The organism is Pantoea sp. AG702 (assembly GCF_003182295.1).
Lineage (GTDB): Bacteria > Pseudomonadota > Gammaproteobacteria > Enterobacterales > Enterobacteriaceae > Pantoea > Pantoea ananatis.
In genome coordinates this window covers 115,019-230,361 of sequence record NZ_QGTU01000007.1, presented here as the reverse complement: position 1 = coordinate 230,361, position 115,343 = coordinate 115,019, and the positions used below count along the sequence as shown (strand labels likewise).

Genomic DNA, 115,343 nt, shown 5'->3' with positions numbered 1-115,343 from the left:
GTCAGTACCAGCGTTTGCTGGCTGACGTCGGGATTGCTCAGGCGGTGAATCAGCGTATCTATCGCCAGTTCGCCCAGTTCGTCTTTAGGTTGATGAATAGTACTCAGCGGCGGTGACATATAGCGAGCCAGTTCAATATCGTCATATCCCATCACCGCCATATCCTGTGGAATCTGCAGTCCGGCCTGATGCAATGCGTGATAAACGCCAACCGCCATCGCGTCGTTGCTGGTAAAAACAGCATGCGGCGGCGTTTCCAGCGCCAGCAATTCAAACATTGCGTTGTAGCCGCCTGAAAACTCAAAGTCGCCACTGACAACATATTCTGGCGGAACATGCAGACCGCTTTTCTGCATCGCCTGGTAATAACCTTCCAGTCGCATGCGTGCAGGTGTTTTATCAAGCGGCCCAGAAATACAGGCAATACGCGAGTAGCCACTGTCAATTAGGTGCTGCGTGGCCAGCTCTCCCCCTAACAACGCGTTATCCTGAATAATATCGCCATGGCCTTCAAAAGGTGCCCAGTCCATCATCACCGTTGGGATAGAAGGATAACGATTAAGGATTTCGGCCGAAGGCAGATGACTCTCGGTACACATGATAAGCAAGCCATCAACGCGCTTTTGCAGCAGCGTTTCCAGGCTACGATTCATGCGCGCTTCGTCGCCAGCGGTATTACAAAGAATCAGACTGTATCCCCGCTCATAGCAACTGTCTTCCACCCCACGCACGACTTCTGCATAAAAAGGGTTGCTACTGGCAGTCAGCAGCATGCCGATGGTATTGGTTTGGTTAAGCTTGAGGCTACGCGCTAATGCCGACGGCGCGTAGTTGAGTTCGCGGATCGCCTGTTCAATTTTTTCACGCACGCCGTCACTGACAAAACGGTTCTTGTTGATGACGTGTGAAACCGTTGAAGTTGAGACACCCGCCAGTCGGGCGACATCTTTCATCGTAGCCAAGCGCTTAACCCTGCTGCTGTAAAAAGTCGTCGATTTCCGCACGCCACGGTACAGAAGGCTGCGCACCTGAACGGGTTACCGCAATTGCCGCGGCGGCATGGGCAAAACGAACGGCATCATGCATGGCCTTACCTTCAAGGCGCGCAGTGATAAACGCACCGTTAAAGGTATCGCCAGCAGCAATGGTGTCGACCGCGTTGACCTCAAAGCCGGCAATACGTTGTCCCTTCCCATTTTCACTGAGCCAGACGCCACGGCGTCCCAGGGTGATCAAAACGGTAGCAATACCTTTTTCATGCAATGCGGCGGCGGCACGTGCTGCATCATCATCATTATTTACCGCAATACCGGTCAGAATTTCAGCTTCAGTTTCATTCGGCGTAATGATGTCGATAAGCGCTAACAAATCATCAGACAGTTTCGTTGCCGGAGCAGGATTTAAAATCACGCGGGTCTGATGCTGTCTGGCCAACGTCGCCGCAGCCAAAACGCTGTCCAGGGGCGATTCCAACTGCATCAGTAAGGCATCCGCCTGGGCAATGACCTGCTGGTGACGTTCAACATACTGCGGCGTCAATGCCGCGTTGGCGCCGGAATAGATGCCAATGTTATTTTCGCCTTCGCCATTCACGAAAATCATCGCCACACCCGTAGATTCACCCTCGACGGCTTCTACTGGATGCGTATCAATATTGTCCTGCGCGAGCTGCTGGCAAATACGTTCGCCAATGTCATCAGCGCCAACACAGGCTATAAAAGCGATATTCGCACCCGCACGACCCGCGGCAACCGCCTGATTCGCGCCTTTACCGCCAAACGCAATCTGGTATTTCTGCCCGATCACCGTTTCGCCAGGGCGGGGAAAATGAGCCAGATTAAGAATGTGGTCAGCATTAATGCTACCAAGAACGGCCAGTTTTGCGTTTTTGCTCATTGGAGGAGTCCAAAATAAGTGCGCCACCGACGGGTGGCGCAATGCCCTGCTTTTCTTTGATTTATTTGGTAACCAGTTTCAGATCGACCGGATTGACCGCCTGCACTTTTTCACCTTTCAGCACTTTATCAGCAGTCTGAACGCCGATCATGCCAATTTTCTCTGGCATCTGAGCCACGGTTGCGGCCAGCTTGCCACCTTCAACGGCTTTCACGCCATCAGGTGTGCCATCGAAACCGACGACCATCACATCGGTTTTACCTGCAGTTTGCAGTGCACGCAGCGCGCCCAGTGCCATTTCGTCATTCTGTGCAAACACCGCCTGAACATCCGGGTGCGCCTGCAGCAGGTTCTGCATAACGTTCAAACCCTTGGTACGATCAAAGTCTGCCGGCTGGCTGGCCAGGATCTGGAATTTATGTGCGTCAGCAGCCTGTTTAAAACCTTCGCCACGTTCACGCGCAGCAGAGGTCCCTGCGATGCCTTCTAACTCGATCACTTTCGCGTTATCACCCAGTTTACGTGCGATGTAGTCACCCGCCATCTTGCCGCCAAAGCGGTTATCAGATGCAACGTGACTGACTACCGTACCCTGTGCAGCTACGCGGTCCAGGGTGATCACCGGGATCTTCGCCTGGTTAGCCATTTTGATGGCGTTGCCGACAGCGTCAGAATCGGTCGGGTTAATCAACAGCACTTTCGTCCCGCGCACGGTTAAGTCCTGAACGTTAGCCAGTTCTTTTGCCGGGTTGTTCTGTGAATCCAGCACGACCAGGTTGTAGCCCAGTTTATCGGCTTCTTTCTGTGCGCCGTCTTTCAGTGAAACGAAGAACGGGTTGTTCAGCGTAGAGATAACTAAGGCAATGGTATCTTTAGCCATTGCGCTGGCGCTGAGCGTTGCACCAAGGATCACAGCTAATGCAGTTAACTTTTTCATCATTTTATCCTGTATTAAGGTCTGAGTTATTTGCTGCTTTTATTGTCCACCAGCACCGCCAGCAGAATGACTACCGCTTTTACGATCATCTGGTAATACGACGATACACCCATCAGATTTAAACCATTGTTCAAAAAGCCAAGGATTAATGCGCCAATTAAGGTGCCAACAATCCGGCCCTTACCTCCGGCCAGGCTGGTACCGCCTAATACAACGGCGGCAATCGCATCCAGTTCATAGCCTGTTCCGGCTGTCGGCTGCGCGGACGAAAGACGGGCGACTTCGATAGAACCCGCCAGCGCCGCCAGCATGCCAGACAGCGAATAAACAATGACTTTGACCCGATTGACGTTGATACCGGAGAGACGTGTTGCGGCTTCATTCCCCCCCAGTGCATAGATGTAGCGGCCCAACCGCGTGTGGTGCAGCATGTACCAGGCCGCCACGAACACCAGCACCATCAGCCATACGGGTGTAGGAATCCCCAACGGACGACCAATACCAAACCAGCCGAACAGATCGGCATTGTCATTAAAGCCGGTATTCACAGGGCTGCCGTTGGTATAAACCATGGTGACACCGCGCAGTAACAGCATCATCACCAGCGTGGCGATAAAAGCCTGCACCTTACCGCGCGCGACAATGGTACCGGTCACCGCGCCAATGGCTGCGCCCAGCGCCAGCGAGGCCGCAACCGCAACAAAGGCATTCACCTCCATTCCCACCAGCGATGCCGCCACCGCACCTGTGAGCGCCAGTAGCGATCCCACAGAGAGATCGATACCTGACGTCAGAATAACCAGCGTCATGCCCACCGCCATAATGGCGTTGACCGATGTCTGCTGCAAAATGTTGAACAGGTTTGCCACGGTAAAGAAATTAGGGCTCTGGCTGGCGACCACGGCAATCAACACAATCAGCGCAATCAGCGACTTTTGCTCAAGCAGCCAGGCTTTGCTGAACCAGCGACGGTTAGACGGAACGGTTTGGGTGGTCATACAACTAAATCCTCACTGTGTTGCTTACCAACGGCTGCGGCCATCAGGCTTTCCTGGGTAGCGTCTTCACGGGTAAATTCGCCGCTTAAACGGCCTTCATGCATCACGACAATACGGTCACTCATGCCCAGAACTTCTGGCATTTCCGACGACACCAAAATAATGCTCAGCCCTTCTGCCTTAAACTGGTTAATGAGCTGATAGATCTCTTTTTTTGCCCCCACGTCAACACCGCGCGTCGGTTCATCGAGAATCAACACGTTGGGGCGCGTCATTAATCCGCGGGCAATCGCGACTTTCTGTTGATTACCGCCGGATAGCAGGCCAATCGGCTGCTCCATTGACGGGGTTTTAACGTTAAACAGACGGATAAAATCGCTGACGGCGAGCTGCTCTTCAGCGTGCCTGAGCCTGCCGCCCAGGTGACTGAAGTAGCGCAGTGCGGTCAAAGACATGTTCTCTTTGACTGACATGCCCAGCACCAGGCCATCGCGCTTACGGTCCTCCGATATATACACGATGCCATTGCCAAGGCCATCCTGCGGTGAGCGGGTCACCACTTCACGTCCACTCAGCCAGATCTGCCCGGCGCTGCGGGGCGCAGCACCGTAGAGGATTTTCATCAGTTCGGTGCGCCCAGCGCCCATCAGGCCAGACACGCCAAGAATTTCACCTTTGCGCAGGGTAAACGAGACGTTATCGACGCCAGGCCCGCTGAGGTTTTCGACTTTAAGGCGCACGTCGCCAGGCGCCTCGTCCAGATGGGGATATTGATCTTCCAGCTTACGGCCCACCATCATCTCAATGAGGCTTTCTTCGCTCAGATCGCTGACGGCACGCTCAGCAATAAACTGACCATCACGGAACACCGTGACATCATCGCAAATCTCAAAAATCTCTTTCATGCGATGGGAGATATAGACGATGCCGCATCCCTGTGCTTTGAGCTCGTTGATAACGCGGAATAACGACAGGGTTTCGGTATCGGTCAGCGCGTCGGTCGGCTCATCCATAATGATGACTTTCGACTCAAAGCTCAGCACTTTAGCGATCTCGACCATTTGCTGATCGCCGATGGATAAATCGCCCACCAGTTTGTGGCTGTTAAAACGTAAATTCAGGCGCTTTAGCAGCGCGTCAGCTTCGGCATACATCCGTTTCCAGTTGATGCAGCCCAGGCCATTAACGAATTCGCGGCCAAGAAAAATGTTTTCCGCGACGGTTAACTGGGGGATCAGGTTAAGTTCCTGATGGATAATACCAATGCCCGCTTCCTGAGAAGCCTTGGGTCCGCTAAACGTCGTTTCTTCACCCAGCCACAACAGTGAACCGGCATCACGACTGTAAATGCCGGTAAGCACTTTCATCATGGTCGATTTGCCCGCGCCGTTTTCCCCCACCAGCGCCATAACGCGTCCCGGCCAGACTGACAACGATGCGCCATTCAGTGCTTTGACGCCCGGAAATGATTTTTCGATGCCTTTAAGCTGCAGTAACGGTTGCATAATGGCCTCAGAAGGTCACACCTGCGCTCAGGATGACATTCGCAAACGGAGAACACTCTCCGCTGCGAATGACCGCCTGACTACGCTGTGTTTGTTGTTTGAACTGTTCGTGACTGATGTAGTGGATACTAATGGTATTTCCCTGGTGCTGTTGCAATGCGTCGAGCACGGCGATCAGTTCGCTGTGGAGCTGCGGATTATGCTGCTTAATTTCTTCCGCGATAAAGGCGCTTTCCACCTGCATATCATGCGTTACCGCTTCAACCACCTGCATAAATCCTGGCGTACCCGGTATCAGTGCCAGATCGATACGCTGCGTTTCTGCCGGAATCGGCAACCCCGCATCGGCGATCGTCAATGTATCCGTATGGCCCAGGCGGGCGATGACGTAAGAGAGTTCAGCGTTTAACAGGCGACCTTTTTTCATTTTTCCACTCCAGAGCGAAACGTTTCGCTTTCAGGAGTGTATTAAATGAAGGTTACAATTCAACCACTGAATAAGAAATTTGTGATCGCTATCGAAACGTTTCGCTGTTGCAGACCAGAATTTGAGTTAGGGGGCAGTCAGAAGGGAAAAATGGACCGCCTGGGCGGTCCATTGGGGCAGAATCAGGGCAACTTTTTGACCTGTTTGACGTCCAGCTCGATGCTGTTGAAATCTTTGTCCAGTTCCCCGGTCAGTTCAACACGGTCTTTGGGTGAAACGGTCAGCCCATTCCAGCGCTTATGATCGATTTCTACTTTCATCGTGCCGGTCTGATCACGGAACACGTAGTCTTCGTCACCAATCTGCTTTTCAAGCTGGCCACGAACGGTAATCCAGCTATCATCTTTCATCTCTTCAGCCTGTTTCACCGTTACAACACTGCTTTGATCGGTTTTGAAACCGCCCTGCTGCTGATGTGCGGCCGGCGCTGGCGCATTTGGATCAACAAATCCGCCTTGTTGTGCAGCAAAGACCGGCGCGGAAGCCAGCATGGTTACGGCTAATAGTGCAGCATACTTTTTCATTTTGTCACCTCTTGTCCATGAAGCAGTTAGGGTAGTGACTGTAGTAAAACATAGAGTTCTTAACAGGATCTTAAGGCAAAAATAAACGCAGTTTTTAGCCAAACTCACTGTACAACCCCCATTCGCCTTCGTATAAATCGCTTACTAAAAGGGAGAAGCGATGCGAATTTTACTGATTGAAGACGACCGCCTGATTGGAGACGGCATTAAAGCGGGACTCAGTAAGCTGGGATTCAGCGTTGACTGGTTTGTCTCTGGCGAGGCCGGTTTTCAGGCATTAACGGCGGCGCCGTGGGATGCGGTCGTACTCGATTTATCACTGCCTGAGCGTGACGGGCTGGACATATTGCGTCAATGGCGTCAGCAGGGGCACGATGTCCCGGTTCTTATCCTTACCGCCCGCGATGCGCTTGATCAACGCGTTGAAGGATTACAGATGGGGGCTGACGATTACCTGTGCAAACCCTTTGCCCTTACAGAAGTTGCCGCACGCTTACAGGCACTGATTCGCCGCCGCCACGGGCAACTCCAGCCCGAACTGCGTCATGGCGATGTAGTGTTGATTCCCGGTAATCTCTGCGTGGAAAGAAACGGCGAAAATATCGCGTTAAAAAGCCGTGAGCTGGCCCTGCTTGAGCTGTTTATGCGAAATCCGGATCGGGTACTGACGCGAAGCCAGCTTGAAGAAAAGCTCTATACCTGGGATACCGAAGTGTCGAGCAATGCGGTAGAAGTGCATATCCATCATCTGCGTAAAAAACTCGGTAACCGCTTTATCCGCACCATCCACGGCGTGGGCTATACGCTGGGGGAAAGCGAATGCGATCGATGAGTTTGTTTTTACGCCTTGGCATTGGCCTGGTGCTGATACTGGCCATTTGTTGGGGAGCGGCCACGCTCAGCGCCTGGTATAAAACACGTGACACCGTTAACGAGCTGTTTGATACGCAACAGATGCTGCTTGCTAAGCGCCTGCTGACCCTGGACTTCACGACGCTGAACGGCACGTCGCTGCCAAAAACAAAAAAGTTGCTGGATCACAATCGTGGCAAACAGGACGATGACGCGCTGGCTTTCGCGGTATTTGACCGGGAGGGAAAACAGGTTCTCAACGACGGTGATAATGGCAAAGATCTGCCCTTTAATGCGGAGCATCAAGGTTTCCAGGATGGCCAGCTTAACGGGGATGACGATCTCTGGCGTTTTGTCTGGCTGACTACGCCCGATCAACGTTACCGCGTCGTGGTGGGTCAGGAATGGGAATACCGTGACGATATGGCAAAAGATCTGGTCGATGCCAGCATGTTGCCCTGGCTGATCTCATTACCTTTTATGCTGCTGATGTTAACGGGCCTGGTGTGGTATGAACTTCGTCCGCTGAAGAAACTCAGCCACCAGCTTGCCGGGCGGGCACCTGACGATGATGCGCCCTTGCAGGCCGATCGCGTTCCCAAAGAGGTACGACCATTAATTGACGCCCTGAACGGCCTGTTCAGCCGTATTCATACCATGATGCAGCGGGAACGCCGTTTTACGTCGGATGCCGCACACGAATTACGCAGCCCACTCGCCGCACTGCGAGTGCAAAGCGAGGTCATTCAACTGGCCGCCGATGACGAGGCGATGCGCACTCACGCGCTGCAACAGCTGGATGCGGGTATTACCCGCGCCACTCGTCTGGTTGATCAGCTGCTTACCCTTTCCCGCATTGAAGCCGAGGATGTTCGCAATACGTTCCAGCCCGTCATGTTAAAAAAGGTGGCACAGGACACGCTGGCTTCACAGCTGCCACTGGCAGATAAGGCTGACATTACGTTGCGCCTTAACGCTGAAGCCGATCCGGTTATTTCGGGACACGCGTTGCTGCTGTCGCTGCTGATCAGAAACCTGTTGGATAACGCTATCCGCTATACACCGCCGGGCAGCCGCGTTGACATCGTGATCAGCCCGAATACGTTGCGGGTGGAGGATAACGGAAACAGTCTATCGGCAGCCGAGTTGCAGCGTTTAGGCGAACGTTTCTGGCGTCCGCCGGGGCAGGAGAAAAGCGGCAGTGGGCTGGGTTTATCGATCGTACGCAATATTGCCCAGTTGCACGGTATGTCGCTGCACTTCAGTCAACATCCCGGCGGCGGATTGTGCGTCACGCTGCACTGGTGAAACGCTGTGCCTGACAGGCAGGCACAGCCGTTTAAATCTCGACCTGCGTTCCCAGCTCGATAACCCGATTCGGCGGGATCTCAAACTGATCGGGCGCACGCAGCGCATTGCGTTGTAACGTCATAAACAGCTTGCCGCGCAGACGCAAATACCAGGGGCGTTTTCCAATGATCAGCGACTCATGGGACATAAAGAAAGAGGTCTCCATCATGCGGCAGTTAAGTCCTTCCAGGCCACAGCGGTGGAAAATCTCTTCAACGTTCGGCGTTTCACGCCAGCCGTAACTGGCTACCACGCGCCAGAAGGTGGGCGACAACTGCTCAATGGTGACGCGCCTGACGTTGTGTACGTATGGCGCATCTTCGGTACGCAGCGTTAACAGCACGACGCGCTCATGCAGCACCTTGTTATGCTTAAGGTTATGCAACATGGCAAAAGGAATCACGTTCAGCGCGCGAGACATGTAAACCGCAGTGCCGGGTACGCGAACAGGCGGTGACTTTTCCAGAGAAGCAATCATTGCTTCCAGGGAATTGCCGTGCTCATGCATGCGGCGCAGCAACCGAAAGCGTTCACTCTTCCATGTTGTCATCACAATAAACATCATCAGCGCCAGCGTCAGGGGCAGCCAGCCGCCGGAGAAAATTTTAATCAGGTTGGCCGAGAACAGCGACACATCAATGCACAGCATCGCCACTAAAATCAGCCCCACCAGATAACGATTCCAGTGCCAGTTCAGTATCGCAACGGTCGCACACAGAATGGATGTCAGCACCATGGTGCCCGTGACCGCAATCCCGTAAGCCGCAGCCAGGTTACTCGAATGCTCAAAGCCGATGATGACAATCACGACAGAGAAATAAAGCAGCCAGTTAATCACGGGGATGTAGATCTGCCCCGACTCTTTTTCCGATGTATGGACGATGCGCATTGGCGGCAAATAACCCAGACGTACCGCCTGTCGGGTTAATGAGAAGACCCCGGAAATCACCGCCTGTGAAGCAATAACGGTGGCTAAGGTCGCCAGAATCAGCATGGGGATCAGCGCCCAGTCGGGAGCCAACAGGAAGAACGGGTTTTTAATCGCTTCCGGCTGCTTCAGTAACAGCGCGCCCTGACCAAAGTAGTTGAGCACCAGCGAAGGCAGCACCACCACAAACCATGCCAGCCGGATAGGGAATTTACCAAAGTGCCCCATGTCCGCATACAGCGCTTCGACGCCTGTAATTGCGAGCACCACCGCGCCGAGCGCAAAGAAGGAGACAGACTTGTATTCGACAAAAAAGTGCAGCGCCCAGTAAGGATTGAGCGCCTGCAATACTTCGGGATTATTGAGAATGCTGCGCGCACCCAACACGGCCAGGACAATAAACCACAACAGCATGACGGGCGCGAAGAGTTTACCCACGATGCCGGTCCCGTGTTTTTGAATGACAAACAACAGTGTCAGGACGGCGATGGCCATGGGCACGATGTAGCTATCGAGACTTGGCGCCGCAATTTCCAGACCTTCAATCGCCGACAGGACAGAAACCGCCGGGGTGATCACCACCTCGCCGTAGAAAAAACTGCCGCCAATCAGCCCCATAATCACCAGAATTGCGGTGGCTCGCCCGCCCGTATGTCGCCCCGCCAGGGACATCAGCGTCAAGATGCCGCCTTCTCCGGCATTGTCTGCGCGCATGACGTAGCTGATATATTTCAGCGATACCACCAGCACCAGCAGCCAGAAAATCAGCGAAAGAAAGCCAAAGACCGCATCCCGCTCCACGCCAAAGCCAAACTGCCCCGAAAGACATTCGCGTAAGGTATAAAGCGGGCTGGTGCCGATATCCCCGTAGACGACACCAATGGCAGCCAGCGTTAATCCGCCTAGTGAGTGCTTATTATCCGAGCTCATAAAATTATCTTTTGTTGGAGTCTGAGAGGCGCACAAGCCATCAAAAAGCGCACAGTATGCACGTATTCACAAAAATTCCTACACCGCCGTCCGGGTAACCGATGGTCATTCACTGTTTTTTGGTGCTGCATTAACATTTAAAGTCGCGCTGTCGAACCTTCTGAAACAAAAAAGCTGACATCGATTAACGCTTTCGCGCATCATACCCTATAGAGTATTGCGTTCGCTAAAACGCGGCGGCTCGACGATCGTAAGGACATTGATGTGATTATGGCTCAACCCCATCTTTTGGCAGAAAGAATTTCTCGTCTCAGCAATGCGTTAGAAAAAGGTTTGTATGAGCGACATCATGCCATTCGCCTTTGCCTGCTCGCCGCACTCAGCGGCGAAAGCGTATTTTTGCTGGGTCCGCCAGGCATAGCAAAAAGCCTGATTGCCCGTCGCCTGAAATGCGCCTTCCAGCATGCCCGCGCTTTCGAATATCTGATGACCCGCTTTTCTACTCCGGAAGAAGTCTTTGGTCCGCTGTCTATTCAGGCTTTAAAAGATGAAGGACGCTATCAGCGGCTGACCAAAGGCTATCTCCCCGATGCCGAAATCGTTTTTCTGGATGAGATCTGGAAAGCCGGCCCGGCAATCCTTAACACGCTGCTTACCGCCATCAACGAACGCCGTTTCCGAAATGGCGATAGCGAAGAAAAAATTCCGATGCGCCTGCTGGTCACGGCCTCCAATGAGTTGCCGGAAGCCGATAGCGGGCTCGAAGCCCTGTATGACCGCATGTTAATTCGCCTGTGGCTGGATAACGTGCATGAAAAGCAGAACTTCCGCAGCATGCTGACCCATCATCAGGATGAAAATGACAACCCGGTCGCCGAATCGCTGCGCATCAGCGACGAAGAGTATGTGCGATGGCAGCAAGGCATCAGCCAGGTCACCCTGCCCGATAACGTGTTTGAACTGATCTATCAGTTACGCCAGCAGCTGGAAAAGCTACCCGAGGCGCCTTACATCTCCGATCGCCGCTGGAAAAAGGCCATACATCTGTTGCAGGCCAGCGCCTTTTACAGTGGGCGAAACACCATTGCGCCACTGGATCTGATCTTATTGAAAGACTGTTTGTGGCATGACGTTGCATCCATGCAGCTTCTGGATCGTGAAATCGATCAGCTCATGACTCAACATGCCTGGCAACAGCAGGCGATGTTGCTCAGGTTGCAGCAACTGAAAGCCCGACGTCTGGCCCTGCAACAGCAGCAAAGCGTGGCTGCCGCCATTACGCTTGAGAAGCACAGCGGCATGTTCAGTCGTAAACCGCATTACGACATGCCCGAAAGCCTTACCGACGCGCAGTTAACGCTGATGCTGCAAAAGCCGCTCACGCTGCATGATATGCAGGTCACGCATCTGGTTATTGAGCGTGAAGCACTGAACCACTGGTTACAGAAAGGCGGCGATATTCGCGGCAAATTAAACGGTATTGGATTTGCTCAAACGGTGGATATGCTGGTGGATGCGCAGCATTGCCTGGCGGTTCGCGATGTCAGCTTACAAACGGCAAGACTGACACTGCCCGGCAGCAGCAGCAGTGAGGCGTTGCCGGAAGAAATCAGTGAAGCGCTGGATGAACTCGACAACCAGCTGCGTCAACAACGCCACCTGTTCAGTCAGCAACAGCGTTGCCTGTTTATCAGTGATGACTGGCTGGCTCGCGTCGAAACCAGCCTGCAGGACGTTGCGGAACAACTTAAACAGGCGCGTAAATGATCTCACTGGAGACGCTGAGTACCCTGCTGTCAATCGGCGAGACCGAGCTGATTGAAGAGTTAATTCTGGTACTCCTCGCGTCTCCACAGCTGGCCCTGTTCTTTGAAAAATTTCCCGGCATGAAAAAGGCGCTGTTACGGGATGTTCCTCGCTGGAAGGCAGAAATTGATGCCGAACTCAAAGCCACGCCGGTCCCGGAAGCACTGGCGGAAGAGTTTCAGTTATTCCAGCGTATTCAGTTACTCAGCGATCGTGAATTCAGCCAGCAGCTTGATGAAACCCTTTCTCACCTTGAACGCCTGGCATCCCCCTTCCAGGAAGAAGCAAAACGACTGCTTCTTCATAACGATCCCGGCCATCTCAGCACTGCCCAGCATACGCTGTTCCTGCAACGCTGGCGGCTCAGCCTTACGCTGCAAACGTTAACGCTTAATGAGCAACTTCTTGAGCAGCAGCGCGAACGTCTGATGGCGGAGTTACAGCAACGTATGGCCCTGAGCGGGCAACTGGCACCTGTGCTGGCAGACGATGACGAAGCGGCAGCCGGACGGTTATGGGATATGGGCAAAGCGCCGCTTCAGCATGGCGATTACCAGTTGATGCTGCAATACGGCGAGTTCCTTGCACAGCAGCCCGAATTAATGAAGCTGGCCCAGCAACTGGGGCGGAGTCGTGAGGCAAAATCGGTTCCCTCCCAGGATGCGCCGATGGAAGCCTTTCATCATCTGGTGCGCGAACCGGATGCCGTACCGGAAGAAGTCAGCGGTATTCATCAAAGTGATGACGTATTACGCTTGCTGCCACCTGAACTGGCAGCATTGAGCGTCAGCGAGCTTGAACTTGAGTTTTACCGCAGGCTGGTAGAGAAGCGACTGCTTACTTACAAACTTCAGGGCGATGCCTGGCATGAAAAAATCACTCAACGTCCCGTCAGCCACCAGCAGCATGAAGAACAGCCTCGTGGCCCGTTTATCGTTTGTGTCGATACCTCAGGGTCAATGGGAGGGTTCAATGAACGTTGTGCAAAAGCCTTTTGTCTGGCCCTTCTCAAAGTGGCACTGGCCGATCGCCGTCGCTGTTACATCATGTTATTCGCTCATGACGTAATTGGTTACGAATTAACGGGCGATGACGGGCTGGAGCAGGCCATCCGTTTTCTCAGCCAACGTTTTCGTGGCGGAACCGACCTCGCAGCCTGTCTTTCCGCGGTGGTCAAACGGATGGAAGGCCCGTTGTGGCAGGATGCCGATGCCGTCATCGTGTCAGACTTTATTGCGCAGCGCCTGCCGGAAGAGGTGGTACGCAGCGTTAAACATCGCCAGCAGCAACAGCAGCAGCGCTTCCACGCCGTCGCCATGTCCACGCACGGTAAACCCGGCATAATGCGCATCTTCGATCATATCTGGCGTTTCGATACCGGCTTAAAAAGCCGCATATTACGTCACTGGCGGCGCTAAGCGAGACAGCAGAAATTCCATTTTGCTTTATAGTAAATATCTGCAATTACTTATTCAGCAATCAGGAGTGTCCTGTGAACACCGTTCAACCCCATCGCGATTTACCTGCGCCAACCCGGACGCTGATGCTCTCTGGCCAAAATGTCGAACAAAAACGTGCCGAGCTGCTGGCTTACTTTAGTCAGACATGGGCGCTGTACGAAGATCTCTTTACCTGCCTCAACGATCAGCGCGCATGGTTTACGAAAGCGATTCCCCTGCGCCATCCGCTGATCTTCTACTTTGGCCACACCGCCACGTTCTACATTAACAAGTTAATGGCTGGACGTTATATCGATGACCGCATTGACGATCGCATCGAAGCCATGCTGGCTATTGGCGTGGACGAAATGAGCTGGGATGATCTCAACGACAACCACTACGACTGGCCTTCTGTAGAAGCCGTTCGCGACTATCGCGGTAGCGTAAAAGCCTTAGTGACACAATTTATTCAGGAGATGCCGCTTGAACTGCCCATCACATGGGACAGCCCGGCCTGGGTGATCCTGATGGGGATTGAGCATGAACGAATTCACCTGGAAACCTCCAGCGTGCTGATCCGTCAGCTGCCGGTCGAATGGGTGAAACCTCAACCGCAGTGGCCAGCCTGCGCGGAAGCGCGCCGCGATCGTCAGTTGGTGCCCACCAACGCACTGGTCTCCCTGCCCGGTGGCCACATCACGCTTGGTAAAACCGATGATACCTATGGCTGGGACAACGAGTACGGTACTCAGCAGGTTGAGCTAAAGCCTTTCAAGGCCAGCAAAATGCTGGTCAGTAACGCAGAGTTTTATGAATTTGTGCAGGCTGGTGGCTATCAGGAATCCCGCTGGTGGGATGAAGAAGGCCTGGGCTGGCGCCAGTTTGCACAGGCAGAAATGCCCACCTTCTGGGTGGGTAACGCTTCGATGCCCGATCAGCTGAAACTCCGACTGATGTGTGAAGAGGTACCCATGCCGTGGGACTGGCCAGCTGAGGTCAATCAGTTGGAGGCCGCGGCCTTCTGTCGCTGGAAAGCGGAAGAAACCGGTAAGTCAGTCCAGCTACCCTGTGAGGCGGAATGGTATCAACTGCGCGAACAGGTCGAAGGCGATCAGCCAGACTGGCAGCAGGCGCCAGGCAATATTAATCTGGCTTACAGGGCCTCTTCCTGCCCGGTCGATCGGTTCCCGCAGGGGGAGTTCTACGACATCGTGGGCAACGTCTGGCAATGGACAACCACCCCAACCAATGGCTTTGAAGGCTTTAAAGTCCATCCGCTCTATGACGATTTCTCAACGCCCACCTTTGACGGTAAGCATTCACTTATAAAAGGTGGAAGCTGGATTTCCACCGGCAATGAGGCGATCAAATCATCGCGTTATGCCTTCCGCCGTCACTTTTTCCAGCATGCGGGTTTTCGCTATGTGATTTCTTCCCACCAGGAAACCATGGCCTTAAACCCCTATGAAACCGACAGCATGGTTTCTCAGTACCTCGATTTCCAGTATGGCCCTCGTTATTTCGGCGTCGATAACTATGCAGAAGCCCTGGTCAAACTGGCGCTGTCGCACAGCCAGAATCGGGGAGAGGCGCTGGATATTGGCTGCGCCACGGGCCGGGCAAGCTTCGAACTGGCCCGCCACTTTGAGCATGTCACCGGCATGGATTATTCGGCCCGCTTTATTGATGTGGCGCTCCAGCTCACCACTGGCGAAGATTTCCGCTACGTGGTGCCTGAAGAAGGCGATCTGGTGGAATACCGTCAGGTACGACTTAAGGACTTTGCTATCACCAATGAGCAAGCGAAGCGCATTCAGTTTGTTCAGGGCGATGCCTGTAACATGAAACCTCAGCCAGCACGTTACGATCTGGTCCTGGCCTCGAACCTGATCGATCGCCTGCGTCAGCCGGCACGTTTTCTTCAGGACGTCACGCCCATGTTGCGTTCTGGTGGGATCTTAGTGCTGTCGTCACCTTACACGTGGCTTGAAGCCTTTACCCCGAAGGAAAACTGGCTGGGCGGCGTACGTGAAAATGGAGAAGCCCTGACCACCCTGCAGGCACTGCAACGGTTGCTGGCCGCCGACTTTGAGCAAATAGGTTCACCACAGGATATGCCATTCGTCATCCGTGAAACGGCGCGTAAATTCCAGCATACGCTCGCGCAGGTCACTCTGTGGCGTAAACGTTAAGGCAACCGGCAGCGGCTTATGCCGCTGCCGGTGTGTTGCCAGTTACGTTATTTTGCTGCACATTCTCCTCAGTTCATTGAAGAAAAACGATAACGAGGACGATCATGCCCGAACATCTGCAACTGGATAACCTTGACCGGGGGATCCTGAATGCACTACTGGAAAATGCACGCACCGCGTATGCCGAACTGGCAAAACAGTTCAACGTCAGCCCGGGAACCATTCATGTCCGTGTCGAAAAAATGAAGCAGGCAGGCATTATTCTGGGAACGCGGGTTGAGATCGATCCCCGCCAGTTGGGCTTTGATGTCTGTTGTTTTATCGGCATTATTCTCAAAAGCGCCCGTGATTACCCGGCGGCGCTGAGTAAACTGGACGCGCTGGATGAAGTCGTTGAAGCCTGGTATACCACCGGGCATTACAGTATTTTTATTAAAGTCATGTGTCGATCTATCGATGCTCTCCAGCAGGTATTGATTAACAAGATCCAGACGATTGATGAAATCCAGTCAACAGAAACCCTGATCTCCCTGCAGAACCCCATCATGCGAACCATCAAGCCCTGATCTTTCCATCCGCTTGTGCACAATCTTATCCTTTAACGATCGGCCGCCTGACAACGGCTGTATCGCCCTTGTCAAAACTAATAACCTTGTTTTCCACAGGTGGATCACCGCTTGATCACAGCGTACAATGCTCACCTTGATCTCAGGAGAGCACGATGGCCGACATTACGTTAATCAGTGGCAGCACCTTAGGCAGCGCCGAATATGTTGCTGAACATCTCGAAGAAAAACTGCAGGAAGCGGGCTTCTCAACGCAGATGCTACATGGTCCTGAGCTTCATGATGTGCCCCTGCAGGGGATCTGGCTGGTCGTGAGTTCTACCCACGGAGCCGGAGAGTTGCCTGATAATCTGCAACCTTTTTATGACGCCATTGAGGAAAGCCGTCCCGATCTGTCAGCCGTGCGTTTTGGCGCAGTCGGCATCGGCAACCATGAATACGATCTGTTTTGTGGTGCGATACGCAATCTTGACGCTCTGTTAATTACCTGTGGCGCACAGCGCATCGGCGAAAGGCTGGAAATTGATATTCTGCAACATGAGATCCCCGAAGATCCGGCTGAAGAGTGGGTGATGACCTGGAAAGACGCGATCTGAGCCGGTCAGGGATCGGGAAATCACGACGATCCCCAGCAGAAGATACTGTTTTTCCCCGGATCTGGTCTTTTATTTTGTGGATAACTACCCTGTTTAGTTGCGTATAACCGGTAGTTATCCAAAGAACAACTGGAGTTTACTTTATGAGCTGTGGATAAAGTCCTCTTTTGATCCCAGCTTATACGGATCAGGATCACCGATCATTAACAGGTAACGATCCTCGCTACGCACTTGTTTATCCTGTGCTTTTCGCAGATATCCACAAGAGATGGCGATCCTAATAAGAGATCTAACAGAAAGATCATACAAAGAATTAAGATCTTTTCTTTTAATACCTGTCGATCCCGCTGCTTTCACCTCAGCCATAATTTCAGTAGAATCCACGGCCCAGAGAGAACGATCTCTGACTATTCATCAACGAGGTACCACTTCATGTTTTATCAAGATCCTTTTGACGTCATCGTTATTGGTGGTGGTCATGCGGGCACGGAAGCTGCCATGGCAGCAGCCCGAATGGGTCAGCAAACCCTGTTACTGACCCATAACATCGATACGCTGGGACAAATGTCCTGCAACCCGGCCATCGGTGGCATCGGTAAGGGACATTTGGTAAAGGAAGTGGATGCCTTAGGCGGTTTGATGGCCGGTGCAATCGATCGGGCGGGTATTCAGTTTAGGATACTAAACGCAAGTAAAGGCCCTGCCGTAAGGGCGACCCGTGCTCAGGCGGACCGCGTACTCTATCGTCAGGCGGTACGTACTGCGCTGGAGAACCAGCCAAACCTGATGATCTTCCAGCAGGCCGTTGACGATCTTATCGTCGAGAACGATCGCGTTGTCGGTGCGGTAACCCAAATGGGCCTGAAATTCCGTGCCAAAACGGTCGTGCTTACCGTGGGTACCTTCCTCGACGGAAAAATTCATATCGGGCTGGATAACTACAGCGGAGGTCGTGCAGGCGATCCGCCGTCGATCCCTCTGGCAAAACGCCTGCGTGCTTTGCCACTGCGCGTTGACCGCCTGAAAACCGGTACACCGCCACGGATTGATGCACGCAGCATCGATTTTAGCGTACTTGCCCCGCAGCATGGCGATAACCCGATGCCGGTGTTCTCTTTCATGGGCAATGCCGGACAGCACCCACAGCAGGTGCCGTGCTGGATGACCTATACCAATGAAAAAACACATGATGTGATCCGTAATAACCTCGATCGTAGCCCCATGTATGCGGGGATCATCGAAGGGATCGGGCCACGTTATTGTCCGTCGATCGAAGACAAAGTCATGCGCTTCGCCGATCGCAACTCGCATCAGATCTTCCTTGAGCCTGAAGGACTGACCAGCAATGAGATCTACCCCAACGGTATCTCAACCAGCCTGCCATTCGACGTACAGATGCAGATCGTTCGTTCAATGCAGGGCATGGAAAATGCGAAGATCGTGCGCCCGGGTTATGCCATTGAGTATGACTTCTTTGATCCACGCGATTTAAAACTCACGCTGGAAAGCAAATTTATCGACGGCCTGTTTTTTGCCGGTCAGATTAACGGCACCACAGGCTACGAAGAAGCGGCAGCACAGGGATTGCTGGCGGGGCTTAACGCCGCGCGTCAGTCTGCTGACAAAGAGGGCTGGGCACCGCGTCGCGATCAGGCTTACCTCGGGGTACTGGTCGACGATCTTTGCACTCTCGGCACTAAAGAACCTTACCGCATGTTTACCTCACGTGCCGAATATCGCCTGATGCTGCGTGAAGACAATGCAGATTTACGTTTAACGGAAACCGGGCGTGAACTCGGCCTGGTGGATGATGCGCGCTGGGCGCGCTTCAACCAGAAGCTTGAAGCGATCGAGCAGGAACGCCAGCGACTGCGCGATATCTGGGTGCACCCTAAGTCCGAACATGTTGAGGCGGTGAATACCATTACCAGCTCTCCATTGACGAAGGAAGCCAGTGCTGAAGATCTGTTACGCCGCCCTGAAATGACCTATCTGAAGCTGATGGCACTTGATGCTTTTGGCCCTGCTTTGACGGATGAACAGGCTGCTGAACAGGTTGAGATCCAGGTAAAATACGAAGGCTATATTGCGCGTCAGCAGGAAGAGATCGATCGTCAGTTGCGTAATGAGAATACGCTGCTGCCAGCCACGCTTGATTATCGTCAGGTCAGTGGCCTTTCTAATGAAGTTATCGCCAAGCTTAACGATCATAAACCGGTTTCAATCGGCCAGGCATCACGCATCTCAGGCGTCACGCCTGCGGCCATCTCAATTTTACTGATTTACCTGAAAAAACAAGGTCTGCTGCGCAAAAGCGCCTGATCTGAACCGGGGCGGGATTTTCCGCCTCCGCTGACTGGACTGATGCTGTGATCAACAAACTCACTTCGCTGCTGCAAGCGGCCAAAATTTCCCTTTCCGATCAACAAAAACAGCAACTGGTGGCCTATGTAGGGCTACTGGATAAATGGAATAAAGCTTATAACCTGACTTCGGTACGCGATCCTCAGCAGATGCTGGTTCGCCATATCCTCGACAGCATCGTGGTGGCGCCACATCTTCAGGGTTCACGTTTTATTGATGTCGGCACCGGGCCCGGTTTACCTGGCATTCCGCTGGCCATTGTGATGCCGGAGGCACATTTCACTTTGCTGGACAGCTTGGGTAAACGCGTACGTTTTTTACGGCAGGTGCAGCATGAACTGGGACTCACAAATATCGAGCCGGTCCAGAGCAGGGTCGAAGCCTTTCCTTCCGAACCGCCATTTGATGGGGTGATCAGCCGCGCCTTTGCGTCGCTGGAGGATATGGTGAGCTGGTGTCATCACTTACCCGCGGAAAATGGCCGTTTTTATGCGCTTAAAGGCGTGCGGCCGGATGAGGAAATCGCCAGCCTGCCTGCGGGCTATGCGCTGGACAAGGTGATTTCACTTCAGGTTCCCCAACTGGAAGGCGAACGTCATCTGGTTATCGTTGCCAGGAACAGTACGCCATAGCGCATTCAGGCACCGTAAAGCGTATCAACGCGCGGTGCCATGTAACCAAAGATGCGATGGTCTTTGGGTCATCTACTCTGCTTTTCCGGCTCACGTTGTTAAATCCTGACGCGGAAATTATCTGAAAAACTTTTTCACATTTAACTTTTATTTCACAAAGTTTTATCAAAATAATCACGAGTTTTTGGCGTTTTACCGGTGCGCACCGCGATTAATCATATTTAAGGCCACCCGCCTTTCGGCAAGAGTAATAGGCTTTTTACGATTCTGAAGGAGACTTCGATGTCAATAGACCATTTTCATCGGGAACAAAAAAACGTTACGGTATATTGCTTTTTAACTGATTGATAATAAGGTTTTTTATCCCTTATTTTGCGTTCGGATAATTGGGTCTTAATAAAACATAACGCGGTGCGAATGCTTATTATGTGATCTAAAGCACGCTTTAAAACTGAGTTGCTGCGGAACTTTTTACGGCTTTATCCGAAACGGGCTGCTCAGTATCTTTTGAAAAATAGTCATTCGGAAAGAAATTTAGATAATTGTTCACCTTTTCGTTACTTAACGATTGAAATCACAGGTACGGCCCGTATAATTTGCACGGCTTTTGCTACTTGACTCAAATGCACAAAGGCAGTCTTATACGACACGCGACATACCCCTATAGGGGCAGGAGAGTATCAGCGTCATGTCAGTGTCTCTTTACAGTGTGAAATACGCCCGAACGGTGCTGGTGATTCAGCTAGTGACCATCGTCATCGTCGGTGCACTCTTTGCCCTGAAAGATGTCACCTGGGGCGGCTCTGCTCTTGCTGGCGGAATGGCAGCCTGGCTGCCAAACGTGTTGTTCTTGTTTATAGCCTGGCGCCTGCAAGGGCAAACTCCGGCTTCGGGGCGCGTCGCGTGGAGCTTCGCTTTGGGGGAAATAGCCAAAGTGTTCGCGACCATTATTTTGCTCATTGTGGCGTTGGGTGTATTCGATGCGGTCTTCTGGCCGGTCGGGATCACCTGGTTATCGGTGCTGGTCGTTCAGATGTTGGCACCGGCGGTAATTAACAACAAAGGGTAAGAGGCATCATGGCTGCAGGAGAAATCTCTACTCCGCAAGAGTACATTGGTCACCACCTGACTCATCTTCAGTTGGACCTGCGTACCTTCGAGTTAGTGAATGCTCACGACGCTCCCGCGACGTTCTGGGTATTAAATATCGATTCCATGTTTTTCTCTCTGGTGCTGGGAGTTATCTTCCTGGTGTTGTTCCGTAGCGTGGCGAAAAGCGTCACCAGCGGTGTGCCAGGGAAAATGCAGGCGGCTATCGAACTGGTTGTCGGTTTCGTTGATAGCAACGTGCGCGACATGTATCACGGTAAGAGCAAACTTATCGCCCCGCTGGCTCTGACGATTTTTGTCTGGGTCTTCTTGATGAACTTCATGGATCTGCTGCCAATCGATTTGCTGCCCTATATTGGTGAGCACTGGTTGGGGTTACCGGCGCTGCGCGTGGTACCTTCTGCAGACGTGAACATCACGCTATCCATGGCGTTGGGCGTATTTATTTTGATTCTGTTCTACAGCATCAAAATGAAAGGCATTGGCGGCTTCACGAAAGAGCTGACGCTGCAGCCTTTTAATCACCCGATCTTTATCCCCATCAACCTTATTCTGGAAGGTGTTAGCCTGCTGTCCAAACCGGTTTCACTCGGTCTGCGACTGTTCGGTAACATGTATGCGGGTGAACTGATCTTTATCCTTATTGCCGGTCTGTTGCCGTGGTGGTCACAGTGGATTCTGAATGTGCCTTGGGCCATTTTCCACATCCTGATCATTTCGCTACAGGCTTTCATCTTCATGGTCCTCACGATTGTCTATCTGTCGATGGCATCTGAAGAACATTGATTTTTTTCTCAACAATACGCGTTTAACTGAAACAAACTGGAGACTGTCATGGAAAACCTGAATATGGATCTGCTGTACATGGCTGCCGCTGTGATGATGGGCCTGGCGGCAATCGGTGCTGCGATCGGTATCGGCATCCTCGGAGGAAAATTCCTGGAAGGCGCTGCTCGTCAGCCTGACCTGATTCCTCTGCTGCGTACGCAGTTCTTTGTTGTAATGGGTCTGGTGGATGCAATCCCAATGATCGCTGTTGGTCTGGGCCTCTACGTGATGTTTGCTGTCGCCTAAAGCCCCTGTGTTCACTCCGTACCTGGTGCGAGAGTGAACGGATTCTGCCGTTTATCGTTGATAGCGGCAGAAAAGTTAAATACTTAATTAGAGGCATTGTGCTGTGAACATTAATGCAACAATCCTCGGCCAGGCCATCGCGTTCATCCTGTTTGTCGCGTTCTGCATGAAGTACGTATGGCCACCGATTATGGCTGCCATCGAAAAGCGCCAGAAAGAAATTGCTGAAGGCCTTGCTTCTGCTGAACGCGCGAAGAAAGATTTGGATCTCGCGCAGGCTAATGCGACCGACCAGCTGAAAAAAGCGAAAGAGGAAGCTCAGGTCATTATCGAGCAGGCGAACAAGCGTCGCACGCAGATTCTGGACGAAGCCAAGACTGAAGCTGATAACGAACGTACTCGCATTGTTGCACAAGCGCAGGCTGAAATTGACGCCGAACGCAAGCGTGCACGTGAAGAACTGCGTAAGCAAGTCGCGTTGCTGGCAATGGCTGGCGCCGAGAAGATCATCGAACGTTCCGTGGATGAAGCTGCTAACAGCGACATCGTTGATAAACTGGTCGCTGAACTGTAAGGAGGGAGGGGCTGATGTCTGATCTGATTACTGTAGCTCGCCCCTACGCCAAAGCAGCTTTTGACTTTGCTGTTGAGCATCAAAGTATTGAACGCTGGCAAAAGATGCTGGCGTTTGCCGCAGAAGTGGCTGCCAATGAACAGATGGCCGACCTGCTTTCAGGTGCATTAGCACCCGAAGCGCTGGCTGCCTCGTTTAATGCAGTCTGTGGTGATCAACTGGATGAACCCGCACAGAACCTGATTAAGGTGATGGCGGAAAACGGACGTTTGACAGCGCTTCCGGCTGTACTGGCGCAATTCATTCAACTGCGAGACGCTTATGAAGCGACTGCCGAAGTGGATGTTATTTCTGCCAGCACGCTGAGTGACGACCAGCTGACTAAAATCAGCGCCGCGATGGAAAAACGTCTGTCACGCAAAGTTAAGCTGAATTGCAAAATTGATAAGTCTGTGATGGCAGGCGTGATCATCCGTTCGGGTGATCTGGTTATTGATGGCAGCGTACGCGGCCGTCTTGACCGTCTGGCTGACGTCTTGCAGTCTTAAGGGGACTGGAGCATATGCAACTGAATTCCACCGAAATCAGCGAACTGATCAAGCAGCGCATTGCTCAGTTCAATGTCGTGAGTGAAGCTCACAACGAAGGTACTATTGTTTCTGTAAGTGACGGTATCATCCGCGTACACGGCCTGGCCGATGTTATGCAGGGTGAGATGATTTCCCTGCCGGGAAACCGTTACGCTATCGCCCTGAACCTCGAGCGTGACTCTGTAGGTGCGGTGGTGATGGGTCCGTATGCTGACCTGGCCGAAGGCATGAAGGTCAAGTGTACTGGCCGTATTCTTGAAGTACCGGTTGGCCGTGGCCTGCTGGGCCGCGTGGTGAACACCCTGGGTGCACCTATCGACGGTAAAGGCGCGATCGACAACGACGGCTTCTCGCCAGTCGAAGTGATTGCACCAGGTGTTATCGACCGTCAGTCCGTAGACCAGCCTGTTCAGACCGGTTACAAATCTGTCGATGCGATGATTCCAATCGGCCGTGGCCAGCGTGAGCTGATCATCGGTGACCGTCAGACCGGTAAAACCGCAATGGCTATCGACGCCATCATCAACCAGCGCGATTCAGGCATCAAGTGTGTCTACGTTGCGATTGGTCAGAAAGCGTCAACCATTTCTAACGTGGTACGTAAACTGGAAGAGCACGGCGCGCTGGCTAACACCATCGTTGTTGTTGCCTCTGCGTCTGAGTCTGCTGCACTGCAGTATCTGGCTCCGTATGCAGGTTGCGCCATGGGCGAATACTTCCGTGACCGCGGTGAAGATGCGCTGATCGTTTACGATGACCTGTCTAAGCAGGCTGTTGCTTACCGTCAGATTTCTCTGCTGCTGCGCCGTCCACCAGGCCGTGAAGCATTCCCAGGCGACGTGTTCTATCTCCACTCTCGTCTGCTGGAGCGTGCATCACGCGTGAGCGCTGACTACGTTGAGCGCTTCACCAATGGTGAAGTGAAAGGCCAGACCGGTTCTTTGACCGCGCTGCCAATCATCGAAACTCAGGCGGGTGACGTTTCTGCGTTCGTTCCGACCAACGTAATCTCGATTACTGATGGTCAGATCTTCCTGGAATCTAACCTGTTCAACTCCGGTATCCGTCCTGCTGTTAACCCGGGTATCTCTGTATCCCGTGTGGGTGGTGCTGCTCAGACTAAGATCATCAAGAAACTGTCCGGTGGTATTCGTACCGCGCTGGCGCAGTATCGTGAACTGGCGGCCTTCTCCCAGTTTGCATCTGATCTGGACGATGCAACCCGTAAACAGCTGAGCCACGGTCAGAAAGTGACCGAGCTGCTGAAGCAGAAACAGTATGCGCCGATGTCGGTTGCGCAGCAGGGTCTGGTGCTTTTCGCAGCGGAACGCGGCTATCTGAACGACGTTGAGCTGGCAAAAATTGGTAGCTTTGAAGCTGCTCTGCTGGCGTTCGCAGATCGCGATCACGCCGAGCTGATGGCTGAAATCAACCAGTCTGGTAACTTCAATAACGATATCGAAGAGAAGCTGAAAGGCCTCCTCGAAACGTTTAAAGCAACCCAGTCCTGGTAATGTCTGGCGGCTTGTCTGAAAGGGCAAGCCGCAAGGCTTTGAGGAGAAGCTAATGGCCGGCGCAAAAGAAATACGTACCAAGATCGGAAGCGTAAAAAATACGCAGAAGATCACCAAAGCGATGGAAATGGTCGCCGCCTCCAAAATGCGTAAAACGCAGGAACGCATGGCGGCCAGCCGTCCGTATGCAGATACCATGCGCAAAGTGATTGGTCACCTTGCACTGGGGAATCTGGAATACAAGCACCCTTACCTGGATGAGCGCGACGTTAAGCGCGTCGGCTACCTGGTCGTTTCGACTGACCGCGGGCTTTGTGGTGGTTTGAACGTTAACCTGTTCAAAAAATTGCTGGCAGAGATGAAGGCCTGGTCCGACAAAGGCGTACAGAGCGATCTGGCCATTGTGGGATCGAAAGGCGTGTCATTCTTCGGCGCTGTTGGTGGCAATGTTGTGGCACAGGTCACTGGCATGGGCGATAAGCCTGCGCTGTCTGATCTTATCGGCCCGGTAAAAGTGATGTTGCAGGCCTACGATGAAGGCCGCATCGACAAGCTGTACATTGTTAACAACAAGTTCAACAACACCATGTCTCAGACTCCGACCATTACCCAACTGCTGCCGTTACCGCCAGCGGAAGGTGAAGAAGAGATGAAGGCGAAGACCTGGGATTACCTGTACGAGCCCGATCCGAAAGCGCTGCTGGATACGCTGCTGCGTCGCTATGTCGAATCGCAGGTTTATCAGGGTGTGGTGGAAAACCTGGCCAGTGAGCAGGCCGCACGTATGGTAGCAATGAAAGCTGCAACCGATAACGGCGGAAATCTGATCAAAGAGCTGCAGTTGGTTTACAACAAAGCTCGTCAGGCCAGCATCACCCAGGAACTTACCGAGATCGTCTCGGGAGCCTCCGCGGTTTAACCAGGTTTGGAATTAGGTAGAGGATTCAAGATGGCAGCTGGAAAGATTGTCCAGATTATCGGCGCCGTAGTTGACGTCGAATTCCCTCAGGATGCAGTACCGCAAGTGTACAGCGCTCTTGAGGTTAAGAATGGTGATGCTCGTCTGGTGCTGGAAGTTCAGCAGCAGCTGGGTGGTGGCGTGGTTCGTACTATCGCCATGGGTACTTCTGACGGCCTGAAGCGCGGTCTGGAAGTCACCGACCTGAAAAAACCGATCCAGGTACCGGTTGGTAAAGCAACCCTCGGCCGTATCATGAACGTGCTGGGCGAGCCTATCGACATGAAAGGCGACCTGACAGAAGAAGACGGCAGCGCAGTAGAGGTTTCCTCTATTCACCGCCCTGCGCCTTCTTATGAAGATCAGTCTAACTCGCAGGAACTGCTGGAAACCGGCATCAAGGTTATCGACCTGATGTGTCCGTTCGCTAAGGGCGGTAAAGTCGGTCTGTTCGGTGGTGCGGGTGTAGGTAAAACCGTAAACATGATGGAGCTGATCCGTAACATTGCGGCTGAGCACTCAGGTTACTCGGTATTTGCCGGCGTGGGTGAGCGTACTCGTGAGGGTAACGACTTCTACCACGAAATGACTGACTCCAACGTTATCGATAAAGTTGCGCTGGTGTATGGCCAGATGAACGAGCCGCCGGGTAACCGTCTGCGCGTGGCACTGACCGGTCTGACCATGGCGGAGAAATTCCGTGATGAAGGCCGCGACGTTCTGCTGTTCATCGACAACATCTACCGTTATACCCTGGCCGGTACGGAAGTATCCGCGCTGCTGGGTCGTATGCCATCTGCGGTAGGTTATCAGCCAACGCTGGCAGAAGAGATGGGTGTGTTGCAGGAGCGTATTACCTCCACCAAGACAGGTTCAATCACCTCCGTACAGGCCGTATACGTGCCAGCGGATGACTTGACTGACCCGTCACCAGCAACCACCTTTGCTCACTTAGACTCAACAGTTACCCTTAGCCGTCAGATCGCCTCGCTGGGTATCTACCCGGCCGTTGACCCGCTGGACTCCACCAGCCGTCAGCTGGATCCACTGGTTGTGGGTCAGGAGCACTACGACGTTGCACGTGGCGTACAGTCACTGCTGCAGCGTTATCAGGAACTGAAAGACATCATCGCCATCCTGGGTATGGACGAGCTGTCTGAAGAAGACAAACTGCTGGTGGCACGTGCGCGTAAGATTCAGCGCTTCCTGTCTCAGCCGTTCTTCGTAGCAGAAGTGTTCACCGGTTCTCCAGGTAAATACGTAACGCTGAAAGACACCATCCGTGGCTTTAAAGGCATCATGGAAGGTGAATTTGACCACCTGCCAGAGCAGGCCTTCTACATGGTTGGCGCCATCGAAGAAGCGGTCGAAAAAGCGAAGAAACTGTAATAACGGTTTCCCAGGAGGAAAATTATGGCTATGACTTATCACCTGGATGTTGTCAGCGCAGAGAGCCAACTGTTCTCTGGTCTGGTACAGAAAATTCAGGTGTCAGGTAGCGAAGGTGAACTGGGGATTTTCCCTGGCCATGCCCCGTTGCTGACTGCCATTAAGCCTGGAATGATCCGTATCGTGAAACAGCACGGCGAAGAGGAGTTTATTTACCTCTCTGGCGGCGTGCTGGAAGTGCAGCCTGGCAGCACCACCGTTCTGGCCGATACCGCGATTCGCGGTACCGATCTGGACGAAGCGCGTGCGCTGGAAGCAAAACGTAAAGCAGAAGAGCATATGAACAGCAGCCACGGCGACGTGGACTACGCTCAGGCTTCTGCGGAACTGGCGAAAGCCATTGCGAAACTGCGCGTGATCGAGCTGACCAAAAAAGCGATGTAATCCGGCTTTGTGCGTCACGAAATGCCAGCCCATTGGGTTGGCATTTTTTTTGCGTGACGGTAAAGCAAAAGGATGCTGGCTAATTTCGGGCCGAGAAAAATGTAGTAATCTCAGTGCTAAATCGTTTAACTTTCTTCAATCTACAATCAGTCAGGATAGATATGTCTAACAGTGCGATGAGTGTGGTGATTCTTGCTGCTGGCAAGGGCACCCGTATGTATTCCGATCTGCCGAAAGTGTTGCATATGCTGGCAGGAAAACCGATGGTTCAGCACGTCATTGATGCCGCAAAGGGCGTGGGTGCAAAGCATGTGCACTTGGTATATGGGCACGGTGGTGACCAACTCAAAGCAACGTTAAACGACAGCACAGTAAACTGGGTGCTACAGGCAGAGCAGCTGGGTACAGGCCACGCTATGCAGCAGGCGGCCCCTCACTTCTCCGATGACGAAGACATCATGATGCTCTATGGTGATGTCCCGCTGATTTCTGAAGCTACCTTACAGCGTCTGCGCGAAGCAAAACCCGCGGGCGGTATCGGTTTATTAACGGTCGTCCTGGATAATCCCACCGGTTACGGTCGCATCGTACGCGAGAATGACACCATCGTAGGCATTGTTGAACAAAAAGATGCCACGCCTTCTCAACTGACCATTAACGAAATCAATACCGGTATCCTGATCGCCAATGGCGGCGATCTTAAGCGCTGGCTGTCCCAGTTGAATAACAATAATGCTCAGGGCGAATTCTACATTACCGATATTATTGCCCTTGCGCATGAAGAAGGTCGGGTGATTAATGCAGTGCATCCGGCCCGCAATAGCGAAACTGACGGTGTCAATAATCGCCTGCAACTGGCCACGCTTGAGCGGACTTACCAAAGCGAGCAGGCTGAAAAACTGCTGTTGGCAGGCGTCATGCTCCGCGATCCTGCGCGTTTCGATCTGCGTGGCACCCTGCAGCATGGCCGTGATGTTGAAATTGACACCAACGTTATCATTGAAGGCCAGGTGACGCTGGGCAACCGGGTCAAAATTGGTGCTGGCTGCGTCATCAAAAACAGCGTTATCGGGGATGACTGTGATATCAGCCCCTATTCGGTGATCGAGGATGCAAATCTGGCTGCAGACTGTACCGTAGGGCCATTTGCGCGTCTGCGTCCGGGAAGTGAGCTGGCTCAGGCCGCGCACGTAGGTAATTTTGTCGAGATGAAGAAAGCCCGACTGGGTAAAGGGTCCAAAGCGGGTCACCTCTCTTACCTGGGCGATGCCGAGATTGGTGCCAATGTGAATATTGGGGCGGGAACGATCACCTGTAATTACGATGGCGCGAATAAATTCAAAACGATCATTGGCGATAACGTCTTTGTAGGATCGGACACGCAGCTGGTCGCGCCGGTCAATGTGGCGGCAGGCGCGACTATCGCAGCGGGCACCACGGTAATGAAAGATGTCTCTGCAGCCGATCTGGTCTATAACCGTAAAGAACAGAACCATAAAGCCGGTTGGCAACGTCCGCAGAAGAAAAAATAATTTTACGGCCCGTGATAAACGGGCCGCTTGCAGTGCCAAAACTATAATCCCCACTCTCTACAAGGCTCGGGGAACCGGCAAAGCCGGACTATCAGGTCATATGACAACGCAATGGCGAACAGCCATGAAGTCAGGAAATAACTATGTGTGGAATTGTTGGTGCAGTAGCACAACGTGATATCGCAGAAATTTTGTTAGAAGGGTTACGCCGCCTGGAGTACCGCGGTTATGACTCAGCCGGTCTTGCCGTCGTCGATCAGCAGGGGCACGTAACGCGCCTGCGTCGTCTGGGAAAGGTTCAGATGCTGGCTGCTGCCGCTGAAGAACAGCCCCTTGTCGGCGGAACAGGCATTGCTCACACCCGCTGGGCAACCCATGGCGAGCCCTCAGAAGCCAACGCGCATCCGCACGTTTCTGAGCACATCGTTATCGTCCATAACGGCATTATTGAAAACCATGAGCCCCTGCGTGAAGCGCTGATGGCGAAGGGTTATCACTTCGCCTCAGAAACCGATACCGAAGTGGTGGCGCATCTGGTCCATCTGGAACAGAAACAGGGCGGCTCGCTGCGTGAAGTTGTACAGCGCGTGATCCCTCAGCTGCGCGGCGCCTATGGCATGGTGATTATGGACAGCCGCGATCCGTCGCTGCTGGTGGCGGCTCGTTCCGGAAGTCCGCTGGTCATTGGCCGTGGTGTGGGTGAAAACTTTATCGCTTCTGACCAACTGGCGCTGCTACCGGTCACTCGCCGCTTCATTTATCTGGAAGAGGGCGATATCGCTGAAATTAGCCGTCGTGATGTCACCATCATTGATGGCAACGGCAATAACGTCCGTCGTGAAGAGATTGAGTCCAGCGTGCAGTATGATGCGGGCGACAAAGGCCAGTATCGTCACTACATGCAGAAAGAGATCTATGAGCAACCGAATGCGATTAAAAATACCTTAACAGGGCGTTTTAACCACGGTGAAGTGGATCTCAGTGAACTGGGGCCAAATGCAGAAGCCCTGCTCAGCAAGGTTGAGCATGTTCAGATCATTGCCTGCGGCACCTCATATAACTCCGGTATGGTTTCGCGTTACTGGTTCGAGGCGCTGGCAAACGTCCCTTGCGACGTCGAAATCGCGTCTGAATTCCGCTATCGCAAATCTGCTGTGCGTAAAAACAGCCTGCTGATTACCCTCTCTCAGTCGGGTGAAACCGCTGATACGCTGGCTGCGCTGCGCCTGTCCAAAGAGCTGGGTTATCTGGGTTCGCTGGCTATCTGTAACGTCGCGGGTTCGTCGCTGGTGCGCGAATCCGATCTGGCGCTGATGACCAAAGCGGGCACTGAGATTGGTGTCGCCTCCACAAAGGCCTTTACCACCCAACTCACCGTGCTGCTGATGCTGGTGGCAAAACTCGGCCGCCTCAACGGCATGTCCGCAGAAAAAGAGCATGAGATTGTTCATGGTCTGCAGGCGTTGCCAAGCCGCATTGAGCAAATGCTGGCGCAGGACAAGTTGATAGAAGATCTGGCGGAAGATTTCTCCGATAAACATCACGCGCTATTCCTGGGCCGTGGCGATCAATATCCGATCGCTATGGAAGGCGCGCTGAAGTTAAAAGAGATCTCTTACATTCATGCTGAAGCTTATGCCGCGGGCGAACTCAAGCACGGTCCGCTGGCACTGATCGATGCTGACATGCCGGTCATCGTGGTGGCACCGAACAACGAGCTGTTAGAGAAGCTGAAATCGAATATCGAAGAGGTGCGCGCGCGCGGCGGTCTGCTGTACGTGTTTGCCGATCAGGATGCCGGTTTCAGTGACAGTGAGGGAATGAAGATCATTCCCTTGCCGCACGTTGAAGAGGCCATTGCGCCTATCTTCTATACCGTGCCGCTCCAGCTACTCTCCTATCATGTCGCCCTGATTAAAGGCACCGATGTGGATCAGCCGCGTAATCTGGCGAAATCGGTCACGGTCGAGTAAAGCCTCTCACGCGTGAATCCCACCAGGGATTCACGCGTTCCATTTATTTGATTTTGCTGCTGACTTGCTCAATTACGCGCTGCTGATCGCTGATTTTACGGTTAGCCTCATCGAGTGAGCGTTGCAGGTTATTGATCGTATCTTCATTTTTACTGAGCTTTTGTGTGAGCTGGTTGAGGGTATCAGTCTGGTTTTCTTGCGTTTTTAATAATTTCTCTACATTCTCCTTCGTTTTACTCACATCCTCAGCATTGACAGAAGCTTGTCTGACCGCGCCACCACTATCAATTGTGGCCAGAGTGCCTCTGTTATCTGTCATTGCAAAAGATTCATCCGAATGAATCTGCGGTACGTCGTACGCCTGGGCGCTGGCCAGCGTACAGAGGACGACGATATTGCCTACCAGAAGCTTCTTCATAAATTTCATCGAACATGTCCTTTTCAATAGTGGGCTTGTAAAAATTAGCAATAATTGTGTCTGTCATATAACTGTAATATTAACTACATTTTTCTGTCACTAAACTGTCCTATTTTCCCTCCTGCAGCAATCACTGACTCTTACTAAAAAGGCACTTAGCCTGACTTTTCTCCCCTGGAGGGAACATGACACTGATGCGTAGCACCGTAGCCCGAATCCTCGCCGCCTCTCTTGCCGTTAGTGCGGTTTCTGCCTTTGCAGCCACCGATCTGACTGGTGCTGGCGGTACATTCCCGGCGCCGGTTTATGCCAAGTGGGCAGCAGAGTATCAGCAAGCCACCGGTAGCAAAATTAACTATCAGGGCATTGGTTCATCTGGCGGTGTAAAACAAATTATCGCCAAAACCGTTGATTTCGGTGCGTCCGATGCGCCTATGAAAGACGAAGATCTGCAGAAGAATGGGCTGTTCCAGTTCCCTACCGTGATCGGTGGTGTGGTGCTGGCGGTTAACCTGCCAGGCGTAAAATCTGGCCAACTGACGCTGGACGGAAAAACCGTAGGTGATATCTATCTCGGCAATATCAAGAAGTGGAACGATCCAGCGATCGTTAAACTGAACCCGGGCGTGAAACTGCCAGACACCAACATCAACGTGGTGCGCCGCGCGGATGGTTCAGGTACCTCTTTCGTTTTCACCAGCTACCTGGCGAAAGTGAATGAAGAGTGGAACAGCAAAATTGGTAAAGGAAACACCGTTAACTGGCCAACCGGTCTGGGCGGTAAAGGTAACGACGGCGTTGCGGCGTTCGTTCAGCGTCTGCCAGGCTCCATTGGTTACGTTGAGTACGCGTATGCCAAACAGAATAACCTGACCTACACCAAGCTGATGGATGCAGACGGTAAGGCCGTTGCGCCAAGCGAAATCAGCTTCTCTAATGCCGCAAAAGGCGCAGACTGGAGCAAATCGTTTGCCCAGGATCTGACCTTCCAGAAAGGCAATGATGCATGGCCGATCACCTCAACCACCTTTATCCTGATTTACAAAGACCAGGCTAATGCGGCGAAAGGTGCCGAAGTACTGAAATTCTTCGACTGGGCTTATAAAGACGGCGGCAAAACGGCTAACGCCCTGGATTATGCCACCCTGCCTGAGAGCGTAGTTCAGCAGATCCGTGCCGCATGGAAAGCCAATATCAAAGACAGTTCAGGTAAAGCGCTTTACAAGTAAGTGAATGACCCTGGCCGGACATCAGTCTGGTCAGCCTTCAGGGGCGGCGTCTGCCGCCCTGATAACTTCTGAGGACTGAGACTTCTATGGCTGCAACGAAGTCGGCATTCAAAGCCCCAGGCAAGCAAGGTGACAGAGTTTTCGGTGCACTGGTAAAACTCTCTGCGCTGATCGTCTTGTTACTGATGGGCGGCATCATTGTCTCCCTGATCTTCTCTTCCTGGCCGAGCATACAGAAATTTGGTTTCGCCTTTTTGTGGACCAAAACCTGGGACGCCCCTAACGAACAATTTGGTGCGCTGGTACCGATTTACGGTACGCTCGTCACCTCAATTATTGCCCTGATTATTGCGGTACCGGTCAGTTTCGGTATTGCGCTTTTCCTTACTGAACTCGCACCAGGCTGGTTACGTCGTCCACTGGGGACCGCCATTGAGCTGTTAGCGGCGATCCCCAGCATTGTTTACGGCATGTGGGGCTTATTTGTTTTTGCGCCACTGTTCGCACAGTACTTCCAGACGCCGGTTGGCGATGTGATGTCGGGCATTCCTATCATTGGCGAGCTGTTTTCTGGCCCCGCATTTGGTATCGGTATCCTGGCCGCAGGCGTTATCCTGGCCATCATGATCATCCCCTACATTGCCTCGGTAATGCGCGACGTGTTCGAACAGACGCCGGTGATGATGAAAGAGTCGGCTTACGGCATTGGCTGTACGACCTGGGAAGTGATTTGGCGTATTGTTCTGCCCTTCACCAAAAATGGGGTGATCGGCGGTGTCATGCTCGGTTTGGGACGTGCACTGGGTGAAACCATGGCCGTGACCTTTATTATCGGTAATACCTACCAGTTAGACAGCGCTTCGCTGTTTATGCCTGGCAACAGTATCACCTCCGCGCTGGCAAACGAATTCGCTGAAGCAGAATCAGGCGTACACGTTGCGGCCCTGATGGAGCTGGGCCTGATTCTGTTTGTGATTACCTTTATCGTGCTGGCGATTTCAAAGTTAATGATTATGCGGCTGGCCAAAAGTGAAGGAGCGCGATCATGACAACGATGGAAGTGCAGGCTCGCGCTGAGCTGGAAGCGTCACGTCGTAAGATGCAGTCGTGGCGCAGTACCAAAAACAAAATTGCGCTGACGATGTCGTTACTGACCATGGCTTTTGGCCTGTTCTGGTTAGTGTGGATTCTGTTTACTACGGTAAGCCGTGGCATTGATGGTTTGTCATGGTCGCTGTTTACGGAGTCCACTCCGCCGCCAAACACCGCGGGTGGTGGCTTAGCCAATGCCCTGGCGGGAAGCGGTTTACTGATTTTCTGGTCTACCTTCTTCGGTACGCCGTTGGGCATTATGGCCGGCGTTTATCTGGCGGAGTACGGACGCAAATCAGCACTGGCAGAAGTGATTCGTTTTATTAATGACATTCTGCTGTCAGCGCCGTCGATTGTGGTTGGCCTGTTTGTCTACACCATCGTCGTGGCGCAGATGCACCACTTCTCCGGCTGGGCGGGCGTGATTGCGCTGGCGCTGCTGCAGGTTCCGATAGTGATTCGAACCACGGAAAACATGTTGCGACTGGTACCAGACAGCATGCGCGAAGCCGCCTATGCGTTGGGTACGCCGAAATGGAAGATGATCTCGGCGATTACGCTCAAGGCGTCGGTTTCCGGCATCATCACCGGTGTCCTGTTAGCGATTGCCCGTATCGCCGGTGAAACCGCGCCGCTGCTGTTTACTGCGCTGTCGAATCAGTTCTGGAGCACCGACATGATGCAGCCCGTGGCTAACCTCCCGGTCACCATATTTAAATTCGCCATGAGCCCGTTTGCCGAGTGGCAGAGCCTGGCCTGGGCTGGCGTATTGATTATTACCCTGTGCGTGCTGCTGCTGAATATCGTAGCAAGAGTGGTTTTCGCCAAGGGTAAACACGGTTAACTACCGACACTGCCCTGTGCGGTGTCGATTAAGAGAGAAAAACAATGAGTACTGCGACTGCGTCAGCCGGAAAAATCGAGGTTCGTAATCTGAATTTCTATTACGGCAAGTTTCACGCTCTGAAAAACATTAATCTGGATATTGCTAAAAACCAGGTCACGGCGTTTATTGGGCCATCAGGCTGCGGTAAATCCACATTGCTGCGCACCTTCAACAAAATGTATTCGCTCTATCCGGATCAGCGTGCCGAAGGTGATATTCTGCTGGATGGCGACAATATTCTGGCGTCGCATCAGGATATCGCACTGTTGCGGGCGCGCGTTGGCATGGTGTTTCAGAAGCCAACGCCTTTCCCAATGTCGATTTATGACAATATCGCTTTCGGCGTGCGCCTGTTCGAAAAGCTGTCCCGTGCCGATATGGATGAGCGCGTGCAGTGGGCCCTGACCAAAGCGGCCCTGTGGAACGAAACCAAAGACAAGCTGCACCAGAGTGGCTACAGCCTGTCGGGTGGGCAGCAGCAGCGTCTGTGCATTGCCCGCGGCATCGCTATCCGTCCGGAAGTGCTGCTGCTGGATGAGCCATGCTCAGCCCTGGATCCGATTTCCACCGGCCGTATCGAAGAATTAATTACCGAACTGAAGCAGGATTATACGGTTGTGATCGTGACCCATAACATGCAGCAGGCTGCACGGTGTTCCGACCACACGGCATTTATGTATCTGGGCGAACTGATTGAGTTCAGCGACACCGACACGCTGTTCACCAAGCCGGCACAGAAACAAACAGAAGACTACATCACAGGTCGCTACGGCTGATTTGACAGGAGATCGCCATGGACAGTTTAAATCTGAATAAACACATCTCCGGTCAGTTCAACGCTGAACTGGAGCACATCCGCACTCAGGTGATGATTATGGGCGGGCTGGTCGAGCAACAGCTGACCGATGCGATTACCGCCATGCATAACCTGGACGGTGAGCTGGCCCAGCGCGTCATCGATGGCGACCAGAAGGTCAACATGATGGAAGTGGAGATTGATGAGGCTTGCGTGCGCATCATTGCCAAACGCCAGCCTACTGCGATTGACCTGCGTCTGGTTATGGCAATTATTAAGACCATTTCCGAGCTGGAACGTATCGGCGACGTGGCCGAGAAAATCAGCCGTACCGCACTGGAGAAGTTTGGTCAGCAACATCTGCCTCTGCTGGTCAGCCTGGAATCCCTGGGCCGCCACACCGTACAGATGCTGCATGACGTACTGGACGCGTTTGCACGTATGGATCTTAACGAAGCCGTTCAGATCTACCGCGAAGATAAAAAAGTGGATAAAGAGTACGAAGGGATTGTGCGTCAGCTGATGACTTACATGATGGAAGATCCCCGTACGATTCCCAGCGTGTTAACTGCACTGTTCTGCGCCCGCGCCATCGAGCGTATTGGTGACCGCTGCCAGAACATCTGCGAAATTATTTTCTACTTCGTCAAAGGTCAGGATTTCCGTCACGTCGGCGGAGACAAGCTTGATGAGCTCTTATCCGGCGACGACGGCAGTAATAAACCTTCTTGATTCTGCACAACCGTGTGCTATTCAGGCGCACGGTTGCGGCTATTCTGCATAGACCTCATCAGCATCGCTCTTTATACTTGCGCCAGTTTTTTAACCAACGGGTGCTGATTCATGTCCTCTTCTTCCTCTTCTAAGCAGAGCGTTACGCCTGCCAAAGCGATGCTGGCTGCCGTCAGCGGTTATGCCATGGATGGATTCGACCTGCTGATTCTGGGATTTATGCTGCCTGCCATTAGCCTGTCGCTGGCGCTTGATCCCTCACAGGCGGGCTCGCTGGTGACCTGGACGCTGATTGGTGCCGTGATTGGCGGCATCGTGTTTGGCCATCTCAGCGATCGTTACGGGCGTATTCGTGTCTTAACCATTACGATACTTATGTTCTCCGTTTTTACCGGCCTGTGCGCGGTGGCTCAGGGTTACTGGGATCTGCTGGCGTACCGCACACTGGCTGGAATGGGGCTCGGCGGCGAGTTTGGTATCGGCATGGCGCTGATTGCGGAAGCCTGGCCGGCAGAGAAGCGCAACCGCGCATCGGCGTGGGTCGGGATCGGCTGGCAACTGGGGGTTCTGCTGGCGGCGTTTATCACGCCGCCGTTGCTAAGTGTTATTGGCTGGCGCGGGATGTTCCTTGTGGGGCTGCTGCCCGCGCTGGTGTCGTTTATCATTCGCCGCAGCATGGGCGAACCTGAGAGCTTTACCCGTCAGATCATACATGTTCCCTCGCTGTCTTTTCCCGCCCGACTGAAATTGCTGGTTAAAGACCGCGCCACCAGCAAGGCCAGTCTGGGGATCTTTATTCTCTGCTCCGTCCAGAACTTTGGTTATTACGGCCTGATGATCTGGATGCCGAGCTACCTCTCATCAAACTTCGGTTTCAGCCTGACAAAATCCGGCCTCTGGACGGCAGTAACCGTGGTCGGCATGACTTTTGGCATCTGGTTGTTTGGCGTGCTGGCGGACCGCTTTGCACGTTGGAAAATTTTCCTGCTTTATCAGTTCGGCGCAGTCGTGATGGTTGTGGTTTATGCGCAACTGCGCGATCCCACCGTTATGCTGTTTACGGGCGCCCTGATGGGGCTGTTTGTTAATGGCATGATCGGCGGATACGGTGCACTAATCTCGGATACCTTCCCACCGCAGGTGCGCGCGACCGCGCAAAATGTGTTGTTTAACCTGGGACGTGGCGTCGGTGGATTCGGCCCGCTGGTGATCGGCCTGCTGGCAGGCAAGTTTTCTTTCGTGGCAGCCATTACCTTACTGGCGCTCATCTACCTGCTGGATATTGTGGCAACGCTGTTCCTGCTGCCGAAGAAGCAGAGTCAGGACGATGCGCTGGGGGCAATTGGTTAAGTGAAAAGGGGGCAACACAGTTTGCCCCCTTTCTGGATTACGCCTGCATCAACGGCAGCAGCTGCTGATACAGCCGGCTGAACGTCTCACGTCTTGGCTGATAAAGCGCATGGCGCGCCGGGTCCGGCTGGTGGCGCTGCACCTGCTTCAGGGCAGGCACGGTCAGATTCTCATCCAGCGCCATTTGCGCCAGACGGGCTGCGCCCAGCGCGGGTCCGACATCGCCACCTTCGCAGTAATCCAGCGTCTGTCCGCTGATATCCGCCAGCATCTGGCGCCAGTAGCCGCTACGGGCGCCGCCGCCAATCAGCATGATACTGCTGGGCGTCACACCACATTCGTGTACCACATCCATGCCTTCGGCCAGTGCAAAACCAACGCCTTCCAGCACGGCTTGCGCCAGCTCTGGTCGTCCGTGCTGGTGGGTAAAGCCAAAGAAGCTGCCACAGGCGTGCGGATTATTATGCGGTGTGCGTTCCCCCGACAGATAAGGCAAAAACCACAGCGGCGGCGCATCCTGTTTTGCCCGCTCCGCCTCTGACAATAAATGGGGAACATCGTCGCAGCCGGTCAGCGCAGCCGCCCAGTCAAGGCAGGACGCAGCACTGAGCATCACGGACATCAGATGCCAGCGCTGTGGCAGGGCATGACAAAAGCTATGAACGGCACGTTGCGGATTACTGAGATAGCCGTCGCTGACCACAAAATAGACGCCGGACGTTCCCAGCGACAACATGCCTTGCCCCGGCGCAGTCATGCCGACACCCACTGCGCCGGCAGCGTTATCGCCCCCACCTGCTACCAGCGGCACCTGAGGCAGTTTCCAGCGCTGTGCGATATCCGCTGACAACGCACCGGTAATCTGATTACCTTCAAACAGCGCAGGCATGTGGTGACGCGCCAGCCCGCAGGCCGTCAGCATCACATCACTCCAGTCACGCTTTTCCACATCCAGCCACATTGTGCCCGCCGCATCTGACATATCGCTGGCAAATTCGCCGCTCAGTCGCCAGCGCAGGTAATCTTTGGGCAACAGCACTTTTGCGACCTGAGCAAAAACGTCAGGCTCATGCTCTTTCAGCCACAGCAGCTTTGGCGCGGTGAAGCCCGGCATCATCAGGTTTCCGGTGATCTGACGCGATTCAGGCACCCGCTGTTCCAGCTCACGGCACTGATCGCCGCTGCGTCCGTCATTCCAGAGAATGGCCGGGCGCAGCACCTGATGCTGTGCGTCAAGCAGCGTAGCGCCGTGCATCTGCCCGGTCAGGCCAATCGCTTTTACCCCACTCAGATCGTGCTGCTGGGCCAGTGCCTGTATCGCGCGGTCTGTCGCCAGCCACCAGCTTTCGGGATCTTGTTCGCTCCACAACGGCTGCGGGCGGGAAACCGTCAAGGTTGAGGTTTCCACCGCAACAACCACGCCTTGCTCATCCAGCAGCACAACCTTAACGCCGGATGTGCCGATATCGATCCCGATTACCATGTCGCGCTCCTTACGGATTAAAAATCATAGAGATAGTGATTCACCAGGTTTTCCAGCTGCTCCTGACGTCCACTATTGTGCTGCGGGTTAAACTGCTGCTGATGCGCATGGGCCGCCAGCGCGTCCAGAGAGAACTCGCCTTTCAAAATCTGCTGACCGAACTCACCGTTCCAGCCGCTGTAGCGCTGCGCAACGCGTTTATCCAGCTCACCGTCAGACAGCATGCGCGCCGCGACTTTCAACGCCAGTGCCATGGTGTCCATCGCGCCGATATGTCCATGGAACAGGTCATACTTATCGGTGCTCTGACGGCGCACTTTGGCATCAAAGTTTAGGCCGCCGGTCGTGAAACCGCCTGCTTTGATGATTTCGTACATCACCAGCGCGTTTTCTTCCACGCTGACCGGGAACTGGTCCGTATCCCAGCCGCACTGCGGATCACCACGGTTAGCATCCACCGAACCAAACACGCCAAGGGCAATGGCCGTTGCAATTTCATGATGGAAAGCGTGGCCAGCCAGCGTCGCATGGTTCGCTTCGACGTTCACCTTAATCTCTTTTTCCAGACCAAACTGCTTCAGGAAGCCATAAACCGTGGCGACATCATAATCATACTGATGCTTGGTGGGTTCCTGCGGCTTAGGTTCGATCAGCAGCGTGCCCTGGAAGCCGATTTTGTGCTTGTGCTCCACCACCATTTGCATAAAGCGGCCGATCTGCTCGCGCTCCTGGCGCAGGTCGGTATTTAACAGGGTTTCATAACCTTCACGACCGCCCCACAGCACATAGTTTTCGCCGCCCAGCGTCTGGGTGGCTTTCATGGCACTGCATACCTGGCTGGCTGCCCAGGAAAACACCTCCGGATCGGGACTGGTTGCAGCGCCTGCACCATAACGCGGATGGGTGAAGCAGTTCGCTGTGCCCCACAGCAGCTTAAGCCCGGTTTCCTGCTGCTTTTCCAGCAGTTTATCGGTCATGACGGCCAGGTTTTCGCGATAGCTTTTCAGCGAATCCCCTTCCGGTGACACGTCTACATCGTGGAAGCAGTAATAGGGCACGTTCAGCTTGTGAAAAAACTCAAACGCCACGTCCGCTTTGAGTTTGGCCAGATCCAGCGCCTCGCCCGCTTTCTGCCACGGACGATCAAACGCGCCCGCGCCAAACATATCGGCACCGTTCCAGCAGAACGTATGCCAGTAACAGGCGGCGAAGCGCAGATGCTCGGCCATGGTTTTCCCCATGATCACTTCATCCGGATTGTAGTGGCGGAACGCCAGAGGATTGGTGGTTTTTGTTCCTTCGTAGCGAACGCGATCAAGCTGGTCAAAATAAGCGTGCATGGTTTGCTCCTTAGCATCGGCCCCGAATGGGTTACCCAGAAGCGTTATTGTGCGTACCCGCTCTCAGCGCGCTCAATTACGATATTTCACACAGCCGGTAAGATAATTATTTATTGTGCACTTGCTCGCAAAAAAATATGAAGGCTTTATGACGCCCGACAGGTCTTATCTCGCAATCGGTGAGTCTGAAAATGTAAAATTTTCGATCGCGCTCATAAATACAGAAATAAACCAAAAAACGTAATAGCGGGATAAAAATCAGTAATTGCTGGCAGCAGAAAATAAGGTGAACAATTCATCCGCCTGGTTCATAGCCTTACAACGACAATAACCGTACCCTACAGGATGACCATGATGAAAATGAAACCTGCATTACTCGCTGCCCTTGCAGCGCTGGCCCTGTTCAGCCAGGCCAGTCTGGCAAAAGAAGTCAAAATTGGCATGGCAATCGACGATTTGCGCCTGGAGCGCTGGCAAAAAGACCGTGACATCTTTGTCAAACAGGCTGAGGCGCAGGGCGCAAAAGTCTTCGTGCAGTCAGCCAATGGCAACGAAGAAACTCAGATGTCGCAAATTGAAAATATGATCAACCGTGGCGTTGATGTGCTGGTTATCATTCCCTACAACGGTCAGGTATTGAGTAACGTAGTGGCAGAAGCCAAACGTGAAGGGATTAAAGTGCTTGCCTATGACCGCATGATAAATAACGCCGACATCGATTTTTATATTTCCTTTGATAATGAAAAAGTGGGTGAAATGCAGGCGGAAAGCCTGGTGAAAAAGGTACCAAAAGGAAATTACTTCCTGATGGGCGGCTCACCTGTAGATAATAACGCCCGCCTGTTCCGCGCAGGACAAATGAAGGTGTTAAAACCTTACATCGATAACGGCAGCATTAAAATTGTTGGCGATCAGTGGGTGGATGCCTGGCTGCCGGAAAACGCGCTGAAAATTATGGAAAATGCCCTGACCGCCAATAAAAACAATATTGACGCAGTTGTCGCCTCTAACGATGCCACTGCGGGCGGTGCCATTCAGGCGCTAAGCGCTCAGGGGCTGGCCGGTAAAGTGGCCATTTCCGGGCAGGATGCGGATTTGGCTGCCATCAAACGCATTATGAACGGCACCCAGACCATGACCGTGTACAAACCCATCAAAGAGCTGGCTACCGAAGCCGCGAAGATTGCCATCGAGCTGGGCAACGGTCAGACGCCAGCCAGCAACGCCACGCTCAATAACGGCCTGAAAGACGTGCCAGCGCGCCTGCTGACACCGATTGAGGTCAACAAAGACAACATCGACAGCACCGTGGTGAAAGACGGTTTCCACAAGAAAAGCGAACTCTAATCGCGCTACGCGAAGGAGAGTAAACGATGTTGCTGGAAATGAAGAACATCACCAAGCGCTTTGGCGCGGTGAAGGCGCTGGATAACGTCAGCCTGCAGCTGGATGCCGGTGAAGTGCTGTCGCTGTGCGGTGAAAACGGCTCTGGCAAATCGACGCTGATGAAAATCCTGTGCGGGCTCTATCCGCACGGGGATTTCGACGGGCAGATTCGCTTTGCCGGGGAGGATATTCAGGCGCAAACCATCCGCGATACCGAACGCAAAGGCATTGTCATCATCCATCAGGAGCTGGCGCTGGTGCGGCAGCTCACGGTGATGGAGAACATCTTTCTCGGCGCAGAGCTGGGGCGCTTCGGCATGGTAGATGATGAAACCATGACGCTGCGCTGCCAGCAGCTGCTGGAGCGCGTCAAACTCAACGTCTCGCCGGATACGCGCGTGGGTGAGCTTGGCCTGGGGCAACAACAGCTGGTGGAGATTGCCCGTGCCCTTAACAAACAGGTGCGCTTACTGATCCTGGATGAACCCACCTCATCGCTGACCGAGCAGGAGACGACAGTGCTGCTCAGCATCATCCAGAACCTGCGCGAACACGGCATTGCCTGCGTGTACATCTCGCACAAGCTCAACGAAGTGAAGGCTATCTCGGACACGATCTGTGTCATTCGCGATGGTCAGCACATCGCCACCCGGCCAGCGGCAGGCCTGAGCGAAGATGACATCATCACCATGATGGTCGGACGCGAACTCACGGCGCTTTATCCTCATTCGCCTCACGACATTGGCGACACGGTATTGCAGGTCGATAACCTGACAGCCTGGCATCCGGTTAACCGTCACGTGAAGCGGGTGAATAACGTCTCCTTCACCCTGCGAAAGGGCGAAATTCTCGGCATCGCCGGATTAGTCGGTGCAGGCAGAACCGAAACCGTGCAGTGCCTGTTTGGCGTCTGGCCGGGACGCTGGCAGGGCGACATCGCGATCAATGGCCAAAAAGTCACGATTCGCGACTGTCAGCACGCTATCGCGCACGGCATTGCCATGGTGCCGGAAGATCGTAAAAAAGACGGCATCGTGCCGCTGATGGGCGTAGGCAAAAACATCACGCTGGCCGCGCTGGACCAATTCAGTCACCGGCTTTCCACCCTTGATGAGGCCGAGGAACTGCGCGCCATCAACGCCGCCATTGCACGACTGCGGGTGAAAACCTCTTCGCCTGAGCTGCCGATTGGTCGCCTCAGCGGCGGTAATCAGCAAAAAGCGATTCTGGCGAAGTGCCTGCTGCTCAACCCGAAAATCCTGATTCTGGACGAGCCGACGCGCGGCATTGATGTTGGGGCGCGCCAGGAGATCTATGTGCTGATCAACGCCCTGGTAAAGCAGGGCATCTCGGTAATTGTGATTTCGTCTGAGCTGCCTGAAGTGCTGGGCCTGAGCGATCGCATTCTGGTTATGCATGAAGGGCAAATCAAAGCCGATCTGATTAACGACAATCTGACTCAGGAGCAGGTGATGGAAGCCGCCCTGCGGAGTGAACATTATGCTTAACAGCGAGAGTAAACCTGCCGTAGCGGCACCGGCTAACAAGCACGTATCCAGCAAGCTCGGCCTGCGTAACCTGCAGGTGCTGGTGATGCTGGGGGCGATTGTCTTGATTGCCCTGTTCTTTACCTGGACCACCGACGGCGCCTGGCTCAGTCCACGCAACGTCTCTAACCTGCTGCGCCAGACGGCGATCACCGGCATTTTGGCCGTTGGCATGGTGTTTGTGATTATTTCCGCCGAGATCGATCTGTCTGTTGGATCCATGATGGGCCTGCTGGGCGGCGCGGCGGCGATCTTCGATGTCTGGCTGGGCTGGCCGCTGCCGCTGACTATCGTGGTCACGCTAGTCCTGGGGCTGTTGCTCGGCACCTGGAACGGTTGGTGGATAGCTTATCGCAAGGTCCCTTCATTTATCGTTACCCTGGCCGGTATGCTGGCGTTTCGCGGCATTCTGGTGGGCATCACCGATGGCACTACCGTGGCACCGACAAGCCCGGCGATGTCGCAGATCGGGCAAAGCTATCTGCCCGGCGGTATCGGTTTTGGCTTTGGCTTTGCCGGCCTGGCGCTGTTTATTCTGTGGCAGTGGCGGCTGCGGCTGCGCCGTCAGCAACTGGGTCTGGCTCAGCCAGCCGCCACCGGCACCGTAGCACGGCAGGCCATTACCGCCGTTCTGGTTCTGGGCGCGATCTGGCTGCTGAATGATTATCGCGGCGTACCGACACCGGTCCTGCTGCTGGCATTGCTCATGCTGGTGGGGATGTTTATGGCCACCCGCACCGCCTTCGGGCGGCGTATCTATGCTATTGGCGGCAACATTGATGCCGCGCGGCTCTCCGGCATCAACGTGGCGCGCACCAAGCTGGCGGTATTTGCCATCAACGGCCTGATGGTGGCGATTGCCGGGCTAATCCTCAGTTCGCGCCTGGGGGCCGGTTCGCCTTCCGCCGGGAATATCGCCGAGCTGGATGCGATCGCGGCCTGCGTTATTGGTGGTACCAGCCTGGCCGGCGGTGTCGGTTCCGTCGCGGGCGCGGTGATGGGCGCGTTTATTATGGCCTCGCTGGATAACGGCATGAGTATGATGGATGTGCCGACCTTCTGGCAGTACATCGTTAAAGGTGCGATTTTGCTGCTGGCCGTGTGGATGGACACTGCAACGCGCCGCCGCATGTAATCGTGTGAACGATCACACTGTGGCGCAAACCATTTCTGTGGCGCATCCGGCTGTGCTATGCAATGCGCTGGGAGTTAAAGGGATGTGCCACTATGCATGAAAAACGATACCGCATTACCCTGCTGTTTAACGCCAACAAGGTTTACGATCGTCAGGTGGTAGAAGGCGTTGGCGAGTATTTACAGGCTTCGCAGACCAACTGGGATATTTTCATTGAGGAGGACTTCCGCTGCCGCATTGAGAATATCCATGAATGGCTGGGCGACGGCGTCATCGCAGATTATGACGACAGTGCCATTGAGCGTTCGCTGGCGGACGTGGCAGTGCCGATTGTCGGCGTAGGCGGCTCTTATCACCGTGAAGAGGATTATCCGCCAGTACACTACATCGCCACCGACAACAGTGCGCTGGTGGAAAGTGCCTTTCTGCACCTGAAAGCGCGCGGCATCAACCGTTTCGCCTTTTACGGTTTACCGGCTTCCAGCGGCAAACGCTGGGCGCAGGAGCGCGAACTGGCGTTTCGTAAAATGGTGATGCGCGAACGTTACATGGGCGTCGTCTATCAGGGCATGGAGACTGCCTCTGAGAACTGGCAGCATGCACAAAACCGCCTGGCCGACTGGCTGCAAACGCTTCCACCCCATACCGGCATTATTGCCGTCACCGACGCCCGCGCGCGTCATCTGCTGCAGGCCTGCGAATACCTGAAGATTCCGGTGCCGGAGAAGCTGTGCGTGATTGGTATTGATAACGAAGAGCTGACGCGTTACCTGTCGCGGGTAGCGCTGTCCTCCGTGGTTCAGGGCTCGCGCCAGATGGGTTACCAGGCCGCCAAACTGCTGCATCGCCTGCTGGATAAGCAAACCCTGCCTCTGCAGCGTATCTTAGTACCGCCGGTAAAAGTCATTGCCCGCCGCTCTACGGACTTTCGCTCACTGCACGATCCCGCCGTGATCCAGGCGATGCACTTTATCCGCTTCAACGCCTGCAAGGGCATTAAGGTAGAGCAGGTGCTGGATGCGATTGGCATGTCGCGCTCAAACCTGGAGAAGCGTTTCCGGGATGAAACCGGCGACACGATTCATGCCATGATCCACCGTGAGAAGCTGGAGAAGGCAAGGGAGCTGCTGGCGGGCTCGTCGCTGAGCATCAATGAGATCTCCCAGATGTGCGGCTACCCGTCGCTCCAGTATTTCTACTCCGTGTTTAAAAAAAGCTATGCCACCACGCCGAAGGAGTACCGGCAGGAGAATGGTGAGGTGATGTAGATGCTTAACGCTTGCCTGGATCGCTGCATGAGGCAATAAGGTTAACCGCATCATTCGATCTTTTCACGAGCAACACTCGCGTATTCTGCTGAAGCTGGATGGCAAGAAACGGACAAAGGCACAGTAAAAAAACGCTCACCAAGGGTGCCAGCTGACTCCCTTTCAAAAGGACAGGAAAACCGCCAGCGCGAAAATATCGTCTTAGTTTTTTGGTCACACCGTCTCACTTCTGCGCATCGGCTTGACGATGATCTTAGTGAAGATGCCCTGCTGATAGCACCTGTCGTTATCATTACTGATAGTGCACCAATGTGCCTGCAAGAGTCGGGTAAAGCTCACCCGCATTGTCATCGCTTAGTTGTTGTTTTAACCAAAAGGAATTTCCAATGCTCAAGGTCCGCAAAGCCATACCAGAGGATTACTCTGCCTGGCTAACCCTCTGGAAAGGTTATCTGCATTTTTACGGACAGAACCTGGACGATGCCGTCACGTTATCTACCTGGCAGAGAATACAGTCGCCCGAATCAGCGTTAATGTGTTGGCTGGCCGAATTTGATGGCAAGGTGACGGGCTTCGTGGTCTGCGTGATACATGAAGGCACATGGTTTACACAGCCCGTATGCTATCTGGAAGATCTCTTCGTTGAAGAAAATGCGCGTGGCGTGGGAGCGGGAAAAGCGCTCATCACGCGGGTCTGCGATGAAGCCCGTGAGGCGGGCTGGGCAAAGGTGTACTGGGTGACAAATGAAAATAACCCCGCGCGTAAACTCTACGACAAGCTAGCCCAGGTTGATGATGTTGTTCGCTACAACATCAGGTTCTGAAAACCGACCTCTCAGCACCTTCCCAATCGCACAGGATACTGCCCTTATTAAAATAATCAGGGCAGAGATTAATAACCCCTCTCCCCTTATTATTGGCATCTGCCAATAATAAAAATAATCTGTGATAAATATCTCAATATTATAGTATTAAGATTCATTGCGACCCTTATTCATTTTCCCTCTGTTTTCAACGGCGCAGGAAGGCTTCTCCAGCGGCTGACATTCCGAAAATAGAAAACCCCCCATTGAAATAAACTGTGCGCGATCACAAGATGGATGGGTTTACTAAAAAACAATAATCAGTAAATTTTGAGGCCAGTTATGCAACACACACTGTTACCGACCACCTTCCAGCTCCAGAAGGCATTTTTCCGTACTCAACCCGTAGAGATCGTCAAGGCAGCGGGGTGCAGCGCGACGTTATTTACCTATGAATCAGGAATCGAAGCCGTGCGGCTGAAAAATGCCCGCGGTCATCTGGTGGTGCTTCCTTATTTTGGTCAGATGATCTGGCAGGCCATGTTTGATGGCGTTGACCTGACAATGCAAAGCCGTTTTACCGAGCCACGTCCTGCCAGCGATATTGTCGGCACCTACGGCTGCTTTATGTATCACTCAGGGCTGCTGCGCAACGGTAACCCCACAGCGGAAGACACGCACGCTCTGCACGGTGAAATGCCTGTTGCACCTATGCAGCGGGCACGTATTGAAACGGGCGAGGATGCGCAGGGGCCATGGCTGGCGCTGGTGAGTGAGCGTGAATACCTGATGGGATTTGGTGACCATTATCTGGCCCAGCCGCGGGTGGTTATCCGTCCGGACAGCGCAACCTTTGAAGTGTGCATGGAGGTAGAGAACCTGTCGCGCAATCCCATGGATCTGATGTACATGTGCCATGCTAACTTTGCCTATGTCGAAGGCGCTCGCATCATTCAGCCTGCGGCCTTTACGGCGGCCGACACGGTGATCCGTTCGTCAGTACCGGCCATCGTGAAAGCGAATGATGCCTATCTGGCAAGGCTTGAGCAGCTCAGGCACGATCCCGCCAGCACAGAAGTGCTTAGCGCTGAGTTGCAGCCCGATCCTGAACTGGTTTTCTACATCAAAAATCTGCGTAAAGCCGAGGATGGTCAGGTCCATGTCATGCTCAGGCGGCCGGAAGGTGATGCCTTTACGGTGAACTATAACCCGGAACACTTCCCGTTTCTGACGCGCTGGATTCTGGCGAATAACATGCAGAAGGTGTGCGCCTTCGCGATGCCGGCGACCTGCGGCGTTGAAGGTTATCTGGCAGAAAAGCGTGCCGGGAATGTGCGGTCACTGGCCGGAGGGGAACGGGCCTGCTTCAGCATGACGCTCGGCTACCTTAACGCGCAGGAAAGCCAGCATGAAGAAGCCGAGATCCACGATTCAGTTTGATCGCTGCCGCGATTTTGTTAATGAAATGTGTGAGCTTTATCAAAGAAGGAATCTTTATTAGTGGCAGGTAATTTACTTTGCTATTCATTTAAGTAAATTCTTGAGTGTACCAGGACAATTATGCGGTTTGTTTTGGAAAACGGGAAAAACCCTTAACCGGTAGAACGGTTTATTTTCTCTTTTTATTACTACGAATACCCACTTTTCAGGGTTGATTATTTATTTGCTGTCGTCATTGCTGGCAGCTGACGCTTTATATCAATTTCTGACAAGAGAAGATTTCATCATGTTAATGATAACCAGGGGTAGCAAAATGAATCGCCGCAATATAATTAAACTGTTAAGCATCTCTACGCTGTTATCCGTCTCAGTAAGTTTAGCCTTTCCCATGTCCGCACTGGCCTCCGAAACCAAAACCATGGTGACCGTGGTGAAAGAAGCCGGTGTGCCCTGGTTCAATATCCTTAATCAGGGATTAAAAGAGGGCGGCGAAAAAAACAATCTTAAAACCTCAATGGTGGGACCCACGCGAGCCGATCCTGCGCAGCAGGTGAAGCTGATTGAAGATTTGATTGCCAAAAAAGTTGATGTGATTGGTTTGGTTCCGCTGGATACCAAAGTCACAGCGCAGGTCGTGAAGCGTGCGCGTGATGCGGGCATCATGGTGATCACTCAGGAAGGTCCAAACCAGGAAGGCAAAACCTGGGATGTGGAGCTCATGAGCGCGAAAGCTTACGGCGAAGCACAGATGAAAGCCCTGGCGCGCGAGATGGGTGAAAAAGGGGAATATGTCGTGCTGGTCGGCACATTGACGACCACGGGTCACAATCAGTGGGCCGATGCCGCTATCGCCTACCAAAAAGAGCACTACCCGAATATGAAACTGGCCGCCGACCGCTTTCCTGGCGCGGACTTTATCGATGAATCCGAACGGGTTACGCAGGATATTCTGAAAGCACATCCGAACGTGACGGGCATTATGTCGATGGGCTCGAACGGTCCGATCGGTGCAGGTAACGTGCTGAAAAAACGTCATCTGGAGAAAAAAATCGCCCTGGTGGGGACCACTATTCCCTCCCAGGCGCGGGCATACATTATGTCTGGTGTGATTCGTGAAGGTTTCCTGTGGAGTCCGAAAGAAGCCGGGCTGGCCATGACGGATGTGGCCCGCCTCGCGCTGGATAATGCGGAATTCAAAACCGGCATGACCATTCCGGGTTTGGGGGAAGCCACTGTGGATAACGAAAACAAGGTGATCATGGTGGACCGCATCCTTCAGATCACCAAAGCCAACGTTAACGATCTAGTCAAACTCGGTCTGTAATTCTCACCATCAATGCTGATGCTGGCCAGGTTCAACAGAACCCGGCCAGTTCCCCGTATTCTGATTAGGTAAGGGATAGTGCTATGCCTGCATTTTTACAACTCGATGGCATATCGAAAATATTCGGCGGCGTGCATGCACTTTCAGATGTCAGCCTCACGCTTGAAGAGGGCGAGGTACATTGTCTGTGCGGACAGAATGGCTGCGGTAAGTCGACGTTGATCAAAGTGATGTCTGGCGTACATCAGCCCGAGCCGGGTGGCCGTATTACGATTAGCGGAAATGAGGTTTCGCCGCTAACGCCAGTAGAAAGCACCCGTCTGGGCGTGCAGGTGATCTATCAGGACCTGTCTCTGTTCCCTAATTTAACCGTGGCGGAGAACATTGCCATCGGTCAGCATACCGGCCGCTTTAAACGGGTTAACTGGAAAAAGATTTATGAGATAGCGGCCGAAGCGGTTGCGCGCATTGGCGTTTCGCTCGACCTGAATGACAAAGTGGCTGATATCTCTATTGCTCAGCGTCAGCTGGTGGCAATTTGCCGGGCGATGGCGGCGAATGCCCGGCTGGTGATTATGGATGAACCCACATCCTCCCTGACGCGCCATGAAGTGGACGCCTTACTGAAGCTCACCCTGCAGCTTAAACAGCGCGGCATCACGATTGTTTTTGTCAGCCATCGTCTGGATGAAGTGCTGGAAATTGCCGATCGCGTGACCGTGATGCGCGATGGCGTGAAGCTGGGCACCTTTGATGCCCGTGAGATGTCAGACCGTAAACTGGCCACGCTGATGACGGGTAAAGAGTTCCATTATGAATCCGTTGCCAAAGACAGACCGCAAACCGAAACGGTGCTCGAAGTCAGCAACTTGTCCCGTAAAGGTGAGTATCGGGATATTTCGTTTGATATCCGGCGTGGCGAAATTCTCGGTCTCACCGGCCTGTTGGGGTCGGGACGCACCGAATTAGCGCTGAGCCTGTTTGGTCTGACGCGCCCACATCAGGGCGAAATAAAACTCCACGGTCATGCCGTACAAATGCGATCTAACCGCGATGCTATTGAACACGGCATTGCCTATCTGTCAGAAGATCGTCTGGGACTGGGCCTGGTACTGGAGCAGTCCATTAGCGCTAACATTACGCTTTCTGTAGTGGAGAAGCTGGTGAACAAAGCCGGACTCATTCGTGACGACCTGTATGAGCAAACGGTCAACGACGCGATTGCCTCCCTGTCTATCAAAGCCGGTAATCCCGACAACAAAGTCAAAACCCTGTCAGGCGGCAACCAGCAGCGGGTGGTGCTGGCAAAATGGCTGGCGACGCAACCCAAACTGCTGATCCTGGACAGCCCCACCGTGGGCGTCGATATTCATGCCAAAGACGGTATTTACGCCATCGTGCGGAAACTCGCCGCCAGCGGTATCGCCATCATCATGATTTCCGATGAGATTCCCGAGATTTATTATCACAGCGATCGGGTGTTAGTGATGCGCGGCGGCAGGCTTAATGGGGAATACTTCCCTGGCCGCTGCAGCGAAGAAGAATTAAAGGAGGCAGTAAATGCGTGATTTCCTCCCGCGTTTTATTCACACCCACGAATGTCGCCTGCTGGCGGTAATGACCCTGATGATTGTGTTCCTGACCGTATTCACCACGGAGTTCGCAACCTTACAAAACCTCCTGGACGTTTCAGGCGCAACAGCCTTTATTGGCATCATGGCTGCGGGCCTGCTGGTGGTGATTATTACCGGCGGCATCGATCTCTCTTTTGCGGCCACCGCCTCCATTACCCAGTATGTCGCCCTGACCTTAGCGAACAATATGGGGCTGGGCTGGGTGGGCATTTTTGCCGTTGCTATCGGCCTGGGCATCGTACTGGGTTTTATCAATGGCGTGCTGGTTAACGTGCTGCGGACCTCCGCGCTGATTATCACCATTGCAACGCTAAACGTTTTCTTCGGCATTCTGCTGACGGTGACCAGCGGCCAGGACATTTTCATGCTGCCGGACTGGTTTAACGCCGGGTTTGAACTGGTGTTCTATACCGATGCGCAAGGGGCTACCTATGCGCTGAACTTCCAGATTATCGCTCTGGTTCTGGCGTTTGTGTTGACGTGGCTGCTGCTCAACCGAAGTAACACCGGCCGACAAATCTATGCCACCGGTGGCAACCCGGATGCCGCGCAACGCGTAGGCTTCAACGTGTTCAAACTGAATATGCTGGTTTATGGCTACATGGGGGCGCTGGCTGGTCTGGCGTCGCTGGTTCAGGCACAACTTGCCCAGTCAGTTTCCCCGACGGCACTGGTTGGCAGGGAACTGGACGTGGTAGCGGCGGTGGTCATCGGCGGTGCCAGCCTGACCGGCGGTAAGGGAACCGTTCTGGGCACCGTACTGGGCGTGGTGCTGATTGCAGTGATGCAGAATGGCCTGATCCTGCTGGGTGTTTCATCTTACTGGTCGTTGTTCAGCACCGGCCTGGTGATCATCGCCGCTATGATCATGATGGCCAGAGAAACCCGCAAACAGAACAAGCTCGTCGATGAAGGAGCAGTATCATGAAGCAGACTGGCAACGTGTTGGAGCAGGTGGAAAAACGGCTGGGAACCACCAACGTCCGGCTGCTGTTTATTCTGATAGTTATGGTGATCGGTCTTGGGCTGCTTGAAGGCGACAAACTGTTTGCGGCGGCAGGTTTGCGATCGATGGGCTTCCAGCTGCCGGAACTGGGATTTCTTGCACTCGCCATGATGATTCCTATGCTTTCCGGCGGTATCGATCTTTCGATCATCGCCACCGCCAACTTGTGCGCGTTAACGGTCGCCTACACCTTGACCACCTTCATGCCTGAAATGCAGGGGGCATCAGGGGATCTGCTACAAATTGGCGCACTGCTGCTGGGCCTTGTGTTGTCAGCGCTGGTGGGTTTGCTGAATGGCGTGCTGGTGGCCTACCTGCGCGTGCCGCCGATGCTGGCGACGCTGGGCACGATGACGGCGGTGAAGGGCATTGCCATCGGATTCAGCCATGGCGATGTGATTTCCGGCTTTCCGGCGCCGATTGTGTTTATCGGGAACGGTACGGTGTTTGGCATCCCTTTTGCACTCATCATTTTTGCACTGGCGATTATTCCGTTAAGCATTTTCGTCAATAAAACCCCACTGGGCAAATCGATTGCCATGATCGGCTCCAATGAAAGAGCGGCCCATTATTCCGGCATTAACACGCGCAAAAGCCTGGTATGGGTTTATCTGATCTCGGGCTTATTTGCCGGTATCGCGGGCATTATCATGATGGCGCGTTTCGATTCGGCGAATGCGGCCTACGGTGAAAGCTACCTGCTGGTCGCTATTCTGGCTGCGGTACTGGGCGGGGTCGATCCGCTGGGTGGATTTGGCCGGGTCAGCGGCGTGATTCTGTCGCTGCTGATTCTGCAGTTGGTGTCTACCGCCTCGATTCTGCTCGATCTTAGCCAGTTCATCACGCTCGCGTTGTGGGGCGCGATTTTGATAGTGGCATCGGGCGGTGTTGTGCTTAAAGAGTGGCTCTCTGAGCGGCGGAAGCTCCGCAATAAAGCGTCTGCTGTCACACGAAAGGCGTAAGTTTTGTAAACCCTGTTGATGCATCGCCATGCCGACCATGGGGCGGCGTGGCGATCGGACCTCATGACATGATAGATTTAAAAAATAATCATCCAACAAGGTATGTCATGAGTAATCGAGCTGATGATGTCAGTGCTATAGGTCCCCGGTTACGACTAATGATCGCCTCATTAACTTCTCTTGAAGCCCGGTTGGTTCACGCCGTGTTATCAAGCGATTTTGATGAGAATGTCTCTATCAAAGCCATTGCCAGCCGTTGCGAAATGTCAGAGGCGATGGTGGTGAAGACAGCAAAGAAGCTGGGTTTCAAGGGTTTCAAAGAGTTACGCATAAAAGCAGCCCTGTATAACCGCCTGCCCATCACCGAAATGCATCAGGAGCTTTCTCCCAGCGATACCACGCGTGAGATCGTCAGTAAGGTCTTTCGCACCTCTGTTCAGGCCATTGAAGAAACACTGGCTATCCTGGATATGGCGGCCTTTGAAAAAGCCGCAGAGCTGCTGGCAAACGCCCGCCAGCGAGACTTCTACGGCTTCGGCGGCTCGGCGCAAATCGCGCGGGATGCGGTGCATAAGTTTTTGCGCATCGGCACGCGGTCGGCCGCCTACGACGATCCGCATATGATGTTGATGTCGGCTGCCTTACTGAACGAACAGGATGTGGTTGTCGCCATTTCACATTCCGGCCGCACTAAAGACATTATCGAAGCGGTGAAGGCCGCGCAGCTGCAAGGCGTCCCGGTCATTGCCATTACGAATTCCATTGGTTCACCACTGGCTAACCTTGCCGATACCGTTATCTGCTCGACCGCCCAGGGCTCGCCGCTGACCGGTGAAAACGCGGCTGCGCGCATCGCGCAGTTAAATATCCTGGACGCGCTGTTCGTTGTCGTCGCGCAGCGTGACTATGCCCAGGCCGAACGCCAACTGGGCCGCACGATGCTGGCCGTTGCCCATAAACGCAAATAGCGATAACCACTTTTCACAGGAGCCTCGAATGGCAACACGGGAGCATCATTATCAGGTCAACGTGCGCTGGACGGGTAATCGCGGCGCCGGAACGCAGTCTTACACGGCCTATGACCGAAACGGCGAACTGTCCGGTGAAGGTAAAGCCACGGTCGCACTTAGTGCCGATCCGGCATTTCGTGGTGATGCCGCGCGCTGGAATCCAGAGGAGCTCTTGCTGGCGTCAGTATCGGCCTGCCATAAGCTGTGGTATCTGCATCTTTGCGCCGATGCCGGCATTATTATTGACGCTTATGAGGATTCAGCTGAAGGCACCATGGTCGAAGGGGATCGTGGCCATTTTACCCGCATTACGCTAAAACCCAGAGTGGCGCTGCGTAATAAAGATGATGTAGCCCGAGCCGAAGCCGAAGCACTGCATCATCACGCCCACGAAGCCTGTTTTATCGCAAATTCGCTGAATTTTCCGGTGAGTTTTGAACCGATATTTGTTTAATGGTGGATGGGACAAGAAGTTCGCAATTGATAAAGGCCGGAGCTGAACAGGGTAAAATCAGGCGAAACAGCGCTTCGCCTGTGAATGTCCGAACATGATCAGAACCGATACTGCAAGCCTGCTGTCACAGTGTAGTTATGGTTAGCAATACCTGCCGCATCGCCGTCAATAGTCCCTGACTGGCCGCTGACGTTATCAAAAATTTGTGTGCTCCCTTTGCCTTCTTCGTATTTACTGTAGGTAAATTCAGCAAACACTTTGGCATTCGGCGTAACGTAATAACCTGCGTCAATGGAGGCACCGTAGTAACGCGAACTTGATGTTTTTTCACGGAACGTTAACTGGCGAACATAATGTTCGTCATTATCATAGGCGTTAACCCAGTCGCTGAATTTAAGCAGAGTACCGAATTCAAAGTTATTTATTCTGTAGCGCCCAGTCAGTCCTACATACGGCATTGAAAAGCGCTGACTGTAACCGATGCCAGTTTGATCGCGTGGAAAATCACCGACCAGAGTACCATTGTTGTAATCAAATGAGCCGCCAATAGCAGTCCAACTGAAACGGGTCTCCTGATAGCCAGCTACGGCGCCTACTCGATAGTTATCTCCCTGTAGGAACCACCCTTTCAGATTGAGGTCATACTCATTAGCATGATTCATGCGCGTATAAGGATGTGAAGAATGATCGGTCCAGTTCCCTTGATTACTGTCTTGCCAGTCGTAATCGTCCAGACGACCCGAACCAGTGGCAAGCGAAGTCCATCCCCGTGCATTAAGCGTCAGGAACGAGTATGCATCCCAGGAAATGTCGCCCTTCAAAATAGCCACATTTTTGATCTTCCAGTCCAGTTGACTGATTTTACGACCCGTATCGGGGTCGTAAACAAGCTCCCCAGCTTTTCCACCCAGCATACCTGTTGAGGCAGATACACTAAGACTCTCAGCGGAGAGATTAGGTGTAAATGACGTTTCTTCGGCCTGAACACCTACTGCAACCCCTGCCATCATCACTGCAAAAACACTCTTTATCATTTTTATCACCCTGTTTTTTTATTAAAAAACCCTGAAAATCAGTTCCAGAATAAAATAGAATTATCTGATTAAACAAGTGAAAAAATTATGAAGCTTCGTAGAATTTAATACCGCCTAAATGAGGTAAGTCATGATAAAATATCTGTACTAGCTCGTTATTTCACGTCCAGAATGAAGAGTTAAGGGTGTGAGTGTTACAATTCTATCCTGGTCTGGCTAAAGAGAAATACGCTGATTAATTGTCGGCGTTTTTCCCTAAGATCGCGAATCTTATTAGGCGCCCGGTTGTAGATTTACTCATGAAATGCAGTTTTCTTTGGTAAATTAATTTGCGGTAATCTCAGTTTTACTTCATTGATTTGAAAATAAACTTCACAAGCTCCCGTTACCTGGAAAAGATCTATACCCAATTGTTTAATATATGCATTCCTCATCGGTGCTCCTCATAGGCGCAGCGCACGTAAATGTGCAGTAACGACTGTCGCCATAAGCACCAGATTACACCAGGCCATGTTATCCTTATTGACTTGATTAAGTCGTCGAATGTAAGCGAATTTATTAAGTGATTACTCACTAAAATCTGCTTTGAGAGTCATTGGTCTCATTACGATTGTTGACGATAGCGGTTATCATCGTTGGCACCATGACATAATAAAATATAAACGGGGGTTAAACAGATGTGGGGAGAGATCTATTGATTCTCCTCTAATGATAGGTTTCTGGCGTTTGAACTTATCTATAGAGAGGTTTTTTTGTTGAATTTACACATTATCAAATGTCTTAAAATAAGTGTATTTTTAGCATGGCTATGGTGATTGAAATAAAAAATTATTTCTTATCTTCATTCAGAGGATTAACCTGTGAGTAAATGCTCAGCTTCGGTATGCATGGAAATATTGAACTCAGTAGTCATGTGAGTTTACTCAATAGTGTACGGGAGATACCTCGTGCTGCCTTTCCCCTTTACACTCCGATCCGGCAGACACCTTAAAGTATTAGCGCCTCAAGCCGATACTTTATGCGCAACTGGCGAAATCCGTCGCCGGTATTATGTGACCCCCATTCGGGGCTCAGTCAACATAAGGAGCAACTGCATGGATATTCAGCAACTCACAACGCTGTCTGCAGGGTTGGAGCAATGGCAGGCACGTGGTGAAGCCAATGCGACGCTGTTAAAGAAAACCCTGAACCAACAGGCAGATACCATCACGACATTGGTTGAAGGCGTCACCGCGCTTCCTGCTAACCCGGCGGTAGGGCGCAATATCAACACCACCGCCTGACGGATCCCCCGGGCGGCTTTTGTTGTGTCGCCCGTTTTAAATGCACCACGCAATCAATTGTTTTGCGTTGAGTGTGCCCGGCTAACCGCCTTCTCAACGCCTCCATGACAAGCAACTCATCCCTCATCCGCTTTCTAAAACCTGCTATGGCAACCATTACCCATGTTCTTCAGTCAATCCGGCAGAACCCAAAACAGCAAAGCGCTATCAGTGCAATAGATAGCATGATCACAATAACGGCACTTATTGTTAACTATGTATTAATAACATTGGTTATCATTATCCCCATCGAAAGCGAACCGCTTTCCCGCTTACAAGATAAGGAACAGGATTATGAAAACCATGAAAACACTTTCACTTGCCGCCGTTGCTGCGCTCTCACTGATGTCAGCTTCCGCTTTTGCGCAAACCGTTACCGCCACCGGTTCAACGCTCGATGGCACAGAAGCGAAAATTGCTGCCCAGGCTGAGCAGCAGGGCGCACAGTATAAAATCATCGAAGCCAATACCAACGATCGTGTTCACATGACTGCTGAGCTGTATAAATAACAGCGTTATGTTGAGCAAAGCGAAAGAGCTGCCTGATGGCAGCTTTTTTTTGGGTTTTTATCGCGGACGATGAGAACGTCTTCTTTCGCCGATAGCGCTATTGACCTGAAGTGCACATGTTTCTCAGCACAATGACAGTTTTCCCCTTTTAACGCGGTCATCAGGCAGCGCTGCGTCCGGTATTCAGCCCTGTATCGAAGTTATTAACCTTGTCACAATCTGTTGCTTGTTTATCCGCCATTGTCTCAAGCCCGTTCTTTATCCTGCCGATAACTCATCCAGACCACTCAATATGGCAGTATAAAAATGACAATATTAAAAAAACTATTTTCTGTTTTTCCTAAACACCAGCATAAACACGCCGCCGATTCGCTCAGAGCACTGGACGATGCGGTTCCGATCATCGAATTTACCCCAGATGGCATCATTCTTCGCGCAAATGCCCTGTTTCTGAGCAAGATGGGTTACGACGCGAAAGAGATTGTGGGTCGTCACCACAGTATGTTTTGCCCGCCATCAATGGTGAACTCAGCCGAGTACCGCCAGTTCTGGCTGCGCCTTGCCAGCGGCAAGAGCTTTAGTGGTAAATACCTGCGCCTGGGCAAAGACAGCCATCCGGTCTGGCTGGAAGCCAGCTATGTGTCAGTAAAAGACAAACATGGCCGCGTCATCAAGGTGATTAAGCTGGCAGCAGATATCTCCGAGCGTATCAGTGAGGCACAGCAGCAGGATGCGCTGGTGCAGGCCATCAGCCGTTCAATGGCGGTCATCGCGTTTAATAAAGCCGGTGAAGTGCTGGAGGTAAATGAAAACTTCCTCAAAGCAACGGGCTACAAGGCAGACGAGGTACTGGGCAGGCATCACCGGATGTTCTGCTCTGAGGAGCTGCGTAACAGCCAGGAATATCAGCAGTTTTGGCAGCGTCTGAATCAGGGAGAATTTTTCTCTGGGCAGTATCCGCGGCTCAATCGTAATGGCGAAACTATCTGGCTGCGCGCAACCTATAATCCGGTTTTTGATGCAGAGGGGCGGATGTACAAGATTGTCAAATTCGCCAGTGATGTCACCGAGCAGGTATTGCAGAACCAGCAGGAAAATGAGGCGGCTCAACACGCGTGGAAGATGGCGCAGCAAACCCGCGAAAGCTCGGTAACGGGCGCGGATGTGATTGAAGACAGCGTCAGAACGATGGCCGAAATTGCGAAAGAGATGAACAGCGTATCCGCAGATGTCTTTGGCTTAAACGGACAGTCGGATCGTATTGCTGATATGGTACATACCATTCGCAACATCGCCGAGCAGACGCGTTTCATCGCCCTGAATGCGGCAATTGAGGCGGCCAGGGCCGGCACGTCCGGACGCAGTTTCGCCATTGTGGCAGCTGAAGTCCGGACCCTGGCGGCCCGAATTAATGAAGCAACCGAAGAGATAGGGCGCGTGGTGTCCAGCAATAATCAGCTGGCCAAAAAGGTGCTGGAAGATATCGAAAATAACCTGAAAAACACGGCTCGCGGCGTTAATTTGATGCGTCAGGCCGGAGAGGTGATAGCCAGCATTCAGAGTAATTCAGCGCGAGCCGAGGAAGCGGTCAGAAACGTGTCTCGTTCAGCGTCACCGCGTGTCGCGTAGTTTTTGTTATGCCGGATCGCCTGTTTGCACGGGCGATCCCCCTTTTGACCTGCCGTTTTCTGTTACCCGTCCCGTCAACATTTCACTTTGTTTGCCGCCATTCGATAAGGCACTATGAGTTCCCTCTGTCTTTGCTTCTCCATCGTTGAAAGGAACGTCAGCCGCTATGCCCGTTAATTTCGATCTTAACGATCTCTATGCGTTTCGCGCATTGGTCGAATATGGCAATTTCCGTATTGCAGCGGAATCCATCTGCCTGTCTCAGTCGGCGCTGAGCCGCAGGATCGAGAAGCTGGAAACGGCACTGGGAATCAGGCTGTTTGACAGAACCACTCGCCGGGTCACGCTGACGCTTTATGGTCAGACGTTTGCCGCACGTTCAGAGCAGCTTCTGATCAACTTTGAAGAAGTTATGGCGGATATCAGTAAAGTCAGTCAGGACAGAACAGGCCTGGTGACGGTGGCCACAGTGCCGTCTGCTGCCTATTACTTTATGCCGGATGTGATCCGCCGCTTTCAGGCCCGCTATCCCAGAGTACGTGTCAAAATTATTGACAGTAGCGCAGGCAACGTCATAGAGGCCGTCACCAGCGGTCAGGCAGATTTTGGCATTTGCTTCTCGGGTAATCCGCCGCCTGACACTGAATTTTTACCGCTGGTTGAGGATGTTTACGTGGTTGCCTGTCGGCACGATCATCCTCTTGCCAGCCGTAAAAGTCTGACGTGGCAAGAGTTTTATCAGCAGGATTACGTGGGGCTGGATAAAACTTCAGGCAATCGTAACCTACTTGATTCCGCGCTGGGCCATGTCGTTCCCGCGCGTCCGAGTATCTGCGAAACCCGGCATGTCACAACCATGTTAGGGATGGTTGAAGCGGGAATCGGCATTGCTGCCGTTCCCGCGATGTCGATGCCGTCATCAGGCCATTCGGTGCTGGTTCATCTGCCGCTTACCGATCCGGTAGTGAAACGCACCGTTGGCCTGATCCGGCGCAGCGGACGCATTCAGTCCTACATTGCCGCTGAACTGGAAAAGCTAATTACTGAACGGTATCACTCTGCTTAGCAGGCTGCTGCGCTTTGACCGAGTGCAGGCCCGTGGCATGGACCACTTCCTGAGCCGGAGCTGACGCCAGGAAATCAAGTAGCGCTTTGCCTTCCTCTGGATGCTCAGCTTTGGCTGGCACGGCGCCGGCAAATCGGGTGATGTACTGCACGTCGTCAGGCAGTTCGCCTACAAAGGTCACGCCCGGCACCGGCAGGAGCTCACTCACCTGCTGGAAGCCCAGCGCATAGTGGCCTTTTGCCACTTCAGACGCCACCGGAATGCGCTCCACCTCGTGGGCTTTGCCTTTGACCTTGTCTTCAATGCCTAACTTTTTAAACAACTGATTGCTAACGTATTGACCGCTGGCGCTGTCGGAATAGGCAATGGATTTAGCATTCAGCAGGGTTTTACGCAGTGTGTCATCCGTTTTGATATCGGGTTTGGCATCTCCCTTCTTCACCACAATGCCGATCGGCGAATCGGCCAGCTCAACGCGTGAACCTGGTTTGATCCACCGGTCTTTTTCCAGCTGACTGAGCGCATCGCCCACCATAATCACCACGTCGGCTTTTTCCCCGCGCGCCAGTCGGTTGGGGATCGCCTGCGGGGTTTTGCCCATGGAAGGCCCGGACACCAGAATAATTTTATCGCCACTTTTCGCTTCAAACTGAGGCGTCAGTTTTTCCAGCGCGGCTTTGAAGCCGCCAGAAATCATCACGGTCACATCTTTTGCCAGCACCGCGGTGCTGACCGACGAAAGAACCAACGTGGCAAGGAGTGAACGGTAAATTATTTTCATTATGTAAGCCCTGACTTAATGTTTAACGGCGGTTTGCAGATTGACCGTGCTGCGACGGTACAGGTACAGCGTTGCCAGTAAGGCGCAGACGGCAGCGAAGCTCATCCAGTAACCCGGAGAGGCTTTATCGCCGGTGTACTCAATTAACGCTGTTGAAATCACCGGCGTGAATCCGCCAAAGATGGCGGTCGCGAGGCTGTAAGCCAGTGAAAAGCCTGCTACTCGCACCTCAGCTGGCATGATCTCGGTAAGTGCCGGAATCATCGCGCCGTTGTACAGGCCATAAATAAATGACAGCCACAGCAGGACAGTGAGCATCATGGAGAAGCTGGGGGCAGCAGCCAGCATCGTCAGGGCAGGATACGCGGTCGCCAGCGCGATCAGCGTCATGCTGACCAGGACGGGTTTACGTCCAAAACGGTCAGACAGCGCTCCGCCAACCGGCAGCCACAAAAAGTTAGAAATGGCGACCAGCAGCGTAACCAGCAGGCTGTCCGAGGCGCTGAGCATCAGCACTTTCTTGCCGAAAGTAGGCGCATAAACGGTGATCAGATAGAACGCGGTGGTGGTCATCGCCACCATCAGCATGCCGGCAATCACAACCTGCCAGTTGGCCAGAAGGGTTTTAAACACGTCGCGCATCGCCAGGTGATGACGACGGGCGTTAAATTCCTGGGTTTCTTCGAGCTTGCGGCGCAGAAAGAAAATGAAAGGCACAATCATGCAGCCAAACAGGAACGGAATGCGCCAGCCCCACTCACGAATCGCGCTTTCTTCCAGCACGGCATTCAGGGCAAAGCCCATCGCGGCGGCAACCATAATGGCAACCTGCTGGCTACCGGACTGCCAGCTGGTATAAAAGCCTTTACGGCCCGGCGTGGCGATCTCAGCCAGATAAACGGAAACGCCGCCCAGTTCGGCTCCGGCAGAGAAACCCTGTAACAGGCGGCCGGTTAACACCAGCATCGGTGCCCAAAGCCCAATGCTTTGGTAAGACGGAATCAGGACGATCAGGAAGGTGCCCGCCGCCATAATTGACAGGGTAACAATCAGACCTTTACGTCGGCCGACCTTATCAATGTATGCGCCCAGCACCACAGCACCAATGGGGCGCATCAGGAAGCCTGCGCCGAACACGGCAAAGGTCATCATCAGTGAGGCAAATTCACTGCTCGCAGGAAAGAAGGTGTGAGCAATATAGGTGGCATAAAAGCCGAACAGGAAAAAGTCGAACTGCTCCAGAAAGTTGCCTGAGGTAACACGTAATATGGCGCCGGTTCGGGCGCGGGTGGTCATAGGTGAAGTCGAGGAATGCATCGGTATCTCCAGTTTATCATTGACGCTTTTTGCCGCGTCTGTTGCTGAAGACTGGATCAGGAAAATAAAGTAAATAAGCGCAATAAACTCATCGACTAATGCGTACTGTGCATCAATAACCCTAAGCCATTACCTGAGGCTATGTGTAACAAGCCTTTAACAACATGGCGGGATAAACGGTCACCGGTAAACACGGAAAAACGGAATGCGTGTTTTGTGACAAGGTTCATACGGGTTTTTGAAGGCGACCGGGCAGCGTAACGCGATTGTCAGGTTTTATCGGGCGTGCCGGGCGCTGGCCTGGCAGGAGCTAAACTCGCAGCCCGTGGACCTGATCTCCCGCCCTTACCTGAGACCGCCAGACCACAGGGGATGACAACATGCCGTTTGCAAAGGGCCAATGCCGATCGGCCCTATACGGGAACCTCCGATCGGCAATGGGTTATCGTTGTTGGAGACAGAATGCGCGTCTGTCATCCGCAGGATGAGATCACTGTTCGGGTTGTGCCTAAAACCAGGCTTCCCACATCGCGCCCAGATTAAAGTCGTCCAGTATTTCGTTCTCCCTGCCGTTCACGCGAGCGGTGCGCGCATTGTCCACTTTGCCCCCGGTGACATAGAAGCGCAGCATAGGACGAAACTCCGGCCCCATGGCAATGGCGATATTTTGCGACAGAGTCAGCTTCCAACCATGGTTACTGCCGCCTTCATCGTAGTTAACGCGCTGATAACCGGCTTCCAGCCAGGTGGAATGGACGTCATTCCAGAAATACATTGGGCGGACAATTGCGGCGTAGTTCTTCCGGTTATCGCTTTTCAGCCGACTGCTATCGTAGTCGTGATAACCCAACAAATACTCGACCTGTGCCTGCGGGCTAAACAGATGCTTACCCTCAAAGCTGGTATACACAGTGCTGAGGCCCTCGGTTTTGCTGTAAACGCTGTTATCCGAATTGTCAGAATAGCGGGCAATCACTTTATTCACGCCATGGTCGTTAGTGTGGCTTAGTACAAACGCACCCTGCCAGGCTTTCAGGCGGTCTTCACTCTCTACGGCTTTAGAGTCGAAACCGTAATTAGCGTACAGCTCCAGATCGAGTGCGCCCAGCTTGATGCCGTGAATTTTAGAGGTGGCAGCGTAGTTGCCTTTATCCCCGGTACCTGAACCTCCCGTACAGGTGATGCGCGAGGGATTAGACTCATCGCTGAGCACTTCAGGGCTACAGGATTCCACGGCAGCGACGGCGGCCACGTCAAATTTTATCCCGCCCACATCGAAGTTCTTCACGCCCGCGCCCTGGCCATCATGGTTCATCCAGAAATAATCATTGATGTTCTGCTGCGGGCGCTGATGAAAGTCCCGTCCGGCCCAGAGGTAGGCATCAGGATTTGATGCCAGCACATTCGTCACGCCGGCATAGGCCTTTTTCAGATTCACCTCGTCGCCCCAGTGATCGATCATCACATTGACATCCCAGATAGCCCCACTTTGGCTTTTAAACGCCTTGGAGAGCTGGAATTCGCCACCGTTGCCTTCGTTGCCCAGACGGCCAATGCCGGAGGCACCGTTATAAGAACCGTCCACGGCTACATATTTCTGATCGCCGCTTTGATAGTGCGCACCGTAGCGCGCATAGCCGCTGAACGTGACGCCAAAGGGGATTGCCATATCCGGTGACTGGGCCGGGCTTTGCGGGTCGGTCACCACGTCCGTTTTTTTCGCTACGGCTGCATCCATCTTCGCCTGACGTTCGGCCAGGGCTTTATCAACGGCTTTGGCGACGATGGCGTCGATCTGTTCCTGCGTAAACTCCTGTGCAGCGGCGACGGCAGGGCACAGCGCGGCTATCACCGCCAGAGGTAATGGAAGTTTTCGAATAATATTCATGGCTATCTCGTTTGCACAGCGTTATTCGGGTTGATGATGTTCAACCCGAATAACGACGTGTGTTAATGATCAGACAATAACCATCCTGCGCGGGTTTATTGATGACCAGGGCAAGTTGATTTTTATATTATGTTATTTCCAGAGGTTTTTTGTTTTTCAGCCGATCTCCTGTCATGTTTTTTTATTAACGCTGGTAGAGATAAACAATTTCTTCTGCCAGTTCACGAGCCAGCATTGAGGTCATTAAATGATCCTGAGCATGGACCATAATTAAGGTCATTGGCTGGCGGGCTTCACCTGCGTCCTGCTCTATTAATCGGGTTTGCATTTGATGCGCGGTGCGGGAATAGTCGTCGGCCTCCTTTAGCCGGGCTTTTGCCTCATCAACGTCACCCTTTCGTGCTGCCTGAAGGGCTTCAAAGCACAGGCTGCGGGCATGCCCCGCATTGACAATAATCGTCATTACCGCGTCTTCAAGTTCAATCATGATCGTGCTCTCAATTAAAACCGTTATTTTCGGCAACCTCAGCAAACCATTTGCCACTCTTTTTAATCGTACGTTTTTGCGTGGCTAAATCTAACTGCACAAAACCGTAACGATTTTTATAACCGTTTAGCCATGACCAGTTATCAATAAATGTCCACATATGATAACCCAGGCAATGACAGCCTTCGCGAATCCCTTTATGCAGCCATTTAAGATGTTCGGAAACAAATTCGATACGATAATCATCCAGAATTTCACCGTTCTGAATAAATCGCTGTTCATTCTCAACGCCCATACCATTTTCAGAAATAAAACAGCGCGGGTTTCCATAATTAACCCGCAGGTTAGTCAGAATATCGTAAATACCGGGCGCGTAAATTTCCCATCCACGATACGGGTTCATCTGACGGCCTGGCATTTCATAGTGGTCGAATAACCACTCCGGCATAAAGGGCGCTTCAGCATTGACGGCGCTGTCCCGACACTTCACCCGGCGCGGCTGATAATAGTTCACGCCCAGAAGGTCGATAATGCCGTCGGCAATCAACGCAGCGTCGCCAGGCTGGCAGCGCGGAAGCTGGTGGTACTGACTCAGTAAGCTCAGCAGATCCACGGGATATTCTCCCTTCAGAACCGGATCCAGAAAGCTGCGGTTAAACAACAGGTCAGCATGATGTGCGGCTTGCACATCGGCCGGATTCGCCGATCGTGAATAGGACGGCGTGAGGTTCAGCACCACACCAATGTCACCGTCGTAGCCGCCGTTACGCCAGGCGCGTACTGCCAGCGCGTGTGCCAGGACTGTGTGCAAGGCCACGTTAGCCGCTCGTCTGAAGTCCACAACGTTGGGATAATGAAAATCGTAAAGATAGCCACCTTCGACCGGCACAATCGGTTCATTGAAGGTAAACCAGTGTTTCACCTTATGGCCGAACAGCGCGAAACAGCGCTGGGCATAGCGGCCAAACGCCTCCACAACCTCACGGTTCTCCCAGCCGCCTTTGTCCTGCATAGCCAGAGGCATATCAAAATGAAACAGGGTGATAAACGGTGTAATGCCCTGCGCCAGTAATGCATCGATGACCTTGTTATAAAAAGTCACGGCGTCAGGATTCACGGCGTCAGTGCCGTCTGGCATCAGGCGCGCCCAGCTCAGCGACGTGCGAAAGCTGTTGTGCCCTAACTGCTTTAGTAATGCGATATCGTGCTGCCAGTGCTGATAAAAGCCCGAGGTGTCTTGTGGGCCAATGCCTTGATGGAAACGGTGAGGCTGTTGTGCAAACCAGCGATCCCAGGTGGTAGGGCTTTTACCGCCATTCAGGCTGTCCCCTTCGGCTTGTAACGCCGAGCTGGCGCTGCCCCACCAGAAATTTTCAGGAAAACGGTAGTTCATTTTATGGGCTCCTTAAGCCTGTGGATGACCGGGCACGGGTTGGCCTGCAGGGGGCGCATCCTTGATTTTTTTCTCTTCTGCTTTAATCAGGCTGCGTTCATAGGCACGCAGGAAGGGTAAGTACATCAGCGCCGACATCAGCATACAAATCAGGCACATCACCAGCGGGCTTAGCGCCCAGTTAGCGGCCCAGGAGGCACCGATCGGGGCGGGCGTGGTCCATGGCGTAAGCGAAACCACCTGGGCGATCCAGCCGAGTTTCGTGGCGGTATAAGCCAGCACGGCATTAATCATTGGAACGCAGACGAAGGGGATAAACAGCAGCGGGTTCATGATGACCGGCGCACCAAACAGGATGGGCTCATTGATATTAAAAAAGCTGGGCACCACGCCCATTTTGCCAATGGTGCGTAAATGTAGCACCCGGCTACGCAGCAGTAAGAAGGCCAGCGGTAAGGTGGAGCCCACTCCGCCAATCAGCAGGTAGTGATCCCAGAACCCCTGTAGATAGACATGCGGCAGCGCGGCTCCCGCCGCCAGGGCGGCCTGGTTAGCAGAGAGGTTAGCCATCCAGAAGGGATTCATAATGCCGGTGACGATCAGTGCACCATGAATACCGGCAAACCAGAAAATCTGACACAGCAGGACGGAAAGCAAAATGGCGGGCAAAGAGTCCGAAGCCGAAACCAGCGGCTCCAGCAAATGCATGATCGCCTGTGGCATAATCATGCCGGTTTGCGCTTCGATAAACAGGTTGAGCGGATGTAACGTTGCGATAATCACCAGTACCGGGATCAGAATCTCGAAGGAGCGTGCCACGCCGGTAGGCACTTCTTTCGGCAGGCGGATCGTGACATTATTTTGTTTTAGCCAGGCATAAACCCGGGTGGCGTAAATGGCGGTAATCAAGGCAGTAAAAATTCCCTGACCGGAAAGATACTGGGTAGAGATCTTTTCATCCGCATAAGGCGCGGCCACCAGTAAAAACGCCATAAATGCCAGCAAACCCGACATGATGGGGTCCAGATTAAACTGGCGGCCCAGGCTGGCACCAATCCCGACCGAGATAAAAAAGGTCATAACGCCCATGCTGAGATTAAACGGCAGCATCAGCTGTTGGCGATAAGTGATGGAAAAGTCCAGCCAGGCACGGGCAACGCTGTTGGTGGTGTCCGCTGAAAACGGCGGGAAGATAAATACCAACATAAACGATCCAATAATCATAAACGGTAGCGCCGCCGTAAAGCCGTCACGAATCGCTATCACATACTTTTGCTGACCTAACTTTCCGGCGAGTGGCGTAATGGACTGTTCAATTACCGTCACCATCGACTGATATAACGAACTCATAATGACACCTTTCTAGTGTGCCGCTTCAATAAGCGACAGAGCGTAATCCAGCACCTTGTCACCGCGTTGCATGCCGTAGTCCGTCATATTGATGGCCTGGACAGGAATGCCGTGGGTGGCAGCTTTTTCTGAGAGCGTGGTTAACATGTACTTCACTTGCGGACCGAGCAGAACGACCTGATAGTTTGGAAACTGCGCATCAAATTCGGAAACGCCCCAGGCATCGATCTGCACACTCAGCCCGCGCTGGTTCGCAACGTCGACCATCTTGCGGACTAAAAGACTCGTGGACATTCCTGCTGAACAACACAACATAATCCTGATCATGAGTAACCCTCCTTTGCGTATAAAACGTGTTACAGACTTGATTTGATATGATACGGAAACCGGTTTCCATTTGATGCAAACGGAAGTGTGACAGGCATCATGATCCCCGTTAAATAAACATTTTTCTTACGATTCAGATCACGTAATTTCAAGTTATTGTCGATAATTGAGAAGAAATGGAAAATCGGTTTCCATGAAAAAACGAAAAAGCTATACTGCCGGTGATGATTATTTGAGCCGCAGGATTAGGGCGTTTTTCAGGGATTCAGCGGGGTTTTCAGGGGAAAAGAATGTCTACTATCAACGATGTATCGCGTCTCGCGGGTGTGTCAAAAGCCACGGTGTCGCGCGTGTTGAGTGGGTCACGCGGTGTAAAAGAAGCCAGCCGCGTTGCGGTATTAAAAGCGGTGGATGAACTCAGTTATCGTCCAAACGTGATCGCTCAGTCATTACTCAGTCAAACCACCGGCTGTATTGGCGTAATTTGCGCACAGGACAACATTAACCAGACCACCGGTTACCTCTATGCGCTGGAAAAACACCTCAGCCAGCACCAAAAACACCTCTTGCTCCGTTTCGCGAACAGCAGGATGGAAGTGATGACCTGCCTTGATGAGCTGACCTGTGGGTTGTGTGACGATGTGTTGATTATCGGCGCGCGCTTCCCGCTGAACCTGAATCAAAAAAACGTTATCCTGGTGGATTGTCTGGAAGCCGGGGACGACGTTAACAGCATTCAGTTCGATCACGCCTTTGCCGCCGAAACCGCCTGCAACTACCTGATAAGCCAAAATCGTCGACAGATTGCTCTGATTCATCCTGACAGAATGGGATTTTCCGATCGGGTTCTGTTGGGTTATAAACACGCGCTGGAAAAAAACTTTCTGCCGTTTAACCGCAACCTTGTGTTTATGGACGCCACATCCTCCTCGGTAGCACTCCAGGAGTTGCTGAATAACGCGTCCACGCTGAATTTCAGCGCATTGCTGGTGGCGGATGAACAACAGGCGCAGAAAGTCATTCCCCAGTTGCAGGCGTTCAACAAAAAGGTTCCCGACGACATTATGGTCTTCAGTCTGGCGGGCTCGTTGAACTTGCCCGGCATTCCGACTATTCCGGCGATTGAGTACTCGATGGACGCGATGGCAGCGCGCATCGTTAAGGCACTGACTGAACAGACGCGTAGCGTACTGGACTCTTATGTCATGCGGGGTGACCTGATTATCCCTGACTTTCGCCAGCGCTGAGCGCCCTTAGTCCGTTCGCTGCTCTTGTTGCTCAATAATCGCCAGCGCCAGTCCCGTTGCCGGTGCAAGGTGCGACGTCAGAAAATGTACCTGAGTGTGAGCGGCAATGAATGCCAGCTTGTTGGCCTGGGTTTGATTAAGTACGGCCTGACAAAATGTTGGGCTGACGCTCCAGGGGCAATCAATGATGATGTTGGCCGGATTGAGCAACAGCATGATCTGGCTGAGCGCGATACCCAGATAGTTTCCCGCCAGTTGCATCACTTCGTTTACCACGTTAGGCGCGCTGTCGCGGTTGTGCCAGGTCAGCCCTGGCTGACGCTGGGCCAGCTGTTGATTAATGGCAGGTTTACTGATCATGGCTTCCAGACAACCCTGACGGTTGCAGCTACAGCGAGGCCCGTTCGGCTGGACAGTGAGGTGGCCGGCTTCGCCCGCCGTCCAGCTGTTGCCGGTAAAAACGACACCGTGCTGTACCAGTGCGCCGCCAATTCCTTCGGCAATTCGTAAATAAAAATGCCCGCTTTCGGCGGGCAAGTTGAGTTGTTGCACAGACAGCAGCGCAGCGGCTTTAACGTTATTCATAATGCGAATCGGTAATCTGATCTGCTTACGCAGGTTGCTCGCCAGATCAACGTCCTGCCAGCCCAGATGGGTAGATAAATGCATCCAGCCCCGTCTGGGATCGACGACGCCAGGAAAGCCCAGCCCGATGCCCAGCAGGCCCGGCCAGGATTCGGTGAGTTTTTCACATAAGGCGGTCACCTCCGCTAACAGTGGCCCCGGTCGGCTGGTATCTGTCCGCAGGGTTTGTTCCGCCAGGGGTTGAGAGAAATAATCGCAAACCTGCCAGTGGATAAGGTTCTTTTCCACCATTATGCCGGCGCTGACCAGCTTTTCCGGACGCAGGGTAATCTGGATTTTAGGGCGACCTGCCGCAGAGACACTGGCTTTTCCCAGCTCCTGCACGAGATCCTGTTCCAGCAGATCATCAATAATCTGCGACACGGTATTTTTACTGATTGCCAGGATGTGCGCGAGGTCCTGCCGCGACGTGATACGGCGCTGGCGCAGTTGCGCCATGACCCGCTTTTGATTATTCAGCCGCATTAATGCAGGCCCTTTGCCAGTCACTTTCATGGCGGATTACCCCAGGTGTGGAAATCGGCAGCAGATTTGCCACCAACGATGAAGTCTTATTAGTTTGATGTCTAATCAAAACTTAGCATCGTGCAGATAAGCCTGCCAAACGGCGACGGCCTCAGGGCGAGAGAATTAAGTCAGAAATGGGTGCCAGGCCACAGGATTGTGTAACGGTAAGGTAAAGAGCTGGCCCGCGTTCGCGGGCAGCCAAATCAGTATTCATCACCGCGAACGCGGCTACGGTAGCTTTCCCAGTCAAAGCGAACCCACAGGCTATTGCCCAGCCGCATGCGATCCATAACGCGTTCACCCAGCAGCGCATTCATCCCGGCGTGATCGAGGTTAGACAGCATGCCCGTCGGGCGTTTCGAGGAGGAACGGCGGTCCACAATCTGGTTGATAATCACTTTCTCGTAGCGCGATTCACTCTGCATACCGATCTCATCGATCACCAGCAAATCAACGCTGCTGAGATCCTGAATCAGTCGTTCTTCCGTAATATTGCTGCTGCCGCTGAAAGTGCCCTTCATGCTCGACATCAGATCTGCCACCGTAACGATTAGCACGCTCTTGCCACGTAAAATCAGATCGTTACCAATGGCGGCTGCCAGGTGGTTTTTGCCGGTGCCTGGACGGCCAGAAAAAACAAAGCTGGCAATACTGCCATCAAATTCGGCCGCATACTGGCGAGCCAGTTCCAGCGCTTTGCGTTGGCCTTCGTTTTCAACCCGATAGTTATCGAACGAGCAGTTGATGTGTAGCTCGCGAATGCCGGAACGGCCCATGATGCGCTGCATTTTCATCGCACGATTTTCGCGCACGATAGATTCTGATCGCAGACGGCCCTGTTCCTGATTCCAGGCCAGTAATTCTTCACCGTTTGTGAACTTGGGTCGGGTACCCGCGGGCATCATTCGTTTCAGACGGTTAAACAGATCGTTCGGCGTTTTCATTATTCACCCCGGAAACCATCAGGAATTGTGCTGTCAGGATTTGGCAACTGTGTAATGTCACGTCTGGGTTGTCCGCCATTGGCCGCCCGATTCATTTGCAGGCTGCGTGCCAGCTTCTGCTGCCACTGCACATGATGAAACAAACGCCCTTCCGCCTGCCAGTAGGCCACAAAGGCAGCCAGTTCAGCTGGCGTCACCGGTTCGCTTAGTGCAACGCCCCAGATGGCCGCCTGTCGCGTAAAGTCAGCGTCCGGCTGCCAGCCATCATACATGGCGAATTTACCCACCGGCGTATGCAGCGTAGCAGAAACATCGTCATACAGGCTGTCGTCCAGCGCCACATCACTGGGTTGCTGGGCGGCGGCCTCAAGTGCCAGTAGCCGCGCGAGGCGCGCTGGCGTAATGGCATACATTACGGGCGTATAATTTTCCAGCACCGCCAGCGTGCCGTCTTCAGCCTGCTGCAAGGCGCTGAGCGGATCCTGACGGAAAGCCTCAAGACCAATAAGCGTTGACGTTAAGATTTTGACTGACATGAAAAGACCTGCGGTTAACTTACACCGAACACCGGATAAAATTTCCAGTGCAGAAGCGGATATTGTACCTTTTTTAACGCGCGGGATCGCTGAAAAAGCGTTGAGGTTTTCCACCCAACCGGATGCGTTCACACAATGGCTGGGCGGACGTGGCGTAAGCTGTCTTACGCTTTTAGCGACGGGTTTGCCACAGATAGCGGAGCCCGGCCAGCCAGCACAGGCTGTAGCCCAGTAATTCCACGCCTTCTTCGGCCATGTTTTTTACGCCACGATTGTAGTGATCGGGCATCAGGTGAGACCACAGCGTGTTCATCCCAAACAGTCGGGAAAAAACCAGCACGATCATCAATCCGGCAGCCATAACGGGCCAGCGGTTGTGCCTGAGGAGATCGGCCAGCGCGCTCAGGGTCTGCTTTGGGGTACGCATGGCCACCGCTAAACTGCCCAGCGCGATCGCCAGCGCAAACCACACCCAGCTACCATGACGGATGAGATCGAAGAAAAAATCCAGTTCACGAATAAGCATGCAACTGTAAAAACCGGCAATTAGGGTTAATCCACCGCGTTGTGCAGGCCGATGACGGGCGGCAATAAAAAACAGTGCGGCAAGACTGAATAACAACAGTTCCTGCGCGGTTTCGGTAAAAGACGCTTCGTGCAGCGCATTATTCATCCAGACCACATCGATATAGATGGGGCCGATCATGAAGGTGATAAACAGAGAAGCAAAAAGAAATACGGTGAGCTCACGCCCAATAAGGATGACATTGTTACGCATGGAGTTACCTGAAAATGACTATCGTTATCATTGTATTTACATTCGTTATCGCTGCCTTCGCTTTTTATGCGTGATCGGTTCAGCTAAATGCATGACTGCAGCGGATAACCGAAGCGGCCTCGCAATTTACTGTGACTCGGGTTCAAATGTTGGAGGATTCCCTCTACTATCGAGGCAATAAACATGGCCTGGCATAAAAGGAAAAACACGATGCAACGATGTGGCTGGGTAACGCAAGATCCTGTCTATCTGGCGTATCACGACGACGAGTGGGGCAGACCGCAGAGGGATAAGCAGGCGCTGTTTGAAATGCTTTGTCTGGAAGGCCAGCAGGCTGGGCTATCCTGGATTACCGTACTGAAAAAACGCCAAAATTACCGCGCCGCGTTTCACCAGTTTGAACCGCAAACCATTGCGCAGATGGACGATCAGGATATCGCCCAACTGATGCAAAACAGCGGCATTATTCGTCATCCCGGAAAAATTGCGGCCATTATTGCTAATGCCCGGGCGATGCTGGCAATGGAAGCAAAAGGGGAGGATTTTGCCCACTTTGTATGGCAGTTCGTTGATAATCAGCCTGTCGTCAATCATGTTGCCGATTACAAACAAAGCCCCACCACTTCTGCGCAGGCTATCGCGCTTTCAAAAGCGCTAAAGACCCGTGGTTTTAAATTCATCGGCCCGACAATTTGTTATTCATTTATGCAGGCCTGCGGCCTGATAAACGATCATCAAACCAACTGCTTTTGTCATCCTGACAACATTTAACGTCGATCCTTTACAAAATAAGACATTGTCTCAGGATTTTCCTCACTTTTGCGCGGCATAATCAATGCCAACCGGGGACAAGGTGCCTCGTTGTGATGAATCTAAGGGACAAATAATGCAGAAAAAGTTAATTGCTCTCACCGTGCTGTTGAGCGGTAGTTTGGTGGTATCAGGTTGTACAACTAATCCTTATACCGGTGAGTCTCAGGCGGGAAAATCCGGTGTAGGCGCAGGTTTGGGCGCATTAGTGGGTGCTGGCGTTGGCGTGCTTTCCTCTTCGAAGAAAGATCGGGGCAAAGGTGCGTTAATCGGTGCAGCAAGCGGCGCGGCGTTAGGCGGCGGCGTGGGCTATTACATGGATGTTCAGGAAGCGAAGCTGCGTGACAAAATGAAGGGAACCGGCGTTAGCGTTACGCGTCAGGGCGATAACATCGTGCTGAATATGCCGAACAATGTGACCTTTGATTCCAGTAGCAGCAGCCTGAAACCGGCGGGCGCTAATACGCTGACCGGCGTCGCTATGGTGCTAAAAGAGTATCCTAAAACCGCCGTGAATGTCGTGGGACACACGGACAGCACCGGCTCGCGTGCTTTAAATATGCGTCTGTCGCAGCAGCGTGCAGAGAGTGTGGCCAGCGCGCTGATCGTTCAGGGTGTAGCCGGCAACCGCTTGCATACCCAGGGGGCAGGTCCAGACAGTCCAGTTGCAACCAACAGCACTGAAGCCGGTAAGGCACAGAACCGCCGCGTTGAAATCACGCTCAGTCCGTTAAATTGATCATCTCGCCCCCGTCGCCGGGGGCAAAGTCAGACTCGCTGTCCTTTTTTCGACGGCTTTTGGTAATAAAATGGGTAAGGTTTCCAGTTGGGAACCTGCGCACGGTGCCTGTCAACGCTTTATGCAAGAATGGTTCAAATTGAACAATGGATAACGCATCATGTCACTTAAAGCCATTGCGTCAGTACTGGGTCTCTCCGTTACCACAGTGAGCCGGGCACTCAACGGCTATGAAGATGTGGCAAAGCAAACGCGGCAGCGCGTGGAAGAAGAAGCGCAGCGGCGCGGCTACCGTCCCAACGTTGCAGCGCGACGGTTGAAAACCGGCCGTGCCAATGCGGTTGGCCTGGTTTATCCAATGACCACACCCGCTTTCAACGATACGCACTTTAACAAGATATTACTGGCGCTCGATCAGCGTCTTTCCCAACACGATATCGATCTCGTGTTGTTAACAGATAAACTGCATGACGGGCAGCGTTCACTGATTCGCATGCTGCGCAGCCGGGCAGTGGATGCCATTGTTGTTACGCACACGTCACCTCATGACGCGCGCCTGCTCAGCCTGCAGCAGAAAGGCGTGAGTTTTCTTACGCTGGGACGCAGTGATTCAGAGCAGAATCATGCCTGGTTCGATGTTGATAACGCCGCAGGTTCGGCGCTGGCGGTAAAACACTGCCTGGCGCTGGGTATGCAACGCATCGCCTGGCTCGGGGGCAATACAACCTGCACCTTTGTGCGCGATCGTCGCCAGGGCTACCTCAACGCAATGGATTCCGTACCGCCCTATGCCACGGCGGTGGTTGCGCCGTCGCGCCGGGCGGGCTATCAGCAAACCACAGACTGGCTGGAACAGGGGCTGCAACCTCAGGCCATTATCACCGATTGCAGCGCCCTGGCGGAAGGCGCGCTCGTGGCCTTACAGCAGGCGGGCCGCCTGGAGGGTGATACTGCTGTTGCCTTAGTGGCATGGGATGGGCTACCGGTCGACGCCATTATCGATCATCCGGTTATCGCCATTCGGCAGGCCAGCGAGCAGCAGAGAGGCGAGCAGGTTGCGATGATGGTGATGCGGCTGCTGGAAGGAGCACCGCTGGCGGAGTTACAAGTACTGTGGCAACCCTGGCTGCAATTTCCCCAGTAACGCGAACGTTTTTGCCATGTTGTATGGCTGTGGTAGTCTCGCGGGATGCTTAATTTGCGGAATACTTTATGAAAATCAGGCCGCCTCGCGCCACTATCAGCGATGTTGCTCATGCGGCAAAAACCGGTAAAACCAGCGTCTCGCGCTATTTAAACGGCGAGCAACATCTGCTTTCTGCCGATTTAAAAATGCGCATCGAGCAGGCGATTAGCGATCTTAACTATCGGCCAAGCCAGATGGCACGTGGCCTGAAACGGGGGCGTACCCGACTCATTGGCCTGATCATCGCCGATATCACCAATCCCTATTCTGTAGACGTCATGTGTGGCATTGAAGCGGCCTGCCGTGAATGTGGCTTTACGTTACTGATGTGTAATACCAATAACGAAGTCGATCTGGAGCAACATTACCTGCAATTGCTGAGCAGCTATCAGGTTGAGGGCATTGTCGTTAACGCCGTTGGCATGCATGAAGCGGTACTGAGCCGACTACAACAGTCTTTACTGCCCATGGTGCTGATCGACCGAAAAATCCCTGATTTCCCCTGCGATGTGGTCGGGTTGAATAATGCCGAAGCGGCAGAAACGGCCACAGCCCATCTTATTGACAACGGTTATGAGTCGCTGCTGTTTCTCAGCGAACCCTTAGGCAGCGTGAATACGCGCCGGGAGCGACTGCAGGCGTTTCGGCAACGTCTTGCTGCACATCCCGCAATCGCCCATGAGAATGCGGAAGTCGCGCTGCACCAGCCCGGGATAATGGATAAGATTCTGCGCGACTTTCATCAGCGGCACGCGGGAAAACGCTGTGCGGTAATGGTAGCCAATGGCGCCCTGACCTTGCAGGTGGCTCATTCTCTGCAGCGTCTTGCCCTGCGCTGGGGTAGAGATATTGGCCTGTTAGGGTTTGACGAGCTCGAATGGGCTGCGTTGGCTGGCGTCGGTATTACCACCTTAAAGCAGCCCACCTGGCAAATCGGTTATCGCGCGCTCGAACGTCTTATATCCCGTATTGAGGGGCACGACCATCCACCTTGTGAACAGGTTTTTTCAGGCGAACTCATCGTGCGCGGTTCCAGCCAACGCCTCGGCTGATTTTCAGACTCTTCCCTTCGATTACGTGCTCGCTTCGTGAGCACGATCATACTTCCGCATTTTGCTACTTTGCTTTGGAACCGGTTCCATTTAACGTTTTTATAACGTTAATGCAGATTTTCACATCAGGAGTCGTAATGAAGCCCGAAATCATCGTCGTGGCCGCCGCGTATGGTCATCAACAGATTGCTGAGCTGGGCGGGCAGGCCGCGCTATTGCCCCTTATCCAGCAGGCGGGCGCCGACGGTGTGGAAATCCGCCGTGAACTGTTTGATGAGACCACGTTAGCCCATTTACCCGCGCTGGCGCAGGCAGCGCAGGTGCACCAGCTGCGCATCAGTTATTCGGTACCCGACACCTTGTTCTGTGAGGACGGCAAACTTAACCCCTTACTGGACGGTTATTTTTCCGAAGCACGTCAGTTGAATGCACAGCGGCTGAAAGTGGCGCTGGGTAACTTTACGGGCGCGCTGTACAGCGAAAAGCTACGTGGCTTGATGACAGAATATGGCGTGCCCCTGACTGTGGAAAACGATCAAACCCGCTTCGGCAAACAGCAACCGATGGTAGGGTTCTTTAAGGCCGCCGGTGAGGCGGCGCTGCCGATTACCATGACATTTGACATGGGTAACTGGTGCTGGACAGGTGAAGACCCGATCCAGGCGGCTGGTCTGCTGGCTGAGCATGTGGGTTACGTGCATGTCAAAGCGGCGGTGCCGCAGGGGACAAGCTACCGCGCCATCGCGCTGGATGATGCCGGCCCTGGCTGGCAAAGCCTGTTACACAGGTTGCCAGCAGCAGTGCCTCGCGGCATTGAGTTTCCGCTGGAAGGCGACGATTTGATTGCGGTGACGCGCCATTATGTGACGCTGCTGCGTAACGTCTGAGGAGTACATATGACTACCCATCCAAACGGCACGCTTGATGTAATCACCATCGGTGAGGCCATGGCCATGTTTGTCGCCCGTGAAACGGGCGATTTGGCCGCAGTAGACACCTTTGTGAAGCGCGCCGCTGGCGCAGAGCTGAACGTCGCTATTGGTCTGGCGCGACTGGGGCTGAAAGTGGGCTGGGTGAGCCGCGTGGGGCAGGACGCCTTTGGTCGCTTCATCTGTCAGGTGCTGGATAAGGAAAATATCGATCATCGTCAGGTGACCGTTGACCCGCGCTATCCAACCGGCTTCCAGCTGAAATCCAAAGTCGACGACGGTTCAGATCCGCTGGTGGAGTACTTTCGTAAGGGCTCCGCCGCCAGTCATCTGTCGCCAACAGATTTTGATCACGACTATTTTGGCGCTGCACGTCATCTGCACCTCAGCGGGGTGGCAGCAGCGATTTCAGACAGCTCACTTGAGCTGACAAAGCATGCTGCGAAAGAGATGCGGGCGCGAGGCAAAACGCTTTCGTTTGACCCCAATCTGCGTCCAGTACTGTGGCGCAGCGAAGGCGAAATGCGCAAGCAGCTCAATCTGTTAGCAGAATACGCGGACTGGGTACTGCCTGGCGAAAAAGAGGGCTATATCTTAACTGGCTATCGCCAGCCGCAGGATATCGCTGACTTTTATCTTGATAAGGGCGTAAAGGCGGTGATCATTAAAACCGGCTGTGAGGGGGCCTGGTACAAGACGGCCAGCGGTGAACAGGGCCAGGTGGAGGCGATGAGAGTGGATAACGTCGTCGATACTGTAGGGGCAGGGGATGGCTTTGCCGTGGGTGTGATTAGTGCGTTGCTGGAAGGGAAGCCACTGGTGCAGGCGATCCGCCGGGGTAACAAAATAGGTTCACTGGCGATTCAGGTTATTGGCGACAGCGAAGGGTTGCCGACGCGTCAGCAGTTAGGCGATGCATAGCCCAGCCCTCAAACACAGACAGAGGAGTTCCCGATGAAAACGCAGACGATCGCGCCAAAACGCTGGTGGTTCATCATGCCCATCGTGTTTATTACATACAGCCTTGCCTACCTTGACCGTGCCAATTTTAGTTTTGCCTCAGCAGCGGGCATTAACGACGATTTGGGCATCACGAAAGGCATGTCGTCACTACTGGGCGCCTTGTTCTTTCTGGGATATTTCTTTTTTCAGATACCCGGCGCGATTTATGCCGAACGCCGCAGCGTAAAAAAACTGATCTTCTGGTGCCTGATTCTGTGGGGTGGCTGCGCCTCACTGACCGGCGTAGTCAGTAATATTCCCATGCTGGCGGCCATTCGCTTTATCCTCGGCGTGGTTGAAGCGGCCGTAATGCCTGCGATGCTGATTTATATCAGTAACTGGTTTACTAAATCTGAACGCTCGCGGGCTAATACCTTTCTGATCCTGGGCAATCCGGTCACGGTATTATGGATGTCAGTGGTCTCCGGTTATCTGATTGAGGCCTTTGGCTGGCGGGAAATGTTTATTTTTGAAGGCATTCCTGCGGTTATCTGGGCCGTAGCCTGGTGGTTTATGGTGCAGGACAAACCCTCACAGGCACGCTGGATGAGTGAGGTCGAAAAAGCCGCGCTGCAGGCCGAGTTGCAAAAAGAGCAGGAAAGTATCAAGGCCGTGCGTAACTATGGGGAAGCCTTCCGTAACCGCAATGTGATCATTCTTTGTATGCAATATTTTGCCTGGAGCATTGGCGTTTACGGTTTCGTGCTGTGGCTACCTTCAATTTTGCGTAACGGTACGCAAATGGGCATGGTGGAGGCGGGCTGGTTATCGGCAGTGCCTTATCTGGCGGCGACCATTGCAATGGTGCTGGTGTCCTGGGCGTCAGACAAAACCCAAAACCGTAAGTTATTCGTCTGGCCTTTATTGCTGATTGGGGCGCTGGCCTTCCTCGGCTCCTACCTGGTAGGATCGGGCAATTTCTGGCTATCCTATACGTTGTTAGTGATCGCCGGGGCTGCGATGTACGCGCCATATGGCCCCTTCTTTGCCATTATCCCGGAAATGTTGCCACGTAATGTTTCAGGTGGCGCAATGGCCCTGATTAACAGTATGGGTGCGCTGGGTTCCTTTATCGGCTCATGGATTGTGGGTTATCTGAATGGCGCGACCGGGAGTCCTTCTGCCTCCTATATCTTTATGGGAGGGGCGTTACTGCTGTCAGTGGTACTGACGCTTATCGTCAAACCTGCACAAAATAAGGCGCCGTCGCTTCATGGGGCGAAACCGGCCTGAAAGCGTAAGCGTTAGCCTCTTCTCCGGGCGACCTTAGCGTTGCCCGTCATCTATTTACAGGAAGCTATCTGATGAAACCCGCCGTCATTCTATACAAAAAATTGCCTGACGATCTGCGTGCGCGTCTTGCTGAACATGCCACGGTGACTGAAATGAAGGATCTGTCGCCAGAAAGCCAGCAGCAGCACGAAAAAGCGCTACAGGAGGCAGAAGGATTACTGGGCTCGGGCGGCAAAGTTAATCGCGATCTGTTGGCAAAAATGCCCAGACTGCGGGCCTGCTCAAGCGTGTCTGTGGGCTATGACAACTTTGATGTGGATGCGTTAAATCAACGAGGCGTGGTGCTGATGCACACGCCGACGGTGCTGACTGAAACGGTCGCCGACACCATCATGGCGCTGGTGCTCAGCAGCGCGCGCCGCATTCCGGAGCTGGATGCCTGGGTCAAGGCTGGCAACTGGCAAAAAAGCATCGGACCGGCGCATTTTGGTATTGATGTACACCACAAAACGTTGGGCATTCTGGGGATGGGCCGCATAGGCATGGCGCTGGCCCAGCGGGCGCATTTCGGTTTTGGCATGAAAATTATTTATCAGGCTCGCCGCCAGCACGCGCAGGCTGAGTCACAGTTCGCCGCAGAACGGTGTGAACTGGAAACGCTATTGAAACAGAGCGACTTTGTATGCATCAGCCTGCCGCTGACTGAAGAGACTTACCATTTGATCGGCGCGGAACAGCTGAAACTGATGAAATCCAGTGCGGTACTGATCAATGCCGGCCGTGGGCCAGTGGTGGATGAAAACGCCCTGATTGCCGCCCTGCAGGAGGGCACTATTCACGCCGCCGGGCTGGATGTCTTCGAAAAAGAGCCTTTACCCACTGACTCGCCGCTGCTGTCGTTACCGAATGTTGTGACGCTGCCGCACATTGGTTCAGCGACCCACGAAACCCGATACGGAATGATGCAGGATGCGGTTGAAAACCTGATTGCAGCCCTTAACGGCAATGTAGAGAAAAACTGCGTTAATCCGCATGTCCTGACGTAATCCCCACGGCTTTCCATTGCGCCCGCCGGGAGCGGGCGTTATGGTGGTTCTCCCATTATTCATTACAAATTTTTAACCGCTATGGCCTTTTCTCAGTTCGGCGACAAATTTACTCAGCATTCCGGCATCTCACGTCTGATGGAAGACATGGGTGCAGGCTTACGCACGCCAGGCACTATCATGCTTGGCGGTGGCAATCCCGCGCAGATTCCGGAGATGAACGACTATTTTCAGCAGTTGCTGCAGCATATGCACGATGAAGGCAAACTGAGTGAGGCCTTGTGTAATTACGATGGCCCTCGCGGCAAGGCGGTGCTGTTGGATGCGCTGGCGACGATGTTGCGAGAGCAACTGGGCTGGTCTATCACTGCACAGAACATCGCCCTGACCAACGGCAGCCAGAGCGCGTTTTTCTATCTGTTTAACCTGTTTGCAGGGCGCCGCAGTGACGGCAGCAAAAAACGCGTGCTGTTCCCTCTGGCCCCCGAATATCTGGGCTATGCCGATGCGGGTCTGGATGACGATCTGTTTATTTCGGCCAAGCCGAATATTGAGTTACTGCCGGAAGGGCAGTTTAAGTACCACGTCGATTTTGAACATTTGCCCATGAATGATGACGTCGGCCTGATTTGTGTATCACGCCCGACGAATCCAACCGGTAACGTGATTACCGATGACGAACTGCTGAAGCTGGATGTGCTGGCGCAGCAGCATGAGGTTCCGCTGCTGATCGACAATGCCTATGGCGTCCCCTTTCCGGGCATTATTTTCAGCGATGTCCGGCCTTTGTGGAACCCCAATATCATTCTCTGCATGAGCCTGTCCAAACTCGGCCTGCCTGGCGCGCGCTGCGGAATTATCATCGCTGATGAAAGTACCATCACGGCGATTAGTAACATGAACGGCATTATCAGCCTGGCACCGGGCAGTATTGGGCCCGCTATCGCCTGTGAAATGATCCAGCGTGGCGATCTGTTGCGGCTGTCTGAAGGGGTGATCAAACCCTTCTACCAGCGCAAAGTCATGGAGACGATTAACATTATTCGTCGTTATTTGCCCGCAGAACGTTGTCTGATACATAAACCCGAAGGGGCGATTTTCCTGTGGTTATGGTTCCGCGATTTGCCGATCAGCACGGAGCTGCTGTATCAACGGCTTAAGGCGCGAGGCGTACTGATGGTGCCCGGGCACTTTTTCTTCCCGGGGCTGGAACATGACTGGCCGCACACGCATCAGTGCATGCGTATGAACTACGTGCCGGATGCGGAAAATATTGAACGAGCCGTACAGATTCTTGCAGAGGAAGTGGAGCACGCCTGGCGGGACAGTTAGACCTGCTCCCGGTCTGAACACGGACAGCCCTATGTGAGGTTACCTGGTTATACGCCACGCTGCCTCAACCTGATATTGAGGGGCTGCCGAGACCTGTTTTTGCATTATCGATAGATGCGATTGAGCTCAGCGCTATTGTGGCCTGAGACGGGCAAAAGGAGTGTGCTGTGTCGGGAAAAGATATGCTGTTGGCCCTGTGCGTGGTGGTTGCCTGGGGCGTGAACTTTGTGGTGATCAAACTGGGCCTGCAGAATATGCCGCCCTTCCTGCTGGCCGGGCTGCGTTTCGCCCTGGTCGCCTTTCCTGCCATTTTGCTGGTGCGTCGTCCTGCCGTGCCACTGCGCTGGATTTTACTCTACGGGATGACCATCAGCTTTGGACAGTTTGCGTTTCTGTTTTTGGCGATCAAGCTGGGCATGCCCGCAGGTCTGGCCTCGCTGGTGCTACAGGCCCAGGCGTTCTTTACGTTGCTACTCGGCGCGCTGTTCCTGGCAGAGAAACTCCGCTGGAACCATATCGCGGGCATTATTATCGCCACGCTGGGCATTTTTTTGTTAGCGACCTCAGGAATGGTGGGCCAGAGTGCGGCTGGTATTACGCTCACTACGATGATGCTTATGCTGGCAGCGGCATTCTCCTGGGGGCTGGGGAACATCACGAATAAGATCATTACGCGTCACTATCCGGTGCCGGTGATGTCGCTGGTGGTCTGGAGCGCACTGGTCCCGGTTATCCCCTTTATTGGCTGTTCGCTGCTGTTCGACGGTAAAGCCGCGATAGTCAGTAGCCTGGCGCAGATTAACCTGCAGACGGTACTGGCGCTCGTTTATCTGGCCTTTATCGCGACTATTTTGGGCTATGGCATCTGGAGTACGCTGCTTAGCCGTTATGAAACCTGGCGCGTGGCACCGCTTTCTCTGCTGGTTCCGGTTGTTGGAATCGTCAGTGCAGCCTTGTTGTTGAACGAAACGCTGTCACTCCAGCAGGTTGTCGGCGCTGCGGTCATTATTGTCGGCCTGCTGGTGAATATGTTTGGTGGCATGATCAGGCAGCGGTGGTTTATGCGCCCGCAGATCTAAAGTATCAGGCTGAGGTTGCAGGCCTCTGACGAGCATACAACCTCATTTTCTGATTGTTTATCCGTGGGCGTGATGATCAAAGCCATAGAGATCTGATGGATTATCGCGCAAAATCAACAACCTGTCCGCAGACGAAGGTGCCCAGTGCGCCAGTAAATCGAGCATAGCGGCATCATCGGGCTTATCATTTTCTGCTTTTGTCGGATGGGGCCAGTCACTTCCCCATAACAGGCGGTCTGGCCGGCGCCTTACCAGTTCCGCAGCGACCTGGCCGACATCCTCATAACCCGGTGGTCCGATGCGCGACTTGATATAGGGTCCAGACAGTTTTATCCAGGTATTACCCGCGTCAAGAAGACGGGTTAATGTCTGGAAACACGGCGCTTTTGTCCCCTCGGGTTGCGGAACATGTCCCATGTGATCGATAACCAGCTTTGTCGGCAATGCTCTCAGGCGCGATGCCAGCTCAGCCAGTTTTTCACCGGGCGCAACAACCTGAATATGCCATCCCAGTGGTGCGATTCGAGAAGCAAGAGGCTCCAGACTGTCCAGAGAGGTTCCCCCTCTGCTCAAATTAAAACGGATACCACGCACGCCCTGCCGGTCCATTTCTTGTAGCTCTGCATCACTCACCGAAGCGTCGACAACGGCCACGCCCCTTGCCTGTCCACCACTCTGCCTGAGACCCTCAATTAAAAGCCGGTTATCTGTGCCGTAGGTCGAAGGTGTGACAATGACCATGCGGTGAAGTCCCAGCCGGGTTTGTAACTGGTGGTAGTCGGCAAGAGAGGCATTGGCGGGCCGTAAGCTGGCACCGGGCGCAGCAGGGTATTTATCGTTATAAAGGTGCATATGGCAGTCCACGCTGCCTTCGGGAACGCTCAATACAGGTTGTTTTTCTCCTGAGCTAAAAGGTGTGCTGCTGAGGGCGTTAAAAACCGTTAGCGCACTCAGCGCACCGCCGGCCTGTAATATAAAGCGTCGGGTTATAGCCATTAAGAGACTCCTTACATGTTGGAAAGAGTATTTAATGCATCGTCGTGTAACGTTATATTCTAATCTGTCGTTACGGTTAAGTTTATCGCTAAGCGTTTTTGGTCAGCATGATTTATAAAAATAAATTTAATCCTGTGTGAGTGTATAGGTGATGAAATGTTATAGGAAAATTTTTAAGGAAAATAAGTGATGAGAATGGCCAGGGTTGAAGGGGATGTTATTGCATGCGTGTTTTTACGTGAAGCATATAAAATGATTGGTTATCACACATGAGTGGTCATTATTTTCATTGGTAGGGCGTTTAAATATAGAAGTCGGCGCGGCATTATATTTATTAACGACAGGTCAGCAGGCATAAATATGGAACGCACTCCTCAGAAAAGATAATTAGCCTGGACAGCCCTCCGGGGAGATGAAAGTATCAATCCACCAAGGCAATGAAAAACCAGAAAAATTGCACGATTTCCTCAGCCTCAAACGTTACTTCCGGGCCGTGGAGCTGTGCTTATTATCATTCACAGGCCGGATGTGATGAAAAAAAACACTACGCCAACACCGCACGATGCGACTTTCCGGCAATTTTTAACCCAGCCCGAAATTGCCCGCGATTTTATGGATATTCATCTCCCTGAAGAGCTGCGCGCTGTTTGTGATCTCAATACGTTAAAGCTGGAGTCAGGTTCTTTTGTCGAAGCGGATCTTCGTCAATATTTTAGCGATGTGCTTTACAGCCTGAAAACCGCAGGCGGTGAGGGTTATGTTCATGTGTTGATCGAGCATCAGTCTTCACCCGATAAACATATGGCGTTCAGGCTCCTGCGCTACGCGGTAGCGGCAATGCAGCGCCATCTCGAAGCTGGCCATAAAGCCTTGCCGCTGGTGATACCCGTACTGTTTTATATGGGGAGACGCAGGCCATATCCTTATTCCACCTGTTGGCTGGATGAATTTACCCATCCCGCGCTGGCCGGTAAATTGTACAGCACGCGCTTTCCGCTGGTTGATGTCACGGTAATATCGGATGACGAAATAGCGGGCCATCGCAGTATGGCTGCGCTGACGCTGTTACAAAAGCATATCCATCAGCGCGATCTCGCCGATCTGATGGACAGGCTTGTTCCTGTGCTGCTGTCAGGTTATCTTTCATCATCACAGGTCGTATCATTGGTACATTATATCATGCAGGCGGGGGAAACCCCGGCTGTCGAGGCTTTCATTCAGGAACTCGCCCTGCGGGTGCCGCAACATGGAGACGCGCTAATGACCATTGCACAGCAGCTTGAACAAAAAGGGATTCAGAAAGGCCTTGAGCAAGGTATTCAGAGAGGCCGCGATGAAGGGAAACGTGAAGTCGCGCGAACCATGCTACAGAATGGTCTCGATCTTTACACCATAATGAAAATGACAGGCCTGAGCGAGGAAGAACTGGCGCAGATTCAACACTGATTTCTGTGCAGTTGGTCGTTCAGGGCGGTTGTATTCCTGCCTTATTTAGCGCGTTCTCCTGTTTTTCAGTCAGTTTCCCTGACCGCGGCGCTTCTCAGTGACGCGTTATTGCCATCGTAGCTATAAAAAACGGCCACAGCACGTAGGCTGTGGCCGTTCTCAAAATGACGTAGCCATTACGGCCGCTTTATTTCAGAATTTCAATCCGGCGAGGTTTCGCTTCTTCAGGCACCAGACGCTCGAGATCGATGCTTAACAGACCATTTTCCAGACGCGCATCGCGTACGACGATATGGTCAGCCAGCTGGAACTTGCGCTCGAAATTACGCTCGGCGATGCCCTGGTAGAGATACTTACGTTCAGTCTGCTCTTCTGGGTGGGCACCGCGCACGATCAGCACGTTGTCGTGGGCAGTAATATCAAGTTCACTCTGGGCAAAGCCGGCCACCGCAATGGTAATGCGATAATGGTTTTCATCAACCAGTTCGACATTATAAGGAGGATAACCGCCATTGCTCTGATTTTGATTGGACTCAAGCAGGTTGAACAGGCGATCAAAACCGATAGCAGAGCGATAAAGTGGAGACAGATCAAAGTTACGCATAAAAATACTCCTGAATGTCAGCAAGTTTTGGCAACCTTCCACCATTGGACAGGTTGTGTCGTACCGCATTGCCCCTTACGGCGGCAACCTTAACGGCCTGCTATAAAAATGGGTGCGGACAACATCCTTTCAAGGGCCTGTGCGTAATTTTTTCGCCAAATCGGTGAAATGACATACACTCAGGGGTAGATTGCCGGACCAGAACGGACTTCACTATCAGGTGGGAAGGTACGCTGGCGAGCAAACTCAGCCAGGTGTGACCAGGACTGAAGGGATGACGATATGAAAATGATGAAAAGGTTACCGCTGGCTGGCGTTATGTGCTGCGCAGTCGTTTCAAGCGGCTGTTCGAGCGTGATGTCGCATACCGGAGCAAGCCAGGGCTATTATCCGGGCACGCGCGCCAGCGCGGATATTCTGACCGACAGTAACACCAGTTGGGCGCTTAAGCCGCTGGCCCTGGTTGACCTGCCGTTTTCTGCGGTCATGGATACGCTGTTATTGCCATGGGACTACTATCGCAGTGACAGCGACCAAAGCCTGGATTCTCCGCGCGCTCGGGTGCTGCAGAGCGAAAAGCTGGCGCACACTGAAGAAAATCTGGCGCATGCCCAGCCCATGCCCACTATGCAACCGCAACGGTAAACAACTGTCGCCAGCCCTCAATCTCACGCATGAAGGCAATCTGCTTCCCGTCTGGTGACCAGACGACCGCATCACCATACGGTGCTTCACTGCTTCGCACCGTTAAACGCTCACACTCGCCCGTTACCACATGGCAGCGCATAACGCTGTTGTCGCTGATAAAGGCAATGGCTTCGCCGCGAGGCTGCCAGCTAAACGCCGACTGAATACTGTGGGTAAGCCGGGTCACCTGATGTGGTTCGCCGCCATTGGGCGACACGACCCAGAGCTGGATGACCTGCTGGTTATCCGCCATCAAAAACGCAATTTTGCTGCCGTCTGGCGAGCTGCGCAACCAGTGACGAGGCTGTGATGCCAGGCCCCGGGTAGTCGTTATTCGACGTTGCCGGACGCCAGCGGGTGGAGCCGGTAAACGATCGCTGCTACCTTCCAGCGGGAAAAAGCCGGGTTTTGCGAAGTCTTCCAGCTTCTCTGGCAGATCGACCACGAACACCTCAGGGCACTTTTCGCCTGAAGCGGAAAGGGTATCGCCTGTAAAGGCGATGGCCCAGCGCTGCCAGCTACCGTCAGGTTTTTGATAGCCTTGGTTACCAATCCATCCCTCTTCATATGCCCGACTGATCTGATCGCTGCCCGGCTGCGGATTGACGTGGGTTTCACTGACCAACACACAAAAATGGCTACCGTCATATTCTCGTGGGTGCTGCTTTTCTGGCGTAACCGCCCGCAGGGGAACGGCGACGCCAACGTTACGCAGGTCGAGGCGCCGATCCCGTTCGTGCATCACATGATCGTTATAGGTGAAACTGAGACGTGTCCCATCCGGGCTAAAAACATGTACGTGGGAGCCGCCCCGCAAGGCTCCGGCAGTAAAGGGCGGAGTAATGTCACATGCATCCAGATTTTCTGCCTGACCCTTATCAACGATCACGCCACGGCGATGATGAAAATCGTACTGCCAGTTGTCATCGGGATGTTCAGGCCCATGAATACAAACGTAACGTGGGGGCAATGTCGGACTCACGGTGACAACCCCAACGTGCGCGCCATCCCTTGCCTGATATAACACCTCCACGTCGCCGGTGTTGACATTGACCCGCTCAATGGTCTGGCTGGTAAAAGAGGCACCGGAGGGCCGCACATCAAATGCCAGCCACTGGCTGTCGGCTGTCCAGACGTTGATGTTAGTCAACTGATGATGGCGTGATGCAAATGTGATCTGTTTTTCAGACATGACAAAATCCAGTGAGCGGTAATATTCAGACAAGTTACGCGCGTATTTACCGATGAAACGGCCGCGTCAGGTGCTTTCACTCGCCGTTTCATCCTGCGTCAAAAAAGAATTAAAGTACCCATTTTTCAATCGCGTGCGCGACGCCATCTTCCCTGTTGGTTTTGGTAATAAACTGGGCAATTTTCTTCACCGACTCAATTGCATTGCCCATCGCCACGCCAGTGCCCGCGTAGTCAATCATGGCCAGATCGTTTTCCTGATCGCCTATCGCCATGACGTCTTCCGCTTTCAGGCCCAGTTTTTCTGCCAGCATTTTTACGCCATAGCCTTTGTTCACCCTGCGATCGAGAATCTCCAGGTAATAAGGCGCACTTTTCAGGATGGTGTAAGTCTGATGCGCCTGCTCAGGCAGTTTTGCAATCGCCGCATCAAGCAGGCCGGGTTTATCAATCATCATCAGTTTCGGGAAACGCGTGGCGGGATCCATCTCTTCTACTGCGCGATAACGTACCGGAATACCGGTCAGGCTGGCTTCGTGAATAGTGAATTCGCTGATGTCTTTGTTTGGCGTATAGAGGTGGGATTTATCAAAGGCCTGAAAATGTACGCCCAGTTCTCGCGCCAGCTTCTCGACATACAAATAATCGTCAAAGCCCAGCGTCACATCCGCCACGACCTCGCCATCTTCGGCCTGATGAACCAGTGCGCCATTATTGCTGATGCAGTACTGTCCGTGAGCCTGCAGATCAAGCTCCTTCAGATAACGCTCAATGCCAACGAAAGGCCTGCCGGTCGCTAACACAATGGACACCCCTTTTTCCCGGGCGCGGTTCAGGGCGGTTTTTACCGCAGGTGTGATCTCATGCTGCGGATTAAGCAGCGTGCCGTCCATATCAATTGCGATCAGTTTTATAGCCATAGCATCCTCGTTGTGTCGGGTTTACTGCAATGCTAGCGCGATTCAGCTCACATTGACCAGTTTGTCGACGCTTTACAGCACGCGTAAACCATTATCGTGTTGCAGCGGGTTCTGCCCCGCGCAGGGCAGTCAGACGTATCGGGCAAAAAAAAACCCTTCCGGTGGGAAGGGTTTTGTCTGTCGCAGGGCGATTAGATATCAATATTTGCAGCTTTCAGCGCATTCTCTTCAATGAAGGCGCGGCGCGGTTCAACCGCGTCACCCATCAACGTGGTGAACAGCTGATCGGCGGCAATCGCATCTTTGATGGTCACGCGTAACATACGGCGGCTGTCCGGATCCATGGTGGTTTCCCACAGCTGCTCTGGGTTCATTTCGCCCAGACCTTTATATCGCTGCACTGACAGGCCGCGACGTGACTCTTTCTCCAGCCAGTCAATCGCCTGTTCAAAACTGCTGACAGGCTGACGGCGTTCGCCACGTTCGATATAGGCATCTTCTTCAAGCAGGCCGCGAAGCTTGCCGCCCAGTGCACAGATCTTGCGGTATTCGCCACCCTGCAGGAACTCGGCATCCAGAGGATAATCCGTGTCCACTCCATGTGTACGAACGCGTAAAACCGGCTCAAAGACATTCTGCTCACGGTTCTCACGCACCTGGGCCAGATAGGTACTGCCGTGCGCCTCGCGTGCAGTCAGGTAGCTAACCAGACCGTTAATCCAACTGGTCACCTGCGCTTCGTTGCTGATATCGCTCAGTGTGTCGTGATAAATCAGCGCACGCAGCATGGCCATCGGATAACGACGCTCCATGCGTTTGATCATCTTCTGAGTGCTGTTGAATTCAGCGACCAGTGTTTCCAGCGGTTCGCCGCCTAGCGCGGGTGCGCTGGCGGTGGTATGCAGCGAGGTACCGTCAAGGGCGATAGCAATCTGGTACTGCAGCATGGCTTCGTCATCCTTGATGTATTGCTCCTGCTTACCTTTTTTCACCTTATACAGCGGCGGCTGCGCGATATACACGTGACCACGCTCGATAATCTCTGGCATCTGACGATAGAAGAAGGTCAACAGCAGTGTACGAATGTGGGAGCCGTCGACGTCCGCATCGGTCATGATGATGATGCTGTGGTAACGCAGTTTATCCGGATTGTATTCATCGCGGCCGATGCCACAGCCCAGCGCGGTAATCAACGTGGCGACTTCCTGAGAAGCCAGCATCTTATCGAAACGCGCCTTCTCAACGTTCAGGATCTTACCTTTCAGCGGCAGAATGGCCTGATTCTTACGGTTGCGGCCTTGCTTGGCAGAACCGCCCGCAGAGTCACCCTCCACCAGGTAAATTTCTGACAGCGCCGGGTCGCGCTCCTGGCAGTCCGCCAGTTTGCCTGGCAGGCCAGCAAGATCCAGCGCGCCTTTACGGCGGGTCATCTCACGGGCACGGCGTGCGGCTTCACGAGCGCGTGCGGCGTCAATAATTTTGCCCACAACGATTTTTGCATCGCCCGGATTTTCCAGCAGATATTCAGCCAGCAGTTCATTCATTTGCTGCTCAACGGCCGATTTCACTTCTGAAGAAACCAGTTTGTCTTTGGTCTGTGAAGAGAATTTCGGGTCCGGCACTTTGACCGACACGACCGCAATCAGACCTTCACGGGCATCGTCACCGGTCGCGCTGACTTTGGCTTTTTTGCTGTAGCCTTCTTTATCCATGTAGGCATTCAGCGTACGCGTCATCGCGGCGCGGAAACCCGCAAGGTGTGTACCGCCGTCGCGCTGTGGAATATTGTTCGTGAAGCAGTAGATGTTCTCCTGGAAGCCGTCATTCCACTGCAGTGCGACTTCCACGCCAATGCCGTCTTTCTCGGTTGAGAAATAGAATACGGTTGGGTGAATAGGCGTTTTGTTTTTATTCAGGTACTCAACAAAGGCGCGGATACCACCTTCGTAGTGAAAGTGGTCGTTTCTTGCATCACGCTTGTCTTCCAGACGAATCGATACGCCAGAGTTCAGGAAGGACAGTTCGCGCAGGCGTTTCGCCAGAATGTCGTATTCGAAATCGGTAACGTTGGTGAAGGTGTCATGGCTTGGCCAGAAACGAATGCGGGTACCGGTTGCATCGGTATCTCCCGTAACCGCCAGCGGCGCTTCAGGTACGCCGTGCAGATAAATCTGCTGATGCACTTTGCCTTCACGACGAATGGTCAGTTCCAGTTTCTGGGACAGGGCGTTCACAACGGAAACACCTACGCCGTGCAGGCCGCCAGACACTTTATAGGAGTTGTCGTCAAACTTACCGCCAGCGTGCAGCACGGTCATGATAACTTCAGCCGCCGACACACCTTCTTCTTCGTGGATACCGGTAGGAATTCCGCGTCCGTCATCCTGAACGGAAACCGAATTATCGGCATGGATTGTCACGACAATATCTTTACAGTGACCGGCGAGCGCTTCGTCGATTGCGTTATCCACGACCTCGAATACCATGTGATGCAGACCGGTTCCGTCATCGGTATCGCCGATGTACATGCCCGGGCGTTTGCGTACCGCATCAAGCCCTTTCAGGACTTTGATACTTGAAGAGTCATAAGAATTCGACATCAACGTTTCTCGCTCATTTAATCTTTAGGTTGAACCGCTATTTTACCCTGTTCCACGCGGAACATCTTGCCCTTTTCGTCAGTCATGTCGATTACATGCTCTGACGAGATGGCGCTGACAAAAACCTGTGCCTGGGTTGCTTTAAGTCGTTCCGCCAGCAGGCGGCGACGGCTGTCATCCAGTTCAGAAGCAAAGTCATCAATGAGGTAAACACAGCGGCGTCCGCTCTGGCGGGTCAGGAACTCGCCCTGTGCCAGACGCAATGCGCACATCAGCAGTTTAAGCTGACCGCGTGAGAGTAAATCTTCCACCGGCGTGCCCTCGGCACGAATACGAAAATCCGCTTTGTGCGGGCCGCTGGCGGTATAAGTCAGGGCGCGATCGCGTTCGAAGTTGCGCTCAAGCAACTCGGCATAATCGCTTTCTTTGTCCCAGCCGCGCTGGAACGAAAAACGCAGATCAAATTCGGGCAGGAACTGTGCACAGGTGGTGACAATTTCGGCCGAGATGGCTGCGCTGTAGTCGGCGCGCCACTGGCTGATTTGCTCCGCCAGCGGCACCAGTTCCTGATCCCAGGGACGAATCTGGCTGTAGCGCGTTACCTGGCGCAACGCCGCATTGCGTTGCTTAAGCAGGCGTCGCAGATTGCTCCAGGCATTAAAAAAACCGGGTGTGTTATGAAAGCAGCCCCAGTCGACATAGGCTCTACGATATTTGGGACCGCCGTTGAGTAAGGTAAAACCTTCCGGGGTGATCAACTGCATTGGCAGCAACTGTGCCAGCTCAGCGACTTTGTGGCCATCGCTGCCATCAATACGCACTTTGCTTTCGCCAGCGCGATTTTTACTGAGCCCGACCGAAAACTCACGTTCCTGGCCTTCCAGCCTGCCGTGCAGCACAAATGCAGCCTGATCGTGGCGAATTACCCGGCCGGCCTGCAAACTGCGGAAAGCACGGCCGTGACCCAGTGTGTAAATCGCCTCCAGCACGCTGGTTTTACCGCTACCATTCGCCCCTACCAGAAAGTTAAATCCTGGCGCTAACGCTAAGTCGGCCTGTTCAATATTACGAAAATCTTTTATCAGCAGGCGGGTTAAAGCCATGAATCAATCCAGCGTGAAGGGCAAATGAGGTTTATCGAATCTCAGTGAGTAAGGACGTCAACGGCACCGCACCTTTTCGCACGGGCAGTGAGCCTGACGCATACAGCGTACGTGACAGGTGCACTGCCCGAATAAAGCCCGTGTGCTACAGACGCATCGGCATGACGACATAGGCCGCTGCCGGACTCACCACATCTTCAATCTGCACGCTCGAAACGGAATCCGTCAGCAGCAGGCGGACATTCTCGCACTTAAGTGCATTCAGCACATCCAGTACGTAACTGACGTTGAAGCCGATTTCCAGCTCGCTGCCGGTATAGCTGACATCCAGCATCTCTTCCGCTTCTTCCTGCTCAGGATTATTAGCGGTAATTTTTAGCTGATTTTCGGTGATATGGAGACGAACACCGCGGAATTTCTCATTAGAGAGGATCGCCGCACGGGCAAAAGCCTGCTTGAGCAGATCGCAGCCTGCTTCCAGCGCTTTATCCGGATTTTTTGGCAGCACCCGACGATAATCCGGGAAGCGACCATCCACCAGCTTAGAAGTAAAAATATAGTCGCCAACGTGCGCGCGGATGTTGCTGCTGCCAATCTGCACCTGAAGCGGTGTATCACCGCCGTCCAGCAGGCGTAACAGCTCGATAACCCCTTTACGCGGCACAATGACTGAATGGCTGGGAAGCGCCTGGCCAATGGGCATGGAGCAGACCGCCAGACGGTGACCGTCGGTGGCGACCGTACGCAGCTCTTCGCCTTCCGTCTCAAACATCATGCCGTTCAGGTAGTAGCGTACGTCCTGATGGGCCATAGAGAACTGCGTGGCTTCGATCAGGCGTTTTAGCGTGGCCTGAGGCAGGGTGAATTCCACCTCGTTCTGCCAGTCATCCAGATTTGGGAAGTCGCTGGCGGGCAGGGTAGAGAGCGAAAAACGGCTACGGCCGGAACGCACTAACATGCGCTCGCCTTCCAGCGTCACGTTTATCTCCGCCCCTTCCGGCAGGCCACGGCAAATATCCAGGAATTTGCGTGCCGGAACGGTCGTCGCACCCGTCTCGTGCGGCTGGGTTAAGGCAACCCGTGCAACCATTTCCATTTCCAAATCGGTGCCGGTCAGTAACAACGATCCTTCATTAACCTGCATCAGCAGATTGCCGAGGATAGGCAACGTCGGGCGACCGCCTAGCGGACCGCTGACTTGCTGCAGCGGCTTTAGCAACTGTTCACGTTCAACAATAAATTTCATAGCGTCACGAAGATAATGTTCTGATGAGATTTGAGAAATCTTCTTTGATGTCGTGGCTTTCTTCACGCAGTTGCTCAATCTTACGGCAAGCGTGAAGTACCGTGGTATGGTCGCGACCACCAAAAGCGTCGCCGATCTCCGGCAAACTGTGGTTAGTCAGCTCTTTAGCCATCGCCATCGCCATTTGACGCGGACGCGCTACCGAGCGCGAGCGGCGCTTAGAAAGCAGGTCAGCGACTTTAATTTTGTAGTACTCAGCAACGGTCTTCTGAATATTATCAATAGTGACCAGCTTCTCCTGCAGGGCCAGCAGATCCCGCAGTGCTTCACGAACGAAGTCGATGGTAATTGCCCGGCCGGTAAAGTTGGCGTTGGCAATAACCCTGTTCAATGCCCCTTCCAGCTCACGGACGTTAGAGCGTAAACGCTTGGCAATAAAGAAAGCCACTTCGCCCGGCAGGCGGATATCGTTTTCATCCGCCTTTTTCATCAGGATCGCAACGCGTGTTTCCAGTTCCGGCGGCTCGATCGCCACCGTTAAGCCCCAGCCAAATCGCGACTTCAGACGATCTTCAACACCGTTGATCTCTTTTGGATAACGATCCGAGGTCAGGATGATCTGCTGATTGCCTTCTAACAGCGCATTAAAGGTGTGGAAAAACTCTTCCTGAGAACGCTCTTTGTTGGCAAAGAACTGAATGTCATCGATCAGCAGGGCGTCAACCGAACGGTAATAGCGCTTAAACTCTTCGATAGCATTATTTTGCAGCGCTTTAACCATGTCCTGCACAAAGCGCTCAGAGTGCATATAAACCACTTTGGCATTGGGTTTACGCGCAATAATGCCGTTGCCGACTGCATGCAACAGGTGGGTTTTCCCCAGGCCCGTACCGCCATAAAGAAACAGTGGGTTGTAGGCGCCGCCAGGGTTATCAGCCACCTGACGTGCCGCCGCGCGTGCCAGCTGGTTCGATTTACCTTCAACAAAGTTATCGAAGTTATGACGATTATTAACGTTAGAGCGATAAGTGACATCCGCAGGCGCAGGGACGTTGTCCCAGCTTGGGCGGACAATTTGTGCCGGTGCCGGACGGTTTTGAACCGGTGCAGCCGGCGCGCTGACGCTGGCCATCGCTGGCTGACTGACCGCTGCGGCTTGTTGAACCGGGCGCGTGCCCACCTCAAAACGCAACAGAGGTACATTCGCACCGCAGAACTCATTCAGTAGTGCATTGATGCTGTTGAGGTATTTATCCCGAACCCAGTCGAGTACGAAGCGGTTAGGAGCATATAAGGCAAGCGTATTGTCGTTTAATTCAGCCTGAAGTGGACGGATCCACATGCTGAATTCGGTGGCAGGAAGCTCATCCTGCAAACGGGCAAGACACTGTTGCCAAAGCGTAAGTGACACGGCGGACTCCACTCGTACAAATTCGATAAGAAAAGTAGGTGCTAATCTAAGAAACGTTCATTTTGACACAGACGAAAGAAAGCGCCTGCGACCGCTATCAGCGGTTTTCCATCCTGCAATCATTAGAGGATCGTCAGAGGAAGGGCGGATCATAGCGCAAAGCGCGACAGAGATCTTCCCTTTCTACACAGTTTTTATCCTTTTTATCCACAGGACATGAACGCGAAGGAAAGTCTACGCCTGTGGCAGAAAAAACCACCTGGGATCGCGCTGAATGATTCAATTTTTCGGACGATCTCTCGTTTTTGTCTGCGCCTGCGGCAGGTCGATCGCAATAAGATCCTGCGCGATCCTTGCGCTTTAACGCAGACCCCGTATAATTCTTCCCCCGGCGTTGTCGCGTAAAGCTCAATGCCCGGACTCAGCGGGCTGTATCCGGGTTATCTGGTACCGCGACAAGCGAAGTAAATTGACTCGGGACTGTACAATTATTACAATCCCGCCTCTTTATTAAAGACACATTGAGGCGTCGGTCTGTTTTTTGGTCCGGAAACGCGTCACCCAGTGAAAATTTTCAAGTTTAGGTAGAAATCGCCATGAAACGCACTTTTCAACCGTCCGTACTGAAGCGCAACCGTTCACACGGCTTCCGTGCTCGTATGGCTACTAAAAATGGTCGTCAGGTTCTGGCACGTCGTCGTGCTAAAGGCCGCGCTCGTCTGACCGTTTCTAAGTAATAAAGCTAACCCTGATGGGTAAGCTCGCATTTCCCAGGGAGTTACGTTTGTTAACTCCCACTCATTTCACTTTCGTCTTTCAGCAGCCACAACGGGCTGGCACGCCGCAAATTACTATTCTCGGCCGCCTTAACGCGCTGGGGTATCCCCGCATCGGTCTGACCGTCGCGAAAAAACATGTGAAACGCGCTCACGAACGCAACCGGATCAAGCGATTGACCCGCGAAAGCTTTCGCCTGCGTCAACATGAATTGCCGTCGATGGACTTTGTGGTGGTTGCGAAGAAGGGTGTTGCCGATCTCGATAACCGTATGTTGGCGGAAGCGTTGGAGAAATTATGGCGTCGTCACTGTCGCCTGGCGCGCGGTTCCTGATCGTCCTGATACGCGTCTATCAACGCGGCATCAGTCCATTACTGGGGCCACACTGTCGGTTTCATCCGACCTGCTCTCAATACGGAATTGAGGCCTTGCGCAGGTTTGGGTTGATAAAAGGCAGTTGGTTGACTTTAAAACGCGTATTAAAATGCCACCCTTTGAACCCGGGTGGTGACGATCCTGTGCCGCCAAAAACCTTTGATACCAGAGAACATTAACGATGGATTCGCAACGCAATCTCTTTCTCATCGCTTTTCTGTTCGTGTCTTTCATGATCTGGCAAGCCTGGCAGACGGACCATGCTCCGAAGCCTTTGCAGACCCAGACCACGCAGAACACAAACAGTGCAGCCGGTGATGCTGCAGGCCAGGGTGTACCGGCCAGCGGCCAGGGTAAAACGATCACCGTTAAGACTGATGTCCTGTCATTAACGATCAACACCCGCGGTGGCGATGTTGACCAGGCTCAACTGCTGACTTACCCGGATAAGTTGGGTTCTGACAAGCCGTTTGAGCTGCTGGAAACCACACCGTCGTTTGTTTACCAGGCGCAAAGTGGTTTAACCGGGCGTAATGGTCCGGACAACCCGAATAATGGTGCGCGTCCGCTGTATAACACGACTCAGGATCACTTCGAACTGGCTGAGGGTCAGAGCGAACTGCGTGTTCCGATGACGTTCACCGCTGAAAACGGCGTTGTTTACACCAAGACATTCGTGTTCAAGCGTGGCGACTATGCGGTTAACGTTGACTACAACATTAACAATACCAGCCAGCAGCCGCTGGAATTGTCGATGTTTGGTCAGTTAAAACAGACGATCGATTTGCCTAAGCACCGTGATACCGGCAGCAACAACTTTGCGTTGCACACCTTCCGCGGAACGGCTTACTCCACCAGCGAATCGAAATACGAAAAGATTAAGTTCGATACCATCGCCGATAACGAAAACCTCAATACCACCACCAGCAATGGCTGGGTGGCAATGTTGCAGCAGTATTTCGCGACCGCATGGGTACCGCGCACGCAGGGGACAAACACGCTTTATACCAGCAATCTGGGTAATGGCGTTGCTGCAATCGGCTATAAATCTGCGCCGGTAACCGTCGCACCAGGTGCGCAACAAACGCTGGATGCCACGCTGTGGGTAGGGCCGGAAATCCAGGACAAGATGGCCGCGATTGCGCCTCACCTTGACCTGACGGTTGACTACGGTTGGTTATGGTTCATCTCTCAGCCACTGTTTAAACTGTTGAAGTTCATTCACAGCTTTATCGGTAACTGGGGCTTCTCCATCATCATTATCACGTTCATCGTGCGTGGCATCATGTACCCGCTGACAAAAGCGCAGTACACCTCGATGGCGAAAATGCGCATGCTGCAGCCGAAGATTCAGGCGATGCGTGAGCGTTTAGGTGACGATAAGCAGAAGCAGAGCCAGGAGATGATGGCGCTGTATAAGGCAGAAAAAGTGAATCCGCTGGGTGGCTGCTTGCCGCTTGTCATTCAGATGCCTATCTTCCTTGCCCTGTACTACATGCTGTCTGGCTCGGTAGAACTGCGTCATGCGCCGTTTATATTGTGGATCCACGATCTGTCAGCACAGGATCCGTACTATATCCTGCCGATTCTGATGGGTATCACCATGTTCTTCATTCAGAAGATGTCACCGACCACCGTGACCGATCCGATGCAGCAGAAGATCATGACGTACATGCCTGTGATTTTCACCGTGTTCTTCCTGTGGTTCCCGTCAGGTCTGGTGCTGTACTACATCGTCAGTAACCTGGTAACCATTCTCCAGCAGCAGCTGATTTATCGCGGCCTGGAAAAACGTGGCTTACACAGTCGCGACAAGAAGAAAGCGTAAGACCGTCGCGGGAGGTTTCCCGCGATAAATACGGTTATGCTCAGGCGGTCAAAGCGACCGCCTTTGTTTTTTGTAGTGAGAGAGAATTTATGAGCCATAGCGATACCATTGTTGCGCAGGCAACCCCGCCCGGACGGGGCGGCGTTGGCATTTTGCGCATTTCCGGTCCGCGAGCCGCAGAGGTTGCCCAGCAGATACTGGGTAAACTGCCCAAACCGCGTTACGCCGACTATTTATCGTTTAACGATAGTGACGGTAGCGTGCTGGATCAGGGAATCGCGCTATGGTTTCCCGGCCCTCACTCTTTTACCGGCGAAGACGTGCTGGAGTTACAGGGCCACGGCGGCCCGGTGATTCTGGATCTGCTGCTGAAACGTATTGTGGCGCTGCCTGGCCTGCGCATTGCCCAACCGGGCGAATTCTCTGAGCGTGCTTTCCTTAACGATAAACTCGATTTAGCCCAGGCAGAAGCGATTGCCGACCTGATTGATGCCAGCTCAGAACAGGCGGCACGCTCGGCGGTCAACTCGCTGCAGGGAGCCTTCTCTGTTCGCATTAATCATCTTGTAGAAGCCCTGACGCACCTGCGTATCTATGTTGAGGCGGCCATTGATTTCCCCGATGAGGAGATCGATTTTCTGTCTGACGGCAAAATCGAAGGGCAGTTGAATACGGTCATCAGCGATCTTGATGCCGTGCGTGCCGAAGCCAAACAGGGCAGCCTGTTGCGCGAAGGCATGAAGGTGGTGATTGCCGGCCGCCCCAACGCAGGAAAATCCAGCCTGCTGAATGCGCTTGCCGGTCGTGAGGCGGCCATCGTGACGGATATTGCCGGCACAACGCGCGACGTGCTGCGTGAGCATATTCATATTGACGGTATGCCGTTGCATATCATTGATACCGCAGGGTTGCGTGAGGCCAGCGATGAAGTGGAACGTATTGGTATTGAACGCGCCTGGCATGAAATCGAACAGGCCGACAGGGTGCTGTTTATGGTGGACGGCACAACGACGGACGCAACCGAGCCCGCGGAGATCTGGCCGGATTTTGTCGCGCGTCTCCCGCCTCAGTTGCCGATTACCGTCGTACGCAATAAGGCGGACATCACCGGTGAAACACGGGGACTGACCAACGCGAATGGCCACGCGCTCATCAGGCTGTCAGCCCGAACCAGCGAAGGCCTGGATACACTGCGTGACCATCTGAAACAGACCATGGGCTTTGCCGATAATATGGAAGGCGGTTTCCTGGCTCGTCGCCGCCATTTGCAGGCACTGGAGCTTGCCGCTACGCATCTTGAACAGGGCAAATCCCAACTGTTGGGTGCCTGGGCTGGCGAGTTGCTGGCAGAAGAACTGCGTCTTGCGCAGCAGGCGCTTAGCGAAATCACTGGTGAATTTACGTCAGACGATTTGCTGGGGCGAATTTTCTCCAGTTTCTGTATCGGCAAATAACACAGCACATGGCCCGTAATCGGCCCGGTAAAACGAAGCCGCCGCCGTTTACGGGCCAACGCGTCATGTGTTGCTTATTGGTTGTTGTGGCGTAGATTATTGTAGAGTTGGATGTTATGACGCCGTGTTTTCAGCTGGACGTCGACAAGCACATCACGCAATGAGACGGGCTGAAACGCATCCAAAAACGTGAACTCACCGTATAGGTTGAATACTGGATGTTTTCCCTGGAGAGTTATATGACTACATCGCTTGATAATGCCGCGCTAGACACCCTTTTTTACCACGCCCGCACCCATAATCACTGGCAGCAAAAACCCGTCGAACAGGCCCTGCTGGAACAGCTCTACCAGCTCGTTGCCCTGGCCCCAACTTCAGCAAATTGCTCCCCGGGACGCTTCGTTTTTGTCACCTCCGCCGAGGGGAAAGAAAAGCTGAAACCGGCGCTGGCGTCCGGCAATCTTGAGAAAACCATGAGCGCACCGGTCACCGTTATTATTGCCTGGGACAGCGAGTTTTATCAGCATCTGACGATGCTGTTTCAACATGCCGATGCGCGTAACTGGTTTACTAACACGCCAGATTTAGTCAAAGAGACGGCGTTTCGCAACAGTAGCTTACAGGCAGGCTATCTAATTCTTGCAGCCCGAGCGCTGGGGCTGGATGCGGGACCCATGTCGGGCTTCGATCCGCTAAAAGTTAACGATGCCTTTTTTGCCGATACCACCTGGCAGGCGAATCTGTTAATTAATCTGGGCTATGGCATCCCGGATAAACTTCCTCCCCGTCTGCCCCGCTTGAGTCTTGAGCAAGCCTGCCAGTTCGTCTGATATCCCAGCGCGTTACGACTTTTTCGTAACGCCCGTTTCTGCTGGTGACTTCTGCCTGTAGTGAGGGCTCCAGCCTGCTGCTTTTCTGAAAAAAGGGCAAGCTGTATGCGGTAGCCTGGGAAAGCGCTTATAATGGGATTGATGATTATTTGACCATTTTCATGGAGAGACAGATGGCGGGTCATTTTGTTCGTTGGACAGGCAATCCCGGGCAGTTGGTGGCTGATAGCGCCATCCCGCAGGACATCATCGACAGCGCGCAGCATCTTGCGGATAAACGTCGAGGGCGATTTCTGGCGGCCCGTATCCTGCTGGCACAGCTCATGCAGCGTATTTACGGCCTTCATCGTCTTCCGCCTATCGTTAAGCGTCATAACGGCCGCCCGGCCTTTGCGGATCGCGATCTTCCTGACTTCAATATTGCCTACGCGGGGAATACCGTGGGCGTCCTGCTGGCTGAAGAGCGCAGTCAGGTCGGCCTGGATATGGATATCGTGCGGGCACACAGTCGTCAGACGCAGGCGCTGATGGTACAGGGGTTAAGTTCAGGAGAAATCGCCTGGATCAATGCTCAACAAGATGTGCCTGAGGCCGTGACGCAGATCTGGACGCTGCGCCACAGCGTAATGAAACTGCAGGGCGCAGGTGAAGAAGGGCTGCGTTCGCTACAGCTATTGCCCGGCGCCGGGCGCCTGCGTACAACGCTGCCCACCGACCTGCAGATTCTGTGCGATGCGGAGCCCACGCTGGTGTGGTCCTGTGCTTTATCACCCCATGTGCGGCGCCTTTACTTATGGGAAATCACCGGCGGCGGCCAGTGGTCTGCACTGCGTGATATCGCGTTAGATAAGCCGGATGACGGGACAAAAATGATGCGTCTGACGACGCTGCATGGACGCGCGCTGGCCTCATACTGACCCAGTAACAGGCCGCCAGCGCACGACTTCCCAGGGCGCTCAGTGTGCGTCGATAAACGCGATTTTAAGCACAAACAGTAACGCGACAATCACCACGCAGGGGCTGATTTCACGCCAGCGCCCGGTGCCAAGTTTCATGACACAGTAAGCAATAAAGCCCAGCGCGATGCCTTCCGTAATGGAGAAGCTAAACGGCATCATCGCGGCCGTAACAAAAGCGGGAACGGCCTCCGTCAGATCGTCCCATTTAACCCGCGACAGGCTGGCGGTCATCAGCACGCCAACGTAGATCAGCGCGCCCGCTGCGGCATAGGCCGGAACCATGGCTGCCAGCGGTGATAAAAATGTGACCAGCAGGAACAGAAGGCCGGTGACGACCGCCATCAGTCCGGTACGACCACCAACGGCGACGCCAGACGTACTTTCAATATAGGCCGTAACGGAAGAGGTCCCTGCCAGCGCGCCAGTAACGGAACTGATGCTGTCGACATAGAGCGCCTGTTTCATCCGTGGGAAAGTCCCTTTTTCATCGACCAGGCCGGCTTTATCGGTGACGCCAATCAGCGTACCTGATGAGTCAAACAGATTGACCAGCATAAAAGAGAAGATGATGCCGGCCATGCCAATATTGAACGCGCCTTTGATATCGACCTGACCGACCACAGAGGTGATGGACGGAGGCGCAGAGAACAGACCCACAAACTTCACGTCGCCCAGCATCCAGCCAATCGCCGTGGTGACGATCATCGAAATCAGCACGGCGGCGTGAATATTGCGTGACGCCAGAATGGCGATAATAAAGAAACCCAGAGCACCCAGCAGCACGTTATGCGAGCTGAGGTTGCCCACAGTGACCAGCGTATCCGGGTTGGCCACAATAATGCCGGCGTTTTTCAGGCCCATCATGGCAATGAACAGGCCAATACCGGCGGTAATGCCCACGCGCAGGCTAAGTGGAATATTGGCGATCATCCAGTAGCGAATACGCAGCAGCGTCAGGATAAGCAACCCCAGCGCGCCCCAAAAGATGGCGCCCATACCGACCTGCCACGAGTAACCCATAGCACCCACGACGACGAAGGCAAAAAAGGCATTGAGGCCCATTGCCGGTGCCAGTGCGACCGGAAGATTGGCGAACAGGCCCATCAGGATGCTGCCGAATGCGGCAATAAGACAGGTCGTTACGAACACCGCCTGGGCGTTCATCCCTGCCACACCCAAAATTTGTGGGTTTACAAAAACGATGTATACCATGGTTAAAAACGTGGTAACGCCAGCAATGATCTCGGTACGAACCGTTGTACCGTGTTCCTGCAATTTAAATACGCGCTGAAAAAGGCTTTGTTTGTTCATGCCGTTTATCCGGAAGAAAATTTCACCGGCGCGTATCCTGGCGATTTTGCCCGGGCAATACAATGATTTTTCGCAACCGATTGCCATTATCACAACGCGTCAGGCTTAGGGTAGAGTGTAGGGGCACCCAACTAAAAGGATGGAGTCAGATGTCAGCAGAATGCGTCTTTTTCGATTGTGATGGTACCCTGGTAGACAGCGAAGTGCTTTGTACACGCGCTTACGTCACCACCTTTGCCCGTTACGGTATTACGCTCTCCCTGCAGGAGATGTTCGAAAAGTACAAAGGGGTGAAACTGTATGACATCATCCGTGACGTTAGCGAGTCGCATGGGGTCAGATTACCGCTGGACGAACTTGAACCCGCCTACCGGAGTGAAGTTGCCCGACTTTTCGATCTGGAGTTGAAGCCGATAGCCGGGGCGAAAGCGTTGGTGGCGCAGATGAACGTCCCGGTGTGCGTGGTATCCAACGGTACGGTCAAGAAGATGCAGCACTCGCTGGGATTAACCGGCATGCTGGACTACTTTGCCGAGCGCCTTTACAGCGGTTACGACATTGGTCACTGGAAACCCGAGCCTGAGCTGATGTTTCACGCCGCAGAGCAAATGCGAGTGCCTGTTGAGCGTTGTATTTTAGTGGATGATTCTGAAGCGGGCGCGCGGGCCGGAATCGCCGCTGGCATGCCAGTGTTCTACTACTGTGCCGACGCGCACAACCCGGAACTGGATCACCCGCTGGTCACGGTGTTTACGGATATGGCGGCGCTGCCTGAACTGTGGCGTGCGCGGGGCTGGAACCTGACAACCTAGCCTCAGGTTACCCAGTGGCGCCTGTCCAGCCGACTGAGCAGCATCGCCAGAAGCAGGCTGCCTGCCAGGGTGACCATAAAGACGGCGGGCAGATCCAACCAGGGACGCGTCATATCGTCATAGTGATTTGTACGGATGAAATGGATAAACAGCGCGTGAAAACCGTAGATGGGCAGCGAGTAGCGCGAAATCGTCGCCAGGCCAGGCAGGGTGCGTTGATTAAAGGCATTTTTGAACACCAGCAGGGCGCTGATGGCCGCAATAAACACCAGCGGTCCACAATAGAGATACCAGGTATCGTTAAATGCGCCGTTGACGATTAATGCCCGTTTAGTGCCCAACATAATACCGGTCACGCAGGCCAGGAAGGCCAAGACCGCCAGCGCAGTTACGCCGCGCCTGTCTGTTTCCATAGTGCCGATAGCACGCCCTAACAGCGCGTAGAGCAGGTAATAAATACTGTCTCCGCTCAGATAGAGGTTGATCGGTAACCAGTGAAACCGCCCCCATGACTGATCCATGGTATTGGGATTAGCCAGCACCGCCACAACCAGCACCAGCACCGCCACATAGCGGGGGCGCACGCTTTTGACCTGAATTAAGGGCGATAGCAGGTAAATGCCGATCAGCGCGAAGAAAAACCACAGATGATAAAACACCGGTTTCTGTAGCATTTTCAATATTGAACGGCCTTCACCGATGGGCGTTAGCAGGCTGATATAGACCAGCGCGACGGCGCTGTAAAACAGCAGGCATCCGACGAGTCGCCATAGATGACGGGGTTGTGCGCTGCGTTCGCCAAAGAACAGGTAGCCGGAAATCATAAAAAACAGCGGCACACAGATGCGTGACGTTGAGTTGAGCAGGTTGGCGATGTCCCACCAGTGACCTTTTATCGCCATCGGCCCGGCCAGATACCAGGTGGTGGTATGGATGACGATGACCATCAGGCAGGCAACTGCCCGCAAATTATCTATCCAGTAAATCTTTTGCGACATGGTTTCCTCTGGCGCAGTGCGTCCCGGTGCAAAGCGTAGCCAGTCGCGTTGCAGTCAACAAGCGCGCCGACAGGGTTTCAGAACCCTCTGTGCGCAAGATCGCATGAAAAAAGCCAAACGGCACAGGTTAATTTTGCCGTTCAGCATCGCTGTGGCGCTGAACGTCATCCTAAAATCCACTCTCCAGGCTGCGCGGCAGGATTTCCGGCTGCACATCGCGCGGTCAAAGGGTATACTGTCGCACTCTTTTTTTATCTAGCCGAACCGCGTGCGAACTCATCATGCAAAAGTTTGATACCAAGACCTTTCAGGGCCTGATCCTGACATTGCAGGATTACTGGGCGCGCCAGGGCTGCACCATTGTTCAACCACTGGACATGGAAGTGGGCGCTGGTACTTCACACCCAATGACCTGCCTGCGCGCACTTGGCCCGGAGCCGATTGCCGCCGCCTATGTGCAGCCGTCCCGCCGTCCTACCGACGGCCGCTACGGCGAAAACCCGAACCGCTTACAGCACTATTACCAGTTTCAGGTGATCATCAAGCCATCGCCGGACAACATTCAGGAGCTGTACCTTGGGTCGCTGAAAGAGCTGGGTATGGATCCCACGGTGCACGATATTCGCTTTGTCGAAGATAACTGGGAAAACCCTACGCTGGGTGCCTGGGGACTCGGCTGGGAAGTGTGGCTTAACGGCATGGAAGTGACGCAGTTTACCTATTTTCAGCAGGTAGGTGGCCTGGAGTGCAAACCGGTAACCGGTGAGATCACCTACGGTCTTGAGCGCCTCGCGATGTACATCCAGGGCGTTGACAGCGTTTACGATCTGGTCTGGAGCGACGGTCCGTTAGGTAAAACAACCTACGGCGACGTGTTCCACCAGAACGAAGTCGAGCAGTCTACCTACAACTTTGAATACGCCGACGTGGATTTTCTCTTCACCTGTTTTGAGCAGTATGAGAAAGAAGCGCAGCAGCTGCTGGCGTTGGAAAAACCTCTTCCGCTGCCTGCTTACGAGCGCATTCTGAAAGCCGCACACAGCTTTAACCTGCTGGACGCGCGTAAAGCGATCTCGGTGACGGAGCGTCAGCGCTACATTCTGCGTATCCGCACCCTGACTAAAGCCGTGGCTGAAGCCTATTACGCTTCTCGCGAAGCGCTGGGCTTCCCGATGTGCAATAACAAAAAGTAAGAGGCAGCCATGACTGACAAAACGTTCCTGGTGGAAATCGGCACCGAAGAGCTGCCACCGAAAGCATTACGCAGCCTGGCGGAAGCCTTTGCTGCTCAGGTGACTGCCGAGCTGGATGCGGCTAATCTGAACCATGGCGAGGTAAGCTGGTTTGCTGCCCCGCGCCGTCTGGCGTTGAAAATCGCCAGCCTGAGTGCCTCCCAGCCCGATCGTGAAGTAGAAAAGCGTGGGCCTGCGGTCGCGGCGGCCTTCGATGCAGAAGGCAATGCCACTAAAGCAGCGGAAGGCTGGGCACGCGGTAACGGTATTACGGTTGAGCAGGCTGAACGCCTGAGCACCGACAAAGGCGAATGGCTGGTTTATCGTGCCCAGGTTAAAGGTGAGGCTGCTCAGGCATTGCTGCCAGGAATGGTTGCCACTGCTCTGAGTAAACTGCCAGTACCTAAACTGATGCGCTGGGGCGACAGCGACGTGCAGTTTGTGCGTCCGGTGCATACCGTCACCCTGCTGCTGGGCGATGAACTGATTCCCGCCACGATCCTTGGCATTAAGTCAGATCGCGTTATTCGTGGTCACCGCTTCATGGGCGAAAGTGAGATCACGCTGGAGAACGCCGATCAGTATCCGGATGTGCTTGAAAAGCGCGGTCAGGTCATTGCTGACTATCAGGTTCGCAAGGCCATGATTAAAGCCGATGCAGAAGCCGCGGCGCGTCGTTTAGGTGGGGTCGCTGACCTCAGCGACAGCCTGCTGGAAGAGGTGACGTCGCTGGTGGAATGGCCGGTCGTATTGACCGCCACCTTTGAGGAAAAATTCCTTAAGGTGCCGTCTGAAGCGCTGGTTTACACCATGAAAGGCGATCAGAAGTACTTCCCGGTTTATGATGCGGAAGGCAACCTGCTACCAAACTTCATTTTTGTGACCAACATTGAGTCCAGCGATCCGCAGCAGATCATTTCCGGTAATGAGAAGGTTGTACGCCCGCGTCTGGCGGATGCCGAATTCTTTTTTGATACCGACCGCAAAAAGCGCCTTGAAGATCACCTGCCGCGCCTCGAAACCGTGCTGTTCCAGAAAGAGCTGGGTTCGCTGCGTGACAAAACCGATCGTATTCAGGCCCTTGCCGGTTGGGTCGCAGCGCAGATTGGTGCTGATGTGAATCACGCCACGCGCGCGGGCCTGCTGTCCAAATGCGACCTGATGACCAATATGGTGTTTGAGTTCACCGACACGCAAGGCGTGATGGGCATGCACTATGCGCGTCATGACGGCGAAGCCGAAGATGTTGCGGTGGCGCTGAACGAGCAGTACCAGCCGCGTTTCGCAGGGGACGATTTGCCGTCCAGCCCGGTTGCCTGTGCGCTGGCGATTGCCGATAAAATGGACACGCTGGCCGGGATTTTTGGTATTGGTCAGCATCCAAAGGGCGATAAAGATCCCTTTGCACTGCGTCGTGCCGCGCTGGGCGTGCTGCGCATTATCGTAGAAAAAAATCTGCCACTCGATCTGCAAACGCTGACCGAAGAAGCCGTGCGCCTGTATGGCAGCAAGCTGAGCAATGCCAATGCGGTTAATGACGTCATCGACTTTATGTTGGGTCGCTTCCGCAGCTGGTATCAGGAAGAAGGCCACAGCATTGATACGCTGCAGGCGGTACTGGCACGTCGTCCAACCCGTCCGGCCGACTTTGATGCCCGCATGAAGGCGGTCTCACACTTCCGCACGCTGGATGAGGCTGCCGCGCTGGCCGCTGCCAATAAGCGCGTCTCTAACATTCTGGCTAAATCGACCGAACCGCTGAATGACAGCGTGCAGGCGTCGTTGTTAAAAGAGAATGAAGAGATTCAGCTGGCCACCTTCGTGACCGCTCTGAGCAGTAAACTGCAGCCTTACTTTGCAGAAGGTCGCTATCAGGATGCGTTAATTGAGCTGGCGCAGCTGCGCGAAGCCGTAGACAACTTCTTCGATAAAGTGATGGTTAATGCGGAAGACGAGGCGGTGCGGATTAACCGTCTGACGCTGCTGTCGAAACTGCGCGAACTGTTCCTGCAGGTCGCTGATATTTCGCTACTGCAGTAACCGGCCTCGACGACGTTGAAAAGGGACGAGAAATCGTCCCTTTTTTATTCTGTGTGTCCCGTCTTGAATAATCGAGGTACGTTGCCCATCGACAGGGCGATATGTGAAATCTCATCTGTAGAGCATGTTTATATTCAGGCGCTGCAGCCGGTTACCGGCACAGGCGGCGCTATCCGCGAGTCTATCTCAAGCCGCCAGGCATCGTGGCGGCACAGCCCGAATGCCCGCTTTAAAATGTCCAGGTAACGCCTGAAGAAAGCGTCCAGTAATACTGTTGATCCGTCATCGGACTGTCGCGAAGTGCGCCAGTCAGGAAGGTGACTTTGGGCTGAAGATAAATATGCAACGGCGTAACCGGGTGCCAGTCAAACGCCAAAGCAAGCCACGGCGTAATGCCCTGATGACGCCAGGAAGGTAAACCGCTGCGCTCGGATTCCTGAGCGTTCACGCCGTAGTAATAGCTTGCCTGCTGCTTATTCAGCCAGTCCACCCCAACCTGCGGATAAACGTCCAACTGCATGAACGACACCTGGCCCGCCCATGCGACCGTTCCCAGTAATCCCCGGCTTTCATTCAGCGTATCCGCAGAGAGTTCCGTTCTGAAAGCACCGACGGGGGTTATCTTTTGATAGCTGATGCCGCCCATCATGGTGCTGTGGCGGATGTCTAGCTGTCGAAGCGCCGGGTCAGATGACTGGCCGGGATCGAATTCGTTATCCAGATACCACCAGCGCGCCTTTAGCTGTGTGGTGTCATCTTTGATCAAATAGGCGCCGACTTCGGTGCCGTCAATATAGACATGGTTGTTGTCATATCCTACATAAGGCAGACCTGAAAACTGCGTTTTGTACTGGCGATAAGGCGTAAAGTTCGCCTCGCCCTGGGCGCCCAGCGTCAGCCCCTCAGCCCAGGCCTGTGTGATATTACCGACCAGGAGGCAGCACAAGGCCATTCTGAAGTGTGATCGCATGATAGTGATTTGTCCGGTTTTCGTCTGTCTGAGGCAGTGGGCTGCCAGGTCTCACAGCCCATGACGAGGCCGGAGCGTAAATAAAAAAACTGAGCGTGGTAATGAACTGCCTTTTACCCTGGCTTACGGCCCGCGCGCGCCGGGCCGCTTCAGGACAGGGCCTGAGCGAAAGATATAGCGGACTCGCTGCAGCAATGCAAGGCGCGGCGATGCTTATTCTTACCGGGTTCATCCCCTGATTACCGCTACCTTCTCTGACTACTGGGACGTAACATCAATCAATCGTCAATCGGTCCTGAATTCCGTCAATGTTATCCCTTTATTTATTGTGGGAATAAGGTGTTTTTGTTAAGGTCCCGTTCCGCCAGATAACCGTTAATTTCGCAGGTTTACCGCGATCTAATGATGTTTTTCCCGTGAGTGGCAAGGCTTAAAAAGAAAATATCTGGCGCAAACAGGCTGTTTCATTTCGGATGAGACAGGGCTGAATAATACTGAACTCACAGCCCTGTCTTGAAAGGATAAGGCTGTCTGTATCAGAGAATTAACAGGGTGCGATGCGCCACCTGTTTTTTATTATCAGGACTGTTGTATGAACAAGGTGATTATTTCCGCTATTTTCTGTGCGCTGCTGAGTGGTGCGGTGCCCGCAGTGGCAAGTCAAACGCTGTCTGTAGGCTATGCGCAGAGTAAAGTTGAAGATTTTAAAAATATGCCCGGTATGAATCTGCAATATCGTTATGAGTGGGACTCGCCGGTTAGCGTAGTGGCCTCTTTCACCACTCTGGAGAACAGTGAGGACAGCAACAGTTCTTTTTTTCAGCGCCATACGTCCGATCACGTAAGCGCAAAATATTATTCTTTACTGGCGGGGCCGGCATATCGTCTGAATCAGCGGGTCAGTGTTTATGCGCTGGCCGGCTTTTCCCATGCCGCGATGAGCCGCCAGTATCACGGCTATGATTCTCAGGGAATGCCTCAGGACATCCAGTTTTCGGAGACGACCAATGCGTTGGCTTACGGGGCCGGTATTATCATTAACCCGGTTGATTATCTGTCTGTAACCCTGGGTTACGAAGGTTCCCGCACCCGGGTTGAAGGAGAGCAACGCGCTGTTAACGGCGTTAATCTGGGGGTGGGTTACCGTTTCTGATTGCACGTTTATGCAGATTTGCTCTGCATCCTTCGCGGCGTGCCTCTCACCGCTTCAGAATACGCATAACGCCGCTGGCCCTTCAGAAACCCGGCGACCGGCATCCTGGCGGGCAACTTGCTGCGCCGAGTGATCAGGATGCGGGCGGCGTGGTTCGGGCAAAGCTTTCGCGCTGAAACAGGTTTTCTGCCAGCTTGACTAACGCCGGGCGGCCAACGCACCAGTTCGGCACGACGCGACGGAAATTCAGATAACCGATCATGCAGCCCGTCGCAATATCCGCCAGATTAAGTGCGCCAGTGTTGATCCATTTTCCTTCGTTCACGGAGGCTTCCAGGCTGTCCAGGCCACGCTGAATCTTTTCACGATTACGCAGTAAAACCTCTTCTGACTGCATATCGCCCGGACGTAACTGCTCACGCACAATCACCAGCGCCGCGTCACTGATACCGTCAGCTAACTTCTCGAGCTGACGAACGTTTAACGATGCGAGGGAAGTGTCAGGCAATAAAGCAGGCGTCGGGCTGCGCTGTTCCAGGTACTCAGCGATGATGCTGGAATCGAACCAGATCTGATCGTCCTCCGCGACCAGTGCAGGCACTTTTCCCAACGGATTATATTGCGGAACGTGGCTGTCATCGCTGTAAGGCGAAGCATTAACGAATTCAAACATCATACCTTTTTCCAGCATGATGATAGATATCTTGCGTACAAAAGGGCTGGTATAGCTGCCAATCAGTTTCATTGCGTAGCTCCGTTTAGCGAGGTTTTTTAGCAATAGCTATTCACCAGGGAACATAAAGGGATTCAGACTGCTTCGTGTAAAGCCTTCCTGCTCCATACGGGCATCCAGCACCAAAGAAGCGAGATCGTCCGCGACGGGTTCAATTGCCGGATTCTTTTGCTGGTACAAGATTTTCAGATAGCTACCACAGTCACCACAGCTTTCAGCTTTTACTGCTGCATGTTCACTGTCCAGCGACCAGTAGTGAAGATCGCGGGATTGTTCGCAGTTTGTGCACTTGCTACGCACCACGTACCACTCACTTTCGCACAGATTGCAATGCAGGTAACGTGCGCCTTCGTCGGTGCCCATATGAACCATGCTGGCAACGGGCATACTGTTGCACACCGGGCAGTACTGGCGTTGATTGCCCATCTCTGCCTGTGCTTTACCCGGTATCAACGCCGCCATTTGCGCCCAGTAAATCGACAGTGACGCCCAGATAAAAGGCGCTTTGTCGCTACTGACCTGAGCATACTCGCCCGCAAAGAGTGCGCTGGCCATCGTTTCCAGCTCGCTGGCAGAGGCTTTTTCCAGGTTCTCCAGCACTGCCAGCGCCTGGCCGCTCATCTCGGGTTTAAGTTCCGCAATCAGCGAATGCAACAGGCGGTGCCAGTGCGTATCCCGCGGTAAAGTATGAATATCCAGCGGCGGTTTGCCTTCCTGAGCACTCTGTACCAGGCGGGCATGAAGATTCATCTGCAGCGGATGGTCATACAGCACAATTTCCTGCGCCTGGGCTATGACGGCGGCAAAGCGTAAATAATCGCCCAGTGGATTTTTAGCGGCCAGATCACGCAGTCGCGCGGCGCGGCGGCTGTATAAACGCTTCAACTGGGGGAAAAGTAACGGCGGGATTGTCTCCGCTGGATTTTTTTCGCTCTTCTCCAACTGATCTTGCGGGATAATGCGGATGCTCATAGAGGGCATTTTCCTGTTTTGTTGGCTGATTACGCGATTCACGACACCAGCAAGAATAGGTTTTCAGTCGTGGCTCAGGCCATTCGGACGGTGGCTTTGTCGCCGGTTTTACGTTTTTTCTGTTGCGGTTATCTCCATCATGACAGGACTCGTCGTCAGTCAGAAGATTGCAGCATTTCAGGATCTCATCAATGTTCCCGACAGGCTGATCATAGCAGTCCAAATCCCGTCCTTGTGGATGAAATGTATTTTTCCCGAGGCTGGATGATTTCATACAGATAGACATCGAGCATGCCAGGCCAGCCGCGCGCCATTTCACGCTTTATGCTGTCAGGGTGCCATGCGCTTGTTGCTCTCTGTCAGCAGGTTCAGAATAGGCACTATTCAGCATAACGGAATACTATTACCTTTCAATCATTGCGGAATCAGCCAGGATCAGAAAAAAGTGAATAAAAACGAGGCGAGAAGTGATGCTGATGTAATCGGGAATGCCGGTCTACGTGAAACTCTGGTGTGGCAACGTGACGATTTACATCACTCCCGGGCTGACTGGCTAGCGGAAGAGGTTCCCGTGGCGCTGGTTTATAACGGCATTTCCCACGTCGTGATGATGACAACGCCCAAAGACCTGGAGGCTTTTGCCATCGGTTTTTCTCTCTCTGAAGGCATTATCGATGCGCCGGCAGATATCTTCGGTATGGATGTGGTCGCGGGTTGCAATGGCATTGAGGTACAGATTGAGCTATCCAGCCGTCGTTTTATGGCGCTGAAAGCGCAGCGACGGGCCCTGGCGGGGCGGACCGGCTGTGGCGTTTGCGGGGTTGAGCAACTGGACCAGATTGGTAAGCCGCTTACGCCGTTGCCGTTCACCCAGCGGTTTACGTTAGCGCATCTGGATCGCGCACTGGGGCAACTTAACCAGTTTCAGCCAGTGGGGCAAAAAACGGGCTGTACCCATGCAGCGGCCTGGATACAGCCTGATGGTGTGCTGATTCACGGCTGCGAGGACGTCGGTCGTCATGTGGCGCTGGATAAGCTGTTGGGCTATCGCAGTCAGGCCGCCTGGGGCGAGGGCGCCCTGTTAGTTTCCAGTCGCGCCAGCTATGAGATGGTGCAGAAATCTGCAATGTGCGGCGTGGAGATTCTGTTTGCCGTCTCCGCTGCGACCCGACTGGCTGTTGAGGTTGCAGAACGCTGCAACCTTACCCTTGTCGGTTTCAGTAAGCCGGGCCGGGCGACCATTTACACTCATCCACAGCGGCTGATGTAAATGCTGAGCAGCGCGAATGAGTGCCTGCAGAAGCGGTTATCAGGCCGTCACGGGCTCGCTGACTGCGCCTGCGCGAAGCCCGTTTTGCGGTCAGCATCAAACGAAAAATGCGCAGTCTTTGCATGTTTTTTCAAAACCTTATGTTTAATAGGGCATTGATTACGCTTTTACCGATCATGAATTTAACTATAATGATAAGACTGCTTACGCGGCACGTGCCGACATTGTCGTGCTGCTCAAACACTAAATGGAGAGGAAGAACATGAGTTATTCACTGCCATCCCTGCCTTACGCCTACGACGCACTGGAACCGCACTTTGACAAGCAGACGATGGAAATCCATCACACCAAACATCATCAGACCTATGTCAACAACGCCAATGCGGCGCTGGAAGGCACTGAATTTGCTGATCTGCCCGTTGATGAACTGATCACTAAGCTGGATCAGCTGCCAGCAGACAAAAAAGGCCCGCTGCGCAACAACGCAGGTGGTCATGCTAACCACAGTCTGTTCTGGAAAGGCCTGAAAACCGGCACGACCCTTCAGGGCGAACTGAAGGCGGCTATTGAGAAAGATTTTGGTAGCGTTGAGAAATTCCAGGAAGAGTTTGAGAAAGCGGCGACCACCCGTTTCGGTTCAGGTTGGGCCTGGCTGGTTAAAAAAGGCGACAAACTGGCCGTGGTTTCCACTGCTAACCAGGATAATCCACTGATGGGCGAGGCCGTCGCTGGCGTTTCTGGCTATCCGATCATTGGTTTGGATGTGTGGGAACACGCCTACTACCTGAAGTATCAGAACAAGCGTCCGGACTACATCAAAGCGTTCTGGAACGTGGTTAACTGGGACGAAGCGGCAGCCCGCTTTGCATCGGCTAAGTAAGCGATAACCCAAGAGACCTGACCGGCAGAACCTGTTCTGCCGGTTTTTTTTCGCCCGAACATCAGGTTTTCGTCCTTTTCCGGTCTGAATGTTGCCATTGCGATAGCTGATGCTGCGCTGCCCGCACCGCTTCCCACCTTTAAAGCCCAACGTTCGAAGTCAGTTAAACCAGAATTAAACGAAGCGTCAGTTTATCCCGGTAAGTTTTTAACAATTTGAGTCATTAACCTGTCGTTGATGTCGCTCGTTTTATCATCAGCGCCACTATCAAATTAATAAGAACTTATGCCATGTCTATTTATACTACACACGAGCCGGTTGCTGATTCGTATGCCTCTCTTTTTTTTCAATTGGTCAGCGGAAAGTACGTGCCAAATAAACGTTGGCTAAGCCGTCAATTCCGTTTTAAATTTGCCTTAAGGACGCTGATTGCGCCCGTGACCACATTGCGCTATTTACAGCAGCTCTCAGAGTTACCCCGGTTTTCGCAATTAATGCGTGTGCAGGGAGTCTTACCCGCGAAGTTACATCGCCCTTATCTGCGTGCCGGAATGGGTGTAGCTGCACGCGCCCAGGCTATTCTCGACCATTATCATTTAATGAACAGCCTGGATAATCTTCAACTTCGCCAGGTTTTACAAAGTGGCGAAGAGAGCGTGCTGGCCAGGCTGAAGGGTAAAAATGATGAAGATTTTGTTATTGCCTGTAGCTCAGGTTATTACGATCGTGAAGGTGAAATAACCTTAGTCTTGCGTTATCAGGGAGAAGGCTTAGCCTCACTTTCATTCACGATCTTGAACGAGGATAACGCGCGCACACTCTTAATCGGTGGCTTACAGGGACCGCGTAAAAGTATCAGTAATGATGTTATTCGTGATGCAACCAAAGCGGCACATGGTTTATTTCCTAAACGCTTATTGATGGAAGTCGTCTTTATTTTATCTCAGCAATGTGGTGTCAGGAAAATAGCGGCGGTAGGGGATGAAACGCATGTTTTTCGCAGCCTGCGTTATCGCCAGAGTAAAGAGGATAAATTCCATGCCAGCTACAGCGATTTCTGGCTGACGATCAACGGAAAGGAGCGTGCTGACGGCGTCTTTATGCTGCCGCTGGCGCTGCCGCGTAAAACGCTGGAAGAGATTGCCAGTAAGAAGCGTGCGGAATACCGCCGTCGTTATACGCTGCTGGATACGCTGGCAGAGCAGGTTGGGACTGCTACTGGCCAGCAAAACAGCGATCGGGCCGCTGCCTGAAACATGATCAAAAGGCGTTTTTAGCAAATCCGGTCATAACGCTAAGCCCCATTTCTCGTCCCAGCGCGGTCATAGGATGCACCACCACCAGGCCGCGCACGCTTTTCTTCAATGCGCCTAAATTTGCCTGCTCTTTTTTCGTAATTTCGCGGCTGAACGGCAATTTTTGCAGTTTTTGCGCTTCCTGGCTCAGCTTAACGTCACGCTGACTGCGAAGGCGCTCAATTTCCGTTACCAGCGTTTCTTTCTCTTTCAGCAACGCGCCCAGCTTTTCAGCATCACCTGATTCGAGTAACTGAGGCTCTTTACGATTCAGCGCGTCAAGTTGATCGCTGAGACGTTTAATTTCGTTTTTTTCTTGCTCTTTCATGACAACAACTCGTTGAGGAAAACAGGCTAAGGATACACCAAATTTAACGTAGATTCTCGGTGGTTAGCGTGAAAAGGGGAGCCTTGAGGCTCCCGGCGGGATTTAGCTGACTGACTTTTTAAACGCCTGTTTCATACTAATGCGGGAAATCAGTTCGGTGAGTGACAGGACCATAGTGGAGCGTACCATCTGCAGATAACGTTGCTGCTGCATCGCCTGTAGTGCTGCATCTTCAGCATGAAATGTGGGAACGGGGGGCCAGGCCGCCACGCAGTGCAATTCACCAAAGGGTCCCAG

At 53.2% G+C, this 115,343-nt stretch carries 107 protein-coding genes (2 of these 107 running past the window's edge); 69 read left to right on the top strand and 38 right to left on the bottom strand.

Annotation, left to right across the window (positions count from 1 at the left end):
• From rbsR to DFO57_RS18090, 7 genes are all read right to left on the bottom strand, one after another.
• Positions 1-953 carry the 5' portion of a ribose operon transcriptional repressor RbsR gene (rbsR, locus tag DFO57_RS18120; protein WP_014604728.1) on the bottom strand. Its footprint begins 31 nt before the window's first position, so the window shows 953 of its 984 coding nt (coding positions 1-953); the start codon lies at positions 951-953; the stop codon falls past the left edge of the window.
• Between the two features lie 13 nt (positions 954-966).
• Positions 967-1,896: a ribokinase gene (rbsK, locus tag DFO57_RS18115; protein ID WP_014594922.1), complete on the bottom strand. Its 930-nt coding sequence runs from the start codon at positions 1,894-1,896 to the stop codon at positions 967-969.
• Positions 1,897-1,957: 61 nt separating this feature from the next.
• Positions 1,958-2,833, bottom strand: a complete 876-nt coding sequence (rbsB, locus tag DFO57_RS18110) for a ribose ABC transporter substrate-binding protein RbsB (protein WP_026020887.1) — start codon at positions 2,831-2,833, stop codon at positions 1,958-1,960.
• A gap of 26 nt (positions 2,834-2,859) precedes the next feature.
• On the bottom strand, positions 2,860-3,831 hold the full coding sequence (gene rbsC, locus DFO57_RS18105) for a ribose ABC transporter permease (RefSeq protein WP_013023916.1): 972 nt from the start codon (positions 3,829-3,831) through the stop codon (positions 2,860-2,862).
• On the bottom strand, positions 3,828-5,336 hold the full coding sequence (gene rbsA / locus DFO57_RS18100) for a ribose ABC transporter ATP-binding protein RbsA (RefSeq protein ID WP_014332979.1): 1,509 nt from the start codon (positions 5,334-5,336) through the stop codon (positions 3,828-3,830). The genes rbsC and rbsA overlap by 4 nt, the downstream gene beginning before the upstream one ends.
• Positions 5,337-5,343: 7 nt before the next feature.
• Entirely contained in the window at positions 5,344-5,763 is a 420-nt protein-coding gene (rbsD, locus tag DFO57_RS18095) for a D-ribose pyranase (RefSeq protein ID WP_014332978.1), read from the bottom strand.
• Positions 5,764-5,945: 182 nt separating this feature from the next.
• Positions 5,946-6,347, bottom strand: coding sequence for a YgiW/YdeI family stress tolerance OB fold protein (locus tag DFO57_RS18090; RefSeq protein ID WP_019104646.1), 402 nt, complete (start codon positions 6,345-6,347; stop codon positions 5,946-5,948).
• A gap of 160 nt (positions 6,348-6,507) precedes the next feature.
• Here DFO57_RS18090 and qseB point away from each other — a divergent pair, with 160 nt between their 5' ends.
• Together qseB and qseC are read left to right on the top strand one after the other, a co-directional pair.
• Positions 6,508-7,179 (top strand): quorum sensing response regulator transcription factor QseB, encoded by a 672-nt coding sequence (qseB, locus tag DFO57_RS18085; RefSeq protein ID WP_013023921.1) that lies wholly within the window; start codon positions 6,508-6,510, stop codon positions 7,177-7,179.
• Positions 7,167-8,507 carry a quorum sensing histidine kinase QseC gene (gene qseC / locus DFO57_RS18080; RefSeq protein WP_110015563.1) on the top strand — a complete coding sequence of 447 codons (1,341 nt, stop codon included), beginning with the start codon at positions 7,167-7,169 and terminating at the stop codon, positions 8,505-8,507. The genes qseB and qseC overlap by 13 nt, the downstream gene beginning before the upstream one ends.
• A gap of 31 nt (positions 8,508-8,538) precedes the next feature.
• Here qseC and kup read toward each other — a convergent pair whose 3' ends face one another.
• The gene (gene kup, locus DFO57_RS18075; protein ID WP_014332974.1) at positions 8,539-10,407 is read right to left on the bottom strand and encodes a low affinity potassium transporter Kup; all 1,869 of its coding nucleotides are present in this window, start codon (positions 10,405-10,407) and stop codon (positions 8,539-8,541) included.
• Positions 10,408-10,677: 270 nt separating this feature from the next.
• Between kup and ravA the strand changes: the two genes are divergently transcribed.
• The 18 genes from ravA to glmS all read left to right on the top strand — a co-directional run bounded on the left by ravA (position 10,678) and on the right by glmS (position 31,160).
• The gene (ravA, locus tag DFO57_RS18070; RefSeq protein ID WP_014332973.1) at positions 10,678-12,174 is read left to right on the top strand and encodes an ATPase RavA; all 1,497 of its coding nucleotides are present in this window, start codon (positions 10,678-10,680) and stop codon (positions 12,172-12,174) included.
• The gene (gene viaA / locus DFO57_RS18065) at positions 12,171-13,631 is read left to right on the top strand and encodes an ATPase RavA stimulator ViaA (protein WP_014594929.1); all 1,461 of its coding nucleotides are present in this window, start codon (positions 12,171-12,173) and stop codon (positions 13,629-13,631) included. Before ravA ends, viaA begins: the two co-directional genes overlap by 4 nt.
• A 74-nt stretch (positions 13,632-13,705) precedes the next feature.
• A complete protein-coding gene (gene ovoA, locus DFO57_RS18060; RefSeq protein WP_199226578.1) occupies positions 13,706-15,844 on the top strand; it encodes a 5-histidylcysteine sulfoxide synthase in 2,139 nt (712 codons plus the stop codon).
• 104 nt (positions 15,845-15,948) lie between these two features.
• Positions 15,949-16,410, top strand: coding sequence for a transcriptional regulator AsnC (asnC, locus tag DFO57_RS18055; protein ID WP_013023927.1), 462 nt, complete (start codon positions 15,949-15,951; stop codon positions 16,408-16,410).
• Positions 16,411-16,565: 155 nt separating this feature from the next.
• Entirely contained in the window at positions 16,566-17,006 is a 441-nt protein-coding gene (gene mioC, locus DFO57_RS18050) for an FMN-binding protein MioC (RefSeq protein ID WP_013023928.1), read from the top strand.
• 432 nt (positions 17,007-17,438) lie between these two features.
• On the top strand, positions 17,439-19,328 hold the full coding sequence (gene mnmG / locus DFO57_RS18045; RefSeq protein ID WP_029569302.1) for a tRNA uridine-5-carboxymethylaminomethyl(34) synthesis enzyme MnmG: 1,890 nt from the start codon (positions 17,439-17,441) through the stop codon (positions 19,326-19,328).
• A gap of 47 nt (positions 19,329-19,375) precedes the next feature.
• Positions 19,376-20,002 (top strand): 16S rRNA (guanine(527)-N(7))-methyltransferase RsmG, encoded by a 627-nt coding sequence (rsmG, locus tag DFO57_RS18040; protein ID WP_014332970.1) that lies wholly within the window; start codon positions 19,376-19,378, stop codon positions 20,000-20,002.
• 688 nt (positions 20,003-20,690) lie between these two features.
• A complete protein-coding gene (atpI, locus tag DFO57_RS18035; protein ID WP_014332968.1) occupies positions 20,691-21,071 on the top strand; it encodes a F0F1 ATP synthase subunit I in 381 nt (126 codons plus the stop codon).
• 8 nt (positions 21,072-21,079) lie between these two features.
• Positions 21,080-21,898, top strand: a complete 819-nt coding sequence (gene atpB, locus DFO57_RS18030) for a F0F1 ATP synthase subunit A (protein ID WP_013023932.1) — start codon at positions 21,080-21,082, stop codon at positions 21,896-21,898.
• Positions 21,899-21,946: 48 nt separating this feature from the next.
• Positions 21,947-22,186 (top strand): F0F1 ATP synthase subunit C, encoded by a 240-nt coding sequence (gene atpE / locus DFO57_RS18025; RefSeq protein WP_003849523.1) that lies wholly within the window; start codon positions 21,947-21,949, stop codon positions 22,184-22,186.
• A gap of 103 nt (positions 22,187-22,289) precedes the next feature.
• Positions 22,290-22,760 (top strand): F0F1 ATP synthase subunit B, encoded by a 471-nt coding sequence (gene atpF, locus DFO57_RS18020; protein ID WP_013023933.1) that lies wholly within the window; start codon positions 22,290-22,292, stop codon positions 22,758-22,760.
• A gap of 14 nt (positions 22,761-22,774) precedes the next feature.
• Positions 22,775-23,308, top strand: a complete 534-nt coding sequence (atpH, locus tag DFO57_RS18015; protein ID WP_006121199.1) for a F0F1 ATP synthase subunit delta — start codon at positions 22,775-22,777, stop codon at positions 23,306-23,308.
• A 14-nt stretch (positions 23,309-23,322) separates the two neighbouring features.
• On the top strand, positions 23,323-24,864 hold the full coding sequence (atpA, locus tag DFO57_RS18010; RefSeq protein ID WP_013023934.1) for a F0F1 ATP synthase subunit alpha: 1,542 nt from the start codon (positions 23,323-23,325) through the stop codon (positions 24,862-24,864).
• Positions 24,865-24,916: 52 nt separating this feature from the next.
• A complete protein-coding gene (atpG, locus tag DFO57_RS18005) occupies positions 24,917-25,783 on the top strand; it encodes a F0F1 ATP synthase subunit gamma (RefSeq protein ID WP_006121201.1) in 867 nt (288 codons plus the stop codon).
• A 30-nt stretch (positions 25,784-25,813) separates the two neighbouring features.
• Positions 25,814-27,211 (top strand): F0F1 ATP synthase subunit beta, encoded by a 1,398-nt coding sequence (gene atpD, locus DFO57_RS18000; protein WP_014332967.1) that lies wholly within the window; start codon positions 25,814-25,816, stop codon positions 27,209-27,211.
• 24 nt (positions 27,212-27,235) lie between these two features.
• Complete coding sequence (locus DFO57_RS17995; protein WP_013023936.1) at positions 27,236-27,655, top strand: F0F1 ATP synthase subunit epsilon; 420 nt, start codon at positions 27,236-27,238, stop codon at positions 27,653-27,655.
• Between the two features lie 161 nt (positions 27,656-27,816).
• Positions 27,817-29,187 carry a bifunctional UDP-N-acetylglucosamine diphosphorylase/glucosamine-1-phosphate N-acetyltransferase GlmU gene (gene glmU, locus DFO57_RS17990; protein ID WP_110015562.1) on the top strand — a complete coding sequence of 457 codons (1,371 nt, stop codon included), beginning with the start codon at positions 27,817-27,819 and terminating at the stop codon, positions 29,185-29,187.
• A gap of 143 nt (positions 29,188-29,330) precedes the next feature.
• Positions 29,331-31,160: a glutamine--fructose-6-phosphate transaminase (isomerizing) gene (gene glmS / locus DFO57_RS17985; protein WP_014332965.1), complete on the top strand. Its 1,830-nt coding sequence runs from the start codon at positions 29,331-29,333 to the stop codon at positions 31,158-31,160.
• Positions 31,161-31,203: 43 nt separating this feature from the next.
• Here glmS and DFO57_RS17980 read toward each other — a convergent pair whose 3' ends face one another.
• A complete protein-coding gene (locus DFO57_RS17980; RefSeq protein ID WP_014332964.1) occupies positions 31,204-31,587 on the bottom strand; it encodes a hypothetical protein in 384 nt (127 codons plus the stop codon).
• Between the two features lie 176 nt (positions 31,588-31,763).
• Here DFO57_RS17980 and pstS point away from each other — a divergent pair, with 176 nt between their 5' ends.
• The 6 genes from pstS (at position 31,764) to DFO57_RS17950 (ending at position 37,663) form a co-directional block, all read left to right on the top strand.
• The gene (gene pstS, locus DFO57_RS17975; RefSeq protein WP_014332963.1) at positions 31,764-32,807 is read left to right on the top strand and encodes a phosphate ABC transporter substrate-binding protein PstS; all 1,044 of its coding nucleotides are present in this window, start codon (positions 31,764-31,766) and stop codon (positions 32,805-32,807) included.
• A gap of 86 nt (positions 32,808-32,893) precedes the next feature.
• Positions 32,894-33,856 (top strand): phosphate ABC transporter permease PstC, encoded by a 963-nt coding sequence (pstC, locus tag DFO57_RS17970; RefSeq protein ID WP_013023941.1) that lies wholly within the window; start codon positions 32,894-32,896, stop codon positions 33,854-33,856.
• Positions 33,853-34,743: a phosphate ABC transporter permease PstA gene (pstA, locus tag DFO57_RS17965; protein WP_013023942.1), complete on the top strand. Its 891-nt coding sequence runs from the start codon at positions 33,853-33,855 to the stop codon at positions 34,741-34,743. Before pstC ends, pstA begins: the two co-directional genes overlap by 4 nt.
• Positions 34,744-34,787: 44 nt before the next feature.
• A complete protein-coding gene (pstB, locus tag DFO57_RS17960; RefSeq protein WP_013023943.1) occupies positions 34,788-35,561 on the top strand; it encodes a phosphate ABC transporter ATP-binding protein PstB in 774 nt (257 codons plus the stop codon).
• Positions 35,562-35,578: 17 nt separating this feature from the next.
• Positions 35,579-36,313, top strand: coding sequence for a phosphate signaling complex protein PhoU (gene phoU, locus DFO57_RS17955; protein WP_013023944.1), 735 nt, complete (start codon positions 35,579-35,581; stop codon positions 36,311-36,313).
• Positions 36,314-36,424: 111 nt separating this feature from the next.
• Positions 36,425-37,663, top strand: coding sequence for an MFS transporter (locus DFO57_RS17950; protein WP_014332962.1), 1,239 nt, complete (start codon positions 36,425-36,427; stop codon positions 37,661-37,663).
• A 37-nt stretch (positions 37,664-37,700) separates the two neighbouring features.
• Here the strand turns inward: DFO57_RS17950 and xylB are convergent, their stop codons facing one another.
• Entirely contained in the window at positions 37,701-39,146 is a 1,446-nt protein-coding gene (gene xylB / locus DFO57_RS17945) for a xylulokinase (RefSeq protein WP_110015561.1), read from the bottom strand.
• A gap of 17 nt (positions 39,147-39,163) precedes the next feature.
• A complete protein-coding gene (gene xylA / locus DFO57_RS17940) occupies positions 39,164-40,486 on the bottom strand; it encodes a xylose isomerase (RefSeq protein ID WP_064372888.1) in 1,323 nt (440 codons plus the stop codon).
• 354 nt (positions 40,487-40,840) lie between these two features.
• On the opposite strand from xylA, the gene xylF reads away from it, so the two are divergent.
• The 12 genes from xylF (at position 40,841) to DFO57_RS17880 (ending at position 54,455) form a co-directional block, all read left to right on the top strand.
• Complete coding sequence (xylF, locus tag DFO57_RS17935) at positions 40,841-41,833, top strand: D-xylose ABC transporter substrate-binding protein (protein WP_019104653.1); 993 nt, start codon at positions 40,841-40,843, stop codon at positions 41,831-41,833.
• Positions 41,834-41,859: 26 nt separating this feature from the next.
• A complete protein-coding gene (locus tag DFO57_RS17930) occupies positions 41,860-43,380 on the top strand; it encodes a xylose ABC transporter ATP-binding protein (RefSeq protein ID WP_022623735.1) in 1,521 nt (506 codons plus the stop codon).
• A complete protein-coding gene (xylH, locus tag DFO57_RS17925; RefSeq protein ID WP_022623736.1) occupies positions 43,373-44,554 on the top strand; it encodes a xylose ABC transporter permease XylH in 1,182 nt (393 codons plus the stop codon). Before DFO57_RS17930 ends, xylH begins: the two co-directional genes overlap by 8 nt.
• Before the next feature lie 92 nt (positions 44,555-44,646).
• Positions 44,647-45,822, top strand: a complete 1,176-nt coding sequence (gene xylR, locus DFO57_RS17920; RefSeq protein WP_014332956.1) for a D-xylose utilization transcriptional activator XylR — start codon at positions 44,647-44,649, stop codon at positions 45,820-45,822.
• Positions 45,823-46,208: 386 nt separating this feature from the next.
• Positions 46,209-46,646 (top strand): GNAT family N-acetyltransferase, encoded by a 438-nt coding sequence (locus DFO57_RS17915; RefSeq protein WP_014332955.1) that lies wholly within the window; start codon positions 46,209-46,211, stop codon positions 46,644-46,646.
• Between the two features lie 321 nt (positions 46,647-46,967).
• Entirely contained in the window at positions 46,968-48,065 is a 1,098-nt protein-coding gene (locus tag DFO57_RS17910) for an aldose 1-epimerase family protein (protein WP_110015560.1), read from the top strand.
• 313 nt (positions 48,066-48,378) lie between these two features.
• Positions 48,379-49,389 carry an autoinducer 2 ABC transporter substrate-binding protein gene (locus DFO57_RS17905; RefSeq protein ID WP_014332953.1) on the top strand — a complete coding sequence of 337 codons (1,011 nt, stop codon included), beginning with the start codon at positions 48,379-48,381 and terminating at the stop codon, positions 49,387-49,389.
• A gap of 83 nt (positions 49,390-49,472) precedes the next feature.
• The gene (locus DFO57_RS17900; RefSeq protein ID WP_014604716.1) at positions 49,473-50,957 is read left to right on the top strand and encodes a sugar ABC transporter ATP-binding protein; all 1,485 of its coding nucleotides are present in this window, start codon (positions 49,473-49,475) and stop codon (positions 50,955-50,957) included.
• A complete protein-coding gene (locus DFO57_RS17895; protein WP_105092043.1) occupies positions 50,950-51,951 on the top strand; it encodes an ABC transporter permease in 1,002 nt (333 codons plus the stop codon). Before DFO57_RS17900 ends, DFO57_RS17895 begins: the two co-directional genes overlap by 8 nt.
• Entirely contained in the window at positions 51,948-52,991 is a 1,044-nt protein-coding gene (locus tag DFO57_RS17890; RefSeq protein WP_072136237.1) for an ABC transporter permease, read from the top strand. Before DFO57_RS17895 ends, DFO57_RS17890 begins: the two co-directional genes overlap by 4 nt.
• A gap of 68 nt (positions 52,992-53,059) precedes the next feature.
• Positions 53,060-53,959, top strand: coding sequence for a MurR/RpiR family transcriptional regulator (locus DFO57_RS17885; protein ID WP_014604715.1), 900 nt, complete (start codon positions 53,060-53,062; stop codon positions 53,957-53,959).
• Positions 53,960-53,987: 28 nt separating this feature from the next.
• Positions 53,988-54,455: an OsmC family protein gene (locus tag DFO57_RS17880; protein ID WP_110015559.1), complete on the top strand. Its 468-nt coding sequence runs from the start codon at positions 53,988-53,990 to the stop codon at positions 54,453-54,455.
• A gap of 98 nt (positions 54,456-54,553) precedes the next feature.
• Here the strand turns inward: DFO57_RS17880 and DFO57_RS17875 are convergent, their stop codons facing one another.
• Complete coding sequence (locus DFO57_RS17875; protein WP_110015558.1) at positions 54,554-55,489, bottom strand: omptin family outer membrane protease; 936 nt, start codon at positions 55,487-55,489, stop codon at positions 54,554-54,556.
• Positions 55,490-56,583: 1,094 nt separating this feature from the next.
• Between DFO57_RS17875 and DFO57_RS17870 the strand changes: the two genes are divergently transcribed.
• From DFO57_RS17870 to DFO57_RS17855, 4 genes are all read left to right on the top strand, one after another.
• Entirely contained in the window at positions 56,584-56,772 is a 189-nt protein-coding gene (locus tag DFO57_RS17870) for a YjfB family protein (protein WP_014332946.1), read from the top strand.
• A 333-nt stretch (positions 56,773-57,105) separates the two neighbouring features.
• The gene (locus DFO57_RS17865) at positions 57,106-57,321 is read left to right on the top strand and encodes a YdgH/BhsA/McbA-like domain containing protein (RefSeq protein ID WP_013023962.1); all 216 of its coding nucleotides are present in this window, start codon (positions 57,106-57,108) and stop codon (positions 57,319-57,321) included.
• 306 nt (positions 57,322-57,627) lie between these two features.
• Entirely contained in the window at positions 57,628-58,950 is a 1,323-nt protein-coding gene (locus DFO57_RS17860; RefSeq protein WP_014332945.1) for a PAS domain-containing methyl-accepting chemotaxis protein, read from the top strand.
• 166 nt (positions 58,951-59,116) lie between these two features.
• Entirely contained in the window at positions 59,117-60,016 is a 900-nt protein-coding gene (locus DFO57_RS17855; protein WP_014332944.1) for a LysR family transcriptional regulator, read from the top strand.
• Here the strand turns inward: DFO57_RS17855 and DFO57_RS17850 are convergent.
• From DFO57_RS17850 to DFO57_RS17820, 7 genes are all read right to left on the bottom strand, one after another.
• The gene (locus DFO57_RS17850; RefSeq protein ID WP_014594946.1) at positions 59,991-60,797 is read right to left on the bottom strand and encodes a substrate-binding domain-containing protein; all 807 of its coding nucleotides are present in this window, start codon (positions 60,795-60,797) and stop codon (positions 59,991-59,993) included. The two genes, DFO57_RS17855 and DFO57_RS17850, sit on opposite strands and share 26 nt — an antisense overlap.
• Positions 60,798-60,812: 15 nt before the next feature.
• Positions 60,813-62,114, bottom strand: a complete 1,302-nt coding sequence (locus DFO57_RS17845; RefSeq protein WP_014594947.1) for an MFS transporter — start codon at positions 62,112-62,114, stop codon at positions 60,813-60,815.
• A 508-nt stretch (positions 62,115-62,622) separates the two neighbouring features.
• A complete protein-coding gene (locus DFO57_RS17840) occupies positions 62,623-64,002 on the bottom strand; it encodes a carbohydrate porin (protein ID WP_042678080.1) in 1,380 nt (459 codons plus the stop codon).
• A 184-nt stretch (positions 64,003-64,186) separates the two neighbouring features.
• Positions 64,187-64,489 (bottom strand): PTS lactose/cellobiose transporter subunit IIA, encoded by a 303-nt coding sequence (locus DFO57_RS17835; RefSeq protein WP_014332939.1) that lies wholly within the window; start codon positions 64,487-64,489, stop codon positions 64,187-64,189.
• Positions 64,490-64,499: 10 nt separating this feature from the next.
• The gene (locus DFO57_RS17830) at positions 64,500-65,882 is read right to left on the bottom strand and encodes a glycoside hydrolase family 1 protein (RefSeq protein WP_019104660.1); all 1,383 of its coding nucleotides are present in this window, start codon (positions 65,880-65,882) and stop codon (positions 64,500-64,502) included.
• Between the two features lie 12 nt (positions 65,883-65,894).
• Positions 65,895-67,232, bottom strand: a complete 1,338-nt coding sequence (locus tag DFO57_RS17825) for a PTS cellobiose transporter subunit IIC (RefSeq protein WP_013023971.1) — start codon at positions 67,230-67,232, stop codon at positions 65,895-65,897.
• Positions 67,233-67,244: 12 nt separating this feature from the next.
• Entirely contained in the window at positions 67,245-67,559 is a 315-nt protein-coding gene (locus DFO57_RS17820; RefSeq protein ID WP_013023972.1) for a PTS sugar transporter subunit IIB, read from the bottom strand.
• Positions 67,560-67,849: 290 nt separating this feature from the next.
• On the opposite strand from DFO57_RS17820, the gene DFO57_RS17815 reads away from it, so the two are divergent.
• Positions 67,850-68,806, top strand: a complete 957-nt coding sequence (locus tag DFO57_RS17815; protein ID WP_014594951.1) for a LacI family DNA-binding transcriptional regulator — start codon at positions 67,850-67,852, stop codon at positions 68,804-68,806.
• Between the two features lie 6 nt (positions 68,807-68,812).
• On the opposite strand, the gene DFO57_RS17810 is transcribed toward DFO57_RS17815, so the two are convergent.
• The 4 genes from DFO57_RS17810 to DFO57_RS17795 all read right to left on the bottom strand — a co-directional run bounded on the left by DFO57_RS17810 (position 68,813) and on the right by DFO57_RS17795 (position 72,216).
• On the bottom strand, positions 68,813-69,946 hold the full coding sequence (locus DFO57_RS17810) for an ROK family transcriptional regulator (RefSeq protein ID WP_013023974.1): 1,134 nt from the start codon (positions 69,944-69,946) through the stop codon (positions 68,813-68,815).
• A 215-nt stretch (positions 69,947-70,161) separates the two neighbouring features.
• Positions 70,162-70,902: a DNA replication protein DnaC gene (gene dnaC, locus DFO57_RS17805; protein WP_013023975.1), complete on the bottom strand. Its 741-nt coding sequence runs from the start codon at positions 70,900-70,902 to the stop codon at positions 70,162-70,164.
• A complete protein-coding gene (gene dnaT / locus DFO57_RS17800) occupies positions 70,902-71,438 on the bottom strand; it encodes a primosomal protein DnaT (RefSeq protein WP_014332936.1) in 537 nt (178 codons plus the stop codon). Before dnaT ends, dnaC begins: the two co-directional genes overlap by 1 nt.
• A 172-nt stretch (positions 71,439-71,610) precedes the next feature.
• A complete protein-coding gene (locus DFO57_RS17795) occupies positions 71,611-72,216 on the bottom strand; it encodes a hypothetical protein (RefSeq protein ID WP_014332935.1) in 606 nt (201 codons plus the stop codon).
• A 210-nt stretch (positions 72,217-72,426) separates the two neighbouring features.
• On the opposite strand from DFO57_RS17795, the gene DFO57_RS17790 reads away from it, so the two are divergent.
• The 10 genes from DFO57_RS17790 (at position 72,427) to DFO57_RS17745 (ending at position 82,624) form a co-directional block, all read left to right on the top strand.
• On the top strand, positions 72,427-72,987 hold the full coding sequence (locus tag DFO57_RS17790) for a DNA-3-methyladenine glycosylase I (RefSeq protein ID WP_026020892.1): 561 nt from the start codon (positions 72,427-72,429) through the stop codon (positions 72,985-72,987).
• 115 nt (positions 72,988-73,102) lie between these two features.
• Positions 73,103-73,765, top strand: a complete 663-nt coding sequence (locus DFO57_RS17785; protein ID WP_041457429.1) for an OmpA family lipoprotein — start codon at positions 73,103-73,105, stop codon at positions 73,763-73,765.
• A 160-nt stretch (positions 73,766-73,925) separates the two neighbouring features.
• Positions 73,926-74,909, top strand: a complete 984-nt coding sequence (locus tag DFO57_RS17780) for a LacI family DNA-binding transcriptional regulator (RefSeq protein WP_110015557.1) — start codon at positions 73,926-73,928, stop codon at positions 74,907-74,909.
• 68 nt (positions 74,910-74,977) lie between these two features.
• Positions 74,978-76,003, top strand: coding sequence for a LacI family DNA-binding transcriptional regulator (locus tag DFO57_RS17775; RefSeq protein WP_013023981.1), 1,026 nt, complete (start codon positions 74,978-74,980; stop codon positions 76,001-76,003).
• Positions 76,004-76,140: 137 nt separating this feature from the next.
• Entirely contained in the window at positions 76,141-76,890 is a 750-nt protein-coding gene (locus tag DFO57_RS17770) for a sugar phosphate isomerase/epimerase (RefSeq protein ID WP_014332930.1), read from the top strand.
• 9 nt (positions 76,891-76,899) lie between these two features.
• A complete protein-coding gene (locus DFO57_RS17765) occupies positions 76,900-77,853 on the top strand; it encodes a sugar kinase (RefSeq protein WP_013023983.1) in 954 nt (317 codons plus the stop codon).
• A gap of 33 nt (positions 77,854-77,886) precedes the next feature.
• On the top strand, positions 77,887-79,167 hold the full coding sequence (locus DFO57_RS17760; RefSeq protein ID WP_013023984.1) for an MFS transporter: 1,281 nt from the start codon (positions 77,887-77,889) through the stop codon (positions 79,165-79,167).
• Positions 79,168-79,238: 71 nt separating this feature from the next.
• Complete coding sequence (ghrB, locus tag DFO57_RS17755; protein WP_013023985.1) at positions 79,239-80,213, top strand: glyoxylate/hydroxypyruvate reductase GhrB; 975 nt, start codon at positions 79,239-79,241, stop codon at positions 80,211-80,213.
• Positions 80,214-80,294: 81 nt separating this feature from the next.
• A complete protein-coding gene (locus DFO57_RS17750) occupies positions 80,295-81,545 on the top strand; it encodes a valine--pyruvate transaminase (protein WP_013023986.1) in 1,251 nt (416 codons plus the stop codon).
• A 167-nt stretch (positions 81,546-81,712) separates the two neighbouring features.
• Entirely contained in the window at positions 81,713-82,624 is a 912-nt protein-coding gene (locus DFO57_RS17745; protein WP_013023987.1) for an O-acetylserine/cysteine exporter, read from the top strand.
• A gap of 57 nt (positions 82,625-82,681) precedes the next feature.
• On the opposite strand, the gene DFO57_RS17740 is transcribed toward DFO57_RS17745, so the two are convergent.
• Positions 82,682-83,620 (bottom strand): amidohydrolase, encoded by a 939-nt coding sequence (locus DFO57_RS17740; protein ID WP_110015556.1) that lies wholly within the window; start codon positions 83,618-83,620, stop codon positions 82,682-82,684.
• Between the two features lie 531 nt (positions 83,621-84,151).
• Here DFO57_RS17740 and DFO57_RS17735 point away from each other — a divergent pair.
• Positions 84,152-85,066: an Rpn family recombination-promoting nuclease/putative transposase gene (locus DFO57_RS17735; protein WP_014604702.1), complete on the top strand. Its 915-nt coding sequence runs from the start codon at positions 84,152-84,154 to the stop codon at positions 85,064-85,066.
• A gap of 187 nt (positions 85,067-85,253) precedes the next feature.
• Here the strand turns inward: DFO57_RS17735 and ibpA are convergent, their stop codons facing one another.
• A complete protein-coding gene (gene ibpA, locus DFO57_RS17730; protein ID WP_014332924.1) occupies positions 85,254-85,670 on the bottom strand; it encodes a small heat shock chaperone IbpA in 417 nt (138 codons plus the stop codon).
• Positions 85,671-85,952: 282 nt separating this feature from the next.
• On the opposite strand from ibpA, the gene DFO57_RS17725 reads away from it, so the two are divergent.
• Positions 85,953-86,315, top strand: coding sequence for a YceK/YidQ family lipoprotein (locus DFO57_RS17725; protein ID WP_013023991.1), 363 nt, complete (start codon positions 85,953-85,955; stop codon positions 86,313-86,315).
• Here DFO57_RS17725 and DFO57_RS17720 read toward each other — a convergent pair.
• The 6 genes from DFO57_RS17720 to dnaA form a co-directional block, all read right to left on the bottom strand.
• Positions 86,296-87,549 carry a DUF3748 domain-containing protein gene (locus tag DFO57_RS17720; protein ID WP_110015555.1) on the bottom strand — a complete coding sequence of 418 codons (1,254 nt, stop codon included), beginning with the start codon at positions 87,547-87,549 and terminating at the stop codon, positions 86,296-86,298. The two genes, DFO57_RS17725 and DFO57_RS17720, sit on opposite strands and share 20 nt — an antisense overlap.
• 109 nt (positions 87,550-87,658) lie before the next feature.
• Positions 87,659-88,468, bottom strand: coding sequence for a sugar-phosphatase (gene yidA / locus DFO57_RS17715; protein WP_013023994.1), 810 nt, complete (start codon positions 88,466-88,468; stop codon positions 87,659-87,661).
• 191 nt (positions 88,469-88,659) lie between these two features.
• A complete protein-coding gene (gyrB, locus tag DFO57_RS17710; RefSeq protein WP_014332922.1) occupies positions 88,660-91,068 on the bottom strand; it encodes a DNA topoisomerase (ATP-hydrolyzing) subunit B in 2,409 nt (802 codons plus the stop codon).
• Between the two features lie 17 nt (positions 91,069-91,085).
• The gene (gene recF / locus DFO57_RS17705; protein WP_013023996.1) at positions 91,086-92,171 is read right to left on the bottom strand and encodes a DNA replication/repair protein RecF; all 1,086 of its coding nucleotides are present in this window, start codon (positions 92,169-92,171) and stop codon (positions 91,086-91,088) included.
• A gap of 145 nt (positions 92,172-92,316) precedes the next feature.
• On the bottom strand, positions 92,317-93,417 hold the full coding sequence (gene dnaN, locus DFO57_RS17700; protein ID WP_014332920.1) for a DNA polymerase III subunit beta: 1,101 nt from the start codon (positions 93,415-93,417) through the stop codon (positions 92,317-92,319).
• Between the two features lie 4 nt (positions 93,418-93,421).
• Positions 93,422-94,828 (bottom strand): chromosomal replication initiator protein DnaA, encoded by a 1,407-nt coding sequence (dnaA, locus tag DFO57_RS17695; RefSeq protein WP_014332919.1) that lies wholly within the window; start codon positions 94,826-94,828, stop codon positions 93,422-93,424.
• A 596-nt stretch (positions 94,829-95,424) separates the two neighbouring features.
• Between dnaA and rpmH the strand changes: the two genes are divergently transcribed.
• From rpmH to DFO57_RS17655, 7 genes are all read left to right on the top strand, one after another.
• The gene (rpmH, locus tag DFO57_RS17685; RefSeq protein ID WP_000831330.1) at positions 95,425-95,565 is read left to right on the top strand and encodes a 50S ribosomal protein L34; all 141 of its coding nucleotides are present in this window, start codon (positions 95,425-95,427) and stop codon (positions 95,563-95,565) included.
• Between the two features lie 14 nt (positions 95,566-95,579).
• On the top strand, positions 95,580-95,939 hold the full coding sequence (gene rnpA / locus DFO57_RS17680; RefSeq protein WP_013023999.1) for a ribonuclease P protein component: 360 nt from the start codon (positions 95,580-95,582) through the stop codon (positions 95,937-95,939).
• Positions 95,903-96,160: a membrane protein insertion efficiency factor YidD gene (yidD, locus tag DFO57_RS17675; protein ID WP_014607035.1), complete on the top strand. Its 258-nt coding sequence runs from the start codon at positions 95,903-95,905 to the stop codon at positions 96,158-96,160. Before rnpA ends, yidD begins: the two co-directional genes overlap by 37 nt.
• A 2-nt stretch (positions 96,161-96,162) precedes the next feature.
• A complete protein-coding gene (yidC, locus tag DFO57_RS17670; protein ID WP_110015554.1) occupies positions 96,163-97,809 on the top strand; it encodes a membrane protein insertase YidC in 1,647 nt (548 codons plus the stop codon).
• 89 nt (positions 97,810-97,898) lie between these two features.
• Positions 97,899-99,263 (top strand): tRNA uridine-5-carboxymethylaminomethyl(34) synthesis GTPase MnmE, encoded by a 1,365-nt coding sequence (mnmE, locus tag DFO57_RS17665; protein ID WP_028716117.1) that lies wholly within the window; start codon positions 97,899-97,901, stop codon positions 99,261-99,263.
• A 239-nt stretch (positions 99,264-99,502) separates the two neighbouring features.
• Entirely contained in the window at positions 99,503-100,093 is a 591-nt protein-coding gene (locus DFO57_RS17660; RefSeq protein WP_014607034.1) for a malonic semialdehyde reductase, read from the top strand.
• Positions 100,094-100,266: 173 nt separating this feature from the next.
• Entirely contained in the window at positions 100,267-101,010 is a 744-nt protein-coding gene (locus DFO57_RS17655) for a 4'-phosphopantetheinyl transferase superfamily protein (protein ID WP_015701322.1), read from the top strand.
• Positions 101,011-101,049: 39 nt separating this feature from the next.
• On the opposite strand, the gene DFO57_RS17650 is transcribed toward DFO57_RS17655, so the two are convergent.
• Complete coding sequence (locus DFO57_RS17650) at positions 101,050-102,363, bottom strand: NCS2 family permease (RefSeq protein WP_110015553.1); 1,314 nt, start codon at positions 102,361-102,363, stop codon at positions 101,050-101,052.
• A 149-nt stretch (positions 102,364-102,512) separates the two neighbouring features.
• Between DFO57_RS17650 and yieH the strand changes: the two genes are divergently transcribed.
• Positions 102,513-103,175, top strand: coding sequence for a 6-phosphogluconate phosphatase (gene yieH, locus DFO57_RS17645; protein ID WP_014607031.1), 663 nt, complete (start codon positions 102,513-102,515; stop codon positions 103,173-103,175).
• Between the two features lie 2 nt (positions 103,176-103,177).
• Here the strand turns inward: yieH and DFO57_RS17640 are convergent, their stop codons facing one another.
• Positions 103,178-104,173: an acyltransferase gene (locus DFO57_RS17640; RefSeq protein WP_014594971.1), complete on the bottom strand. Its 996-nt coding sequence runs from the start codon at positions 104,171-104,173 to the stop codon at positions 103,178-103,180.
• 281 nt (positions 104,174-104,454) lie between these two features.
• On the opposite strand from DFO57_RS17640, the gene glyQ reads away from it, so the two are divergent.
• Positions 104,455-105,366 (top strand): glycine--tRNA ligase subunit alpha, encoded by a 912-nt coding sequence (gene glyQ, locus DFO57_RS17635; RefSeq protein WP_013024007.1) that lies wholly within the window; start codon positions 104,455-104,457, stop codon positions 105,364-105,366.
• A gap of 9 nt (positions 105,367-105,375) precedes the next feature.
• Positions 105,376-107,445, top strand: a complete 2,070-nt coding sequence (gene glyS / locus DFO57_RS17630; protein ID WP_014607029.1) for a glycine--tRNA ligase subunit beta — start codon at positions 105,376-105,378, stop codon at positions 107,443-107,445.
• A gap of 229 nt (positions 107,446-107,674) precedes the next feature.
• On the opposite strand, the gene DFO57_RS17625 is transcribed toward glyS, so the two are convergent.
• On the bottom strand, positions 107,675-108,415 hold the full coding sequence (locus tag DFO57_RS17625; protein ID WP_015701319.1) for a MipA/OmpV family protein: 741 nt from the start codon (positions 108,413-108,415) through the stop codon (positions 107,675-107,677).
• 592 nt (positions 108,416-109,007) lie between these two features.
• On the opposite strand from DFO57_RS17625, the gene DFO57_RS17620 reads away from it, so the two are divergent.
• Positions 109,008-109,568 (top strand): Ail/Lom family outer membrane beta-barrel protein, encoded by a 561-nt coding sequence (locus DFO57_RS17620; protein WP_024472027.1) that lies wholly within the window; start codon positions 109,008-109,010, stop codon positions 109,566-109,568.
• A 133-nt stretch (positions 109,569-109,701) separates the two neighbouring features.
• Here the strand turns inward: DFO57_RS17620 and DFO57_RS17615 are convergent, their stop codons facing one another.
• Both DFO57_RS17615 and fdhE read right to left on the bottom strand, forming a co-directional pair.
• On the bottom strand, positions 109,702-110,313 hold the full coding sequence (locus tag DFO57_RS17615) for a glutathione S-transferase (RefSeq protein WP_014607026.1): 612 nt from the start codon (positions 110,311-110,313) through the stop codon (positions 109,702-109,704).
• Between the two features lie 36 nt (positions 110,314-110,349).
• Positions 110,350-111,273 carry a formate dehydrogenase accessory protein FdhE gene (fdhE, locus tag DFO57_RS17610; RefSeq protein WP_014607025.1) on the bottom strand — a complete coding sequence of 308 codons (924 nt, stop codon included), beginning with the start codon at positions 111,271-111,273 and terminating at the stop codon, positions 110,350-110,352.
• 445 nt (positions 111,274-111,718) lie between these two features.
• Here fdhE and fdhD point away from each other — a divergent pair, with 445 nt between their 5' ends.
• From fdhD to DFO57_RS17595, 3 genes are all read left to right on the top strand, one after another.
• A complete protein-coding gene (gene fdhD / locus DFO57_RS17605; RefSeq protein WP_031284268.1) occupies positions 111,719-112,543 on the top strand; it encodes a formate dehydrogenase accessory sulfurtransferase FdhD in 825 nt (274 codons plus the stop codon).
• Positions 112,544-112,805: 262 nt separating this feature from the next.
• Positions 112,806-113,423: a superoxide dismutase [Mn] gene (sodA, locus tag DFO57_RS17600; RefSeq protein WP_014607023.1), complete on the top strand. Its 618-nt coding sequence runs from the start codon at positions 112,806-112,808 to the stop codon at positions 113,421-113,423.
• Between the two features lie 290 nt (positions 113,424-113,713).
• Positions 113,714-114,676, top strand: coding sequence for a VirK/YbjX family protein (locus tag DFO57_RS17595; RefSeq protein ID WP_022623756.1), 963 nt, complete (start codon positions 113,714-113,716; stop codon positions 114,674-114,676).
• A gap of 7 nt (positions 114,677-114,683) precedes the next feature.
• On the opposite strand, the gene DFO57_RS17590 is transcribed toward DFO57_RS17595, so the two are convergent.
• Positions 114,684-115,046 carry a YibL family ribosome-associated protein gene (locus tag DFO57_RS17590; RefSeq protein WP_014607021.1) on the bottom strand — a complete coding sequence of 121 codons (363 nt, stop codon included), beginning with the start codon at positions 115,044-115,046 and terminating at the stop codon, positions 114,684-114,686.
• A 102-nt stretch (positions 115,047-115,148) separates the two neighbouring features.
• Positions 115,149-115,343, bottom strand: the 3' portion of a protein-coding gene (gene mtlR / locus DFO57_RS17585) for a mannitol operon repressor MtlR (RefSeq protein WP_014594981.1). Its footprint extends 408 nt past the window's final position; 195 of the gene's 603 nt are visible here — the last part of the coding sequence; its start codon lies off the right edge, out of view; the stop codon is at positions 115,149-115,151.

Coding starts and splice junctions, on each gene's coding strand:
- rbsK (WP_014594922.1), bottom strand. CDS start 1,896: ATGAGCAAAAACGCAAAACTGGCCGTTCTTGGTAGCATTAATGCTGAC.
- rbsB (WP_026020887.1), bottom strand. CDS start 2,833: ATGAAAAAGTTAACTGCATTAGCTGTGATCCTTGGTGCAACGCTCAGC.
- rbsC (WP_013023916.1), bottom strand. CDS start 3,831: ATGACCACCCAAACCGTTCCGTCTAACCGTCGCTGGTTCAGCAAAGCC.
- rbsA (WP_014332979.1), bottom strand. CDS start 5,336: ATGCAACCGTTACTGCAGCTTAAAGGCATCGAAAAATCATTTCCGGGC.
- rbsD (WP_014332978.1), bottom strand. CDS start 5,763: ATGAAAAAAGGTCGCCTGTTAAACGCTGAACTCTCTTACGTCATCGCC.
- DFO57_RS18090 (WP_019104646.1), bottom strand. CDS start 6,347: ATGAAAAAGTATGCTGCACTATTAGCCGTAACCATGCTGGCTTCCGCG.
- qseB (WP_013023921.1), top strand. CDS start 6,508: ATGCGAATTTTACTGATTGAAGACGACCGCCTGATTGGAGACGGCATT.
- qseC (WP_110015563.1), top strand. CDS start 7,167: ATGCGATCGATGAGTTTGTTTTTACGCCTTGGCATTGGCCTGGTGCTG.
- kup (WP_014332974.1), bottom strand. CDS start 10,407: ATGAGCTCGGATAATAAGCACTCACTAGGCGGATTAACGCTGGCTGCC.
- ravA (WP_014332973.1), top strand. CDS start 10,678: ATGGCTCAACCCCATCTTTTGGCAGAAAGAATTTCTCGTCTCAGCAAT.
- viaA (WP_014594929.1), top strand. CDS start 12,171: ATGATCTCACTGGAGACGCTGAGTACCCTGCTGTCAATCGGCGAGACC.
- asnC (WP_013023927.1), top strand. CDS start 15,949: ATGCCCGAACATCTGCAACTGGATAACCTTGACCGGGGGATCCTGAAT.
- mioC (WP_013023928.1), top strand. CDS start 16,566: ATGGCCGACATTACGTTAATCAGTGGCAGCACCTTAGGCAGCGCCGAA.
- mnmG (WP_029569302.1), top strand. CDS start 17,439: ATGTTTTATCAAGATCCTTTTGACGTCATCGTTATTGGTGGTGGTCAT.
- atpI (WP_014332968.1), top strand. CDS start 20,691: ATGTCAGTGTCTCTTTACAGTGTGAAATACGCCCGAACGGTGCTGGTG.
- atpB (WP_013023932.1), top strand. CDS start 21,080: ATGGCTGCAGGAGAAATCTCTACTCCGCAAGAGTACATTGGTCACCAC.
- atpE (WP_003849523.1), top strand. CDS start 21,947: ATGGAAAACCTGAATATGGATCTGCTGTACATGGCTGCCGCTGTGATG.
- atpH (WP_006121199.1), top strand. CDS start 22,775: ATGTCTGATCTGATTACTGTAGCTCGCCCCTACGCCAAAGCAGCTTTT.
- atpA (WP_013023934.1), top strand. CDS start 23,323: ATGCAACTGAATTCCACCGAAATCAGCGAACTGATCAAGCAGCGCATT.
- atpG (WP_006121201.1), top strand. CDS start 24,917: ATGGCCGGCGCAAAAGAAATACGTACCAAGATCGGAAGCGTAAAAAAT.
- atpD (WP_014332967.1), top strand. CDS start 25,814: ATGGCAGCTGGAAAGATTGTCCAGATTATCGGCGCCGTAGTTGACGTC.
- DFO57_RS17995 (WP_013023936.1), top strand. CDS start 27,236: ATGGCTATGACTTATCACCTGGATGTTGTCAGCGCAGAGAGCCAACTG.
- glmU (WP_110015562.1), top strand. CDS start 27,817: ATGTCTAACAGTGCGATGAGTGTGGTGATTCTTGCTGCTGGCAAGGGC.
- glmS (WP_014332965.1), top strand. CDS start 29,331: ATGTGTGGAATTGTTGGTGCAGTAGCACAACGTGATATCGCAGAAATT.
- DFO57_RS17980 (WP_014332964.1), bottom strand. CDS start 31,587: ATGAAATTTATGAAGAAGCTTCTGGTAGGCAATATCGTCGTCCTCTGT.
- pstS (WP_014332963.1), top strand. CDS start 31,764: ATGACACTGATGCGTAGCACCGTAGCCCGAATCCTCGCCGCCTCTCTT.
- pstC (WP_013023941.1), top strand. CDS start 32,894: ATGGCTGCAACGAAGTCGGCATTCAAAGCCCCAGGCAAGCAAGGTGAC.
- pstA (WP_013023942.1), top strand. CDS start 33,853: ATGACAACGATGGAAGTGCAGGCTCGCGCTGAGCTGGAAGCGTCACGT.
- pstB (WP_013023943.1), top strand. CDS start 34,788: ATGAGTACTGCGACTGCGTCAGCCGGAAAAATCGAGGTTCGTAATCTG.
- phoU (WP_013023944.1), top strand. CDS start 35,579: ATGGACAGTTTAAATCTGAATAAACACATCTCCGGTCAGTTCAACGCT.
- DFO57_RS17950 (WP_014332962.1), top strand. CDS start 36,425: ATGTCCTCTTCTTCCTCTTCTAAGCAGAGCGTTACGCCTGCCAAAGCG.
- xylB (WP_110015561.1), bottom strand. CDS start 39,146: ATGGTAATCGGGATCGATATCGGCACATCCGGCGTTAAGGTTGTGCTG.
- xylA (WP_064372888.1), bottom strand. CDS start 40,486: ATGCACGCTTATTTTGACCAGCTTGATCGCGTTCGCTACGAAGGAACA.
- xylF (WP_019104653.1), top strand. CDS start 40,841: ATGAAAATGAAACCTGCATTACTCGCTGCCCTTGCAGCGCTGGCCCTG.
- DFO57_RS17930 (WP_022623735.1), top strand. CDS start 41,860: ATGTTGCTGGAAATGAAGAACATCACCAAGCGCTTTGGCGCGGTGAAG.
- xylH (WP_022623736.1), top strand. CDS start 43,373: ATGCTTAACAGCGAGAGTAAACCTGCCGTAGCGGCACCGGCTAACAAG.
- xylR (WP_014332956.1), top strand. CDS start 44,647: ATGCATGAAAAACGATACCGCATTACCCTGCTGTTTAACGCCAACAAG.
- DFO57_RS17915 (WP_014332955.1), top strand. CDS start 46,209: ATGCTCAAGGTCCGCAAAGCCATACCAGAGGATTACTCTGCCTGGCTA.
- DFO57_RS17910 (WP_110015560.1), top strand. CDS start 46,968: ATGCAACACACACTGTTACCGACCACCTTCCAGCTCCAGAAGGCATTT.
- DFO57_RS17905 (WP_014332953.1), top strand. CDS start 48,379: ATGAATCGCCGCAATATAATTAAACTGTTAAGCATCTCTACGCTGTTA.
- DFO57_RS17900 (WP_014604716.1), top strand. CDS start 49,473: ATGCCTGCATTTTTACAACTCGATGGCATATCGAAAATATTCGGCGGC.
- DFO57_RS17895 (WP_105092043.1), top strand. CDS start 50,950: ATGCGTGATTTCCTCCCGCGTTTTATTCACACCCACGAATGTCGCCTG.
- DFO57_RS17890 (WP_072136237.1), top strand. CDS start 51,948: ATGAAGCAGACTGGCAACGTGTTGGAGCAGGTGGAAAAACGGCTGGGA.
- DFO57_RS17885 (WP_014604715.1), top strand. CDS start 53,060: ATGATAGATTTAAAAAATAATCATCCAACAAGGTATGTCATGAGTAAT.
- DFO57_RS17880 (WP_110015559.1), top strand. CDS start 53,988: ATGGCAACACGGGAGCATCATTATCAGGTCAACGTGCGCTGGACGGGT.
- DFO57_RS17875 (WP_110015558.1), bottom strand. CDS start 55,489: ATGATAAAGAGTGTTTTTGCAGTGATGATGGCAGGGGTTGCAGTAGGT.
- DFO57_RS17870 (WP_014332946.1), top strand. CDS start 56,584: ATGGATATTCAGCAACTCACAACGCTGTCTGCAGGGTTGGAGCAATGG.
- DFO57_RS17865 (WP_013023962.1), top strand. CDS start 57,106: ATGAAAACCATGAAAACACTTTCACTTGCCGCCGTTGCTGCGCTCTCA.
- DFO57_RS17860 (WP_014332945.1), top strand. CDS start 57,628: ATGACAATATTAAAAAAACTATTTTCTGTTTTTCCTAAACACCAGCAT.
- DFO57_RS17855 (WP_014332944.1), top strand. CDS start 59,117: ATGCCCGTTAATTTCGATCTTAACGATCTCTATGCGTTTCGCGCATTG.
- DFO57_RS17850 (WP_014594946.1), bottom strand. CDS start 60,797: ATGAAAATAATTTACCGTTCACTCCTTGCCACGTTGGTTCTTTCGTCG.
- DFO57_RS17845 (WP_014594947.1), bottom strand. CDS start 62,114: ATGCATTCCTCGACTTCACCTATGACCACCCGCGCCCGAACCGGCGCC.
- DFO57_RS17840 (WP_042678080.1), bottom strand. CDS start 64,002: ATGAATATTATTCGAAAACTTCCATTACCTCTGGCGGTGATAGCCGCG.
- DFO57_RS17835 (WP_014332939.1), bottom strand. CDS start 64,489: ATGATTGAACTTGAAGACGCGGTAATGACGATTATTGTCAATGCGGGG.
- DFO57_RS17830 (WP_019104660.1), bottom strand. CDS start 65,882: ATGAACTACCGTTTTCCTGAAAATTTCTGGTGGGGCAGCGCCAGCTCG.
- DFO57_RS17825 (WP_013023971.1), bottom strand. CDS start 67,232: ATGAGTTCGTTATATCAGTCGATGGTGACGGTAATTGAACAGTCCATT.
- DFO57_RS17820 (WP_013023972.1), bottom strand. CDS start 67,559: ATGATCAGGATTATGTTGTGTTGTTCAGCAGGAATGTCCACGAGTCTT.
- DFO57_RS17815 (WP_014594951.1), top strand. CDS start 67,850: ATGTCTACTATCAACGATGTATCGCGTCTCGCGGGTGTGTCAAAAGCC.
- DFO57_RS17810 (WP_013023974.1), bottom strand. CDS start 69,946: ATGAAAGTGACTGGCAAAGGGCCTGCATTAATGCGGCTGAATAATCAA.
- dnaC (WP_013023975.1), bottom strand. CDS start 70,902: ATGAAAACGCCGAACGATCTGTTTAACCGTCTGAAACGAATGATGCCC.
- dnaT (WP_014332936.1), bottom strand. CDS start 71,438: ATGTCAGTCAAAATCTTAACGTCAACGCTTATTGGTCTTGAGGCTTTC.
- DFO57_RS17795 (WP_014332935.1), bottom strand. CDS start 72,216: ATGCGTAACAATGTCATCCTTATTGGGCGTGAGCTCACCGTATTTCTT.
- DFO57_RS17790 (WP_026020892.1), top strand. CDS start 72,427: ATGCAACGATGTGGCTGGGTAACGCAAGATCCTGTCTATCTGGCGTAT.
- DFO57_RS17785 (WP_041457429.1), top strand. CDS start 73,103: ATGCAGAAAAAGTTAATTGCTCTCACCGTGCTGTTGAGCGGTAGTTTG.
- DFO57_RS17780 (WP_110015557.1), top strand. CDS start 73,926: ATGTCACTTAAAGCCATTGCGTCAGTACTGGGTCTCTCCGTTACCACA.
- DFO57_RS17775 (WP_013023981.1), top strand. CDS start 74,978: ATGAAAATCAGGCCGCCTCGCGCCACTATCAGCGATGTTGCTCATGCG.
- DFO57_RS17770 (WP_014332930.1), top strand. CDS start 76,141: ATGAAGCCCGAAATCATCGTCGTGGCCGCCGCGTATGGTCATCAACAG.
- DFO57_RS17765 (WP_013023983.1), top strand. CDS start 76,900: ATGACTACCCATCCAAACGGCACGCTTGATGTAATCACCATCGGTGAG.
- DFO57_RS17760 (WP_013023984.1), top strand. CDS start 77,887: ATGAAAACGCAGACGATCGCGCCAAAACGCTGGTGGTTCATCATGCCC.
- ghrB (WP_013023985.1), top strand. CDS start 79,239: ATGAAACCCGCCGTCATTCTATACAAAAAATTGCCTGACGATCTGCGT.
- DFO57_RS17750 (WP_013023986.1), top strand. CDS start 80,295: ATGGCCTTTTCTCAGTTCGGCGACAAATTTACTCAGCATTCCGGCATC.
- DFO57_RS17740 (WP_110015556.1), bottom strand. CDS start 83,620: ATGGCTATAACCCGACGCTTTATATTACAGGCCGGCGGTGCGCTGAGT.
- DFO57_RS17735 (WP_014604702.1), top strand. CDS start 84,152: ATGAAAAAAAACACTACGCCAACACCGCACGATGCGACTTTCCGGCAA.
- ibpA (WP_014332924.1), bottom strand. CDS start 85,670: ATGCGTAACTTTGATCTGTCTCCACTTTATCGCTCTGCTATCGGTTTT.
- DFO57_RS17725 (WP_013023991.1), top strand. CDS start 85,953: ATGAAAATGATGAAAAGGTTACCGCTGGCTGGCGTTATGTGCTGCGCA.
- DFO57_RS17720 (WP_110015555.1), bottom strand. CDS start 87,549: ATGTCTGAAAAACAGATCACATTTGCATCACGCCATCATCAGTTGACT.
- yidA (WP_013023994.1), bottom strand. CDS start 88,468: ATGGCTATAAAACTGATCGCAATTGATATGGACGGCACGCTGCTTAAT.
- gyrB (WP_014332922.1), bottom strand. CDS start 91,068: ATGTCGAATTCTTATGACTCTTCAAGTATCAAAGTCCTGAAAGGGCTT.
- recF (WP_013023996.1), bottom strand. CDS start 92,171: ATGGCTTTAACCCGCCTGCTGATAAAAGATTTTCGTAATATTGAACAG.
- dnaN (WP_014332920.1), bottom strand. CDS start 93,417: ATGAAATTTATTGTTGAACGTGAACAGTTGCTAAAGCCGCTGCAGCAA.
- rpmH (WP_000831330.1), top strand. CDS start 95,425: ATGAAACGCACTTTTCAACCGTCCGTACTGAAGCGCAACCGTTCACAC.
- rnpA (WP_013023999.1), top strand. CDS start 95,580: ATGGGTAAGCTCGCATTTCCCAGGGAGTTACGTTTGTTAACTCCCACT.
- yidD (WP_014607035.1), top strand. CDS start 95,903: ATGGCGTCGTCACTGTCGCCTGGCGCGCGGTTCCTGATCGTCCTGATA.
- yidC (WP_110015554.1), top strand. CDS start 96,163: ATGGATTCGCAACGCAATCTCTTTCTCATCGCTTTTCTGTTCGTGTCT.
- mnmE (WP_028716117.1), top strand. CDS start 97,899: ATGAGCCATAGCGATACCATTGTTGCGCAGGCAACCCCGCCCGGACGG.
- DFO57_RS17660 (WP_014607034.1), top strand. CDS start 99,503: ATGACTACATCGCTTGATAATGCCGCGCTAGACACCCTTTTTTACCAC.
- DFO57_RS17655 (WP_015701322.1), top strand. CDS start 100,267: ATGGCGGGTCATTTTGTTCGTTGGACAGGCAATCCCGGGCAGTTGGTG.
- DFO57_RS17650 (WP_110015553.1), bottom strand. CDS start 102,363: ATGAACAAACAAAGCCTTTTTCAGCGCGTATTTAAATTGCAGGAACAC.
- yieH (WP_014607031.1), top strand. CDS start 102,513: ATGTCAGCAGAATGCGTCTTTTTCGATTGTGATGGTACCCTGGTAGAC.
- DFO57_RS17640 (WP_014594971.1), bottom strand. CDS start 104,173: ATGTCGCAAAAGATTTACTGGATAGATAATTTGCGGGCAGTTGCCTGC.
- glyQ (WP_013024007.1), top strand. CDS start 104,455: ATGCAAAAGTTTGATACCAAGACCTTTCAGGGCCTGATCCTGACATTG.
- glyS (WP_014607029.1), top strand. CDS start 105,376: ATGACTGACAAAACGTTCCTGGTGGAAATCGGCACCGAAGAGCTGCCA.
- DFO57_RS17625 (WP_015701319.1), bottom strand. CDS start 108,415: ATGCGATCACACTTCAGAATGGCCTTGTGCTGCCTCCTGGTCGGTAAT.
- DFO57_RS17620 (WP_024472027.1), top strand. CDS start 109,008: ATGAACAAGGTGATTATTTCCGCTATTTTCTGTGCGCTGCTGAGTGGT.
- DFO57_RS17615 (WP_014607026.1), bottom strand. CDS start 110,313: ATGAAACTGATTGGCAGCTATACCAGCCCTTTTGTACGCAAGATATCT.
- fdhE (WP_014607025.1), bottom strand. CDS start 111,273: ATGAGCATCCGCATTATCCCGCAAGATCAGTTGGAGAAGAGCGAAAAA.
- sodA (WP_014607023.1), top strand. CDS start 112,806: ATGAGTTATTCACTGCCATCCCTGCCTTACGCCTACGACGCACTGGAA.
- DFO57_RS17595 (WP_022623756.1), top strand. CDS start 113,714: ATGTCTATTTATACTACACACGAGCCGGTTGCTGATTCGTATGCCTCT.
- DFO57_RS17590 (WP_014607021.1), bottom strand. CDS start 115,046: ATGAAAGAGCAAGAAAAAAACGAAATTAAACGTCTCAGCGATCAACTT.